A 115,343-nucleotide genomic window follows, 5' to 3' on the forward strand; every position below is an offset into this window, starting at 1 on the left:
GGCCTAATGATTATCTCATTAAAATTAAAGGAAATACAATTGCTAGTGGGAAAATTTATATTAATAGATATTTGGTAATAGATCCTGGAAACACTGACTTTGATTTAGATGGAATATCCACTAAAGAGCCTTCGTTTGGATTAGATGCAATCTGGATAGAAGAAAAAGATAAAGAAAAGGCTGATTTAAATGGTTATACTATAGTAGAGCCAGTAACAGTTCTAGTAACTCACTTAAAAGAGATTATTAAGAATAATAGTAGTGATTTATTAGGACGCCAAGAAGTAAAACAGTTGTTAGAAAGTACCAAAGAAAAGTATAATGTTGTAGTAGATGAATTAATACCTGACATTCTATCATTAGGAGAAGTTCAAAAAGTACTTCAAAACCTACTTAAAGAAAATGTGCCAATATATGATTTAGTTACTATACTAGAAGTGTTGGCCGATAATGGAATGTTAACAAAAGATATTGAAATCTTGACCGAACATGTAAGACATGCATTGAAAAGGACTATCGTAAAGAAGTATCTAAACTCTGAAGGTGTTCTTATGGTGATGACTATTCATCCTGACTTAGAAGAACTTATTGGTGGTAATATTCAAAAATCCTTATCAGGATCGATACCTGTTTTAGAACCTAATGTGATTACTAAAGTTTTTGACAGTATAAAGAATGCAAATGATGGCTTGATTACTAAGGGAATTGAACCGGTTATATTGTCACCACCTAAGATAAGAGTAGCTCTAAAAAACTTAATCTCATTTACATTTCCAAGTTTACCTGTATTATCATTAAATGAAATACCAAATGATATTGAAATAGAGGCAGTGGGGCTGGTAGATAAAATATGATAGTAAAAAAATACATAGTAGACAATATGAAAGAAGCTATTATTAGGGCGAAATATGAGCTTGGTAAAGAAGCTGTAATAATAAGTCATCGCATAATAAAAGTTGGTAAGTGGTATAAACCTTTTAAAAAGGAAAAATTAGAGGTCACCGTTGCACTTGAGGAAAATACTTATTATAACAAAAGAGTACTTAATAATATAGGAAGTATTGAAGAGGTTGATCCTTTAAAACAAGCTATTGGAAAAGATGAGATTTATAAAAATGTAAGTAAAGAGACACAAGAGCAATTGCTCAAGTATTGTAAAATGAAAGCTAAAGATAATTATCATCTATCTCCCGAAGAAATGAAGGCTTTTATTGAGTCTAGTTTTAAAGCAAATTGCTTTGCCGAAAAAGTTGATCTATCTAGAGTAAATGTGTTAATTGGTCCCACTGGTGTTGGCAAGACAACTACAATTGCTAAAATTGCTGCAAAAGAATTTTTAATTAACAAGAAAAAAGTGGGATTAATTACCATGGACACCTATAGAATTGGTGCTGTAGAACAGTTAAAAACCTATGCTAGTATATTAGGCTTACCATGTGAAATAGTCACAGAACCAGGTGAAATGGAGAACAAAATAAATAAATTGAGTTATTGTGATATAGTATTAATAGATACTTTAGGTGCAAGTCAAAAAAATAAAGAAAAGCTAGACGATATCGAACAATATTTAAATAATATTAGAGAAAAGTTAAATGTGTATTTAGTACTTAGTATTTCAACTGATAGAGAAACCACAATATCTATATTAGAAAAATATAAACAATTTAATTATGATGCTATAATATTAACAAAGTTTGATGAAGTTGATAGCTTTTCAAATATTTGGAATATAATCGAGAATAATTCTTATCCAATTCAGTACATTTGCTATGGACAAGATGTCCCTGATGATATTCAAGAAGCTACCTTAGAAAATTTATTAGGATATTATGAGGTGGAGTATTAGGATGATTGATCAAGCAGGGAAACTTAGAAGAATGGTCGAGGATCATAACAAAACTGGAGAAGAGAGAGAAAAACATCAAATTAAGATTTATTCTGTTGTTAGTGGTAAAGGGGGAGTAGGAAAGACAAATTTAACTATTAATTTAGCTATTAAGTTTCAGCAAATGGGTAAAAAAGTATTAATTTTAGATGCAGATATAGGCATGTCAAATGTAAACATAATGTTTGGGGTAGAGACACATCTAACTTTGTTTAATCTGTTGCGAGATAATGCTACACTAACAGATATTATAGTAAAGTGCCCTGAAGGTGTAGACTTAATCTCAGGTGGTGCTGATTTGCTTAACTTAGAAGACTTAAATTATACAAAACAGCAACAAATTATAGAATTATTGAGTGAATTAGGTGCTTACGACATATTGCTTATTGATAATGGAGCTGGTATTAGCAAACATTCTTTAACATTTTCAATTTTTGCACATGAGTTAATTTTAATTACAACACCCGAACCAACAGCTATAACAGATGCATATAGAGTTTTAAAAGCGATTTCCACTTATAAAGTTAAAGATAAAGTGAAAGTAATTATTAATGAGATAAATGAGCTTTCTTATGGAGAACAAACTTTTAGTAAACTGCTGAAAACCTCAGAACAATTTTTAGATTTAAATTTAGAAAAATTGGGATTTATATTTAATGACATAAGAGTAAGCAAAGCAATAATGGAGCAAAAACCAGTTGTTTTAAGGTACCCAGATTCTTTGGCTAGTAAAAATATTTCTCAAATAAGTAAAAATATACTTGAAGATAAAAACTATAGCTGTGACATATCAAACTTCAAACAATTAACTAATAGAATAATAAAAATTTTTGGGTGATAAAATATGAGCTTGTTCGATTTAAATAGTAAAATAGAGTTAATAACAAAAGATGAAAAAAAGACTGCAGGATTGATTCAAGATATAGTAGATAATAAGATATACGTTACTATACCTTCAGATAATAAAGAACTTATAATTCTACATCTAGGAGAACAGCTAAAAGGTTTTGTTTATGAGAAACAAAAGTTGATAGCTTTTGATGCTATTATAACTGACAGAATTAATGCAGATATTCCTACATATGAACTATCATCTCTAACCAATTTTATTGCATTGCAAAGAAGAGAAGATGTAAGAATTCCTTGTAGCATTCCAGTTTATTATACTAAAAATGAATTTTTATATAGTATAAGTGATGTAGAAAAAAATATAGACAATATATGGAAGTATGTAGATAGAGGAGTAGTATCTGATTTAAGTGCTGGTGGATTAAGGTTTTCATGTGTTGAGGATTCAAGTGTTGGACAAAATATGCTGTTGTTGTTCGAATTAGATAGCGTAACTATTATTGTAAAAGGTTCAATAGTTTATAAGGAATTAAACGTAGCAACAAATAAAACTACATACATATATGGTGTTAAATTTCAAGATATAAGCGAATCAAAGAGAGAACAGATTATTAACCATATTTTTGTTTTGATGAGAAAAAATAGACTAAAGTAAAAGGAGTATCTCATGTCTTACCCACAAAGTGATCAAGATAGTTTAATTATTAAATATTTGCCGCTAGTGAAAAGAGTGGTAGGCAGGATCGAAGTAAAGGATAGCGAATATGAGAAAGAAGATTTATTAAGTGTAGGAGTTATGGGCTTGATGGATGCTATTAAGAAATATGACAATAAAAAGCAAGTCCCATTTGAAGCATACGCAACTTTACGAATAAGAGGTACTGTCATTGATGAATTAAGAAAATCTGGACGAGTATCTAGAGATAAAATTGCTAAATTAAATCAATACTATAGTGCAAAAGAAGATTTAGAAAAGAGATTAGTGAGAACTCCTGATGAATCAGAAATATGTGAAGAATTAGGAATTGGAGATAAAGAGCTGTATAAACTTCACGAAACAGTACATTATTTATCTAAGATATCGTTAGAATCTGCAGTTTACTCAAAGAATGGTGACGATATTCAGTTAATTGACATGGTTGAAGATAATAATACTTTTTCTCCAGAGGAGCAATATGTTAAAAATGAAGAGAAAGAAGTATTATCTATGGCAATAAGTAAGTTGAAAGATAGAGAACGAATTATTCTTAACTTATACTACGTAGAAGAATTACCGCTCAAAGATATTGCCTATATATTAGATATTTCTATACCAAGAGTTTCGCAGATTCATGGTAAAGTTTTAATAAAGTTGCGTCAAATAATTAAGCCTATGTTGGAGGAATAATTTATGTTTTATATATTATGTGCAATAGGTGTAATATTAATAGTGATAGGAATATATAAAGAGAACAATAAAATAACTGGTTCTGTTATACAAGATGCTGAAAATGACATCAATTCACAAGAGTTTAATGAATTGAAAATAAGGATGACTAATATAGAAAATATTTTGTCTTATGATTTTCCTGAAATATTAAAAGAGGAACAAATAATAGACAATATAGATATAAGCGATGGTGCTATATCGTATGAAAGCGTCGCTAAAGTAGTTAATGAAAACATAAGCAAAATGGATTTTACACCAAATGAAATAGATGAAGATGCAATTCCCTCTACCCTTGGAATTGAAAAGTTTAATTTATTATCTCAATATGAAAAGGAAGACTATTCTATTGAAGAAATATGCACACTTTTAAATATGAATAAAGGGGAGGTATTACTATTAAAAAGTTTATACAAATATTATCAACCATAAAATGTAATTACTTAGTAGCTTTAGGAACTGGAATACTTATTTCTGCAATACTAATGAACCTGAGTTACTCTTCTAGATCACAACTACATATAGAGACAGAGGCAAGAAAATTAGGGATGGTATATACATCAGAAATAAAGGCGATAACTACCGAGCCATAAGGAGAGAATACAATGATTAGAAGCTTATACACTGTTAATCGCAATATGAATATACTTCAAAAGAAACAAGAGAACAATAGTGCTAATATCGCTAATGTCAATACACCTGGGTATAAATTTCAAGATATTGTTCAAAGTACTCTTGAACCTAGTGTAATGGTCAATTACGCTGGTGGTCGAGAGATGAACCAAAGGAGACAGCTAGGCGACTTTGTATTTGGTAATCAAATTGATGAAGTCTATAGAAATTTTGAACAAGGGAATTTATCTCAGAGTGATAGGGATACAGATTTAGCTATAGTAGGAAATGGTTTTTTTACTGTTGAAATGAACAATGGACAAGTAGCATTTACGAGAAATGGAAACTTCAGAATAAATGATCAAAATGAGCTTGTAACAATGGAAGGATATCGTGTTATGGGAGTAAATGACAACGGACAGACAAGTTATATTACAGTCAATAATGATAATTTAAATGTCGATAATACTGGAAGAATTGCAGGGCAAAATTTAAGTATACTAATTTCAGATTTTGCTGACTATACTAATTTAAACAATATCGGTAGCACGTTATTTATAAGCGAACAAGGACAAAACATTATACAAGGCGAATTAAGGCAAGGGTATTTAGAAATGTCTAATGTAAAAGTTGCTGATGAGATGGTTAAAATGATTCAGATATCAAGAGAATTTGAATCAAATCAAAAATTACTACATACTGCAGATTCGACATTAAGTAAAGCAGTCAACGAAATAGGAAGGGTGTAGATACGCTATGTACAATATACTAAGTATTGGTAAGAGTGGAATGAATGCGACACAAAACAAAATGAATTCTATTTCAGATGATTTAGCAAATGCAAATACTATGGGTTACAAAAGTAAGATAGTGAATTTTCAAGAATTACTTGTCAATGAAATGTACGATAACGAAGTGTTAAAATCAAACAATGTAAATGTAGCAGTTATAAATGCAGGAACTAAAGGAAGTGAAATAACTAATAACTTTAATCAAGGTGGATTAATAACATCTACGGGAGAGTTTCATATGGCAATAGAAGGTAGTGGCTTCTTTGGTGTTCGTGATGCGGCTGGAAACCTAATGTTGACTAGAAATGGTGGATTTCATCTAAATGAGAATAATACTATTAGCGATGACAGTGGATATCCATTAGAAGTTGATTTAAACGTTCCTTATCAACAATGGGGAAATAGTAAAGTTGCAATTTCTACAAGTGGTGAAATAACGCAAGAAATGAATGGGGAGACAGTACTACTTGGTAGAGTAATATTATACAACCCAGATATTCTAGACTCATTAACTCCATTAGGAGAAGGTAGGTATATACCATCACCTAATGTAGAGCTGTTCAACTCAATAGACCAACCAAATTTATTTGGCAATATACAACAAAATTATTTAGAGTCTTCAAATGTAGAAATAGTAAAATCTATGGCAGAAATGATTATTACCCAAAGAGCTTATTCTATGAATGCAAAAACAATACAAAGTACAGATGAAATTATGCAAGTAATTAACAATATAAAACAGTAATAAGTAATTTACGCTCTTATAGATGAGTAGAGTAAGAGTATTTTTACTTTACTTGTATAAGAAAATATAGTAAACTATAAAAAGCAAAAGTATCCTTTAAATTTGCCCTGTGAGGCCGGTAAGGTTATATAATAAGATATTAAATCTGTATTCTTATACTTCTTACCTTAGGTGAGAAGTTTTTTTTTGTTAATAATCGAGATTGCTATGTTCAGCCACTAAGCTATAGTTATGGATTTTTTACAACAGCTTAAGAAATTAACTAAAAAGGGGTGAAGAAATGGAAAAAAGTATCGAACTAATGGATGAGAAAGAAATGAAAAGAGCGATTTCTAGGGTATCACACGAAATTATTGAAAAGAACAAAGGTGTTAAAGATATATTATTAATTGGTATAAAAACAAGAGGTGTTCCTTTAGCTCAAAGGATTGCGGATAATATTTATAAATTTGAAGGAGAAAAACCTGCATTAGATGTGCTTGATATAACTTATTATCGCGATGATTTAGAAAAAAAGACTGAACAACCTCATGTAAATAGCCTAATCAATGTATTTGTCAAGGATAAGATTGTAGTATTAATTGATGATGTAATTTATACAGGTAGAACTTGTAGAGCTGCCATAAATGCTGTTATGGATTATGGAAGACCGCAAAAAGTTCAATTAGCAGTAATGGTCGATAGGGGGCATAGAGAGTTGCCTATTCGTCCAGATTTTATTGGGAAAAACTTGCCTACTTCTAAGGATGAAATTATACATGTATTATTAGATGAAACTGATGGAAGAGATCAAGTGATATTAACTAGAGGAGGAAGAAAATGAATCAATTAACTAATAGTAAAAAAGCTTTATTAGGTTTTCAACATTTATTAGCTATGTTTGGAGCAACAGTATTAGTACCATTATTAACAGGTTTAGATACTTCAATAGCACTACTGTGTGCTGGCTTAGGTACATTGCTTTTTCATTATATTACAGGTGGAAAAGTTCCCGTTTTTCTAGGATCAAGTTTTGCATTTATAGGAGCAATTTCAATGACATTATCACAATATGGGATTGGTGTTGTCAAAGGTGGTATTATAGGTGCAGGTATTGTATATATAATTATGTCAGTAATAATTAAAGCATTTGGCCCTGAAAAAGTACGGTCATTTTTCCCTCCTATTGTAACAGGTCCTGTAATAATGGTGATAGGTTTAAGATTAAGTCCAGTTGCGATTAGTATGGCAGGCTATTCATATGATGCAGCGACAGGAGCTGGTAGTGTAGACACTAATTCAATAATTGTTGCCTCAATTGTTATAATTACAATGATTATTGTTTCAATATTTGCAAAAGGTTTCTTCAAACTTGTTCCTATTTTAATATCTGTAGTTGTAGGATACATAGCAGCATATGCTATGAACATGGTTGATTTCAGTGGAGTATCTGGAGCTGGTTGGTTAGGTTTTTCATCCTCTGCATTCGAGCAACTTACTACTATACCCCAGTTTACTTTAGCTGGACTCACAGCAATAGCTCCAATTGCTATGGTCATATTTATAGAACATTTTGGTGACATTACTACTAATGGTGCAGTTGTAGGAAAAGATTTCTTTAAAGATCCAGGTGTACATAAAACAATGCTAGGAGATGGTGTCGCAACGATTATTGCCGGTTTACTAGGTGGACCAGCAAACACTACATATAGTGAAAATACAGGTGTTCTAGCGGTAACAAAAGTTTATGATACTTCTGTACTTCGTATAGCAGCAGTATTTGCAGTTTGTTTAAGCTTAATAGGTAAATTTGGAGCACTTATAAATTCAATACCTTCAGCCGTTATGGGTGGAGTTAGTATTATATTATTTGGTATGATAGCTAGTGTTGGCGTAAGAACAATGGTAGATGCAAAGCTAGATTTTGCTCATAGTCGAAATCTAATTATATCATCACTAGTTTTAGTTACTGGAATAAGTATTGATAACATAATGTTGGGAACCCTATCTATTTCAGGTTTAGCAATATCCGCTTTTATCGGTGTAGTATTAAATAAGTTATTGCCAAAAGACATTTAGAAAGTAGCTTTATTAACATATAATTTATAACCATAATAAATATGATCAGAGAAAAATAAGAAAAACTCCATTTGAGTATAAAATGGAGTTTTTCTGTATATATGTTTTGTATTTCTCTTAGTCTAATATAGCTTCGTTAAGTGCTTTTAATAAAACCTCTGAATCTATACCATGTGCACCAGCACCTTCTTCAATGTTTTCAAATCTTGCAGCCATACAACCAAAACAGTGCATACCGAATTTTTCAAATACTTCAACAGTTTCAGGAAATTGAGTAACTGCGCTCATTATATCCATGTCTTTCGAAATTTTCATAAAGTTCACCTCCGTCTTTATCATATTACAACACAAGAAATATTTCTAGATATTTATGTAATATTTTAAGATATTTTTTGATATTTTCTTTCAAATTAAAGTATTTCAATGTATAATAAAAAGAAACACAGTAAGTGGGGTGATGTAATGGTTTACAAAAAAATTATAATAGGTAATAAATCTGGATTACATGCAAGACCTGCTTCTTTATTTGTTGAGTTAGCAAATAAATTTAAGAGTGAAATTTTCATTAAGAAAGAAAATACTACAGTGAATGCAAAGAGTATAATGGGTGTAATGACCTTAGGAGTACGCAAAGATACTGAAATTATAATAGAAGCAATTGGTTCAGATGAAGAAGAAGCCCTAGATGCATTGGTTAAGATAGTAGAAAAAAAATTCAATGAAGAATAATTTCTAAAAATATATTGTAAGTTTATGCTTTTAGGTTAACCTAAAGGCTTTTTTTTATAAGAACAAGTGTAAACGATGGTCCACCCTAAAAGGAGTTAAGAGTCGTAAAAATTGTTCCAAGTAAGCAGTATAAGATCCTTCGTCGCGAAGCTCCTCTGGATGACAGGGTTAATATGTGATGTGGCAATATCTTATTTGTTATAAAAGCAGATAACCAAGAGCGGTCGAAGCAATCTGCAAAGGATAAAGTAGTCAATAAATACTGCTACTCAAATATGATATAATATTCGAACCAGCAGATTGGCTCGCAGAAATCATAACATATTTCATGCTTGCATGAAAATATGAGATGAATTCTATGAGCAAGTGCAAACGACTGAGACCGCAAAGCGGTCGAAGCAATCTGCGAAGGATAAAGTAGTCAATAAATATTGCTACTTCAATATATGATATAATATTCGAACCAGCAGATTGGCTCGCAGAATTCAAGTCATTTCCCGTGCTTGCACGAGAAAATGAGATGAATTCTATGAGCAAGTGCCAACGACCGAAACCCCAAAGGGGTTGAGGATAATCTGCGAAGGATAAAGTAGTCAATAAATATTGCTACTTCAATATATGATATAATAAATACTAATAATAGTTATTTTTAAATACAAGGAGAATAATAATGATAAGTAAAGAAAAATTAGATAGAATTAATTTTCTAGCAAATAAGAAAAAAGAACAAGGGTTGACTGAGGAAGAACAAAAGGAACAGAAAATACTAAGAGAAGAATACTTGAAAAACTTTCGCAAGTCTTTTAGAAAACAACTAGATGATATAGAATTAGTAGACTAAGTGCTAGCCTATGCAGAAGTTTAGAACCAGTAATAGTATAAGGGATGATTTTTGTGTCGTCCCTTTGATACTGTGAATGAAATTATAGGAGGTTGAAAAATGTCGCAAAATAAAGATTTAGAAAATTTACTAGTCAAAAGATACGACAATGCATGGAGAAGATTACAAGATAACGAGAAAGATTTAGTATTCGATTTTGGTGAATCTTACAAGACCTACTTAGATAAATGTAAGACAGAAAGAGAATGTGCACTGTATTCTGTAAAATTAGCTGAAGAAAAGGGTTTTAAATCTATAGATTATTATATTTACAATGATATCAAAATTAAACATGGAGATAAAATATACGGTATATTTAAAGATAAAACAGTCGTATTATTTGTAATAGGAGAAGAAGATTTTAACAATGGGATGAATATTATCGGATCTCATGTAGATTGTCCACGTTTAGACTTAAAACAAGCGCCTCTCTATGAAGATACAGAACTAGCATTTTTTAAAACTCACTATTATGGAGGTATTAAAAAATACCAGTGGACTACAATACCCCTTGCATTACATGGAGTAGTTGTAAAGCAGGATGGCACAAAGATAAATATATGTATTGGAGAATTAGAAAATGAACCAATATTCTTTATTACTGATTTGTTACCCCATTTATCTAAAGAACAACTAGCAAAAAAACTTGATGATGCTATTACAGGAGAGAACTTAAATGTTATTGTTGGTAGTATTCCGCTATTAGATGAAGAAATTAAGGATAGTGTAAAGTTAAATATTTTAAAATGGTTACACGAAAAATATGAAATTTCAGAAGAGGATTTAGCTTCTGCTGAATTAGAAATTGTACCAGCTGGTAAAGCTCGTGATGTTGGATTTGATAAAGGTCTAATTGGTGCTTATGGTCATGATGATAGAGTTTGTGCATATAGCTCAATAGAAGCATTATTCGATATAAATAAGCCTAAGAAAACTTGTGTTGCAGTCTTAGCAGATAAAGAGGAAATAGGAAGTGTAGGAAATACTGGTATGACTTCTAAGTACTTTGAAAATGTACTCATGGAAATCATTCATCTTTCAGGAGTAAAGGATCGAGACCTTGTCATTAGAAGATGTCTTATGAACTCTAAGTTTTTATCAGCAGATGTAAATGCTGCAGTTGATCCAAATTATCCAAACACACATGACAAACTTAATGCTGCATATGTAGGAAAAGGATTAGTAGTAACTAAATATACTGGTTCTAGAGGTAAGGCTGGAAGTAATGACGCTAATGCAGAATTTATGGCAGAAGTAAGAAGAATATTTAATGAAAATGATATCTGTTGGCAAATGGGTGAATTGGGTAAAGTAGATGCCGGTGGTGGCGGAACAATAGCCTATATTCCAGCACAATATGGTATGGATGTTATAGATGTAGGGATAGCCTTATTAAGCATGCATGCTCCTTATGAGATTGCTAGTAAAGTTGATATTTATATGTCATATAAAGGATTTAAAGCTTTTTATAAAAGTGAAAATATGTAATAGTTCAATAGTTTGCGGGGGATATTATGAAAATTTATGGGCTTACAGGTGGTATTGCTACAGGAAAGAGTACAGTATCTACAATTTTAAATTCTGAACTTCATGTAAAGGTAATAGATGCTGATGTACTTGCTCGTAAGTCTGTTGAACCTGGTAGCATTGGTCTCGAAAAGATAGTTGGTGAATTTGGACGAGAACTATTACTTCCTGATAAAAGTTTAAATCGTAAAAAACTGGGAGATATTGTTTTTGGAAACCAAGAATTAATCAAAGTGTTAAATGGAATTGTTCATCCTGAAGTTGAATTACTATTTGAAGAACAAGTTCAAAAGTATAAAGAAAAAAGATATAGAGCTATCGTATACGATTGTCCTCTCTTGATAGAAGAAAAATTAATTCATAAAGTTGATCAAATTATATTAGTGGTTACTAGTGAGAAGCTTCAACTTGAAAGGTTAATGAATAGAAATAATCTTAGTAGAGAAGAAGCTGTAAAAAGAATATCGGCTCAAATGAAAATGGATGATAAAAGTTCTTTTGCTAATTATATTATATACAACGATGGAAACTATACAGAACTAAAAAATGCAGTGATTCATTTGTGGGAAGAAATAATTGATAAGAATTAATAAAAAAAATAAAAAAAGCTCAAAGAGCTTTATTGATTTTTGGTGCGAAGGAGGGGACTCGAAGTCGGCGCCCGACACGTATTATAGTTTTAGAATAGTTCATTAGAATATATTTATTTAGAAGTTTTATATGAGTTACTTGAAGGGGTTCTTCGCCCCCTCCTTTGCACAAAAAATAAAAAAAAGCTAAACAGCTTTTTATTTTTATGGTGCGAAGGAGGGGACTCGAACCCCTATGGATAATTATCCACATGCCCCTCAAGCATGCGCGTCTGCCAGTTTCGCCACCCTCGCATTTTCTTAAATAGCATATAAGTGTAAATATCACTTAAATTTTTGATCTAACATTTGACTTCCGCAGTTCAGATAAAAAAAGTCTGATACGAATATTCATTATAAACCTTAGTGGTACAAAATTCAACTATTTTCTATTATTATCATTTTGACTTTTTAAAAACTTAATAATCTATTAGATTATATAGGTTAAAATATTGGAATATTGAGAAGTTGATTATCAATTAATAAATAAAAACGATTTCATCAAAGATGTTCTCTTTCTATCCTTACATATTAAAAAATAAAGAGTATAATGTAATATGAGTAATATAGTTATGTATTTAGATTAAATATTTATATAATATAAGAGAGTGATAATATGAATATAAACATAGTGGATCTTGGAATAATGGATTATGGGGAAACTCTTATTATACAAGAGAGATTAAGAAAACTTCGAATTGAAAATAAAATTGAAGATACTTTACTTATTGTTGAACATTTACCTGTTCTTACATTAGGTTGTAGAGGAAAGAAGTCTAATATACTAGTAACAGATGAATTTCTTAAACAAAAGGGTATTAATGTAATTAACTTAAATCGTGGTGGTGACGTAACTTATCATGGTCCTGGTCAGATAGTAGGATATCCTATAATAAATCTAAAAAATTACAATAGAGATGTTAGAAATTTTGTTTGGAAATTAAAAGAAATATTTATTAGAATGCTAAGAGAGCAGTATAAAATTAATGTATCTGGTCTTGATGGTGAATATACAGGAGTATGGTTCGGTAATGATAAAATTGTTGCTATAGGTATAGCTATAAGTCGAATGGTTTCCATGCATGGATTTGCTTTTAATGTAAATACAAATTTAGAAGATTTTAGATGGATTAATCCATGTGGTTTTACAGATAAGGGAGTTACATCCCTAGAAAAGTTACTGGGACATTCTATGAATATGGATGAAGTAAAGCAGTTAACAATAAATTATTTTATTGAGCTATTTGAAGCAAACCAAATTTCATTATCACTAGAAGAGCTAAATAATATTTTGGAGGAAAATAACCATGGATGAAAAAAGGCCTGATTGGTTGAAGATAAAAGTAAATGTGAGTAAATCTCAGGAAGTGACAGATATGCTTAGGAGTTTAAGTTTAAATACTGTATGCGAACAAGCAAATTGCCCAAATAAAGTAGAGTGTTTTACAAAAAAGACAGCAACGTTTATGATACTTGGAAATAATTGTACTAGAAATTGTACCTTTTGTAATGTTGAAAAACTTACCCCTAGCCTTATAGATATAGAAGAACCCAAAAAAATTGCTTTAGCTATTAAAGATATGTCGATGAAACACGTTGTGATTACCTCTGTTACAAGGGATGATTTAGACGATGGTGGATCAAGTCATTTCGCGAAAGTTATTGATGAAATAAGAAAGTATAATAGCAGTGTTACTGTAGAAGTATTAATTCCAGATTTTCAAGGTGATGAAAAATCCTTACTAAATGTTATAAATCAGAAGCCAGAGATTATTAATCACAACGTAGAAACAGTTCCACGTTTATATTCAGAAGTAAGGCCTATGGCTATTTACCAAAGATCTTTAGAATTATTAGATAGAGTAAAGAAACACGATAAAAGCATTATTACAAAATCAGGTATTATGTTAGGCTTAGGTGAAGAACATTATGAAGTAATACGTATATTCCAGGATTTGAGAGATGTTAATTGTGATGTCTTAACAATTGGTCAATACCTTGCTCCATCTAAAACACATCATCCAGTAATTGATTATATTCACCCGAATGCTTTTGATGAGTATAAAGCTGAAGCCTTAGAACTAGGATTTAAATATGTTGCATCATCGCCATTTGTTAGAAGTTCATATAATGCGTTTGAGGCAATGAATATCCTAAATGAAACTCTATAGATTAAAGAAGAATAATTTGGTTACTTTTTTATTTCCATAGCACATATTAATATCTAATGTATTAGTCTCTAATTTGCTAATTGATGTTCTTGTATATACAAGTTTGACTATATTTAAACTATTCTTGAAAAACTAGCGTGCTTAATATAAAATTGTATTATACAGGGATTAGGAGGTGGATAAGAGTGATCATCAATATACATAAGACGTCCTATGAAGTAGCTAGCAGAGATTTTATTAGATCAGGAGATGCTTCAAAGTCTATTAAAAAAACTCTTAATCAGATGGGATTTGCCAGTCAGTTGGTAAGAAAAGTATGTATAGCCACATATGAAGCAGAAATGAATATAGCTATACATTCACATGGTGGAGAGATTATACTTATAGTAGACGACTATACAATAGCAATTCAAATTATAGATAGAGGTCCTGGAATAGCAAATATAGAACAAGCTATGAAAGCAGGTTACTCTACTGCTACAAATGAAATGATAGAAATGGGTTTTGGTGCAGGAATGGGATTTTACAATATGCAAAAATGTGCAAACGTTTTCAAATTGGAATCTAAAAAAAATGAAGGAACAAAAATAGATATGATATTTTATATAGAATGCAATGAAGATTAATTACTAGTTAAAGTTCAACAAATTACAAGATTGCAGACGCTAGGGAAATAGAGTATAATTAATAGGTGAAAATCTAGTTTCAATCACGAATAATTTATGGGGTGAAAGAAATGAAGGTAAAAGAACTATTATTAAATAAGAACTTTACATTATTAACAAAGAACAGTGATACTGAAATACAAATTAACGACGTATATATTTGTGATTTACTTAGTTGGGTAATGTCTCATGCAGGTAACCAGTGTGCTTGGATAACTGTACAAACACATACTAATATTGTAGCTGTTGCAGTCCTTCTTGATATGGCTTGTATTATTATTCCAGAAGGTATTGGAGTTGAAGAAAGTACATTAAAAAAAGCTTCAGAAGAAAATTTGCCTATTTTGTCTACTAATCTAAGCACATATGAAATAGCATCCATTATATACGAAAGCAATAAGAATGTTACTAAATAATTATGCAGTGGATTTACATATTCATTCTACATTATCACCCTGTGCTGATTTAGAGATGACACCGAATAATATTGTTAATATGTGTAGATTAAAAAAACTAGATATTATAGCTGTTACGGATCATAATTCCACAGCAAATCTACCTGCAATTCACAGATTATGCAAACAACATGGTATCCTCTTATTACCTGGAATAGAAGTAAATACAAAGGAAGAAGTTCACCTACTATGTTATTTTGAAGATCTATTAATGGCCATGAAGTTTGGAGAGATTATATACAATCATCTACCTATGATAAATAATGATGAGAAAATATTTGGTTCTCAGCTTGTGTTAGATGAAAATGATTGTGTTATTGCCCAAATATCTAAGTTATTAATTTCATCTACTGATATATCAATAGATGAAATGGTAGAAATAGCTAGACAGTATAAGGGAAAAGTTGTTCCAGCACACGTGGATAGGTCTAGCTACAGTATAATTAATAACCTAGGTTTTATTCCGAATAATTTGAATTTTAATACCCTAGAGTTTTCAAATGTTGAAAATTTTGAACTGTACTCAAAAGTAATAACAAATGAATACAAAATTATGAAATCTTCTGATGCACATTATCTGCACCAGATTTTAGAGAGAAATCAGTTCTTTGAATTAATGAATTTAGATACTATATCTTTATTGAGATGTTTATAAAATAACATTGTAAGCGCTATCAATAGAACTGTGTAATTGCGTGGATAAAGTAAATTCTACGTACGAACACTAAATTTATGATACAATACCATTATACTAAAAGTTGAGTTAAGGAGGGTTTATATTGTTAAAAGACGCTAAAATTGAAAATTTTGATGATTTAAAGATTATAATTGACAAGCACAGGGAAACACCAGGATGTCTAATGCAAATTATGCAGGAAGCACAACAAAAATACGGTTCGCTTCCAATTGAAGTACAGGATATGATAGCTAACGAGCTAAATATGCCACTTACAGAGATTTACGGAGTGGCTACATTCTATTCTTTATTTACGCTTGAACCAAAAGGAGAGTACAATATTGGAGTTTGTTTGGGTACAGCCTGTTATGTAAAAGGTGCACAAGCTATCATTGATAAAATAAGCGATAAATTAGGAATCAAAGTTGGAGAAACTACAGAAGATGGAAAATTTACATTGGAAGCAACTCGTTGCGTAGGTGCATGTGGATTAGCGCCTGTAATGATGATAAATGATGATGTTTATGGTAGACTACAACCTAAAGAGATTGTGGAAATTATAGAAAAATATTGAGCCTATGAGAGAATTATCCCTACATATTAACGATATAGTACAAAATTCTATTGATGCAGATGCAACAATTATTAAAATCTTTGTAAAAGAAGACATTGAGAAGGATAATTTGGTCATTAAAGTAGAAGACAATGGCAAAGGAATTCCTAAAGAAAAACTTGATGTTATTACAGATCCTTTTGAAACTTCTAGGACAACCAGGCGAGTAGGATTAGGACTGTCTCTCCTTGAAGCAGCTACACAAAGATGTGAAGGCAGTTTGATTATTAAATCAATAAGAAATGTAAAAACAGAGGTAGTCGCAACGTTTAGATATAATCATATTGACAGGGCACCTTTAGGGAATATGATTGACACTATATTATCAATTATTCTAAGTTTAAAAGAAAATTCAGATCTCATATATGAACATCATTATAATAATAAAATGTTTACTTTTGATACTAGAGAAATTAAATCAATTATTGGAAACCAAGTGTCAATAAATCAAATAGAAATAATGAATTGGATTAAGGAATATATTGAAGAAGGGTTTTCTAATTTAATGGAGGTGTAAGAATGAAAAAATCAATTCAAGAACTTGAAGCAATAAGGAATAAGACTATTGACCACATTAATTTAAGAAGTGGAAAAGGCGGTTATAGAGTCGTAGTAGGTATGGCTACTTGTGGAATTGCAGCAGGAGCAAGACCTGTTATGATGAGATTGATGGAAGAAGTACAAAAAAATAGTTTAGTAGATGTTACAATAGCTCAAACAGGTTGTATCGGTGCATGCAGACTAGAGCCTATTATTGAAGTGTATTCTCCAGATGGATCGAAAGTTACTTACATAAAGATGGATGAGGAAAAGGCTATTAAAGTAGTTGCAGATCATCTTATTAATGGGAAAATTGTAAATGAGTATACCGCAACCACTATAGATGGTAAAGTTGTAGATCCGGAAATGCAATAAGAAACATAAATAGGAGGGAAAGAAATGTCTTTTATACGTTCGCAAATTTTAGTCTGTGCTGGGACAGGGTGTAATTCATCAGGTTCGGCTACTTTAATAAAAGATTTAGACAAAGAATTAAAAAAGCACTCTCTTAGTAAAGAGGTAGAAGTAATTAGAACAGGATGTTTTGGTTTATGTGAATTAGGTCCAGTTGTAATCGTGTATCCAGAGGGAACCTTTTATAGTAGGGTCACTAGTGAAGATATTGCTGAGCTAGTGGAAGAACATCTAGTTAAAGGGAGAGTTTTAACTAGATTAGTTTACCATGAAACAATTGGAGATAATAAAACTATATCTATAAACGATATTGGATTTTTCAAAAGCCAAGAAAGAATAGCTTTGAAGAATTGTGGTATTATAGACCCAGAAAATATTGATGAGTACTTAGCTTATGATGGATACAAAGCTTTACAGAAAGTTCTACTTGAAATGGAACCACAAGAAGTCATTGATACAATTAAAGGAGCTGGCTTACGAGGTAGAGGAGGTGCAGGTTTCCCTACCGGAATGAAATGGCAATTTACAAAAAATGCCCAAGGAGATTCTAAGTATGTCGCCTGTAATGCAGATGAAGGAGATCCAGGTGCATTTATGGATAGGTCTGTACTAGAGGGAGATCCACATGCATTAATTGAAGCTATGACAATAGCAGGTTATGCAATTGGAGCTAATGAAGGTTATGTATATGTTAGAGCAGAATATCCTATTGCTGTTAAAAGGTTAGCAATAGCAATTAATCAAGCTAGAGATTACGGTTTGCTTGGGGATAATATTTTAGATAGTGGGTTTAACTTTACATTAGATATAAGATTAGGTTCTGGAGCTTTCGTATGTGGAGAAGAAACAGCACTATTAAACTCGATTGAAGGAAAAAGAGGAGAGCCTAGACCAAGACCGCCATTTCCAGCAAATAAAGGTTTGTTTGGTAAACCCACAGTATTAAATAATGTGGAAACCTTTGCTAATATACCTAGTATAATTCGAAATGGTTCTGACTGGTATTCAAATATAGGGACTGAAAAGTCAAAAGGAACTAAAGTATTTGCCCTTGGTGGGAAAATAAATAACACTGGATTATTAGAAATACCAATGGGTACTACCCTTAGAGAGATTGTCTACGAAATTGGTGGAGGAATTCCTAATGGAAAAGCATTTAAAGCGGCCCAGACAGGTGGCCCATCTGGAGGATGTATTCCATCAGAGCATTTAGATACACCTATCGACTATGATTCATTAATACAAATCGGGTCTATGATGGGATCAGGTGGTCTTATTGTAATGGATGAAGATAATTGCATGGTTGATATAGCTAGATTCTTCTTAGATTTTACCTGTGATGAATCATGTGGCAAATGTCCACCATGTAGAATTGGGACAAAAAGAATGCTAGAGATATTGGAAGATATATGTGCTGGTAAAGGTAAAAAAGGTGATATAGAAAGACTGGAAAGTTTAGCTATTGGTATAAAATCATCTTCACTTTGTGGATTAGGTCAAACTGCACCAAATCCAGTATTATCTACTATTAGATATTTTAGAGATGAATATGAAGCACATATAAATGAAAAAAGATGTCCATCAGGTGTATGTACTGAATTACTTAGCTTTGTAGTTGTAGAAGAAGCGTGTAAAGCTTGTGGCATATGTAAAAAGAAATGTCCAGTAGATGCTATTACAGGAGAAAAGAAAGTAATTCACAATATAGATCAACAAAAATGTATTAAATGTGGAGCGTGTATAGAAGCCTGCCCATTTGATGCCATTGTAAAAAAATAGTATTATTAATTATAGAAGACTGGCAATTCAATTTGCCAGTCTTTTTATCGCGAAGACAATGAGCCAAGCGGCCGATAGCGGCCATTGGCGACGATTAAAGCTATAACAAGCAGGCGCAGCAAGTTTGTTATAGCTTTGTAGAGGAGCAAATGGATGATAGCGGCCATTTGGCGACTGTCCGCGTAAAGCGCATAGTAACCGCGAAGCGAGTTGCTTGCGGAGTCGCGAAGACAATGAGCCAAGCGGCCGATAGCGGCCATTGGCGACTGTCCGCGTAAGGCGTAAGTAACCCGCGAAGCGAGTTACTTGCGGAGTCGCGAAGACAATGAGCCAAGCGGATGATAGCAGCCGCGACGAATGACGCTTCTATTGTCATCCAGAGGAGGTACGACGAAGGATCTTAGAGCCAAAGAAAGGTAATTAATAGGAGAATCAAGACAAAAAAGGTATTGTATTTTTTTTAGTACAATACAGAACATTGGTATTATTATCACGATTTTGTTTTATTGGTTTCTATGTTTTTAATTAAGATACCTAAACATATACTGTGAAACTAGCTGAATTCAGCTCTTGAAAAACTCGAAGTTTTATCGAATTTGTAATAAGTGTCGTACATAAAAAAAAGATTGATAAAGTTTTGCTTTATTTAATGACGAAAATGTATTAAAATAAATACAAGTTGTATATACAAGATGGTATTAAATTATTAACGAACATAGATTTTATTTTTCTGTTATAATACTAATGTGTATACAATATTCATGATGAGGAGTGTTGATAAATGAACATGAAACATTCTACCTTTAGAGGTGGCATCCATCCTCCTTACCGCAAAGAGTTGACCAATAGTAAAAAATTACTGACTGCAAATGCACCTGAGACTGTAGTGATTCCTATGTCCTTACACATAGGAGCACCCTGTAATCCTATTGTCAAAAAGGGTGATTCAGTAAAAGTAGGGCAGCGTATTGGTGAACCTAACGGTTTTGTTTCTGCACCAATTCATTCTAGCGTATCTGGAGAAGTTATGGCGGTGGAGCCAAGACTCCATCCTAATGGGCAAAAGGTTATGTCCGTTGTAATCAAATCAGATATGCAGGATACAGTGCATGAGGATGTACAACCCAAGGGAGATTTAAAAGACTTATCTCCTGAAGAAATTAAGAGCATCATTTTAAATGCTGGTATTGTTGGTTTGGGAGGAGCTACTTTTCCAACCCATGTAAAACTTTCACCTCCACCAGAGAATAAGATAGATTACTGTATCTTAAATGGTGCTGAGTGTGAACCGTACTTGACAACAGACGATCACCTAATGACAGAGTCAGCAGACAAGATAATCTATGGTTTGAAAGCATTAATTAAGTCCCTAGGAATTACCAAAGGTTATATTGGCGTAGAAGACAATAAGAAAGAGGCCATAGAGGCTTTAGTTAAGGCTCTTGGGAATGACGAAAATATTGAAATTTTCTCATTACATACTAAATATCCACAAGGTTCTGAAAAACAATTAATAACAGCAATAACTGGACGAGAAGTGCCATCTGGAGGTTTGCCGGCTCATATTGGTGTAGTAGTATCTAATGTAGGTACAGCTGCTGCTATTTGTGATGCCATACAAACAGGTATGCCCCTGATAGAGAGAATTGTTACAGTTACCGGTAGTGCCATAAAAGACCCAAACGTTTTTGTTGTAAAAGTAGGTACTATGGTACGTGAGTTAATTGACCAATGTGGTGGTTTTGTAGAAGAACCGATGAAGGTTATAAACGGTGGACCAATGATGGGGATGGCACAATTTTCTATTGATATCCCAGTTATAAAAGGAACGTCGGGAATTTTATGCCTTACCAAAGCAGATGCACAGGTAGCTAAGCCGCAGCTATGTATTAGATGTGGTAAATGTGTTGAAGTATGTCCAGTCAATTTATTGCCACTATATTTATCAGAACATTCTCTAAAAAATGATTTCGAAAAATGTAAAAAGTATCATGCATTAGACTGTATCGAATGTGGTAGTTGCTCATTCATTTGCCCAGCAAAGAGAACTTTGGCATCTAATATAAGGGTTGCGAAGAGAGAAATTATTGCCAGTAGCAGAAAAGGGAAGTAATAAGGAGGGGAACTAATGAACGATCATTTTTTAACGGTGTCATCGTCACCACACATTAGAGCAGCCCATAGCACTAATACTATTATGCGGGATGTGGTTATTGCGTTAGTTCCTGCATTAATCGCCGGGATTATATTTTTCGGAATAAATGCAGCAGTTCTAACGATTATTTGTGTTTTAACCAGTGTGGCGACAGAAGCTATTATTCAGAGATTAATGAAAAAAGAAGTTACTATAAATGACTGGAGTGCTGCTGTTACAGGGGTACTATTAGGCCTTAATCTACCTGCAAGTGCTCCATGGTGGTTAGCAGTTATTGGTTCAGTATTTGCTATAGGAATTGTCAAGCAATGTTTTGGGGGAATAGGACAAAATTTTATCAATCCAGCATTAGCAGGAAGGGCTCTTCTTGTAGCATCATGGCCAGTTAGGATGACTTCTGCAGCCTTTGCAGATGCAACAACATCAGCTACACCTCTTGCATTAATTAAAAGTGGTGTGACTGAAGGTTTACCAAGTTATATGGATCTATTTTTAGGAAATGTAGCAGGTAGTATGGGTGAAGTATCAGCTTTAGCACTACTAATCGGAGGATTATATTTAATAATAAGAAAAGTTATTAGTTGGAGAATTCCAGTTGTATTTATTGGTACAGTAATGATTTTTACTGTAGTTTTCGGTCAAGATCCAATTTATCATCTCTTAAGTGGTGGATTGTTGCTAGGTGCATTCTTTATGGCTACTGATTATGCATCTTCACCTGTAACTCCACGTGCACAAATTATTTTTGCATTAGGCTGTGGTATTTTGACTAGTGTGATTCGTCTATGGGGTGGTTATCCAGAAGGGGTATCATACTCTATACTACTCATGAATATATGTACTCCATTGATTGAGAGGGTAACTGTACCTAGAGTTTATGGGGAGGTGAAAACCGATGCGTGAAATAGCAGGTTTAGCTATTAAATTATTTATTATTACTGCAGTTGCTGCAGTTTGTTTAGCTTTTACTAATTCAATAACTAAAGATAAGATTGTGGAGCAAATTGCATTAGAAAACGAATTAGCTAGACAAGAAGTGTTGTCGGAAGCAGATACTTATGAGCAAATAGATCAAAACAGTATAATTTCAGCTGCTGAAAGTTTGAATTTTGAAAATCCCGAAATAGTAGCAGAAGTTTTTAAGGGTTTAAAAGGTAATGATGAGGTAGGTTATACATATAAAGTACTACCAAGAGGTTATGGAGGAGAAATTTCTGTATTAGTTGGTATTTCAGTAGATGGGATAGTAACTGGTATGAAAGTAGTTAGTCATGCAGAGACTCCTGGCCTAGGTGCAAACGCTACAAATGATTCATTCCAAAACCAATTCAATGATAAATCAACTGAACAACCTCTAAGTGTAATAAGTGGAGGTTCACCAGGGGATAGTGAAATAGAAGCTATAACAGGGGCAACGATAACATCGAAAGCTATTACGGACGGTGCAAATTTTGCCATTGAAATATTTAAGGAAATGAATAAATAAGGGACGGAGGAAAGAGATGAATTTTATTAAGAATCTATGGAATGGTATTATTCCAGAAAATCCTATCTTTAGACTGGCATTAGGTATGTGCCCTACATTAGCGGTAACAACTGCAGCAGTTAATGGTTTAGGTATGGGACTTACTACTATGGTAGTACTCATTGGTTCAAATGTAGCTATTTCATTACTAAGAAATTTTATACCTGATAAGGTTAGAATTCCTGCATATGTAATTATAATTGCATCATTTGTAACCATAGTAGGTATGTTACTAAAAGCTTTCGTTCCGTTTCTAGATAAAGCATTAGGTTTGTTTATACCGCTTATCGTAGTAAACTGTATCATATTAGCAAGAGCTGAATCTTTTGCATCGAAGAATAGTGTTATGAACTCTTTAAGCGATGCATTAGGTATGGGACTTGGTTTTACTTTAGGACTTACAGTTTTAGGAATTGTTAGAGAATTATTTGGAACTGGAAGTATTTTTGGACTTTCAATACTAGGAGCAAGTTTTGAACCTGCTTTGATTATGATTTTACCACCTGGTGCTTTCTTATCATTAGGTTTATTAATGGGACTTTTAAATAAAGTATCCCAAGCAAAATAGTAAAGGAGATAAGAATAAATGAATAGTTTATTTATTATATTGTTAAGTGCCATATTGGTTAATAACTTTATATTAGTTAGATTCTTAGGTATATGTCCTTTCCTAGGAGTTTCTAAACAAGTTGAAACAGCAGTTGGTATGGGCGCAGCAGTAACTTTTGTTATGGCACTTGCCTCTGCAGTAACATATATAATCCAATATACAATACTAGAGCCTTTTGGATTAGCTTATCTACAGACCATAGCGTTTATATTAGTTATTGCAGCATTAGTACAATTTGTAGAAATGGTAATACAAAAAGTGAGTCCTACTCTATATGATTCTTTGGGAGTGTATTTACCACTAATAACAACTAATTGTGCGGTACTAGGAGTAGCTATATTAAATATTGATGCTCAGTATAATTTTTTACAAACAGTAGTACATGGTGTAGGTGCAGCTTTAGGCTTTACATTGGCTATAGTATTATTTGCTGGAATAAGAGAGAGATTAGAAACGGCACCAATAGCAAAGTCATTGCAAGGATTTCCTATTGCTTTAATAACAGCTTGTTTGATGTCGATTGCATTTTTAGGTTTCCAAGGATTACTATAGGAGGTGATAAAATTGTTTAGTGAATTATTAAGTCCAGTTCTCTGGTTAGGAGGGATGGCGTTAATATTTGGGTGCATACTAGGTTATGCTTCAAAAGTATTTGCTGTAGAAAAAGATCCGAATGTACCACTGATAATGGATGTACTTCCTGGGGCTAATTGTGGCGGTTGTGGGTATCCTGGTTGTGAAGCCTTTGCAGTTGCAACAGCAGCAGGTAAAGCAAATATAGATGATTGTCCAGTTGGTGGATCTGCAGTTGCAGAAAAAATAGGTGAAATTATGGGAATCACTTCTGATGGTTCACAGAGGATGATTGCTAGAGTTATATGTAATGGTACAGATGAAAATTGTACTAATAAATTTGATTATTATGGTGTTTCTGACTGTAAAGAAGCTGTTATCGCAATGGGAGGAAACAAGAGCTGTCAATATGGTTGCTTAGGGTTAGGAACCTGTGAAAGAGTTTGTCCATTTGATGCAATCCATGTAACTAAAGACAATATTGCATACGTAGATGAAGAAAAGTGTACAGCATGTGGTAAGTGTATAGACGCTTGTCCAAAAATAGTTATTGCCTTAGTACCAGCTTCAAAGGGAGTACATGTTGATTGTAATTCTAAAGACAAAGGTAAAGAAGTTAAAGCGAATTGCTCAGTTGGTTGTATAGGCTGTAAGATATGTGTCAAGAACTGTCCAGAAGATGCATTCTCCTTTGAAAACAACCTTGCTAAGATCAACTATGATAAATGTACTCAATGTATGATATGTGTAGAAAAATGCCCAACAAAAGCAATAAGCGGAGATTCTACTAAGTTGAAAATTAATAATTAACAACTTATAAATAAATTGTAAAATTATGAATACAAAAACACAAAAATTCTAGACTTTGTCTAGGATTTTTGTGTTTTGTCAGTTTTTAGAATTAAATGAATTAAAGAGTTCTATTTACTTCTGCAATTATTTTTTATATACTGTATAATAATATATATGTGAAAACTGTTAATAAAGAGAGGGGCAAAAGTTTGAAGCTTAAAAAAGGCAACGTAATGTTAGTGTTAATAGTAATTTTTAGTTTAGTTATTGGAAATTTTGTTGGGGAACTAATTTCCGAGTATTTAAGTATTTTTGGAAGAACTATTAATATTAGCATATTAAGTGATGGCGCTCCTTGGATAATAGACTTAAGTTTCTTAAGATTTGCTTTTGGTCTAGTTATCAACTTGAACTTAGGAAGTATAATCTTTCTAATACTTGGTCTAATTATCTTCTATAGAAATTAATGGCAATACAAAAAAGGGGATAAGGTAAATGAAAAAGATAATTCTAGCATCAGCATCTACAAGACGAAAAGAAATATTGGAAAATTTGAATTTAAAATTTGACATAGTAAAAAGTGATGTATGCGAAAAAATCGATAAATTTTTATCTTATGAAGAAAATGTAGAAAGAATTGCTTTAGATAAAGCACTAGATGTTGCTGGGAGGACAAAAGATAATGTGGTGATTATTGCTGCAGACACAATGGTAGTCAATGAAGCCCTCATAGGTAAACCGTCTAGCGAGCAAGAAGCATTTTGTATACTCAGAAATCTTTCTGGGAAAGTACATCAAGTAATTACAGGAGTATGTGTATTTAGCACAGAAGAGAATAGGGGAATAATAAGCCACAGAAAGACAAAAGTAAAATTTGCACAATTAGATGATGAGATGATTTGGAGATATATAAAGACTGGTGAGATGTGGGATAAAGCTGGAGCATATGCAATACAAGGCTTAGGATCGATATTAGTAGAATCAATTGAAGGATGTTACACAAATATAGTTGGATTGCCAACTACATTATTGCGAGAAATGTTAGTAGAGTTTGACATCAATATCCTATAGAGAGGGTGTTATGATGAACAATATTTATAAACATATTCCAATTCCTGAACTACCAATAGATGAGCAACCTAGGTATAAAATGACCAACCTAGGGTGTGAGGTGCTTAGTAATGCTGAACTCTTCGCGATATTGATTGGGACAGGAAATAAAGAAGAGACTGCAGTGCAGCTTTCTCAACGTATCTTGAAATGTTGTGATAATGATTTGTCATACTTTGTAAATGCTAGTATTGAACAGCTTAGTAATAGTAGAGAGCTTAAAGGAATTGGAGCCGTAAAAGCATGCAAAATTAAGGCGGCTTTTGAGATAGGCAGACGACTAAATAAGCAAATCAAGACTTATACTAAAGTACGCAGTCCAAAAGATATAGCAGACTTGTTAATGCAAGATATGAAATATCTGAATCAAGAATATTTTAAAATTATATTATTAGATACTAAAAATCAGATTACTAGCATTGAAACTGTTACTATTGGTACATTAAATGCCTCCTTAGTACATCCAAGAGAAGTATTTAGAATCGCAATAAATAAAAGTAGTTCTTCAATTATTATAGTACATAATCATCCAAGTGGTGATCCATGTCCTAGCGAAGAAGATAAGCGAATTACTAATAGGTTATTAGATGCAGGAGAAATTATAGGAATTAAATTATTAGATCATCTCATCATTGGTTATGATAATTATGTTAGTTTTAAGGAATTAGGTTTATTATAAAAGTAGAAAGCCCCAATTATCAAAAAATGAACTAGAGAGGTGGATTTAATTGGGTATATTTAATAACGGATATATAGGCATAGATTTAGGAACAGCAAATACAATTGTCACTGTAAAAGGAAAAGGTATTATTATTAGAGAACCATCTGTTGTAGCGATTAACTTAGAGACTAAAGAAGCAATTGCAGTAGGAAATGAAGCGAAAGAAATGATAGGTAGAACACCTGGAAATATAGTAGCATTAAGGCCTTTAAGGGATGGAGTAATTGCTGATTTCAGATCTACACAAATAATGCTAAAGTATTTTATAGATAAAGCAGTTAAAATTGCAAAAGTCAGGAAACCCAGAGTGTTAGTCGGAGTTCCATCTGATATAACAGAAGTAGAAAGAAAGGCTGTAATAGAAGCAGCTCAAATGGCTGGAGCAAGTCAAATTGGAATTATCGAAGAAGCCTTAGCTACAGCTATAGGTGCCGACTTACCTGTGGAAGAAGCTACAGGTAGCATGGTAATAGATATTGGAGGAGGAACTACCGATATTGCAGTAATATCACTTGGTGGACTAGTCGTCAGCATGTCTAAGAGAGTTGGTGGAGATGACTTCGATAACGCTATAATCCAGTATATAAGAAATAAATATAGCTTAGCAATTGGTGAGAGAACAGCAGAAGCGTTAAAGATGAATATAGCTTGCGCTTTAAAAAATTATGAAGATAAACAAATGGATATAAAGGGTAGAGATTTAGTATCGGGTTTGCCAAAAAAAGTAGTAATTACAACAGATGATATTTATGAGGCTTTAGAACACCCTATACAAACTATAGTAGAATCTGTGAAAAATGTGTTAGAAAAAACCCCTCCAGAGTTATCTTCTGATATTATGAATCGTGGTATTGTAATGACAGGTGGTGGAGCATTGTTACAAGGATTTAATATGCTAATAGAACAAGAAACTGGGATATCATGCGTTATTGCTGAAGATCCTTTAGACTGTGTTGCAAAAGGTACTCAAAAAGTACTAGAAAAAGGTTACGATAGCGTAATATTTAGCTCTAAAAAATAAGTTTAATGGAGGTATTTTACAATTGCAATGGTTTAATAAACATAGACTAACCATAACTATTATCTCTATGGTTTTGTTTTTGTTGTTTTGTATTGGAGCCACTTCTGGGGGACGAGATAATACAACAATGCCTGAAGGTGCTATCAGAGTAGTTACATCTCCAGTAGAACGCGTGCTATACTCGACATCACAATATATTAGAAACTTATACGATTTTATTGTAAGCTTACCATCATTAAAGGCTCGTAACGAACAATTAGAGAAAGAATTAAAGGAAAACCAAGTTAAATTAGCAGATTACGATATGAAAGTTGTAGAGAATAACGAATTGCATGAAATACTAGACTTCACAACTGATAACAATGATTATGAATATATCCCTTCTTCTGTAATTAGTATTGATCCTTATAAAGGTTTTAGTGTGTTTGTAATAGATAAAGGGAGCAGTGATGGAGTCAAGAAGAATATGACTGTTGTACTTAGTGAAGGTTTGGTTGGAAGAGTACTAGAAGTCTCGACTGGTACAAGCAAGGTATTGTCTATTATTGATACTAGTAGTATGTTTAATGGTGTTAGTGTAAAGAGTAAAGATTATATCCGGGTAACTGGTGATGAAAACAATAGATTAAAGGGTTACGCAGATTTTGAAGCACTTATTAATCCAGGAGATATTGTGGTTACATCAGGAATGACAGGTATATTTCGTAAGAATATTGTAGTAGGAATAGTCAAAGAAGTATTAACTCAAGAGGGTAAGTTAGAAAAATTAATTATAATTGAGCCCTCTGTAGATTTATCTAAAGTAAATAAAGTTTTGATCATTAAATAGTAGGTGATAGCTTGAGTATCCTTAAATTAAGCTTAATTTTATTAATTGAGCTCGTTCTTCAAAGTACAGTATTTCAGTTTTTAAATTTTCATGGAATATATCCTGATCTAGTGCTAATTACGTTAATTTGTTACTCAATTATACTAGGCAAGCAATATTCATATAAATTAGGTGTTATCATAGGTTTGTTGTTTGATATTATGTTTGGAAATATTATTGGTATTTATGCTTTGAGTTTTTTAGTTACTGCATATCTTATAAGTGTGATAAGTTCAAACATGTTCAAAGAGAGTTTATTGGCTCCTATTAGTGTATTTCCCATAGGGGTTATAATAAACCACTCAGTTATTTATCTGATTACATATCTACTAAGGATTAATATCTCTCTTATTGAATATATTACGCAATTTAATATTATTTACTGGGTTGTCAATATAATTACAATGTTAATTGCATACCCTTTGATATTGAAGTTTATAAAAAGATATATATTAAAGTCTCATACAAGGAGTTAATTTATATAAATGATAATTAATAAAAAAAAATATAGATTTACTTTTTTATTTATTTGTTTAGCATTGATAATAATCCTGTTTATATTTAGGCTTGCACAATTGCAAATCGCACAGGGAGATCACTATAATGAATTAGCAGAAAATAAAATGGTTCAAAAAATTACTGAAACTGCTCCAAGAGGCTCTATTTTTACAAGTGATGGGTATGAAATTGCAAAGAATAAAATAGGATATTCTGTTGAGTTAACACATAGTAACTTAGATAATATAGAGAGAAATAAAGTATTGTTAAGATTATACAATATCTTAGAGAAAAATGATGAGAGTTTTGATGATAATTTTCCTATAGTAATTAATAATGGTAAAATTTCATTTGTGTATGAACAAGAGGAAAAAAAGTGGAAAAAAGAACATAATATTTCTACTGATGCAACTGCTTCTGATTCGTTAGAATACCTACGACAAGTTTACAATGTTAAGGAAGAAGTTAGTAATGAGGTCGCGCTACAAGCGATCCAAAGTGTTCATATGAATACAAATTTGCCAATTAGAATCGTAGAAGGAGAAGTAACTTTTGACTATGAAAACTCTGAGTTGCAATGGAAAAAAGACAATGGATTTAAGAAAGAAGAATACGACTTAACTGCAAAAGAATCATTTGACAAAATGAAAGATAGGTACAATATAGATCCTGATTTTGACGATGTAGAGAGTAGAAAGATTTTAGTGCTTCAACAATTAGTTAGGGCGCAAGGATTTAGAGCCTGGGAACCAATCGTATTAGCCAAAAATGTAAAACACGATACAGTATTTGAAATTGATTCTAATATACATGAACTGCCAGGAGTAACAATTACAGCCAATCCTGTTAGAACGTATCCTTATAATGAGTTAGGTTCACATGTTCTTGGTTACATTGGTAGAGTGAGTGAACGGGACGTTGAGGAAGACGAGTATAGAATGAATGATTTAAAAGGAATAAGTGGTATTGAGGCAGCATACGAAGAATTTCTTAAAGGTGAGGATGGTCAGAGATTTGCGATAGCAGATTATAGAGGTAGACCACAAAATGACCCAACTAGTGAAGTAATTAATCCAGTATCAGGTGACAATGTGCATCTAACAATAGATTATGATCTGCAAAGAGTTGCAGAAGAATCATTAGTAAATCAAATAAAAAATATACAAAAAGGTAAGGCGAAAAAAGCCGAGTCTGGGGCAGTAGTTGTAATTGATGTTAATACTGGAGCGGTCCTAGCTATGGCAAGCTACCCAGATTATAATCCAAACTTATTTGTCAATGGAATTAAAACTGAGGATTGGAATAAACTCAATATATTAGTAGATGACCCACTTTTTCCAAAACCATTGTACAATAACGCTACACTAACTGCTATACAACCTGGTTCTGTTTTTAAACCGCTTATGTCGGCAGCTGGGTTACAAGAAAAAGTAATCACTAAGACTTCTACAATATACTGTAGCGGAGTACATCCTGTATTTACACAGTTTACCTGTTTAGCAAGACATGGTTCAGAAACTGTTAGAGAGGCTATTAAAGATTCCTGTAATGTGTTTTTCTACGAAACAGGATATCGTTTAGGTGTTGATAATATTGAAAAGTATGCGAAGGATTTTGGATTAGGTTCAAGAACTGGAGTAGAGATTGCAGAATCGGCAGGTTACCTAGCAACAAAGGACGATAAAATCAAAATATGGACATATAGTACTTCGGATTATATAAGAAACACAGTAGGGATAGAAGGCACATCTGTAATTATAAACGATGAAGGTAATGAACAAGAAGTATATAAGTCTTATGCAATAGCCAAAGAATTAACTGGCAATATAACTCCCAAAGAATTTCCATCTTACGGAGATGTTTATAGAGAAGTAAGTAATATTATGGCAAAATATAATATTAAAGAATCTGCATATCTCCATAGAATTAGTCAATATGTACTATCTGGAAGATGGGTGTCATCCGATACGATTAATGCTTCTATAGGTCAAGGAGGTAACTCTTTCACACCTATACAGATAGCCAACTACCTAGCTACTCTAGTAAATGGTGGATATAGAAGACAAAATTATTTAGTGGAAAAAGCTGTAGATCAAAATGGTGAAATAACTTACCAGCATGAAGAGAAAATATATAATCAGATTGATGTAAATGATGAGTACATTGAAGAAATAAAAAAAGGTATGAAAGATGTTGCTATGTATAGTACGGGTCGTACTGCATTTACGGGATTTAATCATAGTGGAGTAGGTACTGGAGGAAAAACTGGAACTGCTCAATATGGATCAAAAAATGTTGATAATACAGCTTGGTATATGGGATTTGCACCTTATGATAAACCGGAAATTGTAGTTGTATCTATGATAATACAAGGACAAACTAGTGGAAATTCCGTGCCTATAGCGAGAGATATTATTGACGCATACCTATATAATAATTATACTTATGAAGAAGCTCAAAAACTGAAACAACAAGAAAAAGAACAAACAGAAGAATAGCTGTTTGTTCTTTTTCTTGTATACTGGAATTATATAGCAAGTAGGTACTTACTCTGAGCTCTCAGATATACCTAGTTGATGTATCGATTTTCTTTTCTCATATTTATTATAAAAGTATATGGTAATTCTTTTTCTAAAATTTTATGGACTTCTTTTTTACATTCTTTTAATCCTTGAGTTAATTCCTCAGCTGCAATTAACTCGAAAAACACAGTATAATTTTGAGCCTCTTCAATTACACGAAAATCATGTATTGATTTTAGCCCATGTATTCCTTTAAGAATGGTATATACTCTCTCCTTTATATCAAGGGTTACTTCACAAGTATCTTCTATTGGATCTAAGTGTAATAATAATGTGATACCAAATTTTTGTTTTATTCCTCGCTCAATATGATCTATAATTTCATGAGCAACTAATAATGAGAGATTTGAAGATATCTCTACATGAGCTGTTGCCATTTTCGACATAGGACCATAGTCGTGTACTATTATATCATGTGCATTTATGATGCCTTCATAGCTTTCAACATTTTCTTCAAGTAGTTTTATAAGTTCAAAATCGGGCTTATAACCTATAATAATATCTACAGATTCTTTTATGAATTTTAATCCATTATAAATAATGAATATTGCAACTAATATTCCCACATACCCATCTATAACTAAACCACTAAAATTAAATATTACAAATGAAATTAAAACAGAACTTGTAGCCCATACATCTGTTAAAGAGTCGATTGACGCGGTTTTTAATACCTTAGAATCTATCTTTTTAGACATTTTTAAGTAAAATGTCGATAACCAAAGTTTAATGACAATAGTTGCAATTAGGATAAGAAGTATAAACCAATCAAACCTAAGAGTTGTTGGAGTTACAATCCTAGCGTATGAGTCTTTAATCAATTCATATCCAATTAAGATTATTACAAAGGATACGATTAGTGATGATATATATTCAGTCCTACCATGTCCAAAGGGATGCTCTTTGTCTGCTGGTTTTACAGATAACTTAAAGCCAACTAGACCAATAATAGATGTAGCAGTATCAGAAAGGTTGTTAATACTATCTGCTATTAAAGCAATACTATTAGATGAAAGTCCTACTATTATCTTAACTCCAAACAAAAGTACATTTACAACAATACCAACAATACTACTAAAATAACCAAATTCTTTTCGTTCATTAATTAAATTTAATTTTTTACTTAAAATCTTTTTTTCTATATAACGAATCAACATTTTCACCTCATACTCAGTAGTAAGATTTGCGTTATTCTATTATATAATAAATATTTAATTAAAAAAAGATAAATTTTATATTGACATAATTATTAGATGTGTTATAATTGATATTACGCTAAAGAACACATTGTAAAACGACGCGGGGTGGAGCAGTTGGCAGCTCGTCGGGCTCATAACCCGGAGGTCGCAGGTTCGAGTCCTGTCCCCGCAACCATTTGAAAAAACCTGTAAACATAGTTTACAGGTTTTTTATTGAGTAGAAAGGGCTATAGGTTGATGTATGAAAATTAAGCACATAGTGAATAAGGAAGATTTAAAGGATGCATTTTATATTAGAACTAAGGTTTTTGTTGAGGAACAAGGTGTATCACCAGAAAAAGAACTTGACCAATTTGAAGACGTATCAGATCATATAGTCATATATAATCAAGAGCAACCAGTTGCAGCCGGAAGAGTACGAATAGATAAGGATGTAGCAAAAATACAAAGAGTATGTGTGCTAAAAGAATATCGAAAGAGTGGATTAGGGAAGGTCGTAGTAGAATCCCTAGAAAATATAGTTAAGGCAAAAGGAATTTGCAAATCAAAACTAGGTGCTCAAGTTCACGCAATAGATTTTTATCAAAGACTAGGATACAAACAAATTTCAGATGAATTTTTAGAAGAAGGTATTTTGCATATTGAAATGATTAAGAAGCTATAAAAATAAAATAGGCCCTAGAGGAACTAGGGACTATATAAAACATATTAAATTAAGAACTGATATGGTATTAACATATATCTATAAAGTATATTATTTCTAAAGTTGGATTCCAATTAAACAGACATCATCATCTTCATCTTTATCACTTCTATGTTCGTTTAGGCTATTAATTATTCTAATACATACTTCATCTACAGTAAAATCTCGTGAGTCTCTTATAATATCTAACATTGTATTAGTATTATAAAATTGACCTTTAGTATTTCTTGTTTCTGGTACTCCATCAGTATATAAAAACAGTTGATCTCCATTTTCGTATAATACTGATTGTTGAATAAAAGAATAATCTTCCACAAATTTACTTAAACCTACTAGTGGCAAATTAGGGTGAAGTAATTGAATAATATTTTTGTTTTTACGGTACAAAATAGCAGAAGGATGTCCAGCGTTAGAGTATGAGATAGAATTATGAATGGGATCTAACACCATGTAAATCATACTAAAAAAATTATCTGGAATTACTTCTAGTATATCATTTTCGACGTACTCCATAACTTTACTAGGATTTTGAAGTAAGCCTTTTCTTTTACTACAATGTTTTAGTATTAATTTAACCATACTCGTAATCATAGCTGCATCGATGCCGTGACCAGCCATATCAGCTATGGCAATCCCCATTTTTTCATGCTCAAGTTTGAAAAAATCATAGAAATCTCCACCAACTTTTCTAAATGGTTTGAGGTATGAATAAAATTTGTAATAATTTGAGTCAAAAGTATCTTTATGTGGAATAATTTTCTTCTGGATATTTTGAGCAAACTCTAATTGTTTATTAAATATTTCATTTTTATAGTTTAGCTCTTTATTAACTTCTATGACCGTAGATGCTTTGGAGGCCAAACTTGCAATTAAATCGAATGTATCTACAGATTCGTCCTGTTTTGAATCTACAGTTCTGATTTCAGCTTCAAACCTACAAATTTCATCACCTAGGCCCCAACACTTAGTTTCAGTAACCTTAACATCTTTTTTTAAAATAGAGGATAAACCTCCAGCTATAAAACCAGACTCGAATGAACATAGTGACTCGCCAATATTTGGAAATCCTGAGCACACGGCGCATTCATCTTCCTCTAGAATAATTTTACTCTCATCTTGATATACGATTTTAATTTTGCCAATAAGTAAATTATCTAAGTAGTCCACTAATTGTTGGACGCTATCAACTTTAAAGTGATTGATAGCCATAGATTTTCCAGCCTCGTATAGGAGTGAATTGGATAATTTAGACCCGTATGCATCTCGAAGAGCAATCCTAAAAACACGCATATATACTAAATCTATATTCTGACCAAGGTCAGCTCTAATAGGGTAGCTAATATCCTTAATCGAAAGTGGAATTTGTTGATTTAATTCATTTAACTGATAAGCAATAGCATCTTTAAAATGTTTTAAATAAGTTTCACTCACATTTACTCCCCTCCTGTCATTTTATAATTATATAGTATTTTATTGCGCAATTCTACAAACTTTTATCAAATATCCGGTTTAAGGCGGTATTTCATGTATTTTAATTATCCCGCATTAACAGGCACTAAGACTCCCACTTCAATATTTCAAGACGATAGAAAAAGATAAGTGGGGGATTAAGTGCCTGTAAAAGTCCGATTGCTTGTATCTTAATATATTTGATAATATTAAAAAGTATTTATTTGATGTTTATAGTATGTATAAATAGAGTATAATCATTGCATAAGGTAAAAGATGGAGAGCATAATATAAGTTATTAATTGTGTAATTAAAGGAATTATGAAAATGGAGGCATAGTGTGATAAAGCCAAAATATACAGGATGTGTTTCAGTTAACACTGCAAAAATTTTTTATCAAGTATTTGGTGAGAATCAACGTACTATTATTTTTCTTCATGGTAATGGTGAGGATTGGAACGTATTTTATAATCAGATCAAACCTTGTTCAAAACATTTTAAAGTAGTAACTATCGATAGTAGAGGGCATGGTAAGTCAACATTTGGGAGTGAACAATTATCTATCACAATTATGGCTAATGATGTGATAGAGGTTATGAATGAATTAAATATAACTAGGGCAGATGTGATTGGGTTTAGTGATGGTGGTAATATTGCCATTCAATTGGCACTAAAGTATCCACAACGTATAGAAAAACTTGTTATAGCAGGTGCAAACCTATATCCAAGAGGAATAAAAACAATAGCTCAAATACCAACGGTTTTAAAATTCTATTTTTATATGTCAATCTCTTTATTTAGTAACAGAGCAAAAGAGCAACTGCAAATATTGAACTTGATGGTAAATAATCCTAAATTCAAAATTGAAAATCTTAAGGGGATTAAAACACCAACTTTAGTATTAGCGGGAGAAGACGATATGATAAAAGAAGAGCACACTGAGTTGATTGCTAATTCTATTTCAAATTCTAGTTTAGAAATAATACCGAATACAAGTCATTTTATATTTTATGAAGAACCACATAAAGTAAATGCAATAATAATTTCTTATTTACTAGGAGAATAGATAAATTTATTTTATTCCATTAATTTCTCTCATCATAGTTTGTAATGTGGACGAATACATAATATAATAAAAGAAAAGGCGAAAGAGGTGCTAAAATGGTTAAAATTATTTCAGGTCCAAAGGGCAGTGGAAAAACAAAGAAAATCATTAATATTGCTAATAGTAAAATTAATGAAACCATGGGAGAAGTAGTCTTTATTAATGATAGGGAAAAATATCGAGAAAAATTAAACAGAGCTATCAGATATGTTAATGCAGATGAGTTTAGGATTTCGTCATCGGATATATTATTTGGATTTTTAAATGGTCTAATAGCTGAAAATTATGATATTGATACTATTTATATAGATAATCTACTTAGGATCTGTAGAGTAGATAATGTAGATGAAATTAATGAATTCCTTAGTGGCCTCAATAACATAGAAAATAAGTATAATACCAAATTTGTCTTAAGTGTTACTAGTGAAAAAGAGGAAATGGTAGAACTTCAAAATGCTTATGCTGAGTAGATATATATATATCATTAACAGTAAAAATTATATAGTACAGTTCAAGATGCTTTTAGGCTACGCCTAAAGGCATCTTGACTGTAGTCAAGAGAATCAACTTAGTAGTAACAAATAAAGAACCATAGTAACTTTGAAATGTTTTATTATTTGTTATAATGCTTAAATAATTTATTACCCAAAAAGGACTGATGTCATGCAATTATATAATAAGTATTCAACTCAATTAAAAGGAATTTATGGGCAAAAGGTTTATAAAATTCCAATTAGTATACCTTGTTCGTGTCCTAATAGAGATGGTAATATTTCTACTGGAGGATGTATTTTTTGTGGTGAGAATGCCGTAGGTTATGAAAATCTACCTACAAGTATTTCGCCAAAAGAACAATTTTCTAGAAATGTCGAATATATTTCGCGAAAATACAAGGCTAAAAAGTTTATTCCGTATTTTCAAAATTTCACTAATACATATTTGCCATTACGAGACTTTAAAGATTATATTGAGCAAGTTTGTCAGGAAAATGTAGTCGGAATAGCTATATCTACGAGACCAGATTGTTTAAGAGAAGAATATCTAGTCTTTTTAAATGATATATCAAAAGAGTTTAAATTAGATATAACTTTAGAATTAGGACTTCAAACTCCAAATTATCACACACTGAATAAAATAAACAGAGGTCATACCCTTGCAGAGTTTATAGATGGAGTACTTATGGCTAAGAAATACAATTTTGATATATGTGCACACGTAATTTTAAATTTACCATGGGATAATGATTTAGATGTAGTTGAAAGTGCAAAAATTCTTTCAGCTCTTAGAGTTAGTTCTATAAAATCTCATGCTTTATATATTGAAAAACATACTAAAATGGCAGATTTATATATAAAAAATGAAATAGAAATGATCTCGTTAGAAGAGTATATTAATCGAGTAATTATTTTTTTAGAATATTTAAATCCTGATATATCAATTCAGAGATTAATAGGTAGAGCACCAAAGGAGAACACTCTATTCGTTAATTGGAGTACTAGCTGGTGGAAAATAAAAGATATGATAGAAGAAGAAATGGAAATAAGGCAAACATATCAAGGTAGAAAATTTAATTATTTAGGAGGAAAGGCAATAGAGACAATGCAAAATTCATAAATCAAAGTATTAAGCTTTCAAATGACCAGTGTTGTGGATTATCGTTATTTGTTAATTTAACTATACATGTATTTGGTAGTTCAAATGTATTTATATTTTCTAGATTCTCGTTAAGCAAGTGACCGAGCATGAAACGAATTACTGCCCGATGAGTGATGATTGCGACATTATGATGAGGCATATCAATTATTTTTTTAGTTGCATTAGATATCCTAGTATAAGCATCGTCATAAGTATCGCCATTTGGAGGGTTTGTATAACCGTGAGATGTGTTTTGTGAGATATAAGTCTCGTATTTCACTTTAACATCATTCCATATCATACCTTCCCAAGCACCAAAATTTAATTCTGATAAACTATTTTCTATAATTAAAGGAAGATTATCTACATTCAATATCTTAGTAGTGCAAATAGCTCTTTGTAGTGGACTTGATACAAAGATGTCTATAGAAAGATTCTTTATATAATTTCTCAAGATCATTGCTTCTTCTATTCCTTTGTCATCAAGAACAATATCCCTACTCCCTTGAATCTTTCCGAGAGTATTCCAATAGGTATTGCCATGTCTAATTAAATATAAGTTCATAAATACCTCCTGTTACTTAAGCGCAGAGTATTAAACAACATCACTAAAATATAAAAAAAGTAACTAGGTAATAAGATAAAAAAGCCCGAAGGCTTTTTCTTATTTTTTACCACTACATCCTAATACATTTTTCATTTTGTGAGCTACCATGTCTCTTATAGCATCTCTTGCTGGTGATAAATATTTTCTAGGATCAAACTCACCTGGATTTTCTGTAAATGTTCTTCTAATAGACGCAGTCATAGCTAATCTCAAATCTGTGTCTATATTTATTTTACAGACTCCCATTTTAGAAGCTCTATTCAACATATGCTCTGGAACACCTTGTGCACCTGGAATTTTACCACCGTATTTATTATTTAAATCAATAAATTCTTGTGGTACAGAAGAGGAACCGTGTAGAACTAATGGGAAACCTTTTAGCTTTGATGAAATAGTTTCTAATCTTGCAAAGTCTAATGATGGATCACCACTAAATTTGTATGCTCCATGGCTAGTACCAATAGCAATAGCTAAAGAATCTACACCAGTTCTTTCTACAAATTCAACTGCTTCATCTGGATCAGTGTAGGTAGCATCTTTTGCTGATACGTTAACAGCATCTTCAATTCCTGCAAGTTTGCCTAATTCGGCTTCAACGCTAACACCTCTATCTCGGGCGTAATCAACAACTCTTTTAGTGAGTGCAATGTTTTCATCAAGTGAAAATCTTGAACCATCAATCATTACAGAACTAAAACCATCATCTATACATGCTTTACAGATTTCAAAATCCTCACCATGATCCAAGTGAAGAACGATATCAAGTCCAGTTTCTTCTATAGCGGCTTCTACTAATTTCTTCAAATAAATAGGACTAGCGTACTTTCTTGCCCCAGCAGATACTTGTAAAATTACAGGTGCATTTTCTTGTCGTGCAGCGGCTACAATACCCTGAATAATTTCCATATTATTTACATTGAAAGCTCCTACTGCGTAACCTCCCTCATATGCTTTTTTAAACATCTCATTAGAGTTTACTAATGCCATAAAAAACCCCTCCTATTTTCTATTGCTATCCTTACTTTATTAACTTTACAAAAGTAGTATACAATAATTAAATAAAAATATCCAATAAAATGATAAAAATACAAAATGTGCACGTTTACAAGAAAGTTCAGTAACGTAAGTAGTTACTGAACTTTCTTGCTTAGCTATCATTTAAATTCTAAAAGTTAAGTGTTCAAATTTTTCTAATATACTTGAAACCCCATTGAATTAGCTTTTTTGACTAACTGAATAAAGTTTCATTTTATTACAAGTTGACAGTTTATAGGCTTAACTATATAATTATAAGAGCCTTAGGTCTGTGGTTGAAAGTCGATGCTAGTCGCAGGCAAAACGATCCACGTAAGGTAGGCAAAAGCGCATACTGAGCATGGTGCGGCTTAGATGTAAGTCCAGCCAATTTTAAATTGAGAGAAGGAGTTGTGAAGGCGAACCCTAGCTAAACTTCCAGCTGGCGAGTGTGGGGGCAAAGACCAGGTCAGCTAAGGCTACTTAAAATATAATAATTTAATTATCAGTTAGTCATTTTCATTTATAGTCAATATATACCATATGTTTGGTGACTACAGAGAAACAGGTAGTTCATTGATTTTTATGTATTTCTATTGTTTTGACGTATATCTTATGGGTATAATAATATACATATACAACATCAAAGAGATAACAATAAAATGGTAGAAGGAGTTGTTATTATGCGAATAATAATATATGGAAAGAACATCGAGGTAACAGAAGGATTAAAAGGTATGTTAGAAAAGAAACTTAATAAATTTGATAAATACTTTAAATCCGATGTTGAGGCAACTGCAACTCTAAGTACTCAAAAAAACAAACATATTTTAGAAGTACAGATTCAATTTAATGGTAATTTGTTAAGAGCAGAAGAAGCTACTGATGATATGTATGCATCTATAGATAAGGTAGTAGATAAATTAGAAGGTCAACTTCGAAAATACAAATCAAAAATAGAAAAAAGGCAAAAAGATTCAACAATAAGATTTGAGTCATTTGATAAAGAAAAAAATGGTTCATCAGAAACTAAAATAGTTAAAACTAAAAAATTCGCTATAAAACCTATGTCATCAGAAGAAGCTACTTTGCAGATGGATCTAATAGGACACACTTTCTTCGTTTTTCTAAACAGTGAAAGTGATGAAGTAAATGTAGTTTATAAAAGAAAAGATGGGAATTTTGGGTTAATTGAACCAATGTTTTAAAAAATTAATGAATCGAAAATTTTATTAATAAACCAGACAAATTAAGGTAAAGCCAATAAAGCTTTACCTTAATTTGTCTGGTTTATTAAATTTTTGTTTAAAAATATTCTTTTTTATACCAAAATGTTGGATTTTAATGTTATTATTATAATATACATTGTGAATATGCTAGTATAATTCGCAATAACTTAAAGGAATGAATATATAATTACATTCAATTAGGAGTTGTGTAAATGGAAACATTTCAAGTCGAAGAGATAGAAGGATTTTTAAATAAGATTATAAGTGTTCTAAATTCTCGAGTAGTAATCAATAATGAAAACCAAATTATCGAGGTTCATATTTTAGCAAATAATCGCAGGTCTGCAAAACAGATTATAAGAGATATTCAATCTGCCTTAATAGCAAAATTTAATTTGCGAATAGATCATAAAATTATCAGTATTGCACAAGTATATGAAGAAGAAGAAAATTTTAATGCCCCTAGGCTAGTTATTAAATCTGTAGAGTACACTAGCTACCATATGTCGGGAAAAGCAAAAGTATTATTAGAATACGATGGCAATCTTTACATTGGTGAAAGTGAAGGAGTACATTCATCAACCCAAGCAAATAGATTAGTTGGACAAGCTACTATAAAAGCTGTCGAGTTCTTTTTGAATAATGCTATGAGATTTATTGTAGAAGAAATCAGGATTTTAGATTTTGTTAATAAACAGGTAGTCATTTCAGGTATATACCTAGTAGATAAAAATACAGAGAAATTATTAATTGGCAAATGTGTTGTAGAAAATGACACAAATAGCGCCATAACAAAAGCTGTACTAGATGCAGTGAATAGAGTATTAGAAGTAAATTAACATGCCATTAAGGTCGGTATACAGTACATATTTTTTAAGCGAAGCGGAATTGATTGTTTTATAGCGAGAAACAGTCCCATTATTTATATAAATAAGGGGGCATTTACAAATGAAAGCTAAATTAATCCAAGTATTATTGGTTATTATGACTTTAGTTGTAGCTGGCGGCGCTGGCGCAAAGTGGATTTAATAAACAAGTAATAAATAGCAAAGAAACATAAGGTATACCGACCTTAATATATAAGGAGACTGATTATGAATAAGATTAGTGTAAAAGCTAAATCGACATTATTACTTTTTACATTTATTTCTATAATATTATCTTTTTTCATTTTCAAATCCTATTCTGTACAATTTAACCTTGACTTATTTATATTAATTATATTATCTAGTATTACAGAATCATTTGTAATTGTTACTCCAAATAGCAGCGGTGTAACTTTAACATTTGGAATACTCCTGCCTGTAGCTATACTATTTGGTCCTAGCGCTGGTGTATTATGTTCTATTATATGCATCTTATTATCAGTCTACGTAATAGATGGTAAGAAAAAGCATGTGTTTAATATTGAATGGTATAAGACATTAGGTAATTTAAATGGATATGTGATTAGTAGTGGTATATCTTCTTTATTTTTTGTTTATTTTAATGGAGGATTGAAATTTACTAGTCAATCAATATTATATATGTTTATTGCAGCCTTACTGTACTTAGTAATAGATATTTTAATTATTTGTTATTTTATAAGGTTAACTACAAATTATGATTTAGTAGAGATATTAAAAGAAAGTTATAAAGATATAATACCAAATTATTTAGGTATAGTCACTTTAAGTATTATAATAGTGATATCGTATATTAGTGTTGGAATTGAGATGGTTGTAGTTCTTTTTTTCCCATACATGCTTATTAGATATTCGTTCAAATTAGTTTATGATATGAAAGAAAACTATTTATCTACTATTAAAGCTCTATCTTCAGCTCTCGATGAAAAAGATTCCTATACAAAGGGTCATTCTGAAAGAGTAGAAAAATATGCTCTTATTTTAGCCGATGCTATAGGAATATCTAAAGTAGATTTGCAGCAGTTACAGTATGCTGCTATTTTTCATGATATAGGAAAAATCGGAATAGATGATCAAATCTTAAATAAACCGGGTAAATTGTCAGTAGATGAGTTTAATCAGATTAAAGAACATCCAAGCAAAGGTGTACATATTCTAGGAAACGTAAGTTTTTTAACTAAAGCGACTAAAATAATAGAAGCCCATCATGAATATTATGACGGTACAGGATATCCTAAGGGATTAACGAATGAGGAAATACTATTAGAATCTAAAATTATTACAGTCGTAGATATCTTTGATGCAATCACTACAGACCGACCTTATAGAAAAGCAATGACAAATGAAGAAGCCATTGATATAATAAAAAGTGAGTCAGGTAAAAAATTAGATCCCAAACTGGTGGGCATATTTTTAGAATTATATGAAAAAGGTAGGTTTGCATTATGACGATTGGTTTATTAATTCTCGCCATTATCATTGGTTACATTAGAAAAGGTAGACTCAAAAACCTTGCTAATTTAGAAATTAAATTATTTCCACTATTAGTATTTGCTTTTATAATTCAGATAGGTATTTATTTAGGATATAGATTTGATATTGAGTTTATAAAAATCTATGATATCCTGTTACACTTTGTGAGCTATATTATATTATTCGCAGGATTGATGGGAAATTTTGATAGAAAATGGTTTATATTTATTACATTTGGTGTTATCTTAAATTTTATGGTGATTTTCTTAAATGGTGGGAAAATGCCTATATCATTGGATGCCGCAACTGTAGTAGGTATGGATGTTGATGCAATAGATAATCTACTAAACTCTAGAACAGGTACTCATCAAGTATTGCAATCAGGTGCATTACTGTGGTTTCTAGCAGATATATTACCAGTAAAATTTCCACAAGCTCTAAATTTTTTTAGTAGTATATACAGTGTTGGCGATTTTATAATGTACTTAGGAATGATGGGTCTAGTTCAATCTGCTATGATAAAACATGAAGAAGAAATAGAAGAGATAGATAATGTGGAGTTAGAAAATTACCATACACAAAATATATCTGAATCCTTTAAAAGTGTAGATTATATGGACGAAGCGTATTTAAAATCTAATTCATCACTAGATCACCACGATACACAAGAAGAGACTATAGTACTAAATTTATCTAAGATAAACGAAAAAGATGTAGAAGAAAATGAGCATAATTTTGATAAAAAGAATATATCTGAAAAATATCATGTAAAACAGGAATTAGACAAAGAAGTGAACCAATTAATTAAAGAGTATGAGGAAATCAAGGTACAAGAGGAAACAAAGATACCAGAGGAAGCAAAGATACAAGAGGAAACAAAGGTACAAGAGGAAGCAAAGGTACAAGAGGAAGCAAAGGTACAAGAGGAAGCAAAGGTACAAGAGGAAACAAAGATACCAGAGGAAGCAAAGATACAAGAGGAAACAAAGGTACAAGAGGAAGCAAAGGTACAAGAGGAAGCAAAGATACAAGAGGAAGTAGAGTTACAAGAAGAAATAAAGGTACAAGAAGAAGAAATAAATGAAAATACAATTGACCAAACAAACGTTGAATACATTAAAGAAAATGAAAATATAGGTACTGAACAGTTTGATAACTCTAATGGTATACAAGAACAAACTACAATTGGAGCAATTAATACAGATCAGTTTGTTATGGATGAGTCATATAATAATCAAGATATGATTGATACTGTACACCAATTTATTATTGTTGATGGTAAGATAAAAGAAAATCCAAACTATAATAGAGAAATTCTAACTACTGACAATATACAACAAGATTCTAATGAAATTGAAACTAAAATGAATACATTAGAGGAACAAGTTGAAGAATTAGAAATGAAACAGGTTGAATTAGATAGAATAAATAGTAAAGAACGAGAAAAGAATAATGATCAACATTTGTTACAAAAGATTACTGATAATGAAAGAATAGAACTAATGAAGAAAATGAAATCACGAAAACAAGGTGGATACACATTAGTCGAAGTAGAAGTAGGCAATAAAAAAATTAATTTTTGGAAAAAAGACTTGTAGAATAAACAAGTCTTTTTAATAGAAATACAGTAAAATTATTGATATACTTCGAGAGAACCATAGGGACATATAGTAAAATCAGCTGCTAATGGATTGCAAAGTTTGTCTAGTTTCCTAAGATTCAAATTTTCATATCTAACTTGAAATGCGTCGTAGACGCTTTTTTGTGGTATAATTTAATATTATATTGACTAAAACTAGGTACAGTAATTACACTCTGTATTTAGAGTTATAAAAAGCTATAAATAATTAAAGAGGTGTTAATATGTCATTGTTAAAAAAAGTGTTCGGAGATATGGATCTAAAAGAAGTAAAGAAGCTAATGAAAATCGTAGAGAAAATTGAAGATCTAGAAGTAAAAATAAGTAATCTTTCCGATGAAGAATTGAAACTAAAAACTGACGAATTTAAAACTCGATTACAGAGTGGAGAAACAGAAGATGACATCTTAGAAGAAGCATTTGCTGTTACGAGAGAGGCTGCCCATAGAACTTTAGGCATGAAGCATTTTCCAGTACAATTACTTGGTGGTATTGTACTTCATCAAGGCAGGATAGCAGAAATGAAGACTGGTGAGGGTAAAACTTTAGTCTCAACACTTCCTGCGTATCTTAATGCATTATCTGGTAAAGGTGTACACATAGTTACAGTTAATGACTATCTTGCTACAAGAGATAGCCAGTGGATGGGGAAAGTTCATGAATTTTTAGGGCTTAGTGTAGGACTTGTAGTACATGGTATGGATTTTTCAGAAAAGAAGAAGGCATATAATGCAGATATCACATATGGCACAAATAATGAATATGGTTTTGACTATTTAAGAGATAATATGGTTGTTCATTTAGATCAAATGGTACAAAGAAATTTAAACTATGCGGTAATAGATGAAGTGGATAGCATATTGATTGATGAAGCTAGAACACCTCTTATCATTTCTGGGAGCGGAGATAAAAGTACAAAATTATATAATCTAGTAGACAATTTTACAAAAAGCCTAAAAAACGAAACACATTTCACTATTGATGAAAAAGCTTCAACAGTTATTTTAACTGATGAAGGCATAGAAAAGGCTGAAAAACATTTTGGAATAGAAAACTTAGCTGATATGGCAAATATGGAACTATCACATCATATTAATCAGGCTCTTAGAGCAATATTTTTAATGAAGAAGGATAAAGATTATGTAGTTCAAGATGGACAAGTTGTGATTGTAGACGAGTTTACTGGGAGACTTATGGAAGGTCGAAGGTATAGTAATGGACTGCATCAAGCAATAGAAGCAAAAGAAAAGGTGAAAGTTGAGAGAGAGTCTAAAACACTTGCAACAATAACTTTTCAAAATTATTTTAGGATGTACAAAAAACTTAGTGGAATGACAGGTACAGCTAAAACTGAAGAAGAAGAGTTTAAGGCTATATACAATATGGATGTATTAACTATTCCAACCAACAAGGAAATGGCAAGAAAAGATCTTGATGATACTATTTACAAGACTGAAAATGGAAAATTTAATGCAGTTGTAAAAGAAATAGCAAAAAGACATGAGCAAGGGCAGCCTATTTTAGTAGGTACCATATCTATTGAAAGATCAGAGACATTAAGCAATATGTTAAAAAAACATGGTGTTAAGCATGAAGTGTTAAATGCAAAATACCATGAAAAAGAAGCTGAGATTGTAAGTAAAGCTGGACAAAAGAATGCGGTTACAATCTCTACTAATATGGCTGGTAGAGGTACTGATATTGTCTTAGCTCCAGAAGTGAAGGAACTTGGTGGTTTGCATATTATAGGTACAGAAAGACATGAAAGTAGAAGAATAGACAATCAACTTCGTGGACGATCTGGTAGACAAGGGGATCATGGATCATCACAATTCTTTATATCATTAGAAGATGATCTTATGCGATTATTTGGTGCTGAAAGAATAATGGGACTTGTAGACTCACTTGGATTAGAAGAAGATGTTCCAATCGAAAATAAAATACTTACTAAAGGCATTGAAAATGCACAAAAAAAGGTAGAAGGTAGAAATTTCGATGTAAGAAAACATGTTTTGCAATATGATAATGTTATGAATAAACAAAGGGAGATTATTTACTCTCAGAGAAGATCGGTTTTAGAAGGACAAGATATTCACCAACAAGTTACAATGATGGTAGAAGGTCTAATAGACGAGAGTATAAGTATTTACACAGGTTTTAGCGAACATCCAGAAGAATGGGATTATGAAGGGTTAATTGAACACTGTGAGACTTTGTTTTTAGAAAAGGATAGCTTGAAGTTTGATGATAAAGATGTAACACGAGATGAATTAAAGAATATACTAGTAGAAAAATCTCAAAGATACTATAATTCAAAGGTTGAAGAAATAGGTCAAGAAGAAGTGAAAGAACTTGAAAGAGTAGTGCTCTTACGAGTAGTAGATAGTAAATGGATGGATCATATTGATAATATGGAACAATTAAAACAAGGTATTGGACTAAGAGCATACGGTCAAATAGATCCTGTTATGGCGTATACAAAAGAAGGTTTTGAATTATTTGAACAGATGAATCAGAGTATTCAAGAAGACACAGTAAAATATTTGTTTCATTTAGATGTAAAGAAAGATAAAGTTGAGAAAAAAGAAACTGATTTATCAAATTTATCTACAAATAAAGATAAAGTAAATAATAAACCAGTAGTTAATAAAGAAAAAACAGGAAGAAATGATCCGTGTCCATGTGGAAGCGGTAAAAAATATAAGAAGTGCTGTGGAATTAAAAATTAAGAGGTGATTTAATGATAGAATTACAAGAATACAAAAAACACTATAAAGATTTAACAGGAGTTCTAATTGAATTGAGGGATTCACTTTGACTTGTCAAGATTACACAATCAAATTGATGAACTAGATCAAAAGATAAATGATCCTGAATTTTGGAATGATCAAGATTTAGCTCAAAAAATACTAAAACATTCAAATTTAATGAAAAATAAGCAAAGCAGGTACTCTGCTATACAAGAAAAACTAGCTGATGTAGAAGTGTTATTTGAATTATTAGAAGAAGAAGATGATGAAGCATTAATACAAGATCTACAAATAGCTTTAGATGAAATACAAAAAGAAATAGACGATTTTTATTTAGAGACTCTATTAAGTGGAGAATACGATGCAAATAATGCTATCGTTTCATTGCATCCAGGTGCTGGTGGAACCGAATCACAAGATTGGGCAGAAATGCTACTTAGGCTGTATATGAGATGGGCAGACAATAGAGGATTTAAGGTGAAAACTTTAGATTATCAGCCAGGAGACGAAGCAGGTATAAAAAGTGTAACTTTTTCTGTTGAAGGGATTAATGTATATGGTTATTTAAAATGCGAAAAAGGTGTTCATAGATTAGTGAGAATATCTCCATTTGACTCATCAGGTAGGAGACATACTTCATTTGCATCTGTAGATGTAACACCTGAGCTGGAAGCAGATAGTAGTATAGAGTTGAATACAGAGGATCTAAGAATAGATACATTTAGGTCAAGTGGTGCAGGAGGTCAACATGTAAACACCACAGATTCTGCAATTAGAATAACTCATATACCAACTGGGTTAGTAGTTCAGTGTCAAAATGAAAGATCTCAACACAAAAACAAGGAAACTGCAATGAAAATGTTAATAAGCAAATTAGTTGAAATTAAAGAGATGGAACATAAAGATAAAGTAGAGGACATACAAGGTAAGTATGGGCAAATAGCTTGGGGTAATCAAATACGTTCATACGTTTTTCATCCTTATAGTATGGTTAAGGATCATAGAACAAATACAGAAACAGGAAATGTACAAGGAGTAATGGATGGTAGTATCGATATATTCATTAATGATTATCTGAAAAAGATCGCATTGGATACTAAAGAGGAGGGGTCTAGGCATTGAAGCCCATAGTTGGAATTATATGCTCTTATAGTGGTAGCCTATTTAAAGGCAATGACGGTAATTTTAATTATAATGATGAAGATTATATAATAAAAGTGAAGCAGGCTGGAGCAATTCCTTTTTTAATACCCGTCAGGCCTTCTTTTGAAGAAGATATTCCAAATATTATGAATAGATTAGATGGAATTATATTATCTGGAGGAGTGGATGTACATCCCTCTTTCTATAACGAGGAACCTAAAATCAAGTTAGGTTATGTCGATCAGATCAGAGATAAATTCGAGATTTCATTAGCAAAACATTGTATCAATAAAAAAATTCCGATACTAGGGATTTGTAGAGGTATGCAACTATTAAATGTTGTTGAAGGTGGTAGCCTATATCAAGATATTAATTCTGAATTGCCGGATAGTGTACAACATACACAAAAAACTTATGATCGAGTTGGAAACCATTATATAAAAATAGAAGAAAACAACTTTTTAAGAGATATATACGGTGATAAAGGGTTTGTCAATTCATTTCATCATCAAGCAATTAAAAAAATATCTCCAAATTTTCAAGCTATTGCATGGAGTACAGATGGATTAGTGGAAGCTATGATACACAAAGAGAATAGCAATATAATTGCGATTCAGTGGCATCCAGAGTTACTAGAGGAAGTACAGTCATTAAACATCTTTAAATATTTTACAACATTAATGAGTAGTTAGGAGCTTGTGATATTGAATAAAATTATAGAACAACTTACCCGCGAATTTAATTTAAGAAAAAATCAAGTAGAGAGTACCATTAAGCTCATAGATGAGGGTAATACTATCCCCTTTATTGCTAGGTATAGAAAAGAAGTAACTGGCAATTTAGATGATGTAACACTTAGAGAATTAGATGAGAGATTATCATATTTAAGAAATCTTGAAAAAAGAAAGGACGAAGTTCTACGGATTATTGAGACACAAGGAAAATTGAGTGAAGAGCTTAAGAAAGATATTATGTCAGCGGCTATACTACAAGAAGTAGAGGATCTTTACCTTCCGTATAAAACCAAAAGAAAAACTAGAGGAGTTATTGCTCGAGAAAAGGGACTTGAACCACTAGCAGTCATTATATTTGATCAAGAGCTGAGAGATATAGAAATATTAGAAGAAGCTAAGAAGTTCGTCAATTCAGAAAAAGAAATCGAAACACCAGAAGATGCAATTGGTAAAGCTATGGATATTATAGCAGAAGATATTTCGGAACAAGCAATTTATCGAAAAAGAATAAGAGAAATTGTTTTAGAATACGGTATGCTTTGTTCTAATGCGTCTAAGAAATTAGATACTACTGAGATTACAGAGTTTGAAATGTATTATGATTTTACTGAGAGAGTAAATAAGATTGCAAATCATAGAGTATTAGCTATAAATAGAGGTGAAAAAAAGAATGTTTTAACAGTTAAAATTGAAATAGATGAAGAAAAATCATTGGGTTATTTAAGTAATATGATTTTACGTAAAAACACTAATAAATTCATGATTGATGCTGTTAAAGACGCTTATAAAAGACTCATTTACCCTTCTATAGAAAGAGAAGTAAGAACATTTCTATCTGAAAAAGCCGAAAAAGAAGCAATTAAAGTATTTGCTACAAATTTAAAGAACTATCTATTACAAGCTCCAGTAAAAAATAGAGTAGTCATGGGTTTTGATCCAGCCTTTAGAACAGGCTGTAAAATAGCGGTAGTTGATGAGTTTGGAGATCTTTTAGATACTAAGACAATATATCCAACTGCACCTGAGAATAAGGTAGAACAGTCTGTAAAAATCCTATTAGATTTAATTAAAAAGCATAATATTACACTGATTGCTATAGGTAATGGAACTGCATCGAGAGAATCTGAAGTAATTATTGCAGAGTTTATTAAAAAAGAACAATTAAGAATTGAATACTTAGTAGTAAATGAGGCAGGTGCATCTGTATACTCAGCATCTAAGATTGCTAATGAAGAGTTTCCAGATATAAATGTTTCTCTTAGAGGAGCAGTTTCTATAGCAAGAAGATTACAAGATCCACTTGCTGAGCTTGTAAAGATAGATCCTAAACATATAGGCGTAGGACAATATCAACACGATGTAAATCAAAAAGAATTACAAAGCTCTTTAGATGGTGTTATTGAGGATGTAGTAAATAGCGTAGGGGTAGATGTGAATACAGCGTCAGTATCACTATTAAAAAATATCTCTGGTTTAAATAAGACTACAGCTCAAAATATTATCGAGTTTAGGAGAACAAATGGCCCATTTAAAAAAAGAGATACAATAAAAAAAGTAAAGAAAATAGGAGACAAGGCCTACGAACAAGCTGCCGGATTTTTAAGAATATCAAATGGAGATAATCCACTAGATAACACAGCAGTACATCCTGAATCATACGATGTAACTAAAAAGCTATTAAATCATTTTAATTACGAAGTTAAAGATATAAAAGGAAAAAGTAATGAAATTGGGAAAGAACTAAGCAATGTAAATATTGAAGCACTCTCTAATGAACTTTCCATAGGAAATCATACTTTAAAAGATATAATAAAAGAAGTGCAAAAACCCGGTAGAGATCCTAGAGATGAATTTGATAAACCTATTTTCAAAACAGAAGTTATGGAAATTAAGGATTTAAAAGAAGGTATGATACTTAGTGGTACAGTAAGAAATGTTATAGACTTTGGTGCGTTTATAGATATAGGAGTACACCAGGATGGACTTGTGCATATTTCACATTTAAGTGATAAATTCATAAAAAACCCAATGGAAGTTGTTTCTGTAGGAGATATAGTAAAGGTCAAAGTACTAAGTGTAGATATTCAAAGGAATAGAATATCGCTAAGTATGAAAGACCTATAATCATCAAATAAAGAACTAGGTAACAACGAATAATCAATTAAATCCTATGGATAATGATTTACTGTAAACCTCATAGCAACATGAAGGAGATACTCATATGAAAATATTTGATAGAAGATTTTTAAAATATCAACTAGCTGCATTAAAACACAATAAATACAAAAATAAAATTTTGTACCCGAATATTTTTTTATTCGCTGTAGCAATGTTTTATAGAGATAATATACCACTGTTATTACTGTTTATTGGAGTTATAGTGTCATTAATCGGGTTTGGTATATATCGTTTTAATAACGAAACTAGCATGTCTGAAGATGACTTTGAAAGGATATTAGAAAAAAAATATAAAGAATATGAATCAGCGTCAAGTAGAAAAAAACCAGATGAAGCTGTTATACTACAAAAAATTGCTTTCGCCGCTGAGCTTAACAAAATTTCTAACGATGATGCAATAAATGATATACAAGAATTGATAACACAAAAACCAGAGATTAAAAAATTTGCAAATAATATTATCATATGTTTATATGCAAATAAGTTTAAAGATAAAAGTAAAATACCAGGAGAATATCTAGATTATTTAGATAGAAACGTTAAGAGTGAAGTAAATGTAAATCTACTATCGGACTGTATTAAAACGTGTATCATAATCGGGGATTATAATAAAGTTCTGAGTATTGTAAACAAAGCCTTAGAAGAATTAAAAAAAGTTAAAAAAATAAGAAAACCTGCATATAATGCGATTTATAGAACGATGCTAGTATCTTTGCCTTTTTATCAAGGTGAAGCGTATAAGTCTATGGGAAATAAAAAGAAGGCTAAAGAAAGTTATGAACAATCACTTAAAAATTGCAAGTCTAAGAATTTTAGGTATTTCATACTAGATTCAATTGAAAATATTATATCATAAATTTGAGTAGTCGTACGTAGTATCTACTTTATCCTACGCAGATTATCCTCAACCCCTTGGGGTTTCGGTCGTTGGCACTCGTTCATAGAAGTCATTTGTTTTTCTCGTGCAAGCACGGAAAACCATATTACTTCTGCGAACAATCTGCTGGTGCGCATATTATATCATAAATTTGAGTAGTCGTACGTAGTATCTACTTTATCCTACGCAGATTATCCTCAACCCCTTGGGGTTTCGGTCGTTTGCACTTGCTCATAGAATTCATTTCCTCTCGTGCAAGCACAGAAAATGACTTGAATTCTGAGAGCCAATCTGCTGGTTCGAATATTAGTTTATAAAATTAATGTCACTCTTTGGATAAGAGTATAGAAATGTGGCACAAAATTAAAGTTGTGTACACCACATAAGTGTATGAAAATTATTGCATTATCATAGATAAAATGTTATAATTTCAACATAAATTAAATATTATTATCTTCAGGGCAGGGTGAAATTCCCGACCGGCGGTTATAGTCCGCGAGCGTAAAAGCTGACTTGGTGTAATTCCAAGACCGACAGTAAAGTCTGGATGGAAGAGGATTGTATAAATTTCCGCTTATTTGCTCTTGAGATATTTTCAAGAGCTTTGTTAGGTTCGAGATTCTACTCCCTACCACTTATTGCCATGTAGCTAAAAAAGGAGGATTTTAAATGACAAATAACAAAACAAAATATCTAGTAAGAATATCTGTACTAAGTACTATTGCATTTATTCTAATGTATATTGACTTTCCAATACCAATATTTCCAGGATTTTTGAAATTTGATGTTAGTGATGTGCCGGCATTACTAGGGACTTTTTCTATGGGTCCTGTAGCAGGTGTAGTTATACAATTACTAAAAAATATATTGCACGCTATTGTAAAGGGATCAGAAACTGGTGGTGTTGGTCAACTGGCAAACTTTATTACTGGATCAGCTTGGGTAATACCAGTAGGATTGTTCTATAGTAAAGTTAAAACTAGAAAGACGGCTATCTTTGGTTTAGTCGCAGGTGCAATATCCATGATAATTGTAGCTGCATTTGCAAATTATTTTATATTACTACCGTTCTATGCAAAGATTATGCCAGTAGAAGCAATTGTAGCTTTAGGTTCAGCTGTAAATGCAAAAATAGTAGATTTTCCAACATTAATATTATATGGAATAACACCATTTAATATTTTTAAAACAATAACAGTCTCTCTTATTACCTTGGCTATTTATAAAAAAATATCACCTATATTACATAAATAAGTTTTACTAAAAATCAGTATCAAAGATTTTAATGTACAAGAGGACGCATACAGTGCGTCCTCTACTTTTAAGATTTAATATCTTCTGCATATGATTTGCTTAAACTTTTAAAATTTGGCCTTCCCACTGAATCCATTAAATATGCTGATTTTTCGGCTCCCTTTTTTCTCTTTCTATTTAGCCCTTTAATAAACTGATTAGCATTTGAAACCCCTAAAGGGTGGCCATAATATAGAGAATCACCCATTTCAATAACGTTTTCTCCTTGAAATTCAGGAGTTAATGGATCTACATCTGGATTATTAAAATACCTTCGATCTCCGGGAAAAAAATCTTTTGATTTTTTAACAGAACCAATCTCTTTGAGTTTTCCATGTATACTACGCCAATTCATTAATGTAATATTTGAAAAGTGTTTATCAAAATACTCCTTCGAAAAAGTATCCACGAGAGCTCCAAAATAAACAATTAATATAGCTGTTGCACATTCAGTTCCATATTTAGAACCGTGGGAGAATATATCGTTAATTGCTTCACTAGGACTTACATCTTTTCTAACGTCAAAGCCTCCATCAGTAGTACGAATCCAATATTTTGTATTGCATACAGATTGTCTAAATACTCTGAATTTCAAACCACTACGACTGAGTTTTCTAGCAGAATCTACAATGGCTTTTCTAAACAATAACTCAAACTGTAATTGGTCTAAGGTATCATATCTGTATTTTTCAGTACTATTAGACATTAAAGTTATTGTTGTTCTTGCAACATCATCAGAAGGGAACTGATTTAATAGATTTTCAATTTCAATATGACTCTGGTTTATCAATATCATCTATATCCCTCCATACTATTTTTTGCAGTTTGCAATTGGTCAACTATGTCATTTTCCATCCACTTTTTCCAGGTTCTAATATCATCTTTGTATATTTTGTTGGAATAATTAGATAGTAATTCCTTATCGGAGCTACTAATTTTCTGAAAATCTTGTAAATGCTTTTTTTCAATTGGTGTTAAAAGCTTAGTAAGTTTACCGCTGTCATAAGAGACACTTTTATTTAAATATTTAGCCTCCATATTTAATTTACAGGGATTAGGATCGCTAGTGAGTTGCAAGCTCTCACCAGTAAAATACAAATATGGATCATTCTCCTCAAGCCATTTTTTATAAGTATGAAAATATCTCTGAGGGTGAATATTCTTGAAATTATTAGGGTCAAAATGTAAGAGTTTACAGGCAAGTTGAACATCATCTACTTCTTTAGATTGCAGAAAATCTGACACTAGCTTTAAGGTTATAGGATCATTTGATTTAAAAAAACTCCAAACTAAATCATGTACTAATTTTTCATTTCTATTACGCTTGAATATCAGATCTGCTACATCAGGTAAGATATCATAATCATGATAATGTACAATAAGTAAAGAAATAACATCATCTAATATCTGATCAAGTTCATCTCTAGTACTATCTTCAGCAACACCAGTTTTAAACATCCAACGTAAAATTTGAATAGTGTTTTTATCTGATGAAAGTTTATCTATTTTTTCAACTTGTCTATAAGTATGAGTTATATGACAAATTTTAATGGCGAGTTTGTTTCTCAAATTTAATTTTCTTGTTATTTCGTATGCATCGATTTCTGGAATTAAATCAAATAATGTTGGAAATCTAAGATTGTCGTCATTAAGATAGGCTATCGTTTTCTTCTCATTCTCTTGTACTAATAAAATAAAATCTAACTTAAAATCGTGAACGCTTCCTTTTAAACGCAAATTGTCTAGATAACTTAAATTTTCTAAATTCATTTCAACACCACACTTTATATTATTAATATATGATATTGAAATAGTTTCATTTGGTTTACAAAATAAAAAGATAAAGTTTCATTTTATTCATATATTAGGACTTATCCTGTATATCCTATCATAAATTAGTAGCATGAAATAAGATGCAAGCTTTGGCTTAAAATTATCATATTAAATATTTATATTACTATAAGAGGGAGTGTGTGTAAAAGATGAAAAAGCGTAAGTCTAACAAGGACGAAGTACTAGCATATATGAAAAAGAAATATGGGGAAAACTTTGAATTTTATGACGTTAATACACAACAGTGGAATGCTGATTATATAAAAATGGTGTTATTTTCTAAGAAGATTCCTAATGATAACATAGTAGTGCATAAAAATCGTGAAGATGGGACTATAACAGATAATTATGTAGCCTATTTGTTAGAGGACAAAGTAGAAAAACTAGTATTAGATCTGGCAAGCCAAGTATACGGTACATGTAAAGTGTTTAATATACCATCAACCTCGCCATTATCCCCCAAAATAAGCGGATCAATATCATTATCTAATTACGTGTCAAGTATCGAATCTGAATTGGAATTTATTATTTTTACTTATAATAGTTTTAGAAACAAAGATGATGATGTTGAGAGGTTTAGAAAAGTTTTAGAAGATAATCTATGTGACCTGTATTTTTTCTCAATACATTATGTAAAGAAAAGTGTATTTAATAACATAAATAAAAATAATTACCATGACTATAAAGTAAAGCCTTATAGCTTATTTGATGGTGCATTTATGTTAAATAATAAATATGAATTTACTTATAAACGATGGGGTGATCAGTATAGTGAATAAACCAAGTGAGTCAAATGAAGTAGGGGCAATACAGGCAGTAGGGCTAAACCTACTATCATATTTGGACTTTAAATCAACTAGAAATGAAACATTAGGAGATATAGTTAGAAAAGCATCAGGAAGTACAGCAATATGTGATTTATTAGATGTATATTTGATCAACAATCCTAAGGTTAAAAAACTTATTTTAGTAGAACAAAGTAGAGACATATATAATTCTAATGCTTATGTTAGATACGATACCAAAGGATTTAATGCGTATACATTCAAAGACCCATACAGCAACACTTTTACAATAGTGTATAGAGGTACTGCGAGGGGTGGATGGATTCAGAATGGAGTTGCATTTGGGTCATCTCAAAATAATATTTATTATACTTATAAGAAAGATAATAAAGGGAGAGTGTATATAGCAGGCAAATATATTGTTAAAGAGCATCTCTCAACAGTGCAGGCATATGCAGTAAATTATTTTAATTATAATGCTATAAAATACAATTGGAACGAATTGTATAATATAACTGTAACAGGACATTCCCAAGGTGACTGTAATGCAAAATTAGTTACTCTTAAGTCTCCTTTAGTCGATATATGCTATGGTTTTAATGGACCAAACTTTTCTAAAGAAACAATTACTGAATTACAGTTAAATAAGGAAATATATGAAGTTCAAAAAAATAAAATATATCAATATAGAACAGAAAATGATCAAGTTAGCATTTTCGGATATGAAGTTGTTAATGAAAATCAGATATATTATCTAAAAGGAAACTCATTAAAGCTTGATCATGAGATAGATAGAATGGTCTATGTTGATTATGATAAAAGAGGTAATCCTAAAATATCATTTAATGATTATAAAGAAGATCGCACATTTTTTGCTAGTGTACTAAAAAAATATAACAATATATTAATGGAACTACCAGTAGATATAAGAGGAGCAGTCGCTATAGGAACTATGTGGTTTGCACAAAACTATTTTGGAAGAGATAAATCATTCTTTAATGAAAAGGTTCAATTATGGAATATATGTCTTGCAGTTGTTACTTCGGGGATAATAATTCCCATAGCACTTATCCAAGCTATAGAATATAAATACGGTACAACAACAAAATTTATAGCGGCTATACTAATGGGTTTTGCCGTAGTTATAATGATTCCTATTATATCTATAGTGCTAGGGGGTGCTACAGTCTTAGGACTAGTTTCTTATACAATAGATAAAATTACTTCTAATGGAAACCAATTTATGGACATAAGAAATGGACTAGTAAAATTATTAACAGAATTAGTATGAAAACTTAATAGACAATTACAAATATATGGTATATTTTATAAAGCCATATATTTTTAATGTACGTTATTTTAATATTAGAGTTAATTCACCATTAAAAAAGCATCATTCGTCACATGTATCTTGAATCTTTTATTAATTAAGTATAGTTTATAAAGAGTATGATAAGTATCCATTGTAAATTATTTACAGTTAAGTCTCAACATTAGAAAAATATTTTTTAGTATATATTGACAAAATGGAAGCATTGTATTATTGTATTAATAGATTAATACAATAATACAAATAAGAGGTGAAAAAATGAGTTGGATACTTGATGACAATAGACCTATTTATATTCAATTAGTTGAACAAATTCAAATGATGATAATCACAGGGTTTTATCCCCTAGAGTCTAAACTACCTTCAGTAAGAGATATGGCATCTGAAGCCTCTGTAAATCCTAATACTATGCAACGAGCTTTTGCACAATTAGAGGCAGAGGGCTTACTTTATTCAGATCGAACTAAAGGAAGATTTGTTACTAAGGATAAGGAGAAAATAATGAAGATAAAGAATGAACTTGCTATTAGCGATACTAAAAATTATATAAAAAAAATGAAGGAATTAGGTTGTGATAAAAATCAAATAGAAAATCTGATTGATGCTGCAATGAAGGAGGAACAGTAATATGGAAAATATTTTAGAATGTAAAGCCTTAAGGAAAGCCTTTCCTGACTGTGTTGCATTAGACTCTATAGATCTATCCATTAATAAAGGAAAAGTTGTAGGTCTTTTAGGACCTAATGGAAGTGGAAAAAGTACGCTTATAAAACTAATTAATGGATTGATGACGCCAACAGGTGGGGATGTATTAATTGACAATATGGAACCAGGAATAGAAACAAAAAGAATTATATCGTATTTACCAGAGCGAACTTATTTAAATGATTGGATGAAAGTAAAAGATATACTTACTTATTTTAAGGATTTCTACAATGATTTTGATTTGATAAGAGCTAAAGATATGATGAATAAATTAAGTATAAATGAAAATGACAGATTAAAAACAATGTCAAAAGGTACTAAGGAAAAGGTTCAATTAATATTAGTAATGAGCAGGGATGCTTCTCTTTATCTTTTAGATGAACCTATTGGAGGGGTTGACCCTGCAACTAGAGACTATATTTTAGATACAATCATTGGAAATTACAATGAAAATGCAACAGTTATAATTGCAACTCATCTAATCTCTGATGTTGAGAAAATATTAGATGATGTTATTTTTATTAACAAAGGAAAAATAGAATTAGTATCTACAGTAGATGACATACGAGAAAAAGAAAATAAAAGTGTAGATGCATTGTTTAGGGAGGTGTTTAAATGTTAAAAAATCTATTAAAATACGAAATAAAAGCAACTGCGAGAATTTTTGTGCCATTTTATTTGTTCTTAATTGTATTCTCCATAATAAATAGGATATTTATTTCTATGAATACAAGCGCAATTGACATTCCAAGATCAATTGCTTTGGGCATATGGGGATTTACCATTATTGCAATTTTTGTTATGACATGGATAGTTGTTATACAAAGATTTTATAAGAATTTATTATCAGATGAGGGTTACTTGTCTTTTACTCTACCGGTAAAGGCTCATCATCATGTTATATCAAAGGCTCTTACTTCACTGATGTGGATTTTATTGAATTTCATATTTGCAATAATAGCAATTGCGATTATAACATTGAATTCAGATACCATTAGTATGCTCAAAGAAGGTTTGTCAGTTTTTCAAGAAATGATTAGCCAAACGGGCACACCAGTTTTTGTGGTAAGTATACAGTTTATTATACTTGCTATAGTTGGCATCTTGAGCAATCTCTTTAAAATTTATACTGCTATAATTATAGGAAATCTATCAAGTAAACATAAAATATTGTTAGGACTAGGAACATACATAGGTTTTGAAATTGTGGAACAAACTATTTTCTCTTTTCTACTAGTAGGTATTGGATACTTTGGTGATATTTTTGATCCCAATTTTATAATGCATCCAAGTTACTTAGTTTCATCTTTATTATTATTAATATGTATATCCTTAATAAGCGCTTCAATCTATTTCTTTCTAAGTAATTGGTTGTTAAATGATAAATTAGATTTAGAGTAGTTTTCTTTAAATAAAATAACATAAAATAATTAAAAAATTTAAGGAGTGTTGTATCAATGGAAGAAAAACAAGGCATTTTAGAAAGAATCAAACTGTATGTTGTGAAACCATCTGTATTTTTTGAAAAGCACAAAGAAAATCCAAAGTATTTATTACATTTGCTTTTACTCACTATTATTGCTACTGTCTCAGCATTAATTAGTAATTATGTAGACCAACAGGTAGTTGATGATCTACTTAACGAATCTTTATCAGGTACTAGTGGTGCAGAAGCAGAGTTGTTTAGTGGTATTTTAGGTTTTATGACTTCACCTATCACTATATTTTTCGGGACTATTTTCATTACAATAATTGCTTATTACTTAGTATCTCTCTTTTATTACGTAATAGTTGGTCTTATATTTAAAGGTGAGGGAAAATTTAAACATATGATGACTGTCGTATTATTAGCTTCATATCCTGTTCGATTAGTAGGTTTAATAAGTAGTTTCTTTACAACTAATCTGGAAGTAAATTTAATGAAAACTATAACAGGAACTTTTAATATTCCAAATTTATGGCAACTATTTTTGATGATTATAGGTACTAGTGTAGTATTCAATATGTCTAAAAAGAAAAGTGCTATTATTTATATAGTATTGTTTATAATTGGATTTCTTTTTGTATTAGGATCATATTATGCAAACAATGCATTAGCAGGTATTCAATATTAAAATAGCAGGTGAGGATTTGGAAGAAATAATTAAGCTTAAAAAGGTATCACAGCATTATAAGATGGGTGATTCAGTAGTTTATGCACTATCTGAAGTAGATTTAGATATCTATTCAGGGGAATTGACTGCTCTGGTGGGACCTTCAGGTTCGGGCAAATCGACTTTACTAAATGTTGTAGGAGGACTTACGAAACCTACTATGGGAGATGTATTTATCTACGATACCAATGTGAAAGATTATTCTGAAAACCAAATGTGTTTATTTAGAAGAGAACATATAGGATTTATATTTCAGTCTTTTAACTTAAATCCTACTTTAACAGCTTTAGAAAATGTCACTATGCCCCTTATTTTCGCTAGAGTAGATAGTAAGGACAGAGAAAAAATGGCTAACGATGCATTGGATTTGGTAGGCTTAAGTGACAGGAAAGACCACAAACCAGGAGAACTGTCTGGTGGGCAACAACAAAGAGTAAGTGTTGCTAGAGCCATAGTAAATAAACCGAAGATAATATTATGTGATGAACCTACAGGCAATCTAGATACAAAAACCGGAAAAGAAATATTAGAACTTATTAAAGAAATGAATCGAGTCAATCAAATTACATTTATAATAGTTACACATGATATTAATGTAGCAAATCAATGTCAAAGAAAAATATCACTTCAAGATGGGAAAATATTTAATGATGAGAGGAATTAATAATGAAGAAAAAAATTATAGTAGTTTTATTTGTAACTCTAATTATACTCTCTTTTAATAGTGTAAGCGCTGCTCCTAAAAGTCCTAATATTGTCATTTCAAAGTATAATGTGGAGCAAAAAGAAATCACACCTGGAAGCACATTCAAAGTAGAGTTGAATCTTAAAAATTATGGTGAGTACCATGCCAGAAAAGTAAAAATATCCTTAAATAATGAACAAGGTCAGGAAGACTTAGGCAGTTTTTCTCCTTTAAATCAAAGTAATGTTCAGTACATATCTTTAGTAGAGGCAAGTAAAACAAAGAAAATTTCATATAATATGTATGTTTCTCCTAAAATAGAGCCGGGCAATTACAATATAATAGTAAATATCTCATATAACGATTATAATGGTACCCAATATGATGAAATTCAGACCATTGGACTTTTAGTAAGAGAAAGTGAAAGTATTCAATTATTAGCTGATGATAATCTTGGAGATATAATAATTGGAAAGCCACTAGAAACAGAAGTACAGATTGTAAATAATGGAGTATCAGATGTAAAAGGCATAAGTGCTGCTGTAGTAGGAGAAGGTACAAATGCTCAAATAGAATACTTAGGAAATTTTAGTAGTGGAGACTACGACAATTATGGGTTTACAATCATTGGAGAAGAACCAGGTGAAAAATCTATTAAAGTTTCAGTAAAGTATAAAAATAGCTTAAATGAAGAATCAACTGTTGAAAAAGACATCACTTATAACGTAATTGCTAATGGAGATTCTAGTAACTCACAAGACAAAGATTCTAGTGGCAACTGGTTTACAAATTTCATAAAGGGGATATTTGGATTATCCTAGGTGATAAGATATGTTTGATATAGATATAATTAAGTTAGCTTGGATGAGTTTATGGAGAAGAAAACTTAGAACAATACTTACAATGGTTGGGATTATGATTGGAACAGCAGGGATCGTAATTATGATATCATTAGGAGCTGGTCTTGAAAGAACCATTACTGGAGAATTTGAAGAAATGAATATGACTAGTATAGAAGTGTATGCTCCTTATAATATTATGGGAGAGACCGATACTAATGATATAAAAAATCTAACTAAAGATGATGTCTTAGATTTAAGAAAACTCGATGGCGTAAAAGCGGTCACACCAATTTATAACTACTGGGGAGAATTAGATATTGGTCGTGAGCGTATTTCAGGACAATTAGTTGGAGTAGATATGAGCGATGCAGAAGATTTAGGATACGAATTAGAAGATGGTAGATTCCCTAGAAACAATGAAATAATTATAGGAAGCAAGCTTTTAGAAGATGTAGAAGAAATTACTGGAAACAACAGTGTTATTAGAAAAGCAGTAACTATTATTACAATGAGTATGGGTGAAGAATCAATAGAAAACGAATATCGATCTCGAGTAGTTGGTACATTAAAATCAACGGGTGGAAATGAAGACTATTCTGCTGTTATGGATATAGATATTTTAATTGACATGGTGGAGGAAACAGAAAATAGGTCTAATATCGTTCAGACAGATGGCTATGAATCTATTAGAGTTGTAGCTGAAAATACTGAGATAGTAGATCAATTAACTAAAGAAATTAATGAAATAGGATATATGTCATACTCTACTCAAGATTTATTAGCGGGTATCGGTTCAATATCAAAGTATTTACAGATCTTTTTAGGTGGAATAGGTAGCATTGCTTTATTAGTAGCGGCAATAGGTATTACAAATACTATGATAATGTCTATTTATGAAAGGACACGGGAAATAGGTGTCAATAAAGTAATTGGCGCTTCAGTAAAAGATATAAGAAATCAATTTTTATATGAAGCTTCATTTATTGGACTTATGGGTGGAGTTGCAGGACTTACAATAAGTTATGTTATTACACTTCTTATCAACTTTATTGCTGGAATGATTATTAATGCTCAAGCAGAAACAGCAGTGTCTATAAACATAGCGTATATACCACCATGGCTTGCTATATTTGCAATAACATTTTCAATTATTGTAGGAGTATTAGCTGGTTTATACCCAGCTAATCGGGCTGCAAAGATAAGTGTGTTAGAAGCATTAAGGCAAGAATAAAGTGAAACTTTATTAAGTATAATCTCAAGAAACATGCTTTGCGAGTTTATCGCGGTTATGTGGTAGACGCCAAATGTCTGCAAGCAGCTACTTTGCTTATAACTTCGCGATAATAAAAAAATACCCGTATTAATATACTAAATATTGATACGGGTTTTTTTTAGTTGCTAAAATGTTATAATAAAGAAATAGTAAATACTGATAATGTATAACATGTAAAAGTGAAATAAAGAAAGGTCGAGATTAAGTTATGTCCATTTTAGATAAATTAGGAAAAGAAATAGTATATATTGACGGTGCGTTAGGTACTATGATTCAATTAGAAGCTCCTGATATAATAGTTCCAGATGAATTAAATATAGAACGACCTGAATTGTTGAAAAAACTACATGCAATGTATTTAGGCGCAGGTGCCAATGTAATTACGACTAATACTTTTGGTGCTAATGATTACAAGTTAATAGAGAGTAAATATACAGTAGAAGATATCATTACAAGTGGTGTTCAAAATGCTAGGGAAGTAGCAAAGAGTGCTTATGTAGCATTAGATATTGGACCTTTAGGTAAAATGATAGAACCCCTGGGTAAAGTGACTTTTAATGAAGCTTATGAACAGTTTAAAAAACAAGTTGTCGCCGGAGCGAAAGCAGGATGTGATTTAATTTTAATAGAAACCATGTCGGACATATTAGAAGCAAAAATAGCTATACTAGCAGCCAAAGAAAATTGCGATTTGCCAGTTATATGTACTATGACTTTTAATGAAAATGGTAAAACCTTTACAGGGGTAGACCCTATTGCCATGGTTGCTGTTTTAGAAGGCTTAGGAGTAGATGCATTGGGAGTTAATTGCTCTTTCGGTCCAGATAAGTTGATGCCAATCGTAGAAAAAATTATAGAGTATGCATCTATACCCATCGTCGTACAACCTAATGCTGGGCTTCCTATTATGAAAGATAATAAAGTAACTTACGATATCGATAAAGAAACATTTGCATTATATATAAGACAGATGGTTGAATTAGGAGTTTCAATTGTTGGAGGATGTTGTGGAACTTCTCCAGAACATATTGCCCAGTGTGTGAAGATTCTAAAAGGTATGGAATTGAAAAAGCAAGAATCTAAAGATTTAACAATAGTCACTTCAGCAAGAAGTGGAGTAGTATTTGAAAATATTACTGTGATAGGTGAGGCTTTAGTTCCAACAGGGAGAAAAAAATATACTCAGGCTCTTGAAAAAGGTAAAGATATGTTTTTTTATTCATCTGCAAAACAGCAGAAAAAACTAGGTGCACAAATAATAAACATAAATGTTAGTACTCCTGGCATAGACGAAAACGCAGCTATGATCAAGGGTGTAAAAAGGATATCTAGTAGTGTGGATATTCCCCTACAAATTGATAGTATACATCCTCATATTATTGAGCAAGCTTTACGTTATTACCCAGGAAAAGCAATTATAAATTCAGTAAATGGTACTGAGGAGAGTATGAATAAAATATTTCCTATAGCAAAGAAATATGGAGCATGTGTAATAGCTATGACATTTGATGAAAGCGGTCTATTTCAAAGTGTAGAGAGCAGATTAGATATTGCCAAAAATATAATAGAACGTGCAGCAAAGTATGAAATATCTAAGAAAGATATAATAATCGACTGCTTATCTTTAAGTGCTAAAGCTTATCAAGACAGGTTATTAGATACATTAGAATTAGTTAGTCGAGTAAAGTGTGAAATAGGTGTACAAACTATGTTAGGTGTTTCAAATATATCTTATGGTTTGCCAGAGAGAAGTATATTAGATAGAACTTATTTGGCTATGGCATTATCTAGAGGATTAGATATAGTGATGATGAGTGTCTATGATAAAGAAATGATAGAGACAATCGACGCTTTTAATGTTATCAGCAATATAGATAAAAGTGCAATTAATTATAGAACTAAATACTCTCCAGAAGATAATATAGCGGATCACATTCAATTAGCTAACAATCAACTAAAAATATTACTAGCATCTGTAAAAGGAGATACTGTTAATAATGGAAAAGATGTATTAAAAGAAGAATTGCAACAAGTTGGTTATCAGGTACAGGATTTAGGTTTAAATGTAGAAAAAGACGAAATTCTACATAAAGCTACAGAAGAAAAAGTAGACTTAATAGGATTAAGTGCATTTGCTCCAACCTCATTAGAAAGTTTAGAAGATACAGTTGCTTATATAAGAAAACATGATCGATCTATAAAAATAATGGTGGGTGGAGCATCAGTTAACGAAGAGTTTGCTAAGCATATAGGAGCAGATCTATATGCAAAAGATGCTATAGAGACTATTAAAAAGCTAGAAGAATTGCGATATTAATACCTAATGCTACAGAAGATTACTGCTAATAATTTTACAAGGAGAACACTATGAAATTAAGATCTAATTCACCAAATGAAACTTATGACTTGGGGTTCACTCTAGGTAGCTATATAGAATGGGGTCTAATAGTATGTATTGAAGGCGAAATGGGTGCAGGAAAAACAGCACTATCACAGGGGATTATTAGAGGGCTAGGGGTAGTAGAAAAATATATTACTAGCCCTACGTATACTTTAGTTAATGAATATAAAGTACGCGATTTATCAATTTATCATTTTGATGTATACCGAGTAGGAGATTATGATGAGTTGTCTGCCATTGGATTTGAAGAATATTTTAATGAGGGAAGTATAGTTGTTATTGAGTGGGCAGATATGATACGTGAGAATTTGCCTGATAACAGTATATGGATTAATATTGAAAGAGTAGACCATGAGAATCTAAGAGAGATCTCTATTAAAGGAATAGAAAAATTAAAAAAACCATTACGAGAAGAGTTAAGAAAGTGGGAGAAAATATGAAGATATTAGCTATAGATACTTCTACAATTGTATCGTCAGTAGCTTTAATAGATGATAAAAAACTGTACAGTGAGATTACTATTAACTGTAAAAATAAAAATCATTCTGAAAGATTGATTTTATTAATTGACGAAGTATTAAATAACTCTGACTTAAACATTAAAGATGTAGATGTATTTTCTTGCAATATTGGACCTGGCTCATTTACTGGACTTAGAATAGCTATTGCAACGATTAAAGGCTTAGCTCAGAGTTTAAAAAAACCTGTTATAGGCGCTTCAACCTTAGAAAGTCTAGCCTATAATTTGCCATATGCTCAAGGTATAATATGTCCTGTTATGGATGCGCAAAAAGACGAGGTATATACTTGCTTATATAAATGGAATCAGGGACAATTAGTAGCGATTACAGAACAGTCGGTTTTCACAGTAGCAGAGCTACTTAATGTTATTAAAAAACAAGATGAAAGAGTTATTTTGCTTGGTGATAGTCTAAATAAGTTTTCCCCAGAAGTATTAGAAGAGTACAAAGATAAAATTCTTATAGCACCAATTGGAGATAGAATGCCAAAAGCATCGTCACTTGGTAATTTATCTTTGGAATTAGTAAAAAAAGGATATCAAGTAGACCACACACAAATAGAACCAAATTATATGCGTAAATCCCAAGCTGAAGAACAACTAGCTCTAAAAAACAAAAAGAAAGTTTAGATAAGAATCTTCTAGTAAAGATTAAGGACATAATTAATATGGGGGATTAATGCAATTGAAAATAAAATTTATTCATACTGCCGATATTCACCTGGGAAGTAGATTTAATAATGCAAGTTTTCCTGGGGATATAGCAAAAATTAGAAGACAAGAAATGTGGAGTACTTTCCACGATATAGTAAGTTTAGCACATAAAGAAAAGGTAGATTTTTTATTTATAAGTGGAGATCTATTTGAAAGCGAACTAATTACTTTAGGTGATCTTAAAAGAATTAATGAAGCATTTAAGTCTATTCAAGATACTCAGATATTGATAACACCAGGAAATCACGATACATATGGCGAAAAGAGTCCATATAAACTCATAAGCTGGTCTGAAAATGTCAATATATTTAAGGCGCAAGAATTATCTTTAATAGAATTTACAGACCTTAATACTAATATTTATGGATTTGCTTGGAGTGAAAAATACATATCTAATGAATTTAGATATAATATGGATCCTTTGGATAAGGATAAAAATAATATTCTAATGCTCCATGGTGATATATATAATAAAAAATCTAATTATTTCCCAATTGATAAGAACTACTTAAAAAAGCTTAGCTTCGACTACGTAGCACTAGGACATGTACACAAACCTGATATTCAAGAAAATGGTATAGTTTATCCTGGGAGCCCAGAACCTCTGGATTTTGGAGAAATCGGATCACATGGAGTAATACTTGGACAATTGCAAGATAGTAGAGTTCAAACAAAGTTTATTACAATGTCAAAGAGACAGTTCCTAAATGAAGAGCTTTATTTGCATCCTGAAATGACTTATCAAGAAATAATTAATATTATTCAATCTTATCATGGAAGAGAAAGAAACTTATACCGATTAAGTCTACTAGGACTTGTAGATTCAGATATCGATATGGACCAAGTCATTAATGATGTGAATAAAGAATTTTATTATATAGAGATAAACAACCAAGTTGAACCAGATTACGATTTGGATAAAATTATGAATCAAAACTCTGATAATATAATTGGTCTGTTTATTAAAGAAATGAGAAAAAAGGATTTAGAAGATATAGAAGTTAAAAATGCGCTTTATTTAGGCCTTCAAGCGTTGTTAAAGGAGAAGGTGTAAATGTATATAAAAAAGTTAATTATATCATCATTTGGAAAGTACGAAAATGAACAGATAGAATTTAAAGAAGGAATCAATATTGTATACGGAGAAAATGAATCGGGTAAGTCTACAATCCATAAATTTATTGAGGCAATGTTATTTGGCTTTTTTAAAGATCAGAAAGCTAGAAGAGCATACAGTGACGATTACAATAAATATTTGCCTTTACACACAAATAAATACGGCGGGATATTAATATTTAATGATCAAGGGAAAGAGATAAGAATTGAGAGAAACTTACTTAAGGGTAAGGACAAAGTAATAATATATGATAATAATACTGGAGAAGACATAAGTAATAAGTATTATTATGACGTGTCAACCAAGCTTTACGCTCCCTTTGATGACAGTGTAATGAATCGTAGAATATATAAGAACACTATTAGCATATCTCAACTTGGATGTGGTACTAGTAGTGACTTGATAGAAGAATTAAAAGATAAGTTGATAAATCTAAATGATAGTAAGAGTGATTTATCTGTACGTACTGCAATTTCATCCTTATCAGATAGCTTATATGCTTTGGGAACAGAGAAAAGGAAGAATAATTCACCAATGTATGAAATGCAGACGTCACTAGAAAAACTCCAAAAGGATCGAAACATGATCATTGAAAACATGGATAAAGTTTCGACTATGGTGAGTGAAATTAATATTCTAGATTCGAATATAGAAAAAAATACAATGATAAAAGAGAAGTATTCTAACGATATCAAAGCTTTGAAGTATCAAAAAGAACGTATAAGGTTAGAAGAATACAATAGAAAATTAGATGAGAATAATAATTTGTTGAAAGAAATGCGTGAAATAAAATGTTTTAACGTATCTGAAAAAGATTATAAGCATTTGAAAAAGAATATGGATGAAATAAACATGTTACAAAAACAGGTTGTAAGTGGAATTGAGAAAAAAGAAAAGTGTAAAAATGAAATTAGTAAAATAGAACGTACTTTACCAAGAGGCCATTCGCTTTATAAAAATAGAGATTTTAAATTGGATTACAATGAAATGCAAAATCTTAATAATGAAAAAAATATTCTAGTGTATAAAAGACAAAATAGTAATCAGGTTCTTTTAGAGGACAAGTTAAAAAAAGATAGAGAAGATTTTCAGAAGTATTGTATTATTTTTGTTTTAAGTTTATTATCTAGCATAAGTAGTATAATACTTGGCTTAATACATGATCCTTTATTATATGTATTCCTGTTATTTTTGCCAATAGCCTATTTAAATTATAAAAAGTTCAATCATAGAAAGAAAGAAATAAGTATTGTTAAGAAACAACTGCTCGAAATGCAAAATACATATGAGGAATTAAAACTCCGATTAGAAACTGTTGAAATTAATATTAATAATATAATAAAAAAATATGATTGCAAATCTTATGAGGAATTCATAGGAGAATATTATCAGAATGCAAAGGACACAAGTGCTCTAGACAAGGTGAAAGAAGAACTCATTATTCTTAGAGAAAGAAATAAAAATATTGACGATAGTATAGAGTTTCTTGAAGAAGAGATAAGAAAACTCAAGGATGAAAACTACAGTTTACTTGAAAAAAACAATGTTAATACTTTAGAAGAATTTGAAGAAAATATAAATAATATTTTAAGACGAGATCAGTTAAAATTAAAATCAGAGAATAATAAAATAGTATTAAAAAATATCATACCCATAGAAGAATTGCAGAAAGTTATTAGCAATGTAGAGATTCATACATCAACAGAAGAACGTACAGTTTACGATGATTTAGATAATTTAATGAAATATGAGACCTCTGCCAATGAAAAAATAAAATCTATGGAAATAGAAAAATCAAAATTAGAAGGACAAATAGAAACTTTAATATCTCAAAACGCTAGTTTGCCAGATGTAGAGAATGAAATTATATTTATAGAAAATGAGATATTGAAATTACGTAGCAAAGAGAAATCATTACAGTTGGCTATAAGCACTATACAAAATATTTCTGAAGAAATACATAATGAACTTGCACCTGAATTAAATAAATTATTAGGTGAAATTATAAGTAAAATAACAGGGAAATACCAAGTACTAAAAGTCGCAAAGGATTTAGATATAAAAGTTGAACATCCTATAGATAATCAATTAATAGATTTAAATAAATTGAGTTCTGGAACATTAGATCAAGTGTATTTTGCATTTAGAATGGGACTAAATCAATTCCTAAACAAGTCAGAGTTTCCAATTTTGCTAGATGAGTCTTTTATTCAGTACGATGATAATCGTTTAGCAAATACTCTAAAATATTTAACTGATAATAATAAAAAAAGACAAATATTAATATTTACATCACAAGATAGAGAAGTCAGAATTACTGAGAAATATACTCTACAATATAATCTTATTAAACTACACTAATATAATTAGGGTCCCTCTTTAAGTGACCCTAATTAACTTTTCTATCAAATCACACAATATTATACTTTTTCTTCTCCTACAAGCATTTTTATGGAATATAAACCAGCTATTCCGATAATAGCATAAATGATTCTACTTAACATAGCTGATTGACCTCCAAATACTGCTGCGACTAAATCAAATTGAAAAAATCCAATCAGGCCCCAGTTTATAGCACCGATAATAACTAATAATAATGCAAATTTATCCATATATTTCATCTCCTTTATTAGAAAATCAATATTAGTATGTGTAGAAAAATAAATTTTATCAAAATAATTTTATTAAAATAATTTTACTATGATTTATTTAACTAATCTTGATATAATCTTCTATTAATATCTATTTGAATAGTACTAAGATGGTATAATTGAAAAAGATTAATATATTAAAGGAGGATAATCCATGTTAAAAGATATGGCTATTAGTTATATAGAAAGTGAACTCAAATACGGTGAAGAAAGGAAACTATATCACTTTAACTGTGCAGAAACATTGTTATGTGCTTGTAACGATACTTATAATTTAGGTTTAGATAATAAAGTCTTTAAGGCTATTGTGCCTTTTGGTGGAGGGTTTTACTCTGAAAAAGCGTGTGGTGCATTAACAGGAGCTATAGCAGCTTTAGGGATAATGTTCTCAGAAGATAAACCTACTTCTAATGATAAATTAAAAGAGATAACTAGGAGATGGGTGAAGGTATTTGAAGATGAATTCGGAAGTACTGAGTGTAAAGATATAAAAAAAACCCATAGAGATGAAGTAACAGGCTGCGGGTTGGTAATGATAAGAGCTGCAGAATTATTTGAGAAGGAAATTAGAGAAAGTCAAAGTATTTAAGATGCACTTTGAGATATGATGCTATAGTAATCATTGACTTTAAGAACTAATTGACGCATTAACATATTAATAATAAAATAGAACGAAGAAAAAAGTTAAATATAAGAGGTTGATTCAATTGAGCAAAAAAACTAGAGTGGTAGTAGGCATGTCAGGTGGAGTAGATTCTTCCGTGGCTGCTTTATTGTTAAAAGAACAAGGCTATGATGTTATTGGCATATTTATGAAAAACTGGGATGAAGAAGATGAAGAAGGAGTATGTACAGCTACCCAAGATTATGAAGATGTAGTTAAAGTATGTAACAAAATAGGTATCCCATATTATACAGTAAATTTTGTGCAAGAATATTGGGACAAGGTTTTTTCTTATTTTCTAGAAGAATATAAAAAAGGTAGAACTCCGAATCCAGATGTTCTATGCAATAAAGAAATTAAATTTAAAGCTTTTATGGAATATGCTTTAAAAGTTGCTAAGGCAGAGTACCTTGCCACTGGTCACTATGCTCAAGTAGCGTATGAAGATGGTTATTATAAACTTCTTCGCGGAATAGATAGTAATAAAGACCAAACATATTTTTTATGTCAACTAGGTCAAGGACAATTAGCAAAAACTATGTTTCCTATTGGTAATATGGAAAAGAGTGATGTTAGGATGATTGCTGAAAGAGAAGGACTTATCACTGCAACTAAAAAAGATTCTACAGGAATATGTTTTATAGGTGAGAGGAATTTTAATCAGTTTTTAAACAATTATCTGCCTGCTAAAGAAGGGCGAATTATGGATTTAGAGGGCAATATTAGGGGTAAACATTCAGGGTTAATGCATTATACATTAGGTCAAAGGAAAGGTTTAGGAATTGGTGGCCAAGGAAGTGGAGAACCGTGGTTCGTTGTAAAAAAAGATCTTAAATCAAATATATTATATGTAGTACAAGGAGCAGAACATCCAGAGTTATTTTCTAATGGATTAGTTGCTACTAATATGAACTGGATTAAAGGCAGTGCACCATCGATGACATTTGATTGTACAGCTAAATTTAGATATAGACAATCTGATCAAAAGGTTAAAGTAGAAGTTATGGAAGAAAATAAAATAAGTGTAAATTTCAACGAAAAACAAAAAGCCATTACCCCAGGTCAAGAAGTAGTACTCTTCAATGGAAAAGAGTGCCTAGGAGGCGCAACAATTGATCAAGTAATTAAATAAAGTTTACTTTATTTTAATACTAAATTAAGTTTTTAATGATATCTTATTGGAATGCCATTAGATATATTAAGGAGAGAAAAATGAAAGTACTTTTTGTTGAAGATGAAAAAAAAGTTACGGATGCTTTACAAGAATTATGCAAAATTCAAAATATTGAATGTGATATAGCAAATGATGGACAAGAAGGGTTGATATACGCTCAGTCAAGTATATACGACGTTATAGTTTTAGATATTATGTTGCCATTTAAAAGTGGTATCGAAATATTAAAGGAAATAAGATCTGAAGGAAATAACACCTCAGTATTACTTTTAACGGCCAAAGATTCTTTAGACGATATCGTTAAGGGCTTAGATGCAGGTGCGGATGATTATTTAGTAAAACCTTTTGCTTCAAAAGAATTATTTGCACGTCTAAGAGCATTAGGTAGAAGGCTAGAAAAGGAATATGTAGAGGGTTTAATAACAATAGGGAATGTTGAATTTGATTTGATCAATTATAATATAAGAATAGATGGAGAACCCATAAAGGTTACTTACAAAGAGGCTCTTCTTCTTGAGATGCTAATTAAACGACCAGAACAAGTTTTTACTAGAGAGCAAATTTTAGATAGAGTATGGGGTTTTGATAGTGAGGTTAATGAAAATAACATCGAGATTTATGTTCATAATCTGAGAAAAAAACTTAAAAACACTAATCTTAGAATTGATACTGTTCGGAGTGTTGGATACACCTTGAGGGTATCATAAATGTTTAAAAAATTACATTTAAAATTAACTTTCACAAATGCATTGATTCTCATATGTTTCTTATTTATGTTTTCCTATTCTATAGTAGGTATTTCTTCTATGGCACTTGATAGGACCTCTGAAAATTCTTTAAGACAAAGATCACTTCAATTAATAAGTTTGAGTAAATCATTAGATAGCTTCGAACTTGTAGTTATAGATGATAGGAATTCTCGTGTCGATGGAAACATACTTGGAAATGTTATGGACATACACCATGTAATTTGGAATAATAATAAAAAGTTATCAACTTTAAATATAGTAGACGGTGAATTAATCAATGTATTGTTCGATAAAGCTTTAAATACTTTTAAAAATAAGGATGAACAATTTAAGATTATTAAAGCAAATGGCCTAAGCTATAGAATGTATTCTCAGTATTATGAATTGCCTAGCGGAAGAGGTGGTGTAATTCAAATATTTCAATCAAGAGAAGTAGATAATTATATACTCAATCAATTATTTGTTGTAATTATGATTATAGGCTCAGTAAGCATAGGAATATTGATTTTTATAAGCTCCTATTTAGCTAAAAAATCTCTAGAACCGGTAAGGTTATCTTATGAAAGGCAAAAAGAGTTTATTGCAGATGCATCACATGAATTACGTACTCCTTTAACGATAATGAGGACAAATTTAGATTTGTTGTCCATGAAAGAAAATGAAACTATAATTGAAAATAAAAAATGGTTCGACAATATTTATAGTGAGACAGAAACAATGGCAAAACTGGTTCACAATTTACTTACACTAGCGCAAGTCGATAATAATCAGGTGAACACACGATCTGAAATTGTAGATTTATCAGTATTGACTCAAAAAACATGTGATAAATTAGTGCTGATGGCAAGTGAAAAAGATATTTCATTTAAGAGTATTATTGCTGATAATGTTATGGTAAAAGGTGATGTAAATAGATTAGAGCAGCTCATTGTAATACTTATAGACAATGCTATTAAGTACACAACTACAGGAGGAGAAATTCTTGTAAGTCTAATGACTACGCCAGAAAAAGCATATCTAAGTGTTAAAGATAATGGCGTTGGGATAAGTAATGAAGACAGGGAAAAGATTTTTGAACGTTTTTACCGAGTAGATAAAGTTAGATCAAGAGAACAGGGTGGGGTTGGATTAGGTTTAAATATTGCTAAATGGATTATTGCAGATCATAAAGGAACAATTGAAATTAAAAGCAAATTAGGAAAAGGTAGTGAATTTATCGTTGGGCTAAACAAAAAGAATCGATAAATACGTTTTATGGAGGAAGTAAAATGAGTAAAAGAATACTAAAAATCGTTATTATTTGCATAATTATTGGAGTAGGTCTAGTTTCAATACCTCAGCTATTTTCTAGTGAGAGTTCTGAAAGAATTATTGAACTATCTAGTAATCCTCCACAAAAGGAATTAATAAAACAAGTTTTTTCAGATCCATCTGGTACGTATAAAGGCGATACTGAAAGAGTCACTATTAGCGCTAATGGCGATATTATGTTTCATGGAGTTCAAATAAGTAGTGCCTATGAGAATGGTAGTTACAATTTTGATGATAACTTTAAACATGTAAAAAAATACATCCAAAACGCTGATTTAGCTTTAGGAAATTTTGAAACTACTACTGCCGGAGGACAACCTACTGGTTATCCTGTGTTCAATGCACCAGATGAGACCCTTAAAACTTTATCCGATGTAGGTTATGATGTATTAGCTACTGCAAATAATCATGCATTAGATAAAGGGAAAAACGGTATAATTAGAACTATTGAAAAGATAAATGAAAATAATATGGTCAATGTGGGGACATATACAGAACCTGGAGAACACATCTATATCACAGAAATAAATGGTATAAAAATCTCTATATTGGCGTACACTTATGGTCTAAATGGTATGGATAGTTTGTTGACTAATGAAGAGAGAGATTATATGGTCAATCTGATTAGAGAAGATAAAATTAAAAAAGATATCGAAAGATCAAAGGAATTGGGAGCAGATTTCACTATAGCATTTATGCACTGGGGAAACGAATATCAGTTAACACCATCGAGTTACCAAGTTGAGCTGGCAAATGATATGTTCTCCTGGGGTGCAGACATTATTCTTGGAAGTCATCCTCATGTTATACAAAAATCTGAGATAGTAGAAGTTGATGGAGAGATGAAGTATATTATTCATTCAATGGGAAACTTTATATCAAATCAGAGAAGAGAAACATTAGGCTCCATTGCTAATAAAAATTATACTGAAGATGGGGTTATAGTAAACATTACTCTTGAGAAAGACTTCTTATCTGATAAATCAAAAATACACAGTGTAAATTATATACCTACATGGGTAAATAGGACTGGAAGTAGTAATAATTATAAATATGAAATTCTACCGGTGAAAGATGCTTTAAATTACAATCTCAGTAATGAAATAAAATCAAAATTAGAAGAATCCTATAAAAATACTATGGGCAAAATGAAGTTATATAGAGATATAAGTGGGAATTAAATTATGATAGAGTTTTTAAGCTTACAAGAAAAAGATCTAGATAGAATCCTTCAGATAGAAAACCATTGCTTTAAGGTTCCTTGGAGTAGGAATATGTTCCTAGAGGAACTAGATAATCCTTTAGCGGATTATACAATCATCAAGGATCACGGAATTATAGCTGGATACGTAGGAATGTGGTTTGTTTTAGATGAAGCACATATTACTAATATAGCGGTTCATACGGATTATCAAGGTAAAGGATTTGGAGGAAGACTATTATCATATATTATAGATAAGGCTAAGATACAAGGAATTACAAGTATGACATTAGAAGTGAGAAGGAGTAATATTTCAGCACTTTACTTATATAATAGGTTTAACTTTGTCAATTGTGGAATACGCAAAAATTATTACGAAGATACTAGAGAAGATGCAATAATCATGTGGAGGGATTTATAGTGAAAAAAATAGTCGTATTAATATTAGCGATTACTATACCTATTTTTGTGCTTTTGACTTGTACAGAGTTAATAGTAAAGTGGGATGATTTTTTTTATAAACAATATAATGCAAATAGTGTAGAAGAAGCTACTACAATGGAAATAGACGATCTTATGAAAGTTACTGATGAAATTCAAGACTACTTATTAGGGGATAGAGAAGATTTTTTAATTACTGGTGTAATAGATGGCCAATCACAATTAGTTTTTAATGAGAGAGAAATCATACATATGGAAGATGTAAAGGATCTTTTTAATGGTGGTATTATGATTAGGAATATATCTTTTTTATTAATATTAATTTCATCCATTTATTTATGGAATAAAGACAAGAAAGCTCTATATAGATCAATGATCTATAGTGCTATTGGCTACTTTACTCTAGGAGTTATTTTAGGGATACTATTATTAAGTAATTTTAATAAATACTTTGTAATATTTCACGAAATCTTTTTTAGAAATGACTTTTGGATGTTAGACCCGAGTAATAGTGTGTTAATTAATATGGTTAATATAAACTTCTTTATGAATATTGCTGCATTAATACTAGGTAGCAGTTTGCTTATTGTGATTTTAATTGGTATTTTCGGTAAAATAATTCTTCATAAGAAAGGAAACTCTTATGAAAGATAAAGATGTATATATATTAGGAATAGAGTCTTCATGTGATGAGACAGCAGCTTCAATAGTAAAAAATGGACGAGAAAGCCTATCAAATATCATTTACTCACAAATTGAAATACATCAGCCTTATGGTGGTGTAGTTCCAGAGGTAGCATCTAGGAATCATATTAAAAAGATTGATATTATTGTAGATAAAGCTCTAGAGGAAAGTGGGCTTACATTAAATGATATGGACGCTGTAGCTGTGACTTATGGACCAGGTTTAATAGGTAGCTTATTGGTAGGGTTATCATTTGCTAAAGCATTATCCTATAGTGTTGACATACCGTTATTAGGGATTAATCATATAGAAGGACATATATGTGCAAATTATATAAATAACTATCATGTAATGCCGCCATTTATTACTCTTGTAGCATCAGGAGGTCATACAAATATTGTAGTTGTTAAAGATTATGGTGTATATGAGGTTTTGGGTCAAACAAGAGATGATGCAGCAGGAGAGGCTTTTGATAAAATATCTAGGTCTCTAGATTTAGGGTACCCAGGCGGACCTGCTATAGACAAAGCAGCTAGTAAAGGAGATTCTAGTTTTATTAATTTCCCAAGATCTTATCTGGAAGAAGACTGTTTTGACTTTAGTTTTAGTGGATTGAAATCTGCTGTTTTAAATTATTTGAATACGTGCAAGATGAAAGAGATACCAATAGAGACTAACAATATTGCGGCAAGTTTTCAAGCAGCAGTTATTGACGTTTTGGCAAGTAAGGTTATTAAAGCTGCATTGGATACTCAAATATCTACTATTTGTTTATCTGGTGGGGTAGCTCGTAATAGTTTGTTACGTAGTACTCTTGGCACTATGACTTCTGACCTAGGGTTGAAGCTTCATTTTCCAGAGCCGGATTTGTGTAGTGATAATGCGGCGATGATTGCTAGTGCAGGGTATTTTAAGTTTATTAAAGAGGAGTATTCACACTTTGACTTAAATGCTATAGCAAACTTAAAAGTTAAAGAGCCTGTGGATAATATTTGAATTAATTTGTCGAAATCAATGATAAAATAAAAGAATTTGTGGATAAAACACAGAAACAAGAATATATAAGAAAATTGTCCTGCAAAATTTGTGGATAAGGCTGTGGAAAAGTGGACATTATTAGTTGAAGATTAGAGTAAAAAGTTAGACTACTCAATATATTTTCACTATTCATGTTTCTAATAATGATTACAAGGGTAATCTATAGTATGAATATTATATTGATGAAGGGGAGATATTATGTTAAGTCAACGATTAACAGAAGAAATAAATTTACAAATTAAGTATGAGTTTTTTTCGGCACAGTTATATCTATCTATGGCGTCATATTGCGCAGATAATGACTTGCCTGGGTTTGAAAATTGGTTTATAATGCAAGCAGAAGAAGAGCGTTTCCATGCTATGAAGTTTTATAATTACTTAAACAGCAGAGGTGCTAAAGCAATAATCACAGGATTTGATGATCCTAAAGTGGATTTTGAAGATTTAATGGATTGCTTTAAGTTTGGATTAGAGCACGAGAAATTTGTAACTTCAAGGATGTATCATCTAATGGATATATCTCAAGAAGAGAAAGAATACGCATCAATCAGTATGCTAAATTGGTTTATAGATGAGCAAGTCGAAGAAGAAGAGAGTTTTAGTAATATTATTGCTCAATTAAAGTTTATGGGTACTGGTTCAGATGTAGTGTATAGATTAGACAGAGAATTAGCTGCAAGAGCATTTGTGCCGCCAGTAGAGTAGTTTTAAACCCGTGCAACCATAGATAAATTTCATAGTATTTTTCTATGGTTGTGAACTTTGGGAAAAGACGTGTTAATTATCAATTTTCAAGGATTTCTAAGGTGCTTTGTTTTTCTGCCCATAAATTTATTATATTATCTAAATCTTCTTTTATTTTGTCGTATTGATTTGTAATGTTTGTAGAATTGTCAAAGTCTTCGTAGAAGTTTTCTTTACACATAAGTTCTTCTATTTCTTTTATTTGGGTTTCAAGTGTGGAGATTAGTGATTCTAAATCTGAAATCTCTTTTTTAAGTTCTTTAAGTTTTTGTTTTTCTATATTTTCTTTTTTTCTTAAATTAGTTAATTGGGTTTTTGTCATCTTAGTATCTATGGTACTTTCTTCTTCTATCATACGAGCTTCATCTATCTTATTAAGATAATAGTCATAGTTACCTTGAAATATTGTGATGCCGTTATTGTCTAGTACTAAGAGCTTGTCTACTACCCTATTTAAAAAATATCGATCATGAGAAATTAGTAGAACAGTACCAGTATAATTTTCAAGTGCATTTTCTAATATATCCTTTGTTTCCATATCTAAATGATTTGTAGGCTCATCCATTAACAAGAGATTAGATTTAGACAACATTAATTTTGCTAAGGAGACTCTACTAATTTCGCCTCCAGATAAAGAATGGATTTTCTTATAAACATCTTCACCTGTAAACATAAATGCAGCTAAGAAACTGCGAATTTCTCCCTCTTTAGCTGAAGAACTTGCCTGCCACACTTCTGTTAAAATGTCATTGTCTCTAATTAAATCTTCATGTTCTTGATGGAAAAAACCTATATTTACATTATGACCATATATTACTTCTCCTTCATCTTGTACAATATCACCTTTTATAATATTTAATAATGTAGTTTTACCAGTTCCATTTGCACCGATAATCCCTACTTTTTCTCCACGTAAAATATTAAAATTTACATTTTGAAATAGCATGTTTTTATCAAATGATTTTTTTAAGTGAATTGCATCTAAGACAACTTTACCGCTTGTTACTTGTGGTTCAAATCGAATCTGTGCTTTTTTGTGAAAATCCATAGGTTTTTCTAATATATCAATCTTCTCTAGCATTTTTTCTCGACTTTCTGCTCTCTTAATACTTTTTTCTCTATTATATTGTTTAAATCTTTTTATTATTTCCTGTTGTCTTTGGATTTCCTTTTGTTGTATATCATAATGATGTAATGAAGTTTCTAGATTTTCTTTTTTTCTTTGTAGGTATTGTGTGTAATTTCCAGAATACTGCGTTAATTTATTGTTTTCTATTTCAAATGTTTTATTAACTAGTGCATCCAAAAAATATCTATCATGTGATATGATAACAAGAGCTCCATTATATGAATCAAGATAATTTTCTAACCAATGAATTGCATTCATATCCAAGTAGTTAGTCGGTTCATCTAATAAAAAAAGTTCAGGCCGTAATAATAGTAGTTTTCCTAAAGCGACGCGAGTTTTCTGACCTCCACTCAGTTCTTTGATTTTTTTTTGCTGATCTTCGTCATTAAAACCAAGACCATTAAGTACACCACGTATGCGGCTTTGCACCTCATATCCACCTTGATTTTCAAAGGTTTCCACTAATATAGAGTATTTATTCATAATAGGATCTAGGTCTTTACTTATACTCATAAGTTCTTGGTACTTGTGCATCTCCTTTTCTACAGCAAGTAAATCTTGAAACACATGTAACATTTCGTGATAAATATTATTATCTTCATTGAGATCTAAATTTTGTGATAAGTAACCAATTGATATATTTTTATTTATGTTAATTTCTCCAGAATCAAATTCTAAATTATTGGTTAGAATTTTAAAAAGAGTTGATTTACCAGAGCCATTTCTACCTACAATACCAATACGATCGTTTCTATCTATTTTAAAAGTAATATTTTCTAATATTAAAGTAATTCCAAAGCTTTTTGTTATACTATTACAAGTAAGCAATTGTACACCTCCAGTTTCATAATACTTTATTTTAACAGAAATTTTAAGAAAGATAAACGTTTAATTTGACAATAGGTATTAGTGTTGCTATAATAATAATAAAAATTTCTTATAGATTTGTTTTTGGAAGGAGTATTTTAATGCAGAGAAATTCAGTAAAGGTATCTATGGCAGTAGTAAGAAGATTACCAAAATATCATAGATATTTAGGAGAACTAATAGAAAAAGATATTCTGAGGATATCATCAAAAGAACTAGGAAAGATAATGGGTTTAACTGCATCACAAATACGTCAAGATTTAAATTGTTTCGGAGGTTTCGGACAACAAGGCTATGGATATAATGTAGTGGAATTGTATAAAGAAATTGGTCATATACTAGGATTAGACAAAGAATATAAATGTGTTATCATCGGAGCAGGTAATTTAGGTCAAGCGATTACTAATTATGAAGGTTTTAGAAGAGAAGGCTTTAAATTGATGGCTATGTTTGATATTAATCCAAGGTTAATAGGCAATACAATTAGAGATATTAAGATTAGCGATATTTCAGAGTTAGAAGAATATGTTGTTGATAACGATATTGTCATTGGAATTATATGTGTGCCAAAAGAAAATAGCCAAGAAATAGCGGATACACTTGTAAAAGCAAATGTAAGAGCAATATGGAATTTTTCACCGTCAGATGTGAAAGTACCAGAAGACGTTGTTATCGAAAATGTAGCAATTAATGAAAGTTTATATACTTTGACTTATTTAATTAATGAAGATAACTTAGATATATAATTGACTTAGATTAGTTAGATGTGTATAATATCATCAAGTAAATATATGGCTGTGACATTGACGTCTATGATGAGATTATGCTCATGCATGGGCGTTTTTTTGAATACTTGGAATCAATAAATAGTATAATAAAATGGGGAGGAATGCATAATGACAAAGCAAGAAGTGCTACAAGAAGCAAAAGAATTGGGGGTTGAGTTTATTCACTTACAATTTACAGATTTAGTAGGTGTAATGAAAAATTTATCTATCACTATTGAACAATTGGAAAAAGCATTAGATGGGGAATTAATGTTTGATGGTTCATCAATTGATGGTTTTGTAAGGATAGAAGAGTCAGATATGTATTTACGGCCAGATTTAAATACATTCGTAGTATTCCCTTGGAAACCACAAGTTGGTAAAGAAGCTAGATTAATATGTGATATATATAATCCAGATGGTACTGCTTTTGAAGGATCACCAAGACAAATATTAAAAAAGATAGTAAAAGAAGCAGAAGATATGGGATACACTATGTTTGTAGGTCCTGAGTGTGAATTCTTTTTATTTGAAATAGGAGAAGATGGTGCACCAACTTTAAAAACCCATGACAATGCAGGATATTTTGATTTAGCTCCTGTAGATTTAGGCGAGAGTGCAAGAAGAGATATGGTAATTACCTTAAAAGAAATGGGATTTGAAATAGAAGCTTCTCATCATGAAGTAGCACCAGGACAACACGAAATCGACTTTAAATATGCAGATGCACTAAAAGCGGCAGATGATATTATGACATTTAAAATGGTTGTCAGAACTATAGCTCAAAGACATGGATTACATGCTACTTTTATGCCAAAACCAATATTCGGCATTAACGGATCTGGAATGCATATTAATCAATCTTTATTTAAAGATGGAGAAAATGCATTTTATGATAAAAATGCAAAGTATCAATTAAGTGAAACTGCAATACAATATACTGCTGGATTAATAAAACACGCTAGAAGTATGGCGGCACTTACAAATCCAACAGTTAACTCATATAAAAGACTAGTACCAGGTTATGAGGCACCAGTATATATTGCCTGGTCACCTAAAAACAGGAGTCCATTAATAAGAATTCCTGCTAAAAGAGGAGCTTCTACTAGAGTAGAAATGAGGAACCCTGATCCATCTGCAAATCCATACTTAGCCCTTGCAGCTAATTTAGCAGCTGGTCTAGACGGTATTAAAAACAATTTACAAGCACCAGAACCTGTATTCTCGAATGTATACGAAATGACTGCTGATGAGAAATACGATAAAGATATAGAAAGTTTACCAGGTACATTAATCGAAGCTATTGAAGAACTCAAGAAAGATGAATTAATGATGAAGGTATTAGGTGATCATGCCAAAGTTAAATACGTTGGAGCTAAATTACGTGAATGGAATGAATATAGTACAAAAGTATCCCAATGGGAATTAGATCAATACTTAACTAGTATATAATGTTGTAAAAATCTCATTACAATAATATTACTTTACGGTATGTTTACCATAAAAAGGCTTTATTTAGTAAAGCCTTTTTATGAATTCTTTTTATTTATTAAATAATGAATAGTATAACTAAATTCATAGATATAAGTTGGTCGTAGAAGGTGGGTGAGGTGAATGTTACAGAATATTATACTATGTATAAATAATAAAACTAATGAGAATAGTATCACATCTAATTTAAAAAAAATCGGATATAATGTGCTCATCTGTGATGATGGTAATAGCCTTATCCGTATGGCTAGATCTAGGAATATCGATCTTGTATTATTAGATGATGAGGTTAAAGGAATAAGAGCAATAGATATTGTCAATATAATATCTTCAGAAAAGATATGCCCAGTTGTAATAATGTCTAATCAGTATGGAACAGATTATCTCAATTGGATTGAAAAAGGGTGGGTATATACATACGTAAATGTACCATTAGAAAGATATGAACTATTAAAAGTAGTACAAGGAGCTATTGCAACTGGTCAAAGGCTTTTAGAGTTAGAGAGAGAAATACAAAAATTACGAAACGAAATAGCTCAACGAAAGACTATTGAAAAAGCAAAAGGAATTGTAATGGAAAAGCGCAAATGCTGTGAGGATGACGCTTATAAATATTTAAGAAAAACTAGCATGGATAAGGGAATTTCAATTGAAAATATTTCATTAGCAATCATAAATAAATATTGCAAATAAAAAGTAGTGGAAGATTCCACTACTTTTTATTACTTGTATTTTTCATATTTCATATCAGAAATTTTAATAAATCCAAATAATACTGGCAAAGTATTGGTAACAATAGGTACAAATTGTTTAATTGTAAAAAACAAGTAAGTCTTATCTAAAGTTATACTTGGAATGAAAAAAATGAGTTTTAAAATATTTAAAATTATAATTGTAATACATATTAAATACTCTAGAAACTTATTTTGTTTTCTTACTCTAATTAAGATAATACTAATTAGGCCTAACAATACTGATAAAACTAAGAATATAATAAATTCTATTATGCTAGCACTGCCTAATGGTAAATCTAATAAAGTAAACGTGTCTGTAATTGCGAAGTAAGAAACAAATTCGATAAAATATCCTATGATTAAAATTACTAACAATAACAGTTGAATTAATGTTATTATAAATGTCTTGTAAGTTTTTTGTTCAAACATAATTCTCTCCTTAATAACTTATATATATATACTTATTGTACCAAAATATAATGAATTGTGGTAATATTATTAGAAAAAGTAATGGGTGGATACTATGATAAAAGAATTAATAGAAAGTAATAGTGGTTTAACTTTAAAAGTTGATTGCTTAAACTTACAGCAGACATTTGAATGTGGTCAGTGTTTTAGATGGGATATAAATGATGAAGGTAATTATATAGGTATAGCTAATAATAAAGTTATTGAAATACGTCAAAATAGCGACTATGTTGACATAGTCAATATAAACAAGCAAGAATTTAATAGTTTCTGGCATAGTTATTTTGATTTAAACAGAGATTATCAAAGTCTTATAAATAAGATATCTAATGAAAATGTAATGATTAAAGCTACAGGGTATGGAAGTGGAATTAGACTGTTAAACCAAGATGAATGGGAAACTCTTATCTCTTTTATAATTTCTGCAAATAACAATATTCCAAGGATTAAAAGTATAATTCAAAGTTTTTGTGAAAGCTTTGGTGATAAATTATACTACAATGGAAGAACTTATTATTCATTTCCAACTCCACAAAGTTTGAAAGGTATTACTGTGGCAGATTTAGATCAAATTAAAAGTGGCTATAGAGCAAAATATATAGTAGATGCAGTAAACAAAGTAAATGAAGGTGTAGTGGACTTGTATAAGCTTAGTAATATATCCACGGAAGAAGCTCGAAAAGAACTACTAAAAATAAAAGGTGTAGGACCAAAAGTAGCTGATTGCATATTGTTATTTTCAATGAGTAAGTATGACTGTTATCCAATGGATGTATGGATTAAGAGAGTAACTGAGAATTACTATTTTAACAGAGAAGCAAGTTCAAAAGAAATACAAGAATTAGCACAAAATTATTGGGGTGATAATGCTGGATTTGCTCAGCAGTATTTATTTTATTACGCACGAAATAATATGTGAAGGTAATAAAGTGAATAATCAATAACATAATCTTACAATTAATTACTGGAGTGTGGAAAAATTGACAGGAAATTTATTAAATGTATTTGCAATTCTACTAGGAGGTATTCTTGGAACGGTCTTTAAAAGGAGAATTCCAGAAAAAATAAACCGAATAATGATTGACGCACTAGCACTAGGAGTAATGGTTTATGGTATATCAGAAGGAATCAAGATGTCAAATCCGCTTATAATATTTATAAGCCTTGGATTTGGAGCTATTATTGGTGAATTAATAGATATAGAAAGTAAATTGAATCAATTAGGTGATTATTTACAAAGTAAAATGGTTAATAGTAATAACATATCACAAGGCTTTGTTTCATCTTCTTTACTTTTTTGTGTAGGTGCAATGTCAATAATGGGTGCGTTACAAAGTGGATTACAGGATAAACACGATATTTTAATAGCAAAATCTTTTTTAGATGGAATCATGTCAATAATCTTTGCTTCAACTATGGGAATTGGAGTATTGCTATCCTCTATTACGGTATTCATGTATCAGGGGAGTATTATATTATTATCTGAGATAATAAAGCCCTATCTATCTAATTCAGTTATTAATGAGATGACAGCAGTAGGAGGAATATTAATATTTGCTATAGGTATTAATATTTTAGAAATTAAAAAATTAAAATTAGGGAATTTACTACCAGCTTTATTTATTCCTATTATTATACATATATTCTACCCATTCTAAAATATACTTCGTCCATACATAGATTAAACAGTCTTTTAGTCTATTATCTAAAAATGAGAATAAAAAGAAAAATACATGGTAAAATATAGTTGACTTTTACAGTTATGTTTTGTATGATTGTATATGAATTAGCACTCATTCGAATCGAGTGCTAACAGGAAAATGGATAAAATTTATAGAGGAGGTCTTTTAATGAATCTTAAACCATTAGGCGACAGAGTAGTAATTAAAGTAAAAGAAGAACAAGAAAAAACTGCAAGTGGAATCGTTTTGCCAGGTAGTGCAAAAGAAAAACCACAAGAAGCAAAAGTAATAGCAGTAGGTAGTGGAGAACTAATAGACGGTAAAAAAGTTGAACTTGAAGTTAAGGCTGGAGACAATGTAATATATTCTAAGTACTCTGGAACTGAAGTAAAAGTTGAAGGTGAAGAATACCTTATTGTTAGACAAAGTGATATTCTAGCGATTGTTGAGTAATATTAATTTTGAATATGAGGAGGAACTATAAAAATGGCAAAAGAGATTAAATTATCTTCAGATGCAAGAAATTCATTAGTTGAAGGTGTAAATAAATTAGCTAATACAGTGAAAGTAACACTCGGACCAAAGGGAAGAAATGTTGTATTATCAAGAAGTTTTGGATCTCCAATAATCACTAATGACGGGGTGACTATTGCAAAAGAAATCGAATTAGAAGATCCATATGAAAATATGGGAGCTCAGTTAGTAAAAGAAGTTGCAACAAAAACTAATGATGTTGCAGGAGACGGTACAACAACTGCTACTCTTCTAGCGCAAGCTATTATTAGAGAAGGACTTAAAAATTTAGCTGCTGGTGCAAATCCAATGGGGTTAAAAAGAGGTATAGAAAAAGCAGTAGATGTAGTAGTAAGTGATTTACAATATAAAAGCCAAAAAGTTGAAAATAAAGAATCTATTGCTCAAGTAGCTTCAATCTCGGCAGCTGATTCAGAAATAGGAAAACTAATTTCTGACGCTATGGAAAAAGTCGGAAATGATGGTGTTATAACTGTTGAAGAAGGCAAATCAATGGGTACAGAATTAGAATTCACAGAAGGTATGCAATTTGATAGAGGATATTTATCAGCTTATATGGCAACAGATATGGAAAAAATGGAAGCAGTTTTAGATAATCCATATATTCTTATTACAGATAAAAAAATAAGTAATATCCAAGAAATATTACCTATATTAGAGCAAATAGTTCAAACTAATGGCAAACTGTTAATCATTGCTGAAGATGTTGATGGCGAAGCATTAGCTACATTAGTAGTTAATAAATTAAGAGGAACATTTAACTGTGTAGCAGTAAAATCACCAGGTTTTGGAGATAGAAGAAAAGCTATGCTTTCTGATATTGCAGCATTAACAGGTGGAGAAGTTATTTCTGATGAGTTAGGTTATGACCTAAAAACTGTTACTATTGAGCAATTAGGTAAAGCTAGACAAATCAAAATTGATAAAGAAAATACTATCATAGTAGAAGGTCAAGGAGAAAAATCAAACGTAGAAGATAGAATTAAGCAAATCAAAAAGCAAATTCCAGAAACTGATTCTGAATATGATAGAGAAAAATTACAAGAAAGATTAGCAAAATTATCTGGTGGAGTAGCAGTAATCAAAGTTGGTGCTGCAACTGAAACTGAATTAAAAGAAAGAAAATATAGAATAGAAGATGCTTTAAATGCAACAAGAGCTGCTGTAGAAGAAGGCGTTGTAAGTGGTGGCGGAACTGCTTATATTAATACCATCGAAAAAGTAGAAGCTCTAATTGCAAAATTAGAAGGTGACGAAAAAACTGGTGCAACTATTGTAAGAAGATCATTAGAAGAGCCAGTAAGACAAATCGCTGAGAATGCAGGACTAGAAGGTTCAGTAATTGTTGAAAACCTTAGAGTAAAACAAGCAGGTATGGGATTTGATGTAGCAAAAGGTATCTATGTAGATATGTTTGAAGCAGGTATTATAGATCCTACTAAAGTATCAAGATCTGCAATTCAAAATGCAGCTAGTGTAGCTTCTATGTTCTTGACAACAGAAGCAGCAGTAGTAGAATTACCATCAACAGAATCAGCACCAGCAATGCCAGGCGGCGGTATGGGTGGCATGGGCGGTATGGGCGGCATGATGTAATTTAGGTTTTACAACCTTGTTAAATCAACGTTCAAATCCTTAACCAATTTGTAGTGTCCAGAAAAGTGACTGATATTAATTGTTAATAACTTTGAGAGGTTTTCCATTAAGTTTCAAAACTTATGGGAAGCCTCTTTTCTGTAGCTCTCCATCATATATTTTTGAGCAATTACGAACCTTTGAATCATGTAATAAGTTTTCTTATCAATAATATGTGGTCAGTATAGAGTAGCATAGTTCTAAGAGTACAATGCTCTCTTCTATAGTTTGTTTGAGAAGCTTATCAGATGACTGATTTGAATAACTTTAAAATCGCAACTAACAGCGTCTAAAAAAAAAATCTTCATCACCCCCTAAATTTCAAAGGAGTATTACGTAAAGCTAAGTGAATAGAGAGAAAGGCAAAATCATTGAAAGATGATAATACGCAAAGCTAAAGGGGCTAAGGAAATTTTTCTATGTCAGCCAGCTACCGTCGAACCAATGATATAAAACTCTTTTCTAACTAAATTCAAAAGATTAAGAATGGAGGTGACAAAATGAGATATAGGGCAGGCTTAATGCTATTGTTTTTTATGTTTTTATTCGTATTAGGAGCTTGCCAAAATAATGGAAACGAAGGGACTCATCTTGATAAAGAAAAAAGCACTGAACAAAAACAAGAAGAAAATAACTATCTATATGAAAGCGAAGCAGTGAAGGTTACTAAAACATTAGGTTGGCAACAACAAGACAGCTCGAGTAAGTATGTGGAAGAAAATATTATATTTCAAAATGGGAATGTGAAAGCAGTTTTGACATTTGTTTCAAAAGAAAAGTCATTAGATGAGATTAAAAGTGAATTGAAATCATCATTTAGAAATAGTGAGAAGATTGATGAAACTGAGAAATATCTTTCCCTAATATCGAATCGAAAAGAAAGTATTCGAATAGATATTTATTTGCATAGAGGAGAGGAACAAACTGGAATCTTAATTTTTATGGCTCCTTTTGAAGATTATAAAACAAATCAAACGTCGATAGAAGAATTAAAAAAAAATATACAATATTTCTAAGGAAAAGGTGGAATAACGATGAAAAAAACAATCATGCCTAGTATTATATTTGGCCTACTTTTATTATTTGTAGGTAATGTCTATGCAGCTGAACCAGTTGTCAATCCAAATTCAGAACTCTATGATACTTCTCGTATAATAGAGGAATTAGAATACGAGTTAACAGAAGAAAATAGTGAGAAAGCACTTCTTCAAGATGAATATGCAGATAATCGTTTGTACGAAGCGGAATTGTCCCTAGATGAAGGTGATTTAGAAAAGGCAGAAGAGTTACTGGAAGATTACGAAGAACATGTGAAACAAGTTGAAGAGGATATGGAAGTGGCAAAAGAAGATGGTGAAGACATATCCGCAGTAGAAGAAACAGTAGTTAAAAACGTCCAAAAACGTTCAGAAAACCTAAGAATGCTTTTAGAGCGTCAAGACCTTTCAGAAGAAACAAAGGCAGGTATTATGAAAGCCTTAGAGAATCAACAAAAGGCCGAGCAAAAATTCTTAGCAGCCCAAAAGAAAGCTGAAGAATCACTACAAAAAGCAAAAGAACGACAAGTAGAAGCACAACAAAAAGTTAAAGAGCGACAAGAAGAAGCACAACAAAAAGCAAAAGAACAACAAGAAGAAGCACAACAAAAAGCAAAAGAACAACAAGTAGAAGCACAACAAAAATCTAAAGAGCGACAAGAAGAAGCACAACAAAAAGCAAAAGAACAACAAGTAGAAGCACAACAAAAAGCTAAAGAACAACAAATAGAAGCACAAGAAAAAGCTGAAGGGCAAGAAGAGAGAACATCAGGTAGGCCATAACAGTTCAAGTAGAAACTATAGGGTAGTAATTATATTTAATATGGTTACTATCCCCCTTTATTAAATACGCTTTTTCTCCGATATAATGTGTAGAAAACTAAATTTTTGGTTTTAATAGGTTATATATGGAGGCATTATGGAGAATTTAAAACTTAAAGAGATCCTATTAGAAATTAAAAATGGAAATGAATTAGAAAGAGAAAGACTGATTCGTCATTATAAGCCCTATATTCTGAACGTTGTTGGACATATATGTAAAAGGCATTTAACTTGGAGCAACGATGAGACTAGTATTGGACTAATTGCTTTTAACCGTGCCATAAATACGTTCGAGTTTGATAAAGGGCGTACCTTTGTGAACTATGTATACCTATTAATTCAAAGGGATATTATTGACTATTTCAGAAAAGAAAAACGTCATCTACACCTTGTTTCAGATAATAATCTATTTGATCATGATAAAGCTGAATTGAAAGCTTCGTTAGAATTGTACCAGCAATCAACTAATACTTCAGAGCTTTTGGAAGAAATTTTAGAACTGGATGAAAAATTAAGCAAGTTTAACATTTCGTTTGAGCAATTAGAGAGACATAGCCCGAAACATCGAAAAACGCGTATCAAAGTCATGGAGATGGCTTTTGAATTTATCCAACATAGTGATTTAGTAGATGAATTAGTTGGTAAAAAAGTATTCCCTGTATCTTCATTTACCAAAAGGACAGGGGCACGGCCTAAATCAATCGAGCGACATCGCAAGTACTTGATTACAATTATTATAATTCAACTACATCCGGAATGGAGACGGCTCTCAGCGTTTGTACAAGCCGGTCCTGGGAGTGTGAAAATATGAAAGAATATAAAATTGAAGGCGTCGTTATCAAAGTGACTGAGAGTGAATATGTTCTTTTTTGTGACGATGGAACGTTTAGAAATATACCACTAACCAAAGATAATATACCAATGATGGGTGAAAGAAAGACGTATACAGCGAGTACGAGAAACCTAGCCTTTACGGCTTTATCCACTGTAGCGGTGGCTATTTTATTTATTGCATTTATATCGTATGGGGTGTTTCAAAATCATTCAAAAACGCACTATATTGCAGCCATTGATATCAATCCGAGTATTGAGGCTTATTTAGACGAGGATTTAAATGTGATAAAACTTTCACCTTTGAATACCGATGGAAAACAAGTCGTCGACTCCATCGACTCAGATGGTATGGATTTCTATCAAGTAGTTGACCTAATAGTATCCCAATCAATTTTAAAAGGCTATTTAACGACAGATGAAAAAGGAAGTATTGAGACTACCCTGGTCAAGGTAAGGAATGATTCAAATCTTCAATGGGAAATTTATCTAATAGAAGTGATTCAAACGCAACTTCAACGTAAAAGCATTGATGCGGATGTACAGGTTTTCAATGAAACAAAGAAATTTTACGACCAATCCGAAGGTGCTGGAGTATCAATGAATAAATATAGACATTATCAAACCTTACGAAATCAAGGTCTTGTACAAGACATAGAAGAAGTAAAAGAGAAATCTATTAGAGAATTACTCGACATGATTCTAGAAGGCGTAAAGAGGGTTCCCGTTGAGGCTGAAAAAGGAAAAGATAATTCTGGAGAGAATGTAAAATCGAATCCAGAATCTCGTCAGAATCAGTCACAATCTACAAAGGGAGATCAATCTGATTATAAACAAGAACCGTCTATTAATAAGGATGTGGAACTAAGAGATACAAAAACAAGAAATAAAAGTTCATCATCTGAAAATGTAACATCTACAAATCAAAAGTCTTCAGAGGCTCCTTCTAATCGTGATGAGAGTAGCAACGATAATGAGGCGAATCAAAATGCGGGAATGGTGGATAGTCAAATACATTCGATTGATAACACTAAACAAAAAAACGAAACAAGTAAAGAGAGTCAGATTCCATTGCAATAAACTAAATCGGAACATACATACTCCTTCGTCTAAACCATAGTGATACCTTAGAACTATTCTAAACAATGATACAAGCAAATTATAAAAGGTAACATATTTTTACCATACTAAGAACAAACAATTAAAAAGTGTCAATAAGAATAACCCCATCATATTATACACTATATTAAAAAGGATGGGGTTATTATAGGTGGGCACGATAAATGATATAAGTAAGATACTGTCAAATGAATTAATTCAAAGTATATTTTCTAAAGATAAGATAAAACTAGCAGAAATAAATACAGTAATGAATTTATTGGTTTCATGGAATATTCCTTTTGATATAAAATATAATGAGTCCTCGACAAGTAGAGCAGCAAGTATACTCATACGTGTGAAACTATCTCCTACAACAGTAATAGAACACTTGATTAGCTTAGAAGCAGGTGTTACTCGATTTCGTTAACTGAAATTATTGACAACACATCCTTTTATAGATTAAAATACAGAAAAACTCGTATGGAGGATATTATGGAAAAATTTAAGAATTTTTTAAAAAAGAAGGACATAGAATTTAGCGTTCAAAGATATTTAATAGATGCGTTAAGTTACATGGCTTTAGCACTTTTTTCTACATTAATTATTGGAAGTATAATAAATCAAATAGGTATAAGACTCCATATAGATTTTTTTACAGAAGTACTTTGGCCAGCCGCAAGTAGTATGACAGCTCCAACAATAGCAGTAGCAGTTGCTTACGCATTAAAAGCGCCACCCTTAGTAATGTTTGCTTCAGCAATTGGCGGAGTTATAGGTGGAGACCCTGTTTCAGCTTTGATTGCAGGAATAATAGGGGCTGAATTCGGAAAAATAGTCTCGAAATCTACAAAGTTAGATATTATTGTAACTCCAGCAGTTACAGTTATTGCAGGGGGTTTAGCCGCGTACTACATAGGACCTGTAACCAGTGGATTGATGAATGGATTTGGACAAGTAATAATGTGGTCTACAGAGCAACATCCTATTCCAATGGGTATTTTAGTATCAGTACTCATGGGTATAGCACTAACTTTGCCTATTAGTAGTGCAGCAATTGGATTAATGCTAGGATTAAGTGGTTTAGCCGCTGGAGCAGCTACTGTAGGATGTGCAAGTCAAATGGTTGGATTTGCAGTGATGAGCTATAAAGAAAATGGAGTTGGTGGGCTATTTGCTCAAGGTGTAGGCACGTCTATGTTACAAATGGGCAATATCGTAAAAAATCCTTTCATTTGGATTCCTCCAATTCTTACGTCTGCCATACTAGGGCCAATAGCTACAACAGTTTTTAAAATGGAAAACGTACCATATGGATCAGGAATGGGTACAAGCGGGTTAGTAGGTCAGTTTGGAACATTAGAAGCTATGGGTACTGGTACTTCTGTTTGGATTTCAATTGTACTATTACATTTCCTATTTCCAGCTATTATTACTCAAATCATCGCTATTATTATGAGAAAAAAGAATTTTATTAAAGACGGAGATCTTAAGTTAATGGAATAATTTTAATACAAGTTACCAAAGTGAAAATAGTTTAGTCAACCTAATACTGTAGTTAAGTTTTCTGAAAATTATCAATGTTATTGACAATTAGATTAGTTAGTACTATACTAATAAAAATATTATTACGGACAATTAACAAAATAAGATTAGATAATGTTCGCTTTGTAGAGGTAATTTTCTACATAGACCCATAAACTACGTCTAACGACCTATTATAAACAAAGGGAATTTACGAATTTCCTAATAAGTTGGCAACATAGATGGAGCTTTATTGAAGAATAATCATATTAAAAAAAATAGGAGTGTGAGTAATGGAAAAGATAGTAAAAGAGGGAGTTACTTTTGATGATGTTTTATTATTGCCTGCTGCATCAGATGTATTGCCTAATCAGGTGAATTTATCTACAGTATTAACAAAAAAAATTAAGCTTAACATTCCTATTATAAGTGCTGGAATGGATACTGTAACAGAAGCTCAACTTGCTATAGCTATGGCTAGACAAGGTGGTATAGGAATTATACACAAAAATATGCCAATTGATAGACAAGCTAGGGAGGTTGATAAAGTTAAAAGAAGTGAACACGGCGTTATTGTAGACCCTTTCTTTCTAAGCCCAAGTCATGTTGTTGGAGATGCATTAGAATTAATGGAGAGATACCATATTTCTGGTGTGCCTATTACTGAAGACGAAAAACTTGTTGGAATTATAACAAATCGTGATCTAAGATTTGAAAATGATCCTACAGTAAAAATAATAGATGCTATGACAAAAGAAAACTTAGTAACTGCCGCTGAAGGTACAACTCTAATAGAAGCAGAAAAAATATTGAAGTTTCATAAGATAGAGAAGTTACCTATAATTGATAAAGAAAATAATTTAAAGGGTCTAATTACTATAAAAGATATTGAGAAGGCAATTAAATATCCAAACTCTGCAAAGGATGAAAAAGGAAGACTTTTAGTTGGAGCAGCTGTGGGGATAGGAAAAGATATGATGGATAGGGTAAAAGCTTTAGTTACTGCTAAAGTAGACGTCATAATAGTAGATACAGCTCATGGACACTCAAAAGGCGTAATTGAGATGGTTAAAAAAATAAAGGACACTTACCCTGAATTAGAGCTAATAGCCGGTAATATTGCTACAGGTGAAGCTGCAAAGGCTTTAATAGAAGCAGGAGTAGATGCAATAAAGGTAGGAATTGGCCCAGGATCTATATGCACAACAAGAATTATAGCGGGGATAGGTGTACCTCAAATCACAGCAATTATGGATTGTTATGAAGTAGCTAAACAATACAATATACCTATTATAGCAGATGGAGGTATAAAGTATTCTGGTGATATAACTAAAGCTATAGCAGCAGGGGCTGATACTATAATGATTGGTAGCTTATTTGCAGGTACAGAAGAAAGTCCAGGTGAGATGGTTATTTATCAAGGTAGAAGCTTTAAGTCGTATAGAGGCATGGGATCTGTTGCAGCTATGAAAGAAGGTAGTTCTGACAGATATTTTCAAGAGAACCAAAAAAAATTAGTTCCAGAAGGGATAGAAGGGAAAGTCCCTTATAAAGGTTCCCTAGCAGATACAGTATTCCAATTGATAGGCGGATTAAGAGCGGGTATGGGGTATTGTGGAACAGAAAATATAACACAACTGAAAGAAAACACTCAGTTTATTAAAATTACTAGTGCAGCATTAAGAGAAAGTCATCCTCACGATGTTTCTATAGTAAAAGAATCACCTAATTATAATAGCGCAAGTTGCTAAGGAGGCACGTGAATGAAGTCACAGGAAACGATTTTGGTCATCGATTTTGGTGGTCAATACAATCAGTTAATAGCTAGAAGAGTAAGAGAAGTAAATGTTTACTGCGAAATATTACCATACGATGTATCTATTGAGAGAATAATAGAAAAACAACCTAAAGGTATTATATTTACCGGAGGGCCATCTAGTGTATACCAAGAAAATGCACCTAGGTGTGATAAAAAAATCTTTGAATTAGGAATCCCTATTTTAGGTATTTGTTATGGAGCCCAGTTAATGGCTCATGTATTAGGTGGGTTTGTGGAACAGCCAACTATAAGAGAATATGGTAAGAGAAATTTAAAAGTTATTGAAACAGAGAATTTATTACATTCTAATATGCATGATTCGGTAGTATGGATGAGTCATACCGATTATATAAAAGAAGTCCCAGCAGAATTCACAATAACTGCTACAACAGACACTTGTCCTGTAGCAGTTATGGAAAATAAAGATAAAAACTTTTTTGGAGTGCAATTTCATCCTGAGGTGGAACACACACAATATGGAAGAGATATAATTAAGAGTTTCCTATTTGAAACATGTAAGTGTACAGGCGACTGGACCATGTCAAACTTTGTTAATGAACAAATTCAATTGGTTAAAGATAAAGTTGGAAATAAAAAGGTACTATGTGCTCTTAGTGGTGGTGTAGATTCATCTGTAGCTGCTGTACTAGTACATAGAGCTATCGGAGATAACTTGACTTGTATATTTGTAGATCACGGTTTGCTTAGAAAAGATGAAGGAGATCAAGTAGAAGAAATATTTTCGAACAGATTTCATATGAATTTTATACGTGTAAATGTGCAGGAAAGGTTTCTGACAAAATTACAAGGAGTTACAGATCCTGAAACTAAGAGAAAAGTAATTGGTGAAGAATTTATAAGAGTATTTGAAGATGAAGCAAACAAATTAAAAGGTATGGAGTACTTACTCCAAGGAACTATATATCCAGACGTAATAGAAAGTGGATCAAAAGATGGTGCAGTTATTAAGAGTCATCACAATGTTGGTGGTTTACCAGATGATGTAGATTTTACCTTAATAGAGCCACTTAGAGACTTATTTAAAGATGAAGTAAGAGCTGTTGGAGAAGAACTTGGAATTCCAAAAGACATTGTATGGAGACAACCCTTCCCAGGACCAGGACTAGGTATAAGAATCATTGGAGAAATAACAAATGAAAAACTAGATATTCTAAAAGAGGCAGATCACGTCTTTAGAGATGAGATAAAAAATTCAGGACTAGAAAATGAAATATGGCAGTATTTTGCTGTATTACCTGGGAACAGAAGTGTAGGAGTTATGGGTGATGAACGTACTTACGATTACACTATCGCCCTAAGAGCAGTAACTAGTACAGATGGTATGACTTCTGACTGGGCAAGAATCCCATTAGATGTTTTAGAGAGAATATCAAATAGAATTGTTAACGAAGTAAAACATATTAATAGAGTGGTCTATGATATTACCAGTAAACCACCAAGTACGATTGAGTGGGAGTAGTAAGAGTGTGTATTTAAGCCATTTATGAATTTAAAGCAGTGTATGATTTTCAACTTGAAAGTTGATTGTTATATACTACTTTATTTTTATACTTGGAGGTTTTGAAATGGTTCAAAAAGGTCAAATACAAGGTTATTCATTTTTATGGTCGCCGTGGGCAGCGACCACTACGGTTTGGGACAAATACGGTTTGAGATTAATTTCATATTATAATATCGGGTAGGGGTCGCTGCCCACAGCGACCTGCTATACTAAAAAATTAAAAACTTAATGTGAAATATAAAACAAAATCATTTTGTACAAATCAGGCCTGAATTAGGTAAACTTCTTGAAGTAATAATAGCAAAGTCTAGTATTGATTAATGTCAGTATAATATGCGGATAACAATCCACCTGTTTATTCAGTTCCAATTGAAGTGGCTGATAACTTAAGAAAAAACTGCAGCCATTGGTATAATGAGTAAAGAAATGTTCTAGATCTATAAATTAAATAATGTAAGCTCAATGCTAATATTCTTTACCAGCATTGAGCTTACTTTGTTATTGATGTTTATTACCAAGGATTATTTGCTTCATTTGTAATATTTTACATATTTAATTCATTGAGTATTTCGCCTAAATAGTAATACAATTACAAGGGTGGCTATCTATTCATTCAACGACTAAGGTTTTACAGGCTTATTATCGATGACGGACAGATTCTCCATATCATCTGACACGACTAGTTCTTCCGTTTTAATATTGTAGGCTGCCTGGAGATTATCTCCGTTAAAGAATACACAGAACCATTCACCATTGTACAGTCCGTCTAGGGTGTATCCCATTGAAAATGCATCATCTGCCAGATCTCTGCCTTCTTTCTTAGCCAAGTCAACGACGAAATGTGTTCGGTCTTCATAAGTCTCTAAAATCATATCCATATCTTCATTTTTTATCTTTTCATGGGCTTCTGGCGTTCTAATAAATTTTTGTTCACCTGATGAAGTTATTTCGTCTCCTACGGTATAAGCTTTTGAAGTCACTTGATTATCTTTAACTTCTCCCATAGAAAAAATAATGTGATAAGAAGGTTTACCATTATCATAGAATTCCTTTAAATCGTATGTAAATGATCCTCCCTCAAAGTACATTTTTTTATCCTCTTGAGAGATAACTGCTTCAACGGCGTCTTTCATGGTATCATATGAATGATCCTGAACAATTTCCTGGGGGTGTGAGGATTGTGCCTTCTCTATAGGTGGCAAATATATTGTCCAAGGTCCTTCTTGTGCAACCTTTACTTTGGTTATCATTACTGAATCGGTGGTCTCCCACTCCTCAGAGTTCCATTCGGCTGGGAAATGATATGTCATCAATTTTTCTTCATCTTTGTCGATACCCGGACGCGGGTCAATAGCACTGACATTAATAGCTTCTACTCCTGTATCAAAGGTTTCCCAGTTTGTTATTTCATATAAATTGCCCATGTCTCCATGCAATATATCTAGCTCCAGCCCTTTATCCGTTACACGCCAGTCTTTTAAAGTAAGGTCAGTTTCTTCTAATGTCTTTGTCGTCCCTATATCAGTTTTGCTAAAAGTAAGATCTGCATCTTCATTATAAGAAAGTGCAGGTATAACTAATTTTACATCTTCTGATTCTTTAGGACGTGGAAATACAAAATAGTAAGGAATATTATCTTCATAACTATCAATTTGTCTAGTTGTACCCTCTAATTTTCTACCGTCAGTGGTCAGATATATATCACTTAGTGGATGTCGACTGTCGGTAATACGGTCGACATCTGAATTAGTTATGTTTACATACACCATGGAAGGTGTATACATCACCTTATTGATGGACATAGAGCCATTAGAGGCTTCTATACTTTGGTTGATTTCATGGGAAGTATTGAATTTTGCCAACTCTCCACTGTTAAACTGTAATTGTTTTTCAAGGATAAAAGATTCAGTTTCGTTCCCAAGATTATCAGTCTCTATGTTCTTAAGTTTAATAGTAAGCTGATGTTCGCCTGGTGTAGGAGATATGATATATTGAGCACCGACTGTACCATTGGGTGTTAAGGCACTCGATTTAAAAATGGGATATTCTAGTGGCTCATCATCTAAATCTGTAATAAGCCCATAACCGGGAACAGGGTATTCATCTTCAAGAGGTTCTACTGATAATAAAGCTTGTGTAAGGATATCGTCAGATAAAATAGCCCAGATAGTCATTTTTAAGCCATCTTTTTCCTCTACTATAGGTTCTTCCAGAAAATATCCGTTTTCATATGCCCATAAAAGTTCCGGATCTTCATAAACATACTCACTAATCCACGTTGGAAGTGTCCTATCCATCGACATAGAAACTTGCCGGCATCCCGATAAGATTAATAAAGATAATACAGAGAAAATAATTAAAATAATTTTTAATTTGTATAATTCGTCACTACCTTTATACAATATATCAACTCCAATCATAAAGTTTAAAAGAAATAAACATTTAATCTATTACACCCTAAAGCTCCTTCAGGGTGCTAATATTCCTATAAATAGATGCATTGAATTAGTATAAATAACCAGTTAATCTTAAATTTTGATTTTGAGTATGGGTATTTATCTCCTTTGTAATATATTATTCTTTATATTTTCAATAATTGTCTATCCTCTTAAACATGTACTTTATTATACCCCCCTCTCATAAAGATAATATTCATTAAATTGAAAGACAATTATGAGTATATACACTTCAAAGTAGAATAGAAATAAATAAAAAATATTTATGTGGCTTTAGGTGTAGTACCTCTCACTATCCCCTCTAACAACACAACATACTCTTCTAACTTATCTAATCCAAACTGTGTAATTGAATATATCGTTTGTGAATATTTATTAACCGCTCTTTTTTCAGAATTTATATATCCCCATTTTTGCAACTTAGATAATTGTACACTTATATTGCCATCGGTTGCTTTTGTAATTTCTTTTATTTCATTAAAGGTCTTTTGCCCATCAATTAAACAGCTTATTAAAGATATTCTTAATGGTAATGTAAAAGCTTCGGGAATATTAGTTAACTCCATTTATTTTATTAACTCCATTCTTTAAAACTATTGCTGTGACGATATAACCAATTGATGTAACTATATTATAATATAGATTAAGTACCGTAACGTAAGCGAAAGCTGTTGTAGTAGAATGGCTAATTTCAAATCCAATATCATGATAGATTAAAGATATGACTAAGTATACAAAAAAGATAACTGCTGATATAACTATCATACTTTTTTTCTTCAAAATATAGCTGCATATGATCATAAACAAACAGAAAAGTAAAATATTAGATAATTGGCTAAAGCTTTCTAATTGAATTGCGAAGTTTTCCATTTTTTCGTTTATAAGTGGAATTGCTAATATATACAGAATACGTATGAATAATGGAAATAAAAATGTTACCCCTGCAAATATACTTAAAAAACCTAGATAATATTTATTTGAACTTGTTTTTTCTTGTCTATAAATTTTTATAAAATAAATAAAAAAAAGTATATATATGAACATGCCTATATAGTTATGAATCGCGACATATTTCAAAAATATAGGAATCCCTAATATCATTAATATTATACGCGAAGTAAAAGAAATCAAATTAATAATACCTAAGATTAACAAAATTTTAAATAAATTATAATAATTATTTTTGGTTTCTCCAATAGAGTTTTTAATTATTTGTATATCTTCTAAAGCATTTTCTAAATTATTTTTCACGATTGATCACTCCTTTAACTTACTTTATATTATAAAGTAAGTCTGGAAAATGTCAATACATTTAGATTATTATGGAATCAATTGTAAATATTCTTTCATACTCAAATTTCAATTAGCATAATAATATGGAGAATTATGTCGAAAATTCTAGGTTATAATCTCTGCTCTATCCCTAACTATTAAATATCATATATGCTATACTATTAATAACTAGCTTAGAAGGAGGTATGTGAAATGAATATGCTTTCCATACTATTTATAACTTTAACAGCAATAATATCAGTCGTATTACCTATAGGATTGATGATATATTTTAAGAGGAAATACAATGCGTCTATATTGTATTTTATAGTTGGAATTATTGTATTCTCGTTATTTCAAATTTTTACAAGAATACCAATGCTACATTGGTTGTCAGGACAATTTTGGTTTACTGTTAATATTTTGAGTAATAATATTGTATATATTTTATTCTTGGCTTTAACAGCTGGAATTTTCGAAGAAGTAGGAAGATTTTTGGCTTTTAAATTTGTTCTAACGAATAATAGAGAATGGAAAAATGGTTTAGTATTTGGTATAGGGCATGGTGGGATAGAAGCTATAACCATGGTTGGAATAAATTACCTGATATTTATAATAATCATTTTAAATATGAATTTTCAGTGGTTTGACACTATTGTCAGTATAATTCCAAATGTAAGTATTGTAAATGATTTGTTATTAGAAAGTTCCCCTTATCTTTTCTTAATGGCAGGATTAGAAAGATTATTTGTTATAATTATACATATGGGGCTTTCGTTATTTCAACTTAACGGTGTAAGAGTAGGAAAAAAATCTTCTTTACTTTATGCTATTGCATTACATACTTTATTAAACTTCTCAATAATTTTAGCATCTACAAATGTATGGATGGTAGAAGTAGTTGTTGCAATTGCGGCAATTATAAGCATATGTTATATTAAACATAAAAAAAATATTTGGAAATTTGTTTTTTAAGATTATAAGAATAACCGACTTTTAGTGCCTATTAAAGCGGGACAGAGATGAGATCTAATGACAGAAATATTATTATTAAAAAACAATAAAGAGGACTATAATCAAATAGAAAGTAGCAAGTAATAAATGGTATATATTCTAATAATATGTCTTATAGTTTCACTAGATTTAGGAAGCAAAAAATATGTTGCTCAGTTTTTTAGAGAAAAAGAAATAAATATTAAACGCATATACAAAAGTCTATACTTTACACTAGTATATAATGAGGGTGCTTTTTTAGGTTTACTCAGCAAGAAAAAGCTTTTGTTAAAGTTTATTATAAGTATTACTATATTTTTTTTATATGCTGTTTTTATATTTGAAATATTACAAGATAATGATCCTAAATTAAAATTATTTTTATCTTTTGTTTTAGGCGGCGCTACTGGCAACTATATAGACCGTATAAAAAATGATCGTGTAACGGATTTTATCTTTTTCAAGTTTAAAGGATTACCCGTGTTTAATATTGCAGATATATTTATTTTTATAGGTGCAATATTATTAATTATAAAAATGTGGTAAAACTACGTACAGGGTCATGAACTAGGCATTTTGCTAGTACTAATCATTTATAAATTCCATATCTTCTATATACTCGACTTCAATATTATCATGAGCTGTATACCTATTTATAAATTCTTTAGAAAGTTTATCTTTTAATTCTACAAGATACGAATTACCCTCAAAATTTGATATTTTCCAATTTCTTTTTTCTTGGATTAATTCTAATTTAATATTTCGTTCTTCATTTAACGCATGAGTTTGGGATGTATATGCCAATCCGGATTCCATTTTTTTATGAGTTGTAGGTGACAATATCATATGAATATATACGTATTTATTTGTAGAAGAACTATCATTATAAATCTTAGAGATTTTTATATCTAGAAGATCATAGTTTTTTTTCAAAGATTCATATTCTTTAATCCTAGCAGAATCATTAGTAGTAACATCCTCTAATATTGTGGGGTTTAATATATTGTACTTTAAATGTTCGTTAAATTTATCTTCACTGACGAAATAATCAAACACTCTTTGTTTATAGTCATCATATGTAATTTTGATATTATTTAGTTCGAAATTATAAGATATAAGTTCTATTACAGAATTAACTATTTCTTCGTTTATTTTCTCTTCACTTTTACTACAAGATGAAGTTAAAAATAAAGAAGTGATTATTATAAAAAATATTATTATTTTATTCATACAGCACCTACCTTATTATATATCTATTAAGGCAGTCGTGAAAATATTTCTAAAATTATTTTCTGTTTATTATATTTACATAATGTATAATATAATAAAGTTTATGCTATCCGAACTTCATAATAGGTAGGGTTAAGTTATTAGTTAGAAGACATGTATTGAGCTGTGAAAAGGTAAAATTACTAAAGTTATTTGGGAGTGGATACAAATGAGAAACATTAGATTACATGGAAAAGAACTTGTTTTTGGAGAAAATGCATTAGATTTTTTAAAGGAATTGCATTACAAAAAGTATTTTATAGTAACAGGTAAAGCTGCTATGTTTAATAATGGAACTATTGATAGAGTTAAATCTTTGTTAGATGAAAATAACTGTGAGTATACGGTTTTTTCAGGAATAGGCGCTAACCCTACTACTGATGTAGTATTAGAAGGTGTTAGAGAAATGGATAAATTCAATCCAGATGCAATAATCGGGGTGGGAGGTGGTTCTGCTATTGATGCAAGTAAAGTAATGGTGCTTCTTCACGAACATCCAAAATTGAATTTTGAATCAATCAGACAATCTATAGATTTAAATATTTCTAGAAAGGCGTGTTTAATTGCTATACCCTCTACATCAGGGACAGGAACAGAAGTTACAAAGACTGCTGTTATTACTTTTAAAGAGGATAATATTAAAATAGGACTTAAAACTTATTCTTTTATACCAGATTACGCAATATTAGATAGTGAGATTACTTTATCCATGCCTAAAGACGTGGTCGCATGTACTGGCTTAGATGCTATGACACATGCAGTAGAGTGTTATATAAATAAGAAGTTAGATGATTTTAGTGAAGTTCTTTGTAAAGGTGCAGTAGAAGGTTTATATAAATATTTGCCTGTATCGTATATGCAAGGGGATTTGCAAAGTAGACAAAAGGTTCATAATTATCAAGCAATGGCTGGGAGTGCATTTCACAATATAGGACTTGGAATGGATCATGGTATTTCTCATGCTTTTGGTGGATTATTTAATTATGGGCATGGTTTGCTAAATGCAATAGGATTACCCTATGTACTAGAATATAATTCTAAGGAAAATGAAGTATACGAGAAGTTGAAAAAACTTTCTAAAGTAATTGGTGAAGATGATTTTATAGAGGGAATAAGAAAATTAAATAGGGTTTTAAATATCCCTAAGAGTTTTCAGGAAATGGGTATCACAGAGGAAGAATTTAAGAGTAACTACAATGTATTACTGGACAACTCTATGTTAGGTTCTACTAGGTCAAATCCTATTGTGATGACTAAAGAAGAAATGGATAAGGTGCTTAGGTCTATTTACTATGGTAAAATAGTATTTTGAAAATATATGTAATAAACTAAAGACGAGGAGAATTAATTATGGATCTTTTACAGGGATTAAACGATAGGCAACAAAAGGCGGTATTGCATACTGATGGTGCGTTGCTTATCCTTGCAGGAGCTGGTTCTGGTAAAACTAGAACCATAATACATAGAATTGCTCATATTATACAAAGTGGAAAAGCGCGTCCATATGAAATATTGGCTTTAACCTTTACAAATAAAGCAGCTCAGGAAATGAAAGATAGAATTATAAAAATGAATATACCAGATGCTAATGGGCTATGGATGAGCACTTTTCACTCTTTATGTGCTAGACTTTTAAGAGTACATAGTAATTTGATAGGATATGAAAGAAGTTTCGTTATTTACGATTCATCAGACCAGAAAAGCATCTTGAAGGAATGTTTTAAGGAGCTAAATATAGACGATAAGTCAATGCCAATAGCATCAGTTTCTTCTGCAATTTCAAAAGCTAAAGAAAAAGGACATTCAGTAATAAAGTTTGAAAGAGATAATCAAGGGGATTACAAAGGGGAAAAGATTGCATCTATATACAAGCTATATCAAAATAAGCTTATTTCTAATAACGCAATGGATTTCGATGATCTGCTTGTAAATGTGGTGAAACTATTAGAAGAAAATGAAGAAATATTAAATCATTATCAAAATAAATTCAAATACATAGTAGTAGATGAATATCAAGATACCAATCCAATTCAATATCGGATTGTAGGTCTATTGGCAAATAAATATAAAAATCTATGTGTTTGTGGTGATGATGATCAGAGCATATATGGTTTTAGAGGAGCTGATATAAGAAATATACTAGAATTTGAAAAAGATTTTAATAATGCTGAAATTATAAGATTAGAGCAAAATTATCGTTCTTCTTCAGTAATCATTGAAGCTGCAAACTGTGTAATACAAAATAACCCTCAACGAAAATCCAAAGAGATGTGGACAGATAATTCTTCTGGAGAATTAATAGAGTTAAAGCAGTTGTTCAGTGAAAGAGAAGAATCTGATTATATAGCGGCAAAAATTAAAGAAATGGTCAAAACTACTGATTACAATTATGGTGATTTTACTATACTGTATAGAACAAATGCACAATCTAGAGTATTTGAAGAATCGTTTATGAGCAGAGGAATTCCTTACCAAATAATTGGTGGGCTAAAATTTTATTCAAGAATGGAAATTAAAGATATTATATCTTATTTAATATTGCTTGAAAATGCAAAAGATGATGTTAGCTTTAAAAGAGTAATAAACATACCTAAAAGAGGAATTGGAAATGCTACCATTGAAAAGATACAACAATTCGCAGATTTTAAAGGTGAAAGTTTGTTCGAAGTTGTTTTAAATGTAGAAGAAATAGTAGGACTATCAAAATCAGTAATAATAAAGCTTACAGAGTTTTCAGATATTATGAAGGATTTAATGGAACTTAAAGATAGTTTGCCACTTAGCCAACTTATAGATAATATTATGATTAAAACAGGATATATGAACATGCTCAACGAAGGTAAGATAGAAAATGCACTTAATCGAAAAGAAAATCTACAGGAATTAGTTTCAAGTGCTGTAGAATTTGAAACTAATAGTGATGATATATCCCTTACTGCATTTTTAGAAAGTGTATCTTTAGTTGCTGATATTGACGATTTTTCTCAAGAACAGGGACAAGTTAAGCTTATGACTCTACATAATGCTAAGGGATTAGAGTTCCCTATAGTATTTTTACCTGGATTAGAAGAAAATATATTCCCTCATGCTAGGTCTTTATATAATGATACAGAGCTTCATGAAGAGAGAAGATTATGTTATGTAGGTATTACGAGAGCTATGGAAAAACTATTTATTACATTTACTAATTATAGGAAGTTATATGGTAAAACTAGCTATAATTCAAAGTCTAGGTTTATTGATGAAATTCCTAAAGAACTATTTGTAGAAGATTTAGATAAAAAAGCAGCTGCTGAAAAAGATCGTGCTAATAAGAATAATTTGTCCCGAAAAAATGGAATGCTCCAACAGGTTAGTAGAATGAACACAACGTATGCTCAAGAAAAAAAATCAAGTAATACTGATATAACGGAAGGTACAAAAGTCAATCATGCTAAATGGGGAATAGGAACAGTAATAAATATTTCTGGTACAGGCGATGACGCTATTGCATCAATTGCATTCCCAGGAATGGGAATAAAGAAATTGGCCTTAAGTATGGCACCTATTACTAAAGTGTAATATCTAATAGAAGAAAGTCCTAGGATTTATATATAAGAGTAATTAATTTCGAAGACTCGTATTTAGAGTTTATTGAACCATATAGATGTATATAATAGGATTGAATGCTTAGGTATTATTACAATAATTTTAAATAACTATTACAAAGAACAAGAACTAAGACAGGAGCATATATGGATATACAGGAAACTATTAAAAAATTAAGAGAAGAAATAGAATTTCACAACAGACAATACCATCAGCTTGATAAACCACAAATAGCTGATGATGATTATGACAATCTTATGAAACAGTTAATATCTCTGGAGGAAGAACATCCGGAGTTTAAGACTGCTGATTCTCCCAGTCTGCGTGTAGGTGGGGATATATTAGATTCATTTGAAAAAGTGGTGTTTAGCAGTTCAAAACTTAGTTTAGCAAATGCATTTGATGCTGGCGACCTTAGAGCTTTTGATAATAGAATTTCAAAAACTATAAAGGATTATCAGTATGTAGTTGAGTATAAATTTGATGGTTTAACTGTTATCCTTAATTATGAAGATGGATTGTTTGTGCAAGGTGCTACTAGAGGTAATGGCGAGATTGGCGAGAATGTTACGTTTAATCTAAAGACTGTAGATACCATGCCTCTAAAATTAAAGACTTCTGACAATTTACAAGTCCGAGGTGAAGTGTATATAAATAGACAGGATTTTTTATTGTTAAATGAACAAAGATTAGCTGAAGATAAACCCTTATTTGCTAATCCTAGAAATGTAGCTGCTGGTTCTTTAAGGCAATTGGATTCTAAAGTTGCAGCTAGGCGTCCATTAGACATATACATTTTTAATTTAGAAGAAGCATTGAATATGGAATTTGAAACACACCATGAAAGTCTAGATTATTTAAGTTCCATTGGTTTTAAGGTAAGCCCATATATTATATGCGAAAATATAGAAGATATAATTAAGTACTGCGATGATATGAATAAAAAAAGATTTAAGTTGCCTTTTGACATTGATGGAATAGTTATTAAAGTTGATAATCTAAATCATAGACAAGTATTAGGTAGTACTGCGAAGAGTCCTAAATGGGCAATAGCGTATAAATTTCCACCAGAGATTAAAGAAACGAAACTATTAGATATTAGCGTTCAAGTTGGAAGAACAGGTAATTTAACTCCTGTAGCAGAATTAGTAGAAGTGCAGCTAGCAGGAACAAGAGTTAGTAGAGCTACTTTACACAACGAAGATTTTATTAAAGAGAGAGATATAAGAATTGGAGATTTTGTTTCCCTTAGAAAAGCAGGAGAGATTATACCGGAAGTTGTACAAGTTAATTTTAACAAGAGAACAGGAAACGAACTAGAATTTCATATGCCACAAAATTGCCCTGAATGCGGGCAACCAACATTCAGGATGGAAGGTGAATCAGCTAGGAAGTGTATTAATGTAATATGCCCAGCTCAAGTAAAGAGACGAATTACTCACTTTGTTTCAAAAAACGCTATGAATATAGAAGGCTTAGGGTCTTCTTTAGTTAGTAAACTTTGGCAGGAAGGGTTTATAAAAGATCCAGGAGATTTATTTCTACTACATTTGCGAAAAGATGAAATTTTCAAATTAGAAAAGCTAGGAGAAAAATCAGTAGAAAATCTTCTTAAATCAATTGAAATTGCTAAAGATAGAGATTTAAATCGATTCATATATGCTTTAGGGATTCCTTATATAGGTGAAAAGACTGCGAAATTATTAGCCGAAAAATTTGAAGATATTGATAGTTTAATTAATGCAACTACTGACGAGTTAATAAAAGTACAAGAAATTGGCGAAAAGATGGCAGATGAAATCGTAGAGTTTTTTAGTATATCTTCAAATATAGATTTAATAAACAGATTAAAAGAGTTAGGATTAAATATGCAACACATACAAAAAGAAAAAAAACAGAATTTATTTAATGGTTCAAAATTTGTCGTTACAGGTACTCTACCTACATTAAAAAGAGATGAAGCAAAATCATTAATAGAAGATAATGGCGGAAAAATTGGATCATCGGTTAGTAAAAACACAGATTACTTACTAGCAGGTGAAAACCCAGGATCAAAATATGACAAAGCAGTCGAACTAGGAATAAATATTATAGATGAAAATCAATTTTTGCTAATGCTTGCCAAATAACCTAGAGATATTTATAATATAACAATATCACTCCATAGAAATAAGTTAATGTGAGACTCAAGTCAGAGATCAGATTTTAGCCCTGTTTTACTTCATCAGAAATCATAATGGCGAAGGATCCTAGACTAGCGATAACGCTAAATAGTGAATTAAAAAGATTATAATTTAAAGGAGGAACTTATGAAACTTTCGATAGAAGACGTTGTATATGTAGCTGATCTAGCACGTCTTGAATTTAATGATGATGAGTTAAAAATATATTGTGAACAACTCACCAATATACTTGACTATGCAGAAAAACTAAATGAATTAGATACTACCAATACTCAACCCACAGCACATGTTTTGCCTATTAACAATGTATTAAGAGAAGACATAGTGTTACCATCTCTAGATAGAGAAAAAGCACTTCAAAATGCACCATCACAAGAGAATGGATGTTTTAAAGTACCAAAAGTTATAGACTAGGAGGCATAAGATATTGGAATTATTTAATCTAACTATTCACGAAACAATCGAATTGATTAATAAGAAAGAAGTTTCATATAAAGATGTAGTCGAAAATTACTTAAATAGAATTGATAAGGTTGAAGATAAGGTCGGCTCAATTTTAAAGATAATGGGTGAACAATCACTAAAAAGTGCTTGTGCATTAGATGAAAAAGGCGTTAAAGCTGAAGGTTTAATGGGAATACCATATGGTCTAAAAGATAATATTAGCACTGATGGGGTAGAGACTACTTGTGCATCTAAAATGTTAGCTAATTATATACCACCTTACAATGCAACGGTAGTAGAGAAACTACAAAAATCAGGCTCAATTATAATTGCTAAAACTAATATGGATGAATTTGCAATGGGTTCATCTACAGAAAACTCTAGATTTAAAAAAACACATAATCCATGGAATTTAGACAAAGTTCCAGGAGGATCTTCAGGAGGGTCGGCTGCAAGTGTAGCAGCTGGAGAGGTTGCATTTTCACTAGGTTCGGATACTGGTGGTTCTATTAGACAACCGGCTAGTTTTTGTGGTGTTGTTGGATTAAAACCTACTTATGGAATGGTATCAAGATATGGTCTTATAGCATTCGCATCTTCCTTAGATCAGATAGGCCCTTTGACAAAAGACGTGAAAGATTGTGCTATAGTATTAAATGCTATTTCAGGACATGATGAAAAAGATTCTACATCAGTAAAAACACAAACTAAAGATTATACTAGTAATTTATCTAAAGAAATTAAGGGTATTAAAATAGGTGTGCCTAAAGAATACTTCCAAGAGGGATTAAATGAAGAAGTAAAGAAATCCGTTGAAGATGCAATAGATTACTACAAAGAAATGGGAGCTGAGATTATACCAACTAGCTTGCCATACACTGAATATGCTCTATCTGCATATTACATTATATCCTCAGCAGAAGCCAGTTCTAATCTGGCTAGATACGATGGTATAAGATATGGTTATCAAGCAGAAAACTTTGATAATTTAATAGACTTGTATAGAAAGACACGTAGTGAAGGTTTTGGAGAAGAAGTAAAAAGACGTATTATGTTAGGAACATATGCTCTAAGCTCTGGATATTATGATGCTTACTATAAAAAAGCACTACAGGTAAGAACGTTGATAAAAGAAGATTTCGATAAAGTATTTAAAACTTGTGATATTATTCTATCGCCAACTTGTCCGACTACTGCATTTGGACTCGGAGAAAAAAGCAATGATCCCCTAGCTATGTACTTATCAGATATTTATACAGTACCAGTAAATATCTCAGGTATACCGGCTATATCAATTCCTTGTGGTTTTGACAAAAACAATCTACCAATTGGTCTACAATTAATAGGTAGGCCATTTGAAGAAGAAGTATTATTAAAAGTTGGCTATTCATTTGAACAAGGTACGGATTATCACAAAAAAAGAGCCAGCATATAGAGGAGGTTGAAGATGGAATACGAAATAGTAATAGGATTAGAAATACACTGTGAACTAGATACAAAAAGTAAAATATTTTGTGGCTGTTCTACTAAATTTGGATCAGCAGTAAATACACAAACTTGTCCTGTATGTCTTGGCTTACCAGGTGTATTGCCTGTATTAAATAAAAAAGTTGTACAATACGCTACAATTGCTGGATTAGCAATGAATTGTGAAATAGCAGAGTTTAGTAAGATGGATAGAAAAAATTATTTTTACCCTGATTCTCCTAAAGCGTATCAGGTTTCACAATTTGATCTTCCCATATGTAAAGAAGGGAAAGTTTCGATTCAAGGAGAAGGTTTTAATAAAGATATAGGAATTACTAGAATACACATCGAAGAAGATGCAGGTAAGCTAATTCACGATGCTGGTCATGGTACATTAGCAGATAATAATCGTTGTGGTGTACCTCTAATCGAAATTGTGACAGAACCTGATATGAGAAGCGCCGAAGAAGCTAGAGTATTTGCTGAAAAAGTTAAGACAACTTTAGAATATACTCAAGTTTCAGATTGTAAAATGCAAGAAGGTTCTTTAAGATTTGATGTCAACCTATCTATTAGGCCTAAAGGAAGCAGTGAATATGGAACTAGAACCGAAATGAAAAACTTAAATTCATTTAGGTCTCTAGAAAGATCTATACATTCAGAAACGAAAAGACAAATAAAAGAAATAGAAAAAGGAAATAGGATTATTCAAGAAACTAGAAAGTGGGATGACGATAAGGGAATTAGCTTTTCATTACGTAGCAAAGAAGAAGCTCATGACTATAGATATTTCCCCGAACCAGATTTAGTTCCAATTGTTTTAGAAGATAAATATATACAACAACTTAAAGATTCTATTCCTGAATTACCTTGGGTAAGAGTACAGAGATATATGGAACAATGGAATTTGACGCAAACTGATGCTCAAACATTAACTGCTACTAAGCAAATGTCTGATTTCTTTGAAAAAACAGTAGAATATTGTGACGATCCTAAAACTTCCTCAAACTGGATTATAGGTGAGTTATCTGCGTTGTTAAATGAATCCGATGCTGATATAAATGATGTAAAATTTTCTCCACAAGATTTAGGTAAGATGATTAAACTGATTAATGAGAAAACAATTAGTGGCTCTGTTGGGAAGACAGTTATAAAGGCAATGTTTGAAACTGGAGATAAACCAGATCAAATTATAAAGGAAAAAGGTCTATCACAAATGAACGATGAAGGGGCCATAAAGGATATAGTGTTAAAAGTTATGGCAGACAATCCTCAATCTGTAGAAGATCTTAAAAATGGTAAAGAAAAAGCAATAGGATTTTTAGTGGGTCAAGTAATGAAAGCTTCAAAAGGGAAAGCAAATCCCCAATCAGTAAATCAGATAATTAAAGAAAATCTATGACCAACAAGAAAAAAATCTAGACAACTAAATCAAAAAAATAAGCCAAAGGACTGTTTTTAGACATTTGGCGATTGTCCATGTAGACCACAGAGAAATAGGCGTAGCGTGTTTCTCTGTGGTTTTGCAATTAACAACAAAATATAGTCAAATTTATAAGGTATTGCATCGAAACTTTATAGATGGTATATTATCTTGTAAGGGCATAGAGCATGAATACACAATATTTTAATATTAATATGAGAGTAAATAACTTAAGAGAAATATTTAATAGGAAGTGAGATCTCTGATTAAACATATAGTTAAAAGATTTGCATATTCATTGTTCACTATTTTTTTAATCGCTACAATTACCTTTTTTCTTATGAACTTAGTCCCAGGGGGACCTTTTTTAAGTGAGAAAAATCTTTCTCCTCAAATTACAGAAGTTATGAATGATAAGTATGGATTAAATGAACCTGTGATAATTCAGTACAAAAATTATATGATTAAGTTAGCCCAAGGAGATTTAGGAGTATCAATTATTAATAAAGGTAGAGATATAAATGATATCATTTATGAAAAGTTTCTTATCTCAGCAAAAGTGGGTTTCATTACTATAGTATTGGCCATTACAATAGGTATCGCTATGGGTGTAGTAGCTGCAATTAGTAAAGGGAAATTAGTCGATCGTTTATTAACTATATTTTCTACATTAGGAATGGCTGTTCCTAACTTTGTTATAGCTACAGCTTTACTCATAATATTTGGTGTAAAACTAAGAATCTTACCTACTTATGGACTCAGTAGCTCAGCACATTTTATTTTGCCAGTTCTTACTCTTGCTTTTTATCCTATGGCTTATATAGCGAGATTGCTGCGAACTACTATGTTAGATGTATTAGATCAAGATTACATAAGGACTGCAAGATCAAAAGGGTTATCAGAATTTCAGGTTTTAGTTAAACATGGACTTAGAAATGCAATAACTCCAATTATAACGTATTTAGGGCCTATGATTGCCTATATTCTAACAGGAAGTTTCGTAGTGGAGAAGATATTTTCAATACCTGGGCTAGGTGGAGAATTTATAGGATCTATTAATGGTCGTGATTATCCTATGATTATGGGTACTACCATTTTTCTCGCAACAATAATGGTATCAATGAATTTTATTGTTGATATTTTATATAAAGTAATTGATCCTAGGATAGAACTCAATTAGAGAGGTAGGTGATTTGGAGTTGCAACAAGATCAAGAAAAATTGATGCATAAAAATCCCTTTAGTTTTCAATTGAATTCAGATGATTTTCTTCCTGCTAAGAGCAATGAAGATTTGGTTAGGGAATATAAAAAGACCTCTTACTGGAATGAAATTTTTCATAGTTTCCTAAAAAAGAAAGTTGCTTTAATTGCTTTCGTAGTTATTGTTTTTGTTTTCTTTTTAGCTTTTACTATACCCTTATTTTACGAGTACAGTTATGATCAACAGATTAGAGGTAGTGAGAATCTAAGACCCTTCGAATATTCAGAACAAGAACTAAATTTAAAATCTCAAGGCGAAACAGTTGTGCCTCATCTCTTAGGAACAGATACTTTGGGAAGAGATGTATTTATACGTGTATTAATGGGTACTAGAATTTCTCTAATTGTTGGTATTGTTGCAAGCATAATCGTATTAGTCATAGGGGCTATATATGGTTCGATAGCAGGTTTTTTTGGAGGAAAGTTAGATCTAATAATGATGCGCATAGTTGATGTCATTTATACTGTTCCAGATATACTTATTATTATCTTACTATCTGTTAGTCTAAGAGAACCATTAAATGTACTCTATGAAAAAAATCTTTTTTTTAGTCAATTAGAAGTACTTGGCCCAGGGTTGACAAGTATTTTTATTACCTTTAGTTTACTATACTGGGTAGGCATGGCTAGGATTATAAGAGCGCAAGTAGTAATGCTTAAAGAACAAGAATATATTATCGCTGCTAAAGCACTAGGAGCAAGCAATACTAGGATTATTACTAAGCATTTGCTTCCAAACTTAATAGGAACAATTATTGTTACAACTACACTCCAAATACCAACAGCTATTTTCACAGAATCTTTTTTAAGTTTTATAGGTTTAGGAGTTGCTGCACCAATGCCCAGCCTAGGATCATTAGCAGCTGATGCCATGGGAGGAATTAATTCTTATACGTATCGTTTAATAGCTCCAACAGTTGCCATTAGCGTCATAATACTTTCATTTAATTTATTTGGAGATGGACTTCAAGAGGTGTTCGATCCTAAATTAAAAGAGAAGAGGTAAATAGGTGAACTCATGTATACTAGATATTAGGGATTTAGAAATTTCATTTTTTACACAAGCAGGAGAAATAAAAGCGGTAAATAATATTTCGCTACAGTTAAAAGATGGGGAAGTACTAGGTATAGTTGGAGAATCTGGTAGTGGTAAAAGTGTGGCATCTTATTCTATTATGGGTTTAATAGCAGAGCCAGGAAAGATTGTTAATGGAAACATAAGATTTAATAACCACACCATAGAAACAATGGGTAAAAAAGAGTTACAAAAAATTAGAGGTAAAGAAGTGAGTATAGTATTCCAAGATCCTAATACCTCATTAAATCCTCTATTGTCTATTGGTAGTCAGCTAATAGAAGTAATTATAAGACATACTAACAAGACAAAAAAGGAAGCAAAAGAAAGAGCTGTTGAATTGCTTGGACTCGTTGGCATGAATGAAGTAGATAAGAGATTAAAACAATACCCATACGAATTTTCTGGAGGAATGCTTCAAAGAGTGATGATAGCTATTGCCTTAGCTTGTGAGCCCAAATTACTAATTGCAGATGAGGCTACTACAGCTTTAGATGCAACTATTCAAGCGCAGATTTTAGAACTATTATTACAAATCAAGAAAAAAAACAGTATGTCTATTATTATGATTACCCATGACTTTAGTGTGATTGCGAATATATGTGAAAAAGTTGCTGTTATGTATGCAGGAAGAATTATAGAATATGGAAAAACAGAAGATATTCTTTATAATCCGAAGCATCAATATACTATGGGTCTTTTAAAAGCTACTCCTAATATTAATTCGCATATTCATGAAAAACTTGTTCCAATAAAGGGAAGTCCTGTTGATTTATTAAATCCTCCACTAGGCTGTCCTTTTGCTCCCCGGTGTGAAAAGTGTATGAAAATATGTTTGCGTTCTATGCCAAAGAATAAAGTTATATCTGATGACCATTACACTGCGTGTTGGCTTTTAGAAAAAAAGTTATGGAGCTAAGGGTGGTTCATTATGGATAATAAATTAATTGAAATTAAAAATCTAAAGAAATATTTTCCTGTGAGAGAAGGAATATTTGCTACTAATTATATTAAGGCTGTTGATGATGTTTCCTTATATATAAATAAAGGAGAGACTTTTGGTTTAGTTGGAGAGAGTGGATGTGGAAAAACAACTTTGGGTAG

The 115,343-nt window shown here is 31.4% G+C and carries 114 protein-coding genes, 2 tRNA genes and 2 riboswitches (2 of these 118 cut by a window edge); of the genes, 101 read left to right on the forward strand and 15 right to left on the reverse strand.

Going from position 1 to position 115,343, the window contains the following annotated elements; translation table 11 throughout:
• The 10 genes from flhA to GC105_RS03305 form a co-directional block, all read left to right on the forward strand.
• Positions 1–854 carry the 3' portion of a flagellar biosynthesis protein FlhA gene (flhA, locus tag GC105_RS03260; RefSeq protein WP_152801649.1) on the forward strand. The gene continues 1,213 nt to the left of window position 1, outside the view, so the window shows 854 of its 2,067 coding nt (coding positions 1,214–2,067); its start codon lies off the left edge, out of view; the stop codon is at positions 852–854.
• Entirely contained in the window at positions 851–1,846 is a 996-nt protein-coding gene (locus GC105_RS03265; RefSeq protein WP_152801651.1) for a flagellar biosynthesis protein FlhF, read from the forward strand. Before flhA ends, GC105_RS03265 begins: the two co-directional genes overlap by 4 nt.
• A gap of 1 nt (position 1,847) precedes the next feature.
• A complete protein-coding gene (locus tag GC105_RS03270; RefSeq protein WP_193708269.1) occupies positions 1,848–2,723 on the forward strand; it encodes a MinD/ParA family protein in 876 nt (291 codons plus the stop codon).
• A 6-nt stretch (positions 2,724–2,729) separates the two neighbouring features.
• The gene (locus GC105_RS03275; protein WP_152801655.1) at positions 2,730–3,389 is read left to right on the forward strand and encodes a flagellar brake protein; all 660 of its coding nucleotides are present in this window, start codon (positions 2,730–2,732) and stop codon (positions 3,387–3,389) included.
• Between the two features lie 12 nt (positions 3,390–3,401).
• Positions 3,402–4,121 carry a sigma-70 family RNA polymerase sigma factor gene (locus GC105_RS03280; protein WP_152801657.1) on the forward strand — a complete coding sequence of 240 codons (720 nt, stop codon included), beginning with the start codon at positions 3,402–3,404 and terminating at the stop codon, positions 4,119–4,121.
• A gap of 3 nt (positions 4,122–4,124) precedes the next feature.
• Positions 4,125–4,592, forward strand: a complete 468-nt coding sequence (locus tag GC105_RS03285) for a hypothetical protein (protein WP_152801659.1) — start codon at positions 4,125–4,127, stop codon at positions 4,590–4,592.
• 173 nt (positions 4,593–4,765) lie between these two features.
• A complete protein-coding gene (locus tag GC105_RS03290; RefSeq protein ID WP_152801661.1) occupies positions 4,766–5,521 on the forward strand; it encodes a flagellar hook-basal body protein in 756 nt (251 codons plus the stop codon).
• Between the two features lie 7 nt (positions 5,522–5,528).
• Positions 5,529–6,308, forward strand: coding sequence for a flagellar hook-basal body protein (locus GC105_RS03295; protein WP_152801663.1), 780 nt, complete (start codon positions 5,529–5,531; stop codon positions 6,306–6,308).
• Positions 6,309–6,588: 280 nt separating this feature from the next.
• Entirely contained in the window at positions 6,589–7,131 is a 543-nt protein-coding gene (pyrR, locus tag GC105_RS03300; protein ID WP_152801665.1) for a bifunctional pyr operon transcriptional regulator/uracil phosphoribosyltransferase PyrR, read from the forward strand.
• Positions 7,128–8,366 (forward strand): uracil-xanthine permease family protein, encoded by a 1,239-nt coding sequence (locus GC105_RS03305; RefSeq protein ID WP_152801667.1) that lies wholly within the window; start codon positions 7,128–7,130, stop codon positions 8,364–8,366. Before pyrR ends, GC105_RS03305 begins: the two co-directional genes overlap by 4 nt.
• Positions 8,367–8,483: 117 nt before the next feature.
• Here GC105_RS03305 and GC105_RS03310 read toward each other — a convergent pair whose 3' ends face one another.
• Positions 8,484–8,681, reverse strand: a complete 198-nt coding sequence (locus GC105_RS03310) for a DUF1858 domain-containing protein (RefSeq protein WP_152801669.1) — start codon at positions 8,679–8,681, stop codon at positions 8,484–8,486.
• A 147-nt stretch (positions 8,682–8,828) separates the two neighbouring features.
• On the opposite strand from GC105_RS03310, the gene GC105_RS03315 reads away from it, so the two are divergent.
• The 4 genes from GC105_RS03315 to coaE all read left to right on the forward strand — a co-directional run bounded on the left by GC105_RS03315 (position 8,829) and on the right by coaE (position 12,092).
• Complete coding sequence (locus tag GC105_RS03315; protein ID WP_152801671.1) at positions 8,829–9,095, forward strand: HPr family phosphocarrier protein; 267 nt, start codon at positions 8,829–8,831, stop codon at positions 9,093–9,095.
• Positions 9,096–9,765: 670 nt separating this feature from the next.
• Positions 9,766–9,936 (forward strand): DUF896 domain-containing protein, encoded by a 171-nt coding sequence (locus tag GC105_RS03320; protein WP_152801673.1) that lies wholly within the window; start codon positions 9,766–9,768, stop codon positions 9,934–9,936.
• Between the two features lie 99 nt (positions 9,937–10,035).
• A complete protein-coding gene (locus GC105_RS03325; protein WP_152801675.1) occupies positions 10,036–11,463 on the forward strand; it encodes an aminopeptidase in 1,428 nt (475 codons plus the stop codon).
• Positions 11,464–11,489: 26 nt separating this feature from the next.
• The gene (gene coaE, locus GC105_RS03330) at positions 11,490–12,092 is read left to right on the forward strand and encodes a dephospho-CoA kinase (protein WP_152801677.1); all 603 of its coding nucleotides are present in this window, start codon (positions 11,490–11,492) and stop codon (positions 12,090–12,092) included.
• 207 nt (positions 12,093–12,299) lie between these two features.
• Here the strand turns inward: coaE and GC105_RS03335 are convergent.
• A tRNA-Leu gene (locus GC105_RS03335) sits at positions 12,300–12,386 on the reverse strand.
• A 361-nt stretch (positions 12,387–12,747) separates the two neighbouring features.
• Between GC105_RS03335 and lipB the strand changes: the two genes are divergently transcribed.
• The 22 genes from lipB to GC105_RS03445 all read left to right on the forward strand — a co-directional run bounded on the left by lipB (position 12,748) and on the right by GC105_RS03445 (position 31,815).
• Positions 12,748–13,446, forward strand: a complete 699-nt coding sequence (gene lipB / locus GC105_RS03340; RefSeq protein WP_152801679.1) for a lipoyl(octanoyl) transferase LipB — start codon at positions 12,748–12,750, stop codon at positions 13,444–13,446.
• A complete protein-coding gene (gene lipA, locus GC105_RS03345; protein ID WP_152801681.1) occupies positions 13,439–14,302 on the forward strand; it encodes a lipoyl synthase in 864 nt (287 codons plus the stop codon). The genes lipB and lipA overlap by 8 nt, the downstream gene beginning before the upstream one ends.
• Positions 14,303–14,487: 185 nt before the next feature.
• Positions 14,488–14,928 (forward strand): ATP-binding protein, encoded by a 441-nt coding sequence (locus tag GC105_RS03350; protein ID WP_343029939.1) that lies wholly within the window; start codon positions 14,488–14,490, stop codon positions 14,926–14,928.
• A gap of 110 nt (positions 14,929–15,038) precedes the next feature.
• On the forward strand, positions 15,039–15,383 hold the full coding sequence (locus GC105_RS03355; protein ID WP_152801683.1) for a DRTGG domain-containing protein: 345 nt from the start codon (positions 15,039–15,041) through the stop codon (positions 15,381–15,383).
• Positions 15,370–16,077 carry a PHP domain-containing protein gene (locus GC105_RS03360; protein WP_152801685.1) on the forward strand — a complete coding sequence of 236 codons (708 nt, stop codon included), beginning with the start codon at positions 15,370–15,372 and terminating at the stop codon, positions 16,075–16,077. Before GC105_RS03355 ends, GC105_RS03360 begins: the two co-directional genes overlap by 14 nt.
• Before the next feature lie 124 nt (positions 16,078–16,201).
• The gene (gene nuoE, locus GC105_RS03365) at positions 16,202–16,672 is read left to right on the forward strand and encodes an NADH-quinone oxidoreductase subunit NuoE (protein ID WP_152801687.1); all 471 of its coding nucleotides are present in this window, start codon (positions 16,202–16,204) and stop codon (positions 16,670–16,672) included.
• A gap of 4 nt (positions 16,673–16,676) precedes the next feature.
• A complete protein-coding gene (locus tag GC105_RS03370; RefSeq protein WP_152801689.1) occupies positions 16,677–17,228 on the forward strand; it encodes an ATP-binding protein in 552 nt (183 codons plus the stop codon).
• A gap of 2 nt (positions 17,229–17,230) precedes the next feature.
• The gene (locus tag GC105_RS03375; RefSeq protein WP_152801691.1) at positions 17,231–17,626 is read left to right on the forward strand and encodes a (2Fe-2S) ferredoxin domain-containing protein; all 396 of its coding nucleotides are present in this window, start codon (positions 17,231–17,233) and stop codon (positions 17,624–17,626) included.
• Positions 17,627–17,650: 24 nt separating this feature from the next.
• On the forward strand, positions 17,651–19,444 hold the full coding sequence (gene nuoF / locus GC105_RS03380) for an NADH-quinone oxidoreductase subunit NuoF (protein ID WP_152801694.1): 1,794 nt from the start codon (positions 17,651–17,653) through the stop codon (positions 19,442–19,444).
• 787 nt (positions 19,445–20,231) lie between these two features.
• Positions 20,232–21,557 carry an electron transport complex subunit RsxC gene (rsxC, locus tag GC105_RS03385; RefSeq protein ID WP_207706933.1) on the forward strand — a complete coding sequence of 442 codons (1,326 nt, stop codon included), beginning with the start codon at positions 20,232–20,234 and terminating at the stop codon, positions 21,555–21,557.
• A 15-nt stretch (positions 21,558–21,572) separates the two neighbouring features.
• Entirely contained in the window at positions 21,573–22,502 is a 930-nt protein-coding gene (locus GC105_RS03390) for an RnfABCDGE type electron transport complex subunit D (RefSeq protein WP_152801699.1), read from the forward strand.
• Positions 22,495–23,085, forward strand: coding sequence for an RnfABCDGE type electron transport complex subunit G (locus GC105_RS03395; protein ID WP_152801706.1), 591 nt, complete (start codon positions 22,495–22,497; stop codon positions 23,083–23,085). Before GC105_RS03390 ends, GC105_RS03395 begins: the two co-directional genes overlap by 8 nt.
• 16 nt (positions 23,086–23,101) lie before the next feature.
• Positions 23,102–23,692 carry an electron transport complex subunit RsxE gene (gene rsxE, locus GC105_RS03400; RefSeq protein WP_152801715.1) on the forward strand — a complete coding sequence of 197 codons (591 nt, stop codon included), beginning with the start codon at positions 23,102–23,104 and terminating at the stop codon, positions 23,690–23,692.
• Between the two features lie 18 nt (positions 23,693–23,710).
• Complete coding sequence (rsxA, locus tag GC105_RS03405; RefSeq protein WP_152801717.1) at positions 23,711–24,286, forward strand: electron transport complex subunit RsxA; 576 nt, start codon at positions 23,711–23,713, stop codon at positions 24,284–24,286.
• Positions 24,287–24,298: 12 nt separating this feature from the next.
• Entirely contained in the window at positions 24,299–25,117 is an 819-nt protein-coding gene (locus tag GC105_RS03410) for an RnfABCDGE type electron transport complex subunit B (protein ID WP_246169696.1), read from the forward strand.
• 191 nt (positions 25,118–25,308) lie between these two features.
• Positions 25,309–25,566 carry a DUF4321 domain-containing protein gene (locus GC105_RS03415; protein ID WP_152801719.1) on the forward strand — a complete coding sequence of 86 codons (258 nt, stop codon included), beginning with the start codon at positions 25,309–25,311 and terminating at the stop codon, positions 25,564–25,566.
• 28 nt (positions 25,567–25,594) lie between these two features.
• Positions 25,595–26,170: a Maf family protein gene (locus GC105_RS03420; protein WP_152801721.1), complete on the forward strand. Its 576-nt coding sequence runs from the start codon at positions 25,595–25,597 to the stop codon at positions 26,168–26,170.
• A 10-nt stretch (positions 26,171–26,180) separates the two neighbouring features.
• The gene (radC, locus tag GC105_RS03425) at positions 26,181–26,888 is read left to right on the forward strand and encodes a RadC family protein (RefSeq protein ID WP_152801723.1); all 708 of its coding nucleotides are present in this window, start codon (positions 26,181–26,183) and stop codon (positions 26,886–26,888) included.
• A gap of 49 nt (positions 26,889–26,937) precedes the next feature.
• Complete coding sequence (mreB, locus tag GC105_RS03430) at positions 26,938–27,951, forward strand: rod shape-determining protein (RefSeq protein WP_152801725.1); 1,014 nt, start codon at positions 26,938–26,940, stop codon at positions 27,949–27,951.
• Positions 27,952–27,973: 22 nt separating this feature from the next.
• Entirely contained in the window at positions 27,974–28,780 is an 807-nt protein-coding gene (gene mreC, locus GC105_RS03435) for a rod shape-determining protein MreC (protein WP_152801727.1), read from the forward strand.
• A gap of 11 nt (positions 28,781–28,791) precedes the next feature.
• The gene (gene mreD / locus GC105_RS17690; RefSeq protein WP_152801729.1) at positions 28,792–29,295 is read left to right on the forward strand and encodes a rod shape-determining protein MreD; all 504 of its coding nucleotides are present in this window, start codon (positions 28,792–28,794) and stop codon (positions 29,293–29,295) included.
• Positions 29,296–29,304: 9 nt separating this feature from the next.
• Positions 29,305–31,815: a penicillin-binding transpeptidase domain-containing protein gene (locus GC105_RS03445; protein WP_152801731.1), complete on the forward strand. Its 2,511-nt coding sequence runs from the start codon at positions 29,305–29,307 to the stop codon at positions 31,813–31,815.
• 71 nt (positions 31,816–31,886) lie between these two features.
• Here GC105_RS03445 and GC105_RS03450 read toward each other — a convergent pair whose 3' ends face one another.
• Entirely contained in the window at positions 31,887–33,056 is a 1,170-nt protein-coding gene (locus GC105_RS03450; RefSeq protein ID WP_152801733.1) for a cation diffusion facilitator family transporter, read from the reverse strand.
• A gap of 141 nt (positions 33,057–33,197) precedes the next feature.
• Here GC105_RS03450 and GC105_RS03455 point away from each other — a divergent pair.
• Together GC105_RS03455 and GC105_RS03460 are read left to right on the forward strand one after the other, a co-directional pair.
• Positions 33,198–33,273 (forward strand) — tRNA-Met (locus tag GC105_RS03455).
• A gap of 66 nt (positions 33,274–33,339) precedes the next feature.
• On the forward strand, positions 33,340–33,762 hold the full coding sequence (locus GC105_RS03460) for a GNAT family N-acetyltransferase (RefSeq protein ID WP_152801735.1): 423 nt from the start codon (positions 33,340–33,342) through the stop codon (positions 33,760–33,762).
• A 96-nt stretch (positions 33,763–33,858) separates the two neighbouring features.
• Here GC105_RS03460 and GC105_RS03465 read toward each other — a convergent pair whose 3' ends face one another.
• On the reverse strand, positions 33,859–35,232 hold the full coding sequence (locus GC105_RS03465; protein ID WP_152801737.1) for a SpoIIE family protein phosphatase: 1,374 nt from the start codon (positions 35,230–35,232) through the stop codon (positions 33,859–33,861).
• 358 nt (positions 35,233–35,590) lie between these two features.
• Between GC105_RS03465 and GC105_RS03470 the strand changes: the two genes are divergently transcribed.
• From GC105_RS03470 to mnmL, 3 genes are all read left to right on the forward strand, one after another.
• Positions 35,591–36,316: an alpha/beta fold hydrolase gene (locus tag GC105_RS03470; RefSeq protein WP_152801739.1), complete on the forward strand. Its 726-nt coding sequence runs from the start codon at positions 35,591–35,593 to the stop codon at positions 36,314–36,316.
• A gap of 95 nt (positions 36,317–36,411) precedes the next feature.
• Positions 36,412–36,825, forward strand: a complete 414-nt coding sequence (locus GC105_RS03475) for a hypothetical protein (protein WP_152801741.1) — start codon at positions 36,412–36,414, stop codon at positions 36,823–36,825.
• 193 nt (positions 36,826–37,018) lie between these two features.
• Positions 37,019–37,969: a tRNA modification radical SAM protein MnmL/YtqA gene (gene mnmL, locus GC105_RS03480; RefSeq protein WP_152801743.1), complete on the forward strand. Its 951-nt coding sequence runs from the start codon at positions 37,019–37,021 to the stop codon at positions 37,967–37,969.
• Between the two features lies 1 nt (position 37,970).
• Here mnmL and GC105_RS03485 read toward each other — a convergent pair whose 3' ends face one another.
• Together GC105_RS03485 and fba are read right to left on the reverse strand one after the other, a co-directional pair.
• Positions 37,971–38,555: a histidine phosphatase family protein gene (locus tag GC105_RS03485; RefSeq protein WP_152801745.1), complete on the reverse strand. Its 585-nt coding sequence runs from the start codon at positions 38,553–38,555 to the stop codon at positions 37,971–37,973.
• Between the two features lie 99 nt (positions 38,556–38,654).
• On the reverse strand, positions 38,655–39,584 hold the full coding sequence (gene fba / locus GC105_RS03490) for a class II fructose-1,6-bisphosphate aldolase (protein ID WP_152801748.1): 930 nt from the start codon (positions 39,582–39,584) through the stop codon (positions 38,655–38,657).
• Positions 39,585–40,294: 710 nt separating this feature from the next.
• Here fba and hpf point away from each other — a divergent pair.
• The 10 genes from hpf (at position 40,295) to GC105_RS03540 (ending at position 53,793) form a co-directional block, all read left to right on the forward strand.
• A complete protein-coding gene (gene hpf, locus GC105_RS03495; protein ID WP_152801750.1) occupies positions 40,295–40,819 on the forward strand; it encodes a ribosome hibernation-promoting factor, HPF/YfiA family in 525 nt (174 codons plus the stop codon).
• A 233-nt stretch (positions 40,820–41,052) separates the two neighbouring features.
• Complete coding sequence (locus GC105_RS03500) at positions 41,053–41,679, forward strand: hypothetical protein (RefSeq protein ID WP_152801752.1); 627 nt, start codon at positions 41,053–41,055, stop codon at positions 41,677–41,679.
• A 255-nt stretch (positions 41,680–41,934) separates the two neighbouring features.
• The gene (locus GC105_RS03505) at positions 41,935–43,194 is read left to right on the forward strand and encodes an HD-GYP domain-containing protein (protein ID WP_152801754.1); all 1,260 of its coding nucleotides are present in this window, start codon (positions 41,935–41,937) and stop codon (positions 43,192–43,194) included.
• Entirely contained in the window at positions 43,191–44,816 is a 1,626-nt protein-coding gene (locus tag GC105_RS16790; protein WP_193708270.1) for a DUF5317 domain-containing protein, read from the forward strand. The genes GC105_RS03505 and GC105_RS16790 overlap by 4 nt, the downstream gene beginning before the upstream one ends.
• Positions 44,817–45,081: 265 nt before the next feature.
• A complete protein-coding gene (secA, locus tag GC105_RS03515) occupies positions 45,082–47,586 on the forward strand; it encodes a preprotein translocase subunit SecA (RefSeq protein WP_152801756.1) in 2,505 nt (834 codons plus the stop codon).
• 11 nt (positions 47,587–47,597) lie between these two features.
• A protein-coding gene (gene prfB, locus GC105_RS03520) for a peptide chain release factor 2 (protein ID WP_343029940.1) occupies positions 47,598–48,729 on the forward strand; the annotation gives its coding sequence in 2 pieces (ribosomal slippage) (positions 47,598–47,660 and positions 47,662–48,729; 1,131 coding nt in all).
• Positions 48,726–49,442: a gamma-glutamyl-gamma-aminobutyrate hydrolase family protein gene (locus GC105_RS03525; RefSeq protein WP_152801760.1), complete on the forward strand. Its 717-nt coding sequence runs from the start codon at positions 48,726–48,728 to the stop codon at positions 49,440–49,442. The genes prfB and GC105_RS03525 overlap by 4 nt, the downstream gene beginning before the upstream one ends.
• Positions 49,443–49,454: 12 nt before the next feature.
• A complete protein-coding gene (locus tag GC105_RS03530) occupies positions 49,455–51,608 on the forward strand; it encodes a Tex family protein (RefSeq protein ID WP_152801762.1) in 2,154 nt (717 codons plus the stop codon).
• Positions 51,609–51,705: 97 nt separating this feature from the next.
• Positions 51,706–52,518 (forward strand): hypothetical protein, encoded by an 813-nt coding sequence (locus tag GC105_RS03535; protein ID WP_152801764.1) that lies wholly within the window; start codon positions 51,706–51,708, stop codon positions 52,516–52,518.
• Between the two features lie 469 nt (positions 52,519–52,987).
• Positions 52,988–53,102: riboswitch (FMN riboswitch) on the forward strand.
• Between the two features lie 106 nt (positions 53,103–53,208).
• On the forward strand, positions 53,209–53,793 hold the full coding sequence (locus GC105_RS03540) for an ECF transporter S component (RefSeq protein WP_152801766.1): 585 nt from the start codon (positions 53,209–53,211) through the stop codon (positions 53,791–53,793).
• Between the two features lie 67 nt (positions 53,794–53,860).
• On the opposite strand, the gene GC105_RS03545 is transcribed toward GC105_RS03540, so the two are convergent.
• Positions 53,861–54,628, reverse strand: coding sequence for a protein-glutamine gamma-glutamyltransferase (locus GC105_RS03545; RefSeq protein ID WP_152801767.1), 768 nt, complete (start codon positions 54,626–54,628; stop codon positions 53,861–53,863).
• Positions 54,625–55,602, reverse strand: coding sequence for a hypothetical protein (locus tag GC105_RS03550; protein WP_152801769.1), 978 nt, complete (start codon positions 55,600–55,602; stop codon positions 54,625–54,627). The genes GC105_RS03545 and GC105_RS03550 overlap by 4 nt, the downstream gene beginning before the upstream one ends.
• A 212-nt stretch (positions 55,603–55,814) precedes the next feature.
• Between GC105_RS03550 and GC105_RS03555 the strand changes: the two genes are divergently transcribed.
• From GC105_RS03555 to GC105_RS03620, 14 genes are all read left to right on the forward strand, one after another.
• Positions 55,815–56,444 carry a hypothetical protein gene (locus tag GC105_RS03555; protein ID WP_152801771.1) on the forward strand — a complete coding sequence of 210 codons (630 nt, stop codon included), beginning with the start codon at positions 55,815–55,817 and terminating at the stop codon, positions 56,442–56,444.
• Positions 56,437–57,741, forward strand: coding sequence for an alpha/beta hydrolase family protein (locus GC105_RS03560; protein WP_152801773.1), 1,305 nt, complete (start codon positions 56,437–56,439; stop codon positions 57,739–57,741). Before GC105_RS03555 ends, GC105_RS03560 begins: the two co-directional genes overlap by 8 nt.
• Before the next feature lie 297 nt (positions 57,742–58,038).
• Positions 58,039–58,407: a GntR family transcriptional regulator gene (locus GC105_RS03565; protein ID WP_152801775.1), complete on the forward strand. Its 369-nt coding sequence runs from the start codon at positions 58,039–58,041 to the stop codon at positions 58,405–58,407.
• A gap of 1 nt (position 58,408) precedes the next feature.
• Positions 58,409–59,107 carry an ABC transporter ATP-binding protein gene (locus tag GC105_RS03570; RefSeq protein WP_152801777.1) on the forward strand — a complete coding sequence of 233 codons (699 nt, stop codon included), beginning with the start codon at positions 58,409–58,411 and terminating at the stop codon, positions 59,105–59,107.
• Positions 59,101–59,886, forward strand: coding sequence for a hypothetical protein (locus tag GC105_RS03575; RefSeq protein ID WP_152801779.1), 786 nt, complete (start codon positions 59,101–59,103; stop codon positions 59,884–59,886). Before GC105_RS03570 ends, GC105_RS03575 begins: the two co-directional genes overlap by 7 nt.
• A gap of 56 nt (positions 59,887–59,942) precedes the next feature.
• A complete protein-coding gene (locus GC105_RS03580; protein WP_152801781.1) occupies positions 59,943–60,599 on the forward strand; it encodes a Yip1 family protein in 657 nt (218 codons plus the stop codon).
• A 61-nt stretch (positions 60,600–60,660) separates the two neighbouring features.
• Positions 60,661–61,302: an ABC transporter ATP-binding protein gene (locus GC105_RS03585; RefSeq protein ID WP_425481516.1), complete on the forward strand. Its 642-nt coding sequence runs from the start codon at positions 60,661–60,663 to the stop codon at positions 61,300–61,302.
• Between the two features lie 2 nt (positions 61,303–61,304).
• Complete coding sequence (locus GC105_RS03590; protein ID WP_152801785.1) at positions 61,305–62,144, forward strand: COG1361 family protein; 840 nt, start codon at positions 61,305–61,307, stop codon at positions 62,142–62,144.
• 10 nt (positions 62,145–62,154) lie between these two features.
• On the forward strand, positions 62,155–63,396 hold the full coding sequence (locus tag GC105_RS03595; RefSeq protein ID WP_152801786.1) for an ABC transporter permease: 1,242 nt from the start codon (positions 62,155–62,157) through the stop codon (positions 63,394–63,396).
• A gap of 250 nt (positions 63,397–63,646) precedes the next feature.
• The gene (locus GC105_RS03600; protein WP_152801788.1) at positions 63,647–65,755 is read left to right on the forward strand and encodes a homocysteine S-methyltransferase family protein; all 2,109 of its coding nucleotides are present in this window, start codon (positions 63,647–63,649) and stop codon (positions 65,753–65,755) included.
• A gap of 50 nt (positions 65,756–65,805) precedes the next feature.
• Positions 65,806–66,279, forward strand: a complete 474-nt coding sequence (tsaE, locus tag GC105_RS03605) for a tRNA (adenosine(37)-N6)-threonylcarbamoyltransferase complex ATPase subunit type 1 TsaE (protein WP_152801797.1) — start codon at positions 65,806–65,808, stop codon at positions 66,277–66,279.
• Positions 66,276–66,989: a tRNA (adenosine(37)-N6)-threonylcarbamoyltransferase complex dimerization subunit type 1 TsaB gene (tsaB, locus tag GC105_RS03610; RefSeq protein WP_152801799.1), complete on the forward strand. Its 714-nt coding sequence runs from the start codon at positions 66,276–66,278 to the stop codon at positions 66,987–66,989. The genes tsaE and tsaB overlap by 4 nt, the downstream gene beginning before the upstream one ends.
• A gap of 55 nt (positions 66,990–67,044) precedes the next feature.
• Entirely contained in the window at positions 67,045–68,127 is a 1,083-nt protein-coding gene (locus GC105_RS03615; RefSeq protein ID WP_152801915.1) for a metallophosphoesterase family protein, read from the forward strand.
• On the forward strand, positions 68,128–70,551 hold the full coding sequence (locus GC105_RS03620; protein ID WP_152801801.1) for an ATP-binding protein: 2,424 nt from the start codon (positions 68,128–68,130) through the stop codon (positions 70,549–70,551).
• Between the two features lie 59 nt (positions 70,552–70,610).
• Here GC105_RS03620 and GC105_RS03625 read toward each other — a convergent pair whose 3' ends face one another.
• Positions 70,611–70,811 carry a DUF378 domain-containing protein gene (locus GC105_RS03625; protein ID WP_207706931.1) on the reverse strand — a complete coding sequence of 67 codons (201 nt, stop codon included), beginning with the start codon at positions 70,809–70,811 and terminating at the stop codon, positions 70,611–70,613.
• Between the two features lie 184 nt (positions 70,812–70,995).
• On the opposite strand from GC105_RS03625, the gene GC105_RS03630 reads away from it, so the two are divergent.
• The 9 genes from GC105_RS03630 (at position 70,996) to GC105_RS03670 (ending at position 78,809) form a co-directional block, all read left to right on the forward strand.
• Entirely contained in the window at positions 70,996–71,430 is a 435-nt protein-coding gene (locus GC105_RS03630; RefSeq protein ID WP_152801804.1) for a C-GCAxxG-C-C family protein, read from the forward strand.
• A gap of 118 nt (positions 71,431–71,548) precedes the next feature.
• Positions 71,549–72,637, forward strand: coding sequence for a tRNA 2-thiouridine(34) synthase MnmA (gene mnmA / locus GC105_RS03635; RefSeq protein WP_281350067.1), 1,089 nt, complete (start codon positions 71,549–71,551; stop codon positions 72,635–72,637).
• Between the two features lie 80 nt (positions 72,638–72,717).
• The gene (locus tag GC105_RS03640) at positions 72,718–73,386 is read left to right on the forward strand and encodes a response regulator transcription factor (RefSeq protein WP_152801808.1); all 669 of its coding nucleotides are present in this window, start codon (positions 72,718–72,720) and stop codon (positions 73,384–73,386) included.
• Complete coding sequence (locus tag GC105_RS03645) at positions 73,387–74,673, forward strand: sensor histidine kinase (RefSeq protein WP_152801810.1); 1,287 nt, start codon at positions 73,387–73,389, stop codon at positions 74,671–74,673. It abuts the gene before it with no gap.
• 23 nt (positions 74,674–74,696) lie between these two features.
• On the forward strand, positions 74,697–75,920 hold the full coding sequence (locus GC105_RS03650) for a CapA family protein (RefSeq protein ID WP_152801812.1): 1,224 nt from the start codon (positions 74,697–74,699) through the stop codon (positions 75,918–75,920).
• 3 nt (positions 75,921–75,923) lie between these two features.
• Positions 75,924–76,361, forward strand: coding sequence for a ribosomal protein S18-alanine N-acetyltransferase (rimI, locus tag GC105_RS03655; protein WP_152801814.1), 438 nt, complete (start codon positions 75,924–75,926; stop codon positions 76,359–76,361).
• Positions 76,361–77,035, forward strand: coding sequence for a TIGR01906 family membrane protein (locus GC105_RS03660; RefSeq protein ID WP_152801816.1), 675 nt, complete (start codon positions 76,361–76,363; stop codon positions 77,033–77,035). The genes rimI and GC105_RS03660 overlap by 1 nt, the downstream gene beginning before the upstream one ends.
• Positions 77,025–78,062 carry a tRNA (adenosine(37)-N6)-threonylcarbamoyltransferase complex transferase subunit TsaD gene (tsaD, locus tag GC105_RS03665; RefSeq protein WP_152801818.1) on the forward strand — a complete coding sequence of 346 codons (1,038 nt, stop codon included), beginning with the start codon at positions 77,025–77,027 and terminating at the stop codon, positions 78,060–78,062. Before GC105_RS03660 ends, tsaD begins: the two co-directional genes overlap by 11 nt.
• 240 nt (positions 78,063–78,302) lie before the next feature.
• Positions 78,303–78,809: a ferritin gene (locus GC105_RS03670; protein WP_152801820.1), complete on the forward strand. Its 507-nt coding sequence runs from the start codon at positions 78,303–78,305 to the stop codon at positions 78,807–78,809.
• Positions 78,810–78,888: 79 nt separating this feature from the next.
• On the opposite strand, the gene GC105_RS03675 is transcribed toward GC105_RS03670, so the two are convergent.
• Positions 78,889–80,805 (reverse strand): ABC-F family ATP-binding cassette domain-containing protein, encoded by a 1,917-nt coding sequence (locus GC105_RS03675; RefSeq protein WP_152801822.1) that lies wholly within the window; start codon positions 80,803–80,805, stop codon positions 78,889–78,891.
• 140 nt (positions 80,806–80,945) lie between these two features.
• Between GC105_RS03675 and GC105_RS03680 the strand changes: the two genes are divergently transcribed.
• From GC105_RS03680 to GC105_RS03690, 3 genes are all read left to right on the forward strand, one after another.
• Entirely contained in the window at positions 80,946–81,590 is a 645-nt protein-coding gene (locus tag GC105_RS03680) for a redox-sensing transcriptional repressor Rex (protein WP_152801824.1), read from the forward strand.
• Positions 81,591–81,740: 150 nt separating this feature from the next.
• Positions 81,741–83,063, forward strand: coding sequence for a type I glutamate--ammonia ligase (gene glnA / locus GC105_RS03685; RefSeq protein WP_152801826.1), 1,323 nt, complete (start codon positions 81,741–81,743; stop codon positions 83,061–83,063).
• Between the two features lie 162 nt (positions 83,064–83,225).
• Positions 83,226–83,795: an ANTAR domain-containing response regulator gene (locus GC105_RS03690; protein WP_152801828.1), complete on the forward strand. Its 570-nt coding sequence runs from the start codon at positions 83,226–83,228 to the stop codon at positions 83,793–83,795.
• A gap of 29 nt (positions 83,796–83,824) precedes the next feature.
• Here the strand turns inward: GC105_RS03690 and GC105_RS03695 are convergent, their stop codons facing one another.
• Positions 83,825–84,265: a hypothetical protein gene (locus GC105_RS03695; RefSeq protein ID WP_152801830.1), complete on the reverse strand. Its 441-nt coding sequence runs from the start codon at positions 84,263–84,265 to the stop codon at positions 83,825–83,827.
• A 94-nt stretch (positions 84,266–84,359) separates the two neighbouring features.
• Between GC105_RS03695 and GC105_RS03700 the strand changes: the two genes are divergently transcribed.
• The 12 genes from GC105_RS03700 (at position 84,360) to guaA (ending at position 96,766) form a co-directional block, all read left to right on the forward strand.
• Positions 84,360–85,223, forward strand: a complete 864-nt coding sequence (locus GC105_RS03700) for a DNA-3-methyladenine glycosylase family protein (RefSeq protein WP_152801832.1) — start codon at positions 84,360–84,362, stop codon at positions 85,221–85,223.
• A 61-nt stretch (positions 85,224–85,284) separates the two neighbouring features.
• Positions 85,285–85,962 (forward strand): DUF554 domain-containing protein, encoded by a 678-nt coding sequence (locus GC105_RS03705; protein ID WP_152801917.1) that lies wholly within the window; start codon positions 85,285–85,287, stop codon positions 85,960–85,962.
• Between the two features lie 192 nt (positions 85,963–86,154).
• On the forward strand, positions 86,155–86,439 hold the full coding sequence (gene groES, locus GC105_RS03710) for a co-chaperone GroES (protein WP_152801834.1): 285 nt from the start codon (positions 86,155–86,157) through the stop codon (positions 86,437–86,439).
• A gap of 33 nt (positions 86,440–86,472) precedes the next feature.
• Positions 86,473–88,116: a chaperonin GroEL gene (gene groL / locus GC105_RS03715; protein ID WP_152801836.1), complete on the forward strand. Its 1,644-nt coding sequence runs from the start codon at positions 86,473–86,475 to the stop codon at positions 88,114–88,116.
• Between the two features lie 390 nt (positions 88,117–88,506).
• Positions 88,507–88,593: riboswitch (cyclic di-GMP riboswitch) on the forward strand.
• Between the two features lie 62 nt (positions 88,594–88,655).
• On the forward strand, positions 88,656–89,171 hold the full coding sequence (locus GC105_RS03720) for a hypothetical protein (RefSeq protein WP_152801838.1): 516 nt from the start codon (positions 88,656–88,658) through the stop codon (positions 89,169–89,171).
• A gap of 18 nt (positions 89,172–89,189) precedes the next feature.
• Positions 89,190–89,975, forward strand: coding sequence for a DUF5667 domain-containing protein (locus tag GC105_RS16795; protein WP_193708271.1), 786 nt, complete (start codon positions 89,190–89,192; stop codon positions 89,973–89,975).
• Between the two features lie 136 nt (positions 89,976–90,111).
• Positions 90,112–90,825, forward strand: a complete 714-nt coding sequence (gene sigI / locus GC105_RS03730; protein ID WP_152801849.1) for an RNA polymerase sigma-I factor — start codon at positions 90,112–90,114, stop codon at positions 90,823–90,825.
• Complete coding sequence (locus tag GC105_RS03735) at positions 90,822–91,925, forward strand: anti-sigma-I factor RsgI family protein (RefSeq protein ID WP_152801851.1); 1,104 nt, start codon at positions 90,822–90,824, stop codon at positions 91,923–91,925. The genes sigI and GC105_RS03735 overlap by 4 nt, the downstream gene beginning before the upstream one ends.
• Positions 91,926–92,115: 190 nt before the next feature.
• Positions 92,116–92,373: a hypothetical protein gene (locus GC105_RS03740; protein ID WP_152801853.1), complete on the forward strand. Its 258-nt coding sequence runs from the start codon at positions 92,116–92,118 to the stop codon at positions 92,371–92,373.
• Between the two features lie 65 nt (positions 92,374–92,438).
• Positions 92,439–93,449, forward strand: coding sequence for a PTS sugar transporter subunit IIC (locus GC105_RS03745; RefSeq protein ID WP_152801855.1), 1,011 nt, complete (start codon positions 92,439–92,441; stop codon positions 93,447–93,449).
• Between the two features lie 311 nt (positions 93,450–93,760).
• Entirely contained in the window at positions 93,761–95,218 is a 1,458-nt protein-coding gene (gene guaB / locus GC105_RS03750) for an IMP dehydrogenase (RefSeq protein WP_152801857.1), read from the forward strand.
• Between the two features lie 12 nt (positions 95,219–95,230).
• Positions 95,231–96,766: a glutamine-hydrolyzing GMP synthase gene (gene guaA / locus GC105_RS03755; RefSeq protein WP_152801859.1), complete on the forward strand. Its 1,536-nt coding sequence runs from the start codon at positions 95,231–95,233 to the stop codon at positions 96,764–96,766.
• Positions 96,767–97,428: 662 nt separating this feature from the next.
• Here guaA and GC105_RS03760 read toward each other — a convergent pair.
• The 3 genes from GC105_RS03760 to GC105_RS03770 form a co-directional block, all read right to left on the reverse strand.
• Complete coding sequence (locus tag GC105_RS03760) at positions 97,429–99,210, reverse strand: hypothetical protein (protein WP_152801861.1); 1,782 nt, start codon at positions 99,208–99,210, stop codon at positions 97,429–97,431.
• Positions 99,211–99,527: 317 nt separating this feature from the next.
• Entirely contained in the window at positions 99,528–99,830 is a 303-nt protein-coding gene (locus tag GC105_RS03765; protein WP_152801864.1) for a transcriptional regulator, read from the reverse strand.
• Complete coding sequence (locus GC105_RS03770; RefSeq protein WP_152801866.1) at positions 99,817–100,515, reverse strand: hypothetical protein; 699 nt, start codon at positions 100,513–100,515, stop codon at positions 99,817–99,819. Before GC105_RS03770 ends, GC105_RS03765 begins: the two co-directional genes overlap by 14 nt.
• 234 nt (positions 100,516–100,749) lie before the next feature.
• On the opposite strand from GC105_RS03770, the gene GC105_RS03775 reads away from it, so the two are divergent.
• Entirely contained in the window at positions 100,750–101,511 is a 762-nt protein-coding gene (locus GC105_RS03775) for a YhfC family intramembrane metalloprotease (protein ID WP_152801868.1), read from the forward strand.
• A gap of 126 nt (positions 101,512–101,637) precedes the next feature.
• Positions 101,638–102,075, forward strand: coding sequence for a signal peptidase II (gene lspA, locus GC105_RS03780; RefSeq protein WP_152801870.1), 438 nt, complete (start codon positions 101,638–101,640; stop codon positions 102,073–102,075).
• A gap of 39 nt (positions 102,076–102,114) precedes the next feature.
• Here lspA and GC105_RS03785 read toward each other — a convergent pair whose 3' ends face one another.
• Positions 102,115–102,759: a hypothetical protein gene (locus GC105_RS03785; protein ID WP_152801872.1), complete on the reverse strand. Its 645-nt coding sequence runs from the start codon at positions 102,757–102,759 to the stop codon at positions 102,115–102,117.
• Between the two features lie 208 nt (positions 102,760–102,967).
• Between GC105_RS03785 and GC105_RS03790 the strand changes: the two genes are divergently transcribed.
• The 10 genes from GC105_RS03790 to GC105_RS03835 form a co-directional block, all read left to right on the forward strand.
• Positions 102,968–104,110: an iron-containing alcohol dehydrogenase gene (locus GC105_RS03790; RefSeq protein ID WP_152801874.1), complete on the forward strand. Its 1,143-nt coding sequence runs from the start codon at positions 102,968–102,970 to the stop codon at positions 104,108–104,110.
• A gap of 38 nt (positions 104,111–104,148) precedes the next feature.
• Positions 104,149–106,359: a DNA helicase PcrA gene (pcrA, locus tag GC105_RS03795; protein ID WP_152801876.1), complete on the forward strand. Its 2,211-nt coding sequence runs from the start codon at positions 104,149–104,151 to the stop codon at positions 106,357–106,359.
• A gap of 173 nt (positions 106,360–106,532) precedes the next feature.
• Positions 106,533–108,515: an NAD-dependent DNA ligase LigA gene (gene ligA, locus GC105_RS03800; RefSeq protein WP_152801878.1), complete on the forward strand. Its 1,983-nt coding sequence runs from the start codon at positions 106,533–106,535 to the stop codon at positions 108,513–108,515.
• 180 nt (positions 108,516–108,695) lie between these two features.
• Entirely contained in the window at positions 108,696–108,983 is a 288-nt protein-coding gene (gatC, locus tag GC105_RS03805) for an Asp-tRNA(Asn)/Glu-tRNA(Gln) amidotransferase subunit GatC (RefSeq protein ID WP_152801880.1), read from the forward strand.
• Positions 108,984–108,996: 13 nt separating this feature from the next.
• On the forward strand, positions 108,997–110,448 hold the full coding sequence (gene gatA, locus GC105_RS03810) for an Asp-tRNA(Asn)/Glu-tRNA(Gln) amidotransferase subunit GatA (RefSeq protein ID WP_152801882.1): 1,452 nt from the start codon (positions 108,997–108,999) through the stop codon (positions 110,446–110,448).
• 12 nt (positions 110,449–110,460) lie between these two features.
• A complete protein-coding gene (gatB, locus tag GC105_RS03815; protein WP_152801884.1) occupies positions 110,461–111,882 on the forward strand; it encodes an Asp-tRNA(Asn)/Glu-tRNA(Gln) amidotransferase subunit GatB in 1,422 nt (473 codons plus the stop codon).
• A 283-nt stretch (positions 111,883–112,165) separates the two neighbouring features.
• Positions 112,166–113,083, forward strand: a complete 918-nt coding sequence (locus tag GC105_RS03820) for an ABC transporter permease (protein WP_152801921.1) — start codon at positions 112,166–112,168, stop codon at positions 113,081–113,083.
• Between the two features lie 43 nt (positions 113,084–113,126).
• Positions 113,127–114,170, forward strand: coding sequence for an ABC transporter permease (locus GC105_RS03825; protein WP_152801923.1), 1,044 nt, complete (start codon positions 113,127–113,129; stop codon positions 114,168–114,170).
• A gap of 4 nt (positions 114,171–114,174) precedes the next feature.
• Complete coding sequence (locus GC105_RS03830) at positions 114,175–115,158, forward strand: ABC transporter ATP-binding protein (RefSeq protein WP_343029941.1); 984 nt, start codon at positions 114,175–114,177, stop codon at positions 115,156–115,158.
• A 12-nt stretch (positions 115,159–115,170) separates the two neighbouring features.
• Positions 115,171–115,343: the 5' portion of an ABC transporter ATP-binding protein gene (locus GC105_RS03835; protein WP_152801886.1), read on the forward strand. The gene runs 796 nt beyond the window's last position; the window shows 173 of its 969 coding nt (coding positions 1–173); it begins with the start codon at positions 115,171–115,173; its stop codon lies off the right edge, out of view.

The organism is Alkalibaculum sporogenes, assembly GCF_009362815.1.
Taxonomy (GTDB): domain Bacteria; phylum Bacillota; class Clostridia; order Eubacteriales; family Alkalibacteraceae; genus Alkalibaculum_A; species Alkalibaculum_A sporogenes.

Bases quoted from the DNA above. Each gene is read 5' to 3' on its own strand.
- GC105_RS03790 (WP_152801874.1), top strand. From the start codon at position 102,968: ATGAGAAACATTAGATTACATGGAAAAGAACTTGTTTTTGGAGAAAAT.
- lipA (WP_152801681.1), top strand. From the start codon at position 13,439: ATGGATGAAAAAAGGCCTGATTGGTTGAAGATAAAAGTAAATGTGAGT.
- GC105_RS03540 (WP_152801766.1), top strand. From the start codon at position 53,209: ATGACAAATAACAAAACAAAATATCTAGTAAGAATATCTGTACTAAGT.
- GC105_RS03460 (WP_152801735.1), top strand. From the start codon at position 33,340: ATGAAAATTAAGCACATAGTGAATAAGGAAGATTTAAAGGATGCATTT.
- GC105_RS03370 (WP_152801689.1), top strand. From the start codon at position 16,677: ATGAGAGAATTATCCCTACATATTAACGATATAGTACAAAATTCTATT.
- GC105_RS16790 (WP_193708270.1), top strand. From the start codon at position 43,191: ATGACGATTGGTTTATTAATTCTCGCCATTATCATTGGTTACATTAGA.
- glnA (WP_152801826.1), top strand. From the start codon at position 81,741: ATGACAAAGCAAGAAGTGCTACAAGAAGCAAAAGAATTGGGGGTTGAG.
- tsaB (WP_152801799.1), top strand. From the start codon at position 66,276: ATGAAGATATTAGCTATAGATACTTCTACAATTGTATCGTCAGTAGCT.
- groES (WP_152801834.1), top strand. From the start codon at position 86,155: ATGAATCTTAAACCATTAGGCGACAGAGTAGTAATTAAAGTAAAAGAA.
- GC105_RS03545 (WP_152801767.1), bottom strand. From the start codon at position 54,628: ATGATATTGATAAACCAGAGTCATATTGAAATTGAAAATCTATTAAAT.
- rsxA (WP_152801717.1), top strand. From the start codon at position 23,711: ATGAATAGTTTATTTATTATATTGTTAAGTGCCATATTGGTTAATAAC.
- GC105_RS03595 (WP_152801786.1), top strand. From the start codon at position 62,155: ATGTTTGATATAGATATAATTAAGTTAGCTTGGATGAGTTTATGGAGA.
- sigI (WP_152801849.1), top strand. From the start codon at position 90,112: ATGGAGAATTTAAAACTTAAAGAGATCCTATTAGAAATTAAAAATGGA.
- GC105_RS03555 (WP_152801771.1), top strand. From the start codon at position 55,815: ATGAAAAAGCGTAAGTCTAACAAGGACGAAGTACTAGCATATATGAAA.
- GC105_RS03290 (WP_152801661.1), top strand. From the start codon at position 4,766: ATGATTAGAAGCTTATACACTGTTAATCGCAATATGAATATACTTCAA.
- GC105_RS03590 (WP_152801785.1), top strand. From the start codon at position 61,305: ATGAAGAAAAAAATTATAGTAGTTTTATTTGTAACTCTAATTATACTC.
- GC105_RS03640 (WP_152801808.1), top strand. From the start codon at position 72,718: ATGAAAGTACTTTTTGTTGAAGATGAAAAAAAAGTTACGGATGCTTTA.
- GC105_RS03375 (WP_152801691.1), top strand. From the start codon at position 17,231: ATGAAAAAATCAATTCAAGAACTTGAAGCAATAAGGAATAAGACTATT.
- GC105_RS03475 (WP_152801741.1), top strand. From the start codon at position 36,412: ATGGTTAAAATTATTTCAGGTCCAAAGGGCAGTGGAAAAACAAAGAAA.
- GC105_RS03310 (WP_152801669.1), bottom strand. From the start codon at position 8,681: ATGAAAATTTCGAAAGACATGGATATAATGAGCGCAGTTACTCAATTT.
- GC105_RS03395 (WP_152801706.1), top strand. From the start codon at position 22,495: ATGCGTGAAATAGCAGGTTTAGCTATTAAATTATTTATTATTACTGCA.
- GC105_RS03585 (WP_425481516.1), top strand. From the start codon at position 60,661: ATGGGTGATTCAGTAGTTTATGCACTATCTGAAGTAGATTTAGATATC.
- GC105_RS03485 (WP_152801745.1), bottom strand. From the start codon at position 38,555: ATGAACTTATATTTAATTAGACATGGCAATACCTATTGGAATACTCTC.
- fba (WP_152801748.1), bottom strand. From the start codon at position 39,584: ATGGCATTAGTAAACTCTAATGAGATGTTTAAAAAAGCATATGAGGGA.
- nuoF (WP_152801694.1), top strand. From the start codon at position 17,651: ATGTCTTTTATACGTTCGCAAATTTTAGTCTGTGCTGGGACAGGGTGT.
- coaE (WP_152801677.1), top strand. From the start codon at position 11,490: ATGAAAATTTATGGGCTTACAGGTGGTATTGCTACAGGAAAGAGTACA.
- GC105_RS03670 (WP_152801820.1), top strand. From the start codon at position 78,303: ATGTTAAGTCAACGATTAACAGAAGAAATAAATTTACAAATTAAGTAT.
- GC105_RS03360 (WP_152801685.1), top strand. From the start codon at position 15,370: ATGTTACTAAATAATTATGCAGTGGATTTACATATTCATTCTACATTA.
- GC105_RS03735 (WP_152801851.1), top strand. From the start codon at position 90,822: ATGAAAGAATATAAAATTGAAGGCGTCGTTATCAAAGTGACTGAGAGT.
- GC105_RS03625 (WP_207706931.1), bottom strand. From the start codon at position 70,811: ATGAAATATATGGATAAATTTGCATTATTATTAGTTATTATCGGTGCT.
- GC105_RS03700 (WP_152801832.1), top strand. From the start codon at position 84,360: ATGATAAAAGAATTAATAGAAAGTAATAGTGGTTTAACTTTAAAAGTT.
- GC105_RS03570 (WP_152801777.1), top strand. From the start codon at position 58,409: ATGGAAAATATTTTAGAATGTAAAGCCTTAAGGAAAGCCTTTCCTGAC.
- GC105_RS03390 (WP_152801699.1), top strand. From the start codon at position 21,573: ATGAACGATCATTTTTTAACGGTGTCATCGTCACCACACATTAGAGCA.
- GC105_RS03315 (WP_152801671.1), top strand. From the start codon at position 8,829: ATGGTTTACAAAAAAATTATAATAGGTAATAAATCTGGATTACATGCA.
- GC105_RS03575 (WP_152801779.1), top strand. From the start codon at position 59,101: ATGTTAAAAAATCTATTAAAATACGAAATAAAAGCAACTGCGAGAATT.
- tsaD (WP_152801818.1), top strand. From the start codon at position 77,025: ATGAAAGATAAAGATGTATATATATTAGGAATAGAGTCTTCATGTGAT.
- GC105_RS03645 (WP_152801810.1), top strand. From the start codon at position 73,387: ATGTTTAAAAAATTACATTTAAAATTAACTTTCACAAATGCATTGATT.
- GC105_RS03445 (WP_152801731.1), top strand. From the start codon at position 29,305: ATGATAATTAATAAAAAAAAATATAGATTTACTTTTTTATTTATTTGT.
- pyrR (WP_152801665.1), top strand. From the start codon at position 6,589: ATGGAAAAAAGTATCGAACTAATGGATGAGAAAGAAATGAAAAGAGCG.
- GC105_RS03355 (WP_152801683.1), top strand. From the start codon at position 15,039: ATGAAGGTAAAAGAACTATTATTAAATAAGAACTTTACATTATTAACA.
- guaB (WP_152801857.1), top strand. From the start codon at position 93,761: ATGGAAAAGATAGTAAAAGAGGGAGTTACTTTTGATGATGTTTTATTA.
- gatC (WP_152801880.1), top strand. From the start codon at position 108,696: ATGAAACTTTCGATAGAAGACGTTGTATATGTAGCTGATCTAGCACGT.
- GC105_RS03720 (WP_152801838.1), top strand. From the start codon at position 88,656: ATGAGATATAGGGCAGGCTTAATGCTATTGTTTTTTATGTTTTTATTC.
- groL (WP_152801836.1), top strand. From the start codon at position 86,473: ATGGCAAAAGAGATTAAATTATCTTCAGATGCAAGAAATTCATTAGTT.
- GC105_RS03825 (WP_152801923.1), top strand. From the start codon at position 113,127: ATGCATAAAAATCCCTTTAGTTTTCAATTGAATTCAGATGATTTTCTT.
- GC105_RS03550 (WP_152801769.1), bottom strand. From the start codon at position 55,602: ATGAATTTAGAAAATTTAAGTTATCTAGACAATTTGCGTTTAAAAGGA.
- GC105_RS03325 (WP_152801675.1), top strand. From the start codon at position 10,036: ATGTCGCAAAATAAAGATTTAGAAAATTTACTAGTCAAAAGATACGAC.
- GC105_RS03745 (WP_152801855.1), top strand. From the start codon at position 92,439: ATGGAAAAATTTAAGAATTTTTTAAAAAAGAAGGACATAGAATTTAGC.
- GC105_RS03275 (WP_152801655.1), top strand. From the start codon at position 2,730: ATGAGCTTGTTCGATTTAAATAGTAAAATAGAGTTAATAACAAAAGAT.
- GC105_RS03420 (WP_152801721.1), top strand. From the start codon at position 25,595: ATGAAAAAGATAATTCTAGCATCAGCATCTACAAGACGAAAAGAAATA.
- GC105_RS03775 (WP_152801868.1), top strand. From the start codon at position 100,750: ATGAATATGCTTTCCATACTATTTATAACTTTAACAGCAATAATATCA.
- GC105_RS03450 (WP_152801733.1), bottom strand. From the start codon at position 33,056: ATGTTGATTCGTTATATAGAAAAAAAGATTTTAAGTAAAAAATTAAAT.
- mnmL (WP_152801743.1), top strand. From the start codon at position 37,019: ATGCAATTATATAATAAGTATTCAACTCAATTAAAAGGAATTTATGGG.
- GC105_RS03600 (WP_152801788.1), top strand. From the start codon at position 63,647: ATGTCCATTTTAGATAAATTAGGAAAAGAAATAGTATATATTGACGGT.
- GC105_RS03320 (WP_152801673.1), top strand. From the start codon at position 9,766: ATGATAAGTAAAGAAAAATTAGATAGAATTAATTTTCTAGCAAATAAG.
- GC105_RS03650 (WP_152801812.1), top strand. From the start codon at position 74,697: ATGAGTAAAAGAATACTAAAAATCGTTATTATTTGCATAATTATTGGA.
- GC105_RS03690 (WP_152801828.1), top strand. From the start codon at position 83,226: ATGTTACAGAATATTATACTATGTATAAATAATAAAACTAATGAGAAT.
- GC105_RS16795 (WP_193708271.1), top strand. From the start codon at position 89,190: ATGAAAAAAACAATCATGCCTAGTATTATATTTGGCCTACTTTTATTA.
- GC105_RS03680 (WP_152801824.1), top strand. From the start codon at position 80,946: ATGCAGAGAAATTCAGTAAAGGTATCTATGGCAGTAGTAAGAAGATTA.
- lipB (WP_152801679.1), top strand. From the start codon at position 12,748: ATGAATATAAACATAGTGGATCTTGGAATAATGGATTATGGGGAAACT.
- GC105_RS03620 (WP_152801801.1), top strand. From the start codon at position 68,128: ATGTATATAAAAAAGTTAATTATATCATCATTTGGAAAGTACGAAAAT.
- rimI (WP_152801814.1), top strand. From the start codon at position 75,924: ATGATAGAGTTTTTAAGCTTACAAGAAAAAGATCTAGATAGAATCCTT.
- guaA (WP_152801859.1), top strand. From the start codon at position 95,231: ATGAAGTCACAGGAAACGATTTTGGTCATCGATTTTGGTGGTCAATAC.
- GC105_RS03295 (WP_152801663.1), top strand. From the start codon at position 5,529: ATGTACAATATACTAAGTATTGGTAAGAGTGGAATGAATGCGACACAA.
- gatB (WP_152801884.1), top strand. From the start codon at position 110,461: ATGGAATACGAAATAGTAATAGGATTAGAAATACACTGTGAACTAGAT.
- tsaE (WP_152801797.1), top strand. From the start codon at position 65,806: ATGAAATTAAGATCTAATTCACCAAATGAAACTTATGACTTGGGGTTC.
- GC105_RS03785 (WP_152801872.1), bottom strand. From the start codon at position 102,759: ATGAATAAAATAATAATATTTTTTATAATAATCACTTCTTTATTTTTA.
- secA (WP_152801756.1), top strand. From the start codon at position 45,082: ATGTCATTGTTAAAAAAAGTGTTCGGAGATATGGATCTAAAAGAAGTA.
- GC105_RS03305 (WP_152801667.1), top strand. From the start codon at position 7,128: ATGAATCAATTAACTAATAGTAAAAAAGCTTTATTAGGTTTTCAACAT.
- GC105_RS03565 (WP_152801775.1), top strand. From the start codon at position 58,039: ATGAGTTGGATACTTGATGACAATAGACCTATTTATATTCAATTAGTT.
- rsxC (WP_207706933.1), top strand. From the start codon at position 20,232: ATGAAACATTCTACCTTTAGAGGTGGCATCCATCCTCCTTACCGCAAA.
- GC105_RS03695 (WP_152801830.1), bottom strand. From the start codon at position 84,265: ATGTTTGAACAAAAAACTTACAAGACATTTATAATAACATTAATTCAA.
- pcrA (WP_152801876.1), top strand. From the start codon at position 104,149: ATGGATCTTTTACAGGGATTAAACGATAGGCAACAAAAGGCGGTATTG.
- radC (WP_152801723.1), top strand. From the start codon at position 26,181: ATGATGAACAATATTTATAAACATATTCCAATTCCTGAACTACCAATA.
- GC105_RS03580 (WP_152801781.1), top strand. From the start codon at position 59,943: ATGGAAGAAAAACAAGGCATTTTAGAAAGAATCAAACTGTATGTTGTG.
- GC105_RS03280 (WP_152801657.1), top strand. From the start codon at position 3,402: ATGTCTTACCCACAAAGTGATCAAGATAGTTTAATTATTAAATATTTG.
- rsxE (WP_152801715.1), top strand. From the start codon at position 23,102: ATGAATTTTATTAAGAATCTATGGAATGGTATTATTCCAGAAAATCCT.
- ligA (WP_152801878.1), top strand. From the start codon at position 106,533: ATGGATATACAGGAAACTATTAAAAAATTAAGAGAAGAAATAGAATTT.
- lspA (WP_152801870.1), top strand. From the start codon at position 101,638: ATGGTATATATTCTAATAATATGTCTTATAGTTTCACTAGATTTAGGA.
- GC105_RS03285 (WP_152801659.1), top strand. From the start codon at position 4,125: ATGTTTTATATATTATGTGCAATAGGTGTAATATTAATAGTGATAGGA.
- GC105_RS03270 (WP_193708269.1), top strand. From the start codon at position 1,848: ATGATTGATCAAGCAGGGAAACTTAGAAGAATGGTCGAGGATCATAAC.
- GC105_RS03265 (WP_152801651.1), top strand. From the start codon at position 851: ATGATAGTAAAAAAATACATAGTAGACAATATGAAAGAAGCTATTATT.
- GC105_RS03765 (WP_152801864.1), bottom strand. From the start codon at position 99,830: ATGGAGTTAACTAATATTCCCGAAGCTTTTACATTACCATTAAGAATA.
- GC105_RS03535 (WP_152801764.1), top strand. From the start codon at position 51,706: ATGAAAATATTTGATAGAAGATTTTTAAAATATCAACTAGCTGCATTA.
- GC105_RS03630 (WP_152801804.1), top strand. From the start codon at position 70,996: ATGTTAAAAGATATGGCTATTAGTTATATAGAAAGTGAACTCAAATAC.
- GC105_RS03500 (WP_152801752.1), top strand. From the start codon at position 41,053: ATGGAAACATTTCAAGTCGAAGAGATAGAAGGATTTTTAAATAAGATT.
- GC105_RS03505 (WP_152801754.1), top strand. From the start codon at position 41,935: ATGAATAAGATTAGTGTAAAAGCTAAATCGACATTATTACTTTTTACA.
- hpf (WP_152801750.1), top strand. From the start codon at position 40,295: ATGCGAATAATAATATATGGAAAGAACATCGAGGTAACAGAAGGATTA.